Origin of the sequence: Bradyrhizobium sp. 1, assembly GCF_023073315.1 — a bacterium.
Classification (GTDB): domain Bacteria; phylum Pseudomonadota; class Alphaproteobacteria; order Rhizobiales; family Xanthobacteraceae; genus Bradyrhizobium.
In genome coordinates this window covers 130056-241778 of the sequence record NZ_JADPJH010000039.1, presented here as the reverse complement: position 1 = coordinate 241778, position 111723 = coordinate 130056, and the positions used below count along the sequence as shown (strand labels likewise).

The window sequence follows — 111723 nt, the reverse complement described above, 5'->3', positions numbered from 1 at the left end:
GAACCGTCGGTCTTGCCGGCCAAGTTCCCGAACCTTCTCGTCAACGGCGCGGGCGGCATCGCGGTCGGCATGGCGACCAACATCCCGCCGCATAATCTCGGCGAGGTCATCGACGCCTGCGTCGCGCTGATCGACAACCCTGCGCTTACCATCGAGGAGCTCATCAACATCGTGCCGGGACCGGATTTTCCGACCGGCGGCATCATTCTCGGACGCGCGGGCATCCGCGCTGCCTATCACCTCGGCCGCGGCTCGATCGTCATGCGCGGCAAGGTCGCGATCGAGACCATCCGCAAGGAGCGCGAGGCGATCATCATCACCGAGATTCCCTACCAGGTGAACAAGGCGACGATGGTCGAGCGCATCGCCGAGCTGGTCAAGGAAAAGAAGATCGAGGGCATCGGCGATTTGCGCGATGAATCCGATCGCGACGGCTACCGCGTCGTCATCGAATTGAAGCGCGACGCGGTGCCGGATGTGGTGCTGAACCAGCTCTACAGGTTTACGCCGCTGCAGACGAGCTTCGGCGTCAACATGGTGGCGCTCGACAGCGGCCGTCCGCGGATCATGCATCTGAAGGACCTGCTGGCGATCTTCGTCGACTTCCGTGAGCGGGTGGTCACGCGTCGCACCAAGTATTTGCTCGCCAAGGCGCGCGATCGCGCGCATATCCTGGTCGGTCTCGCGATCGCCGTCGCCAATATCGACGAGATGATCCGTGTCATCCGCACCTCGCCCGACCCGGCCACCGCGCGCGACACCCTGATGTCGCGCGACTGGCCGGCCCGGGACGTCGAGGACATGCTGACGCTGATCGACGATCCGCGTCATCGCATCAGCGAGGACGGCACGATCCGGCTGTCGATGGAGCAGGCGAAGGCGATTCTCGATCTGCGTCTTCAGCGCCTCACCGCACTCGGCCGTGACGAAATCCGCGAGGAGCTCGACAAGCTCGCCGGCGAGATCGCCGATTATCTCGACATCCTGCGGTCGCGTGCCCGCGTGCTTGATATCATCAAGACCGAACTTGCCGAGGTGAAGGCCGAGTTCGCTACCCCGCGCAAAACCGTCATCATCGAGCAGGAAGGCGAGGTCGAGGACGAAGACCTGATCCAGCGCGAGGACATGGTCGTCACCGTCTCCCATGCCGGCTACGTCAAGCGCGTGCCGCTGTCGGCCTATCGGGCGCAGCGCCGCGGCGGCAAGGGCCGCGCCGGCATGCAGACCCGCGATGAGGATTTCGTCGCCCGCCTGTTCGTGGCGTCCACGCACACGCCGATGCTGTTTTTCTCGTCGCGTGGCCAGGTCTACAAGGTGAAGGTCTGGCGGCTGCCGATGGCGGCGCCGAACGCGCGCGGCAAGGCACTGATCAACATCCTGCCGCTGGAGCAGGGCGAGCGCATCACCACGATCATGCCGTTGCCCGAGGACGAATCCACCTGGGGCAATCTCGACGTGATGTTCGCCACCACCGGCGGCAATGTCCGGCGCAACAAGCTGTCCGACTTCGTCGACGTCCGCCGCTCCGGCATCATCGCGATGAAGCTTGATGAGAATGAAGCGATCGTCGACGTCCAGATCTGCACCGAGCGCGACGACGTGCTGCTGACCGGCGCCGCCGGCCAGTGCATCCGCTTCCCCGTCACCGACGTGCGCGTGTTCACCGGGCGCACCTCGATGGGCGTGCGCGGCATTGCGCTTGCCGAAGGCGACAAGGTGATCTCGCTGGCGATCCTGCGCCACATGGAGACCAGTTCGGACGAACGTTCGGCGTACCTCAAGATGCGCCGCGCGGTTGCCGGCGAAGCCGCGACTGAAGAGCCGGCGGCGGATGCCGAGGCCGAAGAGACGACCTCCGGCAGCTTCCAGCTTCCGCAGGAGCGCTACATCGAGATGTCGGCGGCCGAGCAGGTCGTGCTCACCGTCTCCGTCAACGGCTATGGCAAGCGGACCTCGTCCTACGAGTACCGCACCACGGGCCGCGGCGGCAAAGGCATCGTCGCAATGAGCGTCAACAACCGCAACGGCAACCTCGTGGCCTCGTTCCCCGTCGAGGATGCGGATCAAATCATGCTGGTCACCGACAAGGGCCAGCTGATCCGCTGCCCGGTCGAAGGCATCCGCGTCGCCGGACGCTCGACCCAGGGCGTGATCGTGTTCGATACCGCCGAGGACGAGCACGTGGTGTCGGTCGAGCACATCACGGAAGAAGCGGAGAGCGGGAATGGTACGAACGGAGAGTCGAACGGGGAGTGACACGGAGCCCTGTGGCGCTCGCGTGCCACTCCACTGTCGTCCCGGACAAGCGAAGCGCAGATCCGGGATCTATAGCCACACGGAGATGTTGTAGCGCGAGATTTGTGGCCTTGGGTCTTCGCCAAATTACTCCCTGTGGCTATGGGTCCCCGCGTCCGCGGCGACGAACCGAAATTGTTGCGCGGTCATTGCGGCCCGCTAAATCTCCAGCTCCGTCCCGAACTCCACCACCTGCTTGGTCGGCACGCCGAAGAACGCGGCGGAGCGTTCGGCGTTGCGCTGGAGGAAGGCGAACAGGCCTTCGCGCCAGACCCACATGCCCGGGACGTCCTCGCTCGGGATGATGGTCTCGCGGCCGACATAATAGGTGATGTCGGAGAGGTCTATGCCGGGCAGCTTGCCCTGGCGGCAGGCGAGCGTCAGTCCCTCATAGATCGTCGGGTTCTGCATGAAGCCGTAATGCAGGACCACGCGGGTGATGCCGGTGATGATCTCGATCACCTCGGCGCGGTCCGTCTCGGTGATGTGCGGGGATTCCTCGATCAGCACGGTGACGAGGATGATGCGCTCGTGCAAGACGTGGTTGTGCTTGACGAACTGCGTCAGCGCCAGCGGCACGCCGTTCGGCGCCGACGCCAGGAACACTGCGGTGCCCGGCAGCCTGGCGCTGCACTTGTTCACTGCAGTCTCGATCAGATCCTCCTCGGGCTGCCGCAGCTTGCCGCGTGCGGCCTCGACCAGCTTCACGCCGCTGCGCCAGGTCATCATCATGAAGGCGACGAGGGCCGCGAGCAGCAGCGGAAACCAGCCGCCTTCGAACAGCTTGATCGAATTGGCCGCGAAGAAGATCACGTCGATCACGAAGAAGAAGCCGTTGACGGCAACCACGAGCCACGGCGAATAGCCCCACTGGATTGCGACCAGTGCGGCGAGCAACGTTGTGATCGCCATCAGCAGCGACACCGCGATGCCGTAGGCGCCGGCCAATGCTTCCGAGGTGCCGAAGCTCAAGACTGCGCCGAGGGTTGCGGCGGCGAGCAGCCAGTTCACCAGCGGCACGTAGATCTGGCCCATCGCGTCGCTCTGGGTGTGGCGGATCTGCATGCGCGGCAGGAAGCCGAGCTGGATCGACTGCTGCGTCAGCGAGAACACGCCGGAGATGATCGCCTGCGAGGCGATCACGGTTGCGACCGCCGAGAACGCGACCAGCGGATAATGCAGGACGTCAGGGCAAAGCTGGAAGAAGGGATTCTCGATCATGCTGGGATCGGTGATCAGGAGCGCGGCCTGGCCAAAATAGTTCAGCACCAGCGCGGGCAGGCAGATGGCGAACCAGGCGAGCCGGATCGGCAGGCGACCGAAATGCCCCATGTCGGCATACATGGCTTCGCCGCCGGTTACCGCCAGGAACGCCGCGCCGAGGATCGCGAAGGAGACGTGGAAATCCTGATGGATCAGGAAATCGAAGGCATAGAGCGGACTGAGCGCGGCCAGCACCGCCGGCGCCTTGACGATGCCGTGGATGCCGAGCGCGGCGAGCACGGCGAACCAGGCCAGCATCACCGGTCCGAAGATGCGGCCGATGAAGCCGGTGCCCTGCTTCTGGATCATGAACAGCCCGATCAGGATCGCGACGGTGATGGGCACGACAACCGGCGCAAGCGAGGGCGCGTCGACCTTCAAGCCTTCGATGGCTGAGAGCACCGAGATCGCGGGCGTGATCGCGCCGTCGCCATAGAGCAGGGCGGCGCCGATGAGGCCGACGACAAGGAGATGCGCGCGCCAGGTGCCGGGTTGGGCGTGACGGGCATGCAGCAGCGCCAGCAACGCGACGATGCCGCCTTCGCCGCGGTTGTCCGCGCGCAGGATCAGCAGCGCGTATTTCAGCGAGATGATCAGCAGCAGGGCCCAGAGGATCAGCGAGGCAACGCCCAGGACAGCTTCGGGAGTGACTGTCGCACCATGGGCGGCCGCCTTGGCGGCTTCCTTGAGGGCGTAGAGGGGGCTGGTGCCGATATCGCCATAGACCACCCCGAGGGCGCCCATGGTCATGGCAATTGGCAGCGGATTAGGGGGATGGCCGGAGGCAACTGCGGGCGTACTGGACAAAGGTAACCCCCCGATGGGATCGCGCCCGCCGGGCCATTCCGACGGGCGCGAGCATCACGCAGTCTGCGACGGGACGTCGCAAATATCCATCGGTTTTGTCTTTGGGGGGTTGTCTTGGGGTTTTGTCTTGGGGGTTTGTCTTGGAGTTTATATCGGGAAGTACCTGACGCGAAACTGACAGAACCTATGGCGTGCGGTCGGCGGTCACGAGGCGTGCCTCGCGGATAGCGTTGGTCTTGGTGCCGGCACGGCGCAGGCAGGACGCTTCGAAATTCGGCCAGGCCTGCTGCGAGCAGTCCTTGCCAATGGTCCTGATGTCGAGACGGTCGGCCTTGGCGAGCGGCTGCGGCACGCTGGCTTCGACGGTCGGTGCAAAGCCCGGCAGGAGGGTGAGGGCAGTAGCAACACACGCAGCGATTGCGATCGCTGAAAGAGCCTTGATCATTGACGGTCCCCTGTGGATGCGGCCGCTACGCCCAGTGTGCGGCCCGTCGTTCGTTGGGCAGATTAGTAACCATGGCCAGTTTCCGGACGTCTTCGCGGATACGGGAAATGGTTTCGTTCGCGGTCCGTTTTGTTTCGTGGCTGCCCCGAGGACGAAACAATCCGGCGGTTTCCGACAGGGATCGGCGGAAAAACCGGCAAGAAACTGACAAGGAACCTGCCCGGCTTGCCGGGCCGGGCCGGGCGCGGTAGGAGGAGGCCATGCCGCGCATTGCCTTTTATCCGGGTTCCTTCGACCCCATCACCAACGGCCATCTGGACGTCGTCCGGCATGCCGTTCCCCTGTGCGACAGGCTGGTGGTCGCGATCGGCGTCCATCCCGGCAAGAAGCCGCTGTTCTCAACCGAGGAGCGGCTGAAGATGCTTCTGGACGTCTGCGGGCCGGTGGCGGCCCAGGCCGGCTGTGCGCTGGAAGCTGTGACGTTTGACGATCTGTCCGTGACCGCCGCACAGAAGCATGGCGCGACCATCATGATTCGCGGCCTCCGCGACGGCACTGACCTCGACTACGAGATGCAGCTTGCCGGCATGAACGAGGCCATGGCGCCGGAGGTGCACACGGTGTTTCTGCCGGCTTCTCCCATGGTCCGCCCGATCACCGCCACTTTGGTGCGCCAGATCGCAGGGATGGGCGGAGATGTCTCGACCTTCGTGCCGCCGCTCGTAGCCAGCCTGCTCAAGGCCAAATTCGCCGGATAACGGCGCGCTTCCTTAATCTCACCTGATCCGGAGTTCTCATGATCCGTCGTCTCGCAATTCTTGCCACGATTTTTGCCGCGCTCTTCAGCGCAATCCCGGCGGTCGCGCAGCAACTGCCGGCGAACCTCGACAAGGCCAACGCGCTCGTCATCGACACCACCAAGGGCCGCATCGTCATCAAGCTGCGCACTGATCTGGCGCCGCAGCACGCCGAACGCCTCAAGCAGCTCGCGCGCGAGGGCTATTACAACAACGTGCCGTTCCACCGCGTGATGGACGGCTTCATGGCGCAGACCGGCGACGGCGAGAAATTCAACGGCACCGGCGGTTCGAAATACCCGAACCTGAAGCAGGAATTCTCCAAGGTGCATTTTGCGCGCGGCATCGTCGGCATGGCCCGGCGCGGCGACAGCGTGGACACCGCCAACTCGCAGTTCTTCATCATGTTCGCCGACGGCGGCAGCCTCGATAACCAGTACACCGTGATCGGCGAGGTCGTGCAGGGCATGGACGTCGTCGACAAGCTGAAGAAGGCACCCCCCGGCTCGGCTGGCGGCGCGGTTACCGATCCCGACAAGATGGTGAAGGTCCAGGTCGCCTCCGACATCAAGTAGGATGGACCATGGCGCGCTGCGGCAACAGGCTTTTGCTGGCTGCCGCGGTGCTGCTGCTTGGCATCTCCGGTGCGACCGCCGAAGATGCGCGGGTTAACACCATCCAGGACATCTTCCAGCACTTGCGCACCTGCTGGAAGCCGCCGCCGGCCAGCAAGGCTCGCCCACTCGACATCACCGTCGTCGTGAGCTTTAACCGGTCCGGAAACATTTTGGGCCATCCGAGGATTTCCTATGAATCCGCGGAGGCCTCCGACAATGACCGGCTGCAATACCGGATCGCGGTGATGGAGGCGTTGCAACGCTGCACGCCGTTGCCATTTACCGATGCAATGGCCGGCGCCGCCGCAGGGCGTCCATTCGCGATCCAGTTCCGCAGCCGCAAAACTTCACCTCCAACGCAAGAGAGACCAGCATGAGCGCCACCGAAAACACCCTGATCCTCGAGACCACGCAGGGCCCCGTCACCATCGAGATGCGCCCCGACCTCGCGCCCGGCCATGTCGCGCGCATCAAGGAGCTGGTTCGCGAAGGCTTCTACGACGGCATCGTGTTCCACCGCGTGATCGACGGCTTCATGGCGCAGACCGGCTGCCCGCAGGGCACCGGCACCGGCGGTTCCGGCAAGAAGCTGAAGGCCGAGTTCAACAAGGAGCCGCATGTGCGCGGCGTCACCTCGATGGCCCGCGCGGCGAGCCCCGATTCCGGCGACAGCCAGTTCTTCATCGTGTTCGACGACGCCCGCTTCCTGGATAACCAGTACACGGTGTGGGGCAAGGTCACCGAGGGCATGGAGAACGTCGACAAGATCAAGCGCGGCGAGCCGGTCCAAAACCCCGACAAGATCGTCAAGGCGCGGATGGCCGCGGACGCCGAGTAACGCCTGCGATCGTGCCCCGCTTCGGCGGGGCGCGACAAGGTATCAAACGTGCGCACCGACCTCTTCGATTTCGACCTGCCTGCCGAGCGCATCGCATTGCGCCCCGCGCACCCGCGCGACTCCGCAAAAATGCTGGTCGTGGAGGGCGGCGCGTTGCGCGACCAGACCATTGCCGAGCTGCCGCAATGGCTGAAGCAAGGTGATCAGCTCGTCGTCAACGACACCAAGGTGATTGCGGCACAACTCAAGGGCCGCCGCATCGGCCGCGAGACCGAGCCGAAGATCGAGGCGACGCTGATCAAGCGCCTCGACGGCTCGCGCTGGCAGGCGCTGGTGAAGCCCGCGAAGAAGCTCACAGCCGGCGATCGCATCCGCTTCGGTAACGAAGGCAAGGTCTGCCTGCTCGGCCATCTCGACGCCGAGGTCGAGGCCAAGGGCACCGAGGGCGAGGTGACGCTGTCGTTCTCGTTCCACGGTCCGGCGCTCGACCAGGCCATCGCCGATCTCGGCAGCCCGCCGCTGCCGCCCTATATCGCCTCCAAGCGCACGCCTGACGATCAGGACCTCGCCGACTACCAGACCATGTTCGCAGCCAACGAAGGCGCGGTTGCCGCGCCCACCGCGGGGCTGCATTTCACGCCAGCGCTGGAGCAGGCGTTGCGCGCGCGCGGCGTCGGCATCAACCGCGTCACGCTGCATGTCGGGGCAGGGACGTTCCTGCCGGTGAAGGTCGATGACACCGAGGGCCACAAGATGCATGCCGAGTGGGGCACGATCTCGGCCGAGACGGCGGAGCGGCTCAACACCGCTCGCAAGAACGGTGGCCGCATCATCGCCGTCGGCACCACGTCATTGCGGCTACTCGAAAGCGCTGCCAGCGAGGACGGCACCATTCAGCCGTTCACGGCCGAGACCTCGATCTTCATCACCCCCGGCTATCGCTTCCGCGCCGTCGATATCCTGATGACCAATTTCCATTTGCCGAAGTCGACGCTGTTCATGCTGGTATCGGCATTCTCGGGACTCGAGACGATGCAGCAGGCCTACGCGCATGCGATCGCGAACGCCTACCGGTTTTACTCCTATGGCGACGCGTGCCTGCTGTTTGCGGGCGAAATAGGCGACCCTCCCGGTCGGTAACGTCCCATTCCTTGGTTTGCTGCGCTGCAAACTAAATCGGACGCCACATCCCGCGCGTGCTACAAGCAGGAATGAAACCAGTCCTCTTCGTCGTTTTGATCATGATCTGCCATCCTTGCATGGCCCAGACCGCCCCCGACGCAGCGGTTCCGAAAGTGGAACTGTCAGTGCGCGACCAGATCAAGGCTGGTCGGGCCAAGGAGAAGGCCGAAGAGAGAGATGGTCCGCAGGCACGGGCCTGGGACCGGGACTCCAACGGCAAACGTCCTTGGGACTTCAAGGAACAGACTACGAAATAGCCAGCGCTTAGGGCGGGTCATGCCTGCGGTTGCGCGAAGCGCATTCCGTCGGCGTCACCCACCCCACGCTGTCTTGGTTACGCCATCACGCGCTGCGGCAAGAGCTCTGCGATCTGGATCGCGTTGAGCGCGGCCCCCTTGAGCAGCTGATCCGCCGCCACGAACATCGAGATCGAATGCCCGGAGGGATCGCTGAGGTCCTTGCGGATGCGGCCGACCAGCACGTCGTCCTGGCCCGAGGCGTCAATCGGCATCGGGAAGTAGTTCTTCACGCGGTCGTCGACGACCTTCACGCCCGGGGCCTGCGCCATGATGGCGCGGACCTGGTCCTCGGTGATCGGCTTCTCGCATTCGAAGGTGATGGCTTCGCAATGCGCGCGCAGCACCGGCACGCGGACGCAGGTCACGCCGATCGCGATCTTCTCGTCCTCGAAAATCTTTCGGGTCTCCTTGATGACCTTGGTCTCTTCGTCGTTGTAGCCGGTCTCCGGATCGACCGCGGTGTTGTGGTTGAAGAGATTGAAGGCGTAGGGGTGCGGCATCACCTTGGGCGTATAGACCTGCCCGTTGAGATTGGCGCGGGTGGACTCGACGAGCTCCTCCATCGCGGCGGCGCCGGCGCCGGAGGCCGCCTGGTAGGTCGAGATGATCACGCGCTTGATGCGGTTGTTCTGGTGGATCGGCCAGAGCGGCACCAGTGCGGTGATCGCGGCGCAGTTCGGGTTGGCGATGATGCCCTTGTGGTCGCAGATGCGGTTGCCGTTGACCTCGGGGATCACCAGCGGCACGTTCGGATCCATCCGGAAGGCGGACGAGTTGTCGACCACGACCGCGCCGGCCTTGACCGCGATCGGTGCGAACTTCTTCGAGATGCTGCCGCCCGCGGAGAACAGCGCGATGTCGACGCCCTCGAAGGCGCGCTCGGTCAGCTCCTCGATGACGACGTCCTTGCCGCGGAATGATACCGTCTTGCCGGCCGAACGGGCGCTGGCGAGCGCCTTGAGCTTGCCGACGCGAAAGCCGCGCTTGTCCATGGTGGCGATGAATTCGGCGCCCACCGCACCGGTGACGCCGACAATCGCGACGACGGGATCGTTACTCACTGTGTCCTCCATTCCATTTCGGTTGAGCTGAGATTTAGACAACAAAAAAGCCCCGGACCTTTAAGGCGGGGCTTCGGTAGAGCTGATGCGTTTTAGTCGACGACTACACGCGCACGCCTCCCCGGGCCCCGAAGGCCGTGGTGGTTTTGGTCGTGCGTTTGGTGGTCGTGAACATGGCGGCGACTTATGCGGGAGAGTTTTACGCCCGTCAATGGCTTTTCGGCGGGATTGTGGCCGCCGCTATTTCGTTCGGGCGCCGGGCGGCTCGAGAATGACCTCCTTGAGGTCGTCGCCGCTGATCACGACGATCGCGAAATTGAGCCGGCCGCCTTCACGCACGAGGCCACCGCTGATCGCCTTACCCGAAGCCGCGCGTTCGGCAACATGCACAGCATCCGCGAGGCGGTGCCTGATCGCACCGAGCGCTGCGAGATTACTGCGATCGTCGCCGTCGAGCTCGGCAAGGGGGAGGGCGGCTTCACCGCCGATCAGCTCGCCGGTCGTGGCATTGATGGTGTGGCGCCAGATCCGGTCGTTGTGCAGGGTCTTCACCCGGTAGACCGGTACGCCCGAAGCGCCGTCGAAACTCACATCCGCTGTCGTGGCGCCGGCGTGACGGGCTTCCGCAATCGCCATGGCCTGGCTGATCGAGATCGAGGAGCTGCGGAATCGTTCGATTTCGCGGCTGACCGCTTGGCGGTCCGCCTCAGTGTCACCATCTGTGTCACTGCGAAGCGCGGTCGGCGTGCCCGCGGTCACGATCGCTTGCGCGGGCGCTGCGAGCAGCAGCGCGGGCAAGGCGATCGCAAGCAGTCGTGAGGTCCATCTTTTGGCTGTCGTCATGCTCGAAACTCTCGGCCAGCGAGTGTGCCGGATGATCGTAAAAAATTCGCGGCCGACCTTGGGCGTCGGCCGGCCGCGGAGCGTCGCGACGGGCTGTACCCGCCGCGGCGATCTTAGCGATACGGACCTCTTTTGGGGCTGGTGAAAAAAGAAGCCTGTATCGCTTATAACTAAACCATACCGTATCGTTTTATTTTGGTCAACGGCGAGCGCGTGTTGCCCCAGGGGATAGATCGCAACCTCACGGAATTGTCAGCGGGACGAGCGTCGCCGCGGTGTGACTTTGGGAGTGCCCCGAACGCGGTCCGCAGATCCAAGTGCACCGGCAAGGAACAGCTTGATCGCGGCGCGCATGCGCTTCTCCGCGGCCTTCATCTCCGGCGGCGTTCCAAACGTCGCCAGGCGGTGGTTGTGACCAACGACGACGTCGAGGAAGACTTCGGCCGCGATGGTGGTGTCGTCGACGTCGAGCGCGCCCTGCGCCACCAAATGGTCGAAGAAGCGCGCGGTGGTCGCGACGGCTTTCAACCAGCCTTCCTCCTTGCCGAGCTTGGCGATGTCGGGGAAGTTGATGGCCTGTGACGTCATCATGCGGCTGAACGCGACGGCATCGGGTCCGCAGGTGAAGGTCAGCATCTCGCGCCCGATCTCGACCAGCCGCTGCTCGACCGAAATATCCGAAGCACTGCCGAGTTGCATCTCGGCCGCGGCCGATAGCGGCGCGAGCCAGCGCGCGATTTCGCGCCTCAGCACGGCGGCAAACAGGCCGCGCTTGTCGCCATAACGGGAATAGACGGTGGGTTTGCTGACGCGGGCGGCTTCCGCAACCGCATCGAGCGAGGTCGCGTCGAAGCCGCGATCCAGGAACAGGCGGGTGGCGACCTCGATCAGCCGCTGGTCGCGCTCGATCGCGGCGGACTTGGTCGGCCGGCCGCCGCGCGACTTCGGCAGTTCGCGCCGTGACGCGGCGGTTCTGGTCCTGGTCGCAGTCAATCCCATGCCCAATGATTCCTGCGCGTTGCTCGTCACTTGCTCTATATCGCGCAGGAGCGGAGGCGTCATCGCGAATCTGGCCGAATTGACCGTATCGTCAACGGTTTCAGCATGGCCTCGTTCCGTCACGCGCGTTCACGGCAGCGTCGAAGACCACGCCTGGCCGGATGCGGCCTTCTCATATCCGTATTGATACAGCGCCCGCATATAGGCGGTGTCGAACCCTTCCGTGGGCGGCGCGGGATAGTCGCGCGCGATGTAGGACAGGTGGAAACCCAGCCGGTTGCGCTTGGCGAAATCATAGGTCGAGAAGATGATCGAGCGGGTCTGCGACTGTGTGATCGCCGACAGGCTGCGCGAGGCAACGTCGATGGTGCTGTTGGACACCAGCTCGAAATTGCGTTCGATCTTCTTGTTGACGAGGATGTAGATGTCCATCTTCGCGGTGCCCGGAAGGCGGCTATCCTGGAACAGCAAAGCTTCGGGCAACGTCAGCACCGGCGACGTCACGCCGCCGTCGACATGCATCTCCTGAAATTTGCGGCCCTGGCCTTCGGCGTCGATCATGATCGGCGGGAATACCAGCGGAATGCTGGCCGAGGCCGCCATCACGTCGCGAAACAGTTTGAGCGCTTCGGGCGTGCCGACCGCGGCGATCTTGCCCATGTCCCAGATCGCGGTGCGCTGGGTGTCGAGATCGGTGGTTACGATCAGCAGCCTTCGTCCCCTGGCGTTTTCGCGCGCGACCTGCGTCATGATCTCGGGACCGACATAGCGGGCGACGAGCTCGCGCAGCCGCGTATTGCCGAACAGGCCGGAGCCGAACAGCACGCGCATGATGCTGGGGTCGTTCAGGAGGGTCTCCGCGATGCCGCTGGTGTAGACGTCCTTCAGCGTGTCGTCATATTGCCGTCCAAGGAAGGCAAAGGGCGCGATCAGGCCGCCGGTGCTGACGCCCGAGACCACGGAGAAGTTCGGGCGGGTGCCGGCGGCACTCCAGCCATTGAGCACGCCGACTCCGTAGGCGCCGTCCGCGCCTCCGCCGGAGAGCGCGAGATAGGATTTCGTCGCGGTGCTGGTGTCTTTCTCGAAGCCGAATTTGGTGATCGGCTCGTCGGCGTAGCGCCTGAGGCCGTCGATATCGAGCACGCGCGATGTGCTGGCCTCAGCGGCCGTATAGGGCGTCCGGGGCAGGGAGGTGCAGGCGCCCAGCGCAAGGATGCACATCAGGACCAGCCCTGTGGTCAGGCGGGCGGCTGTCTGCCTTATCCAGCCACGAGAGGGGGCGGACGTTTCGGTCGAACATGAAGCAGGGGGCATTGGCGGTGGCTGGCGATCACGCATGTACTGCCGCCGGCAAACCTCGCCGCAGCATCCCGTCCAGCCCCCGCGGAAAAACTACACTGTATCGTTTTGTTTAGCAAGATGCGGCGGATATCACGTCCGCGTCAAATGTGTCCCAGACTGATGCAGCAATCACCTCGCGGCGGGTTGATCGGCCTCGCCTGACACGCAATAAGCACGGCCATGAATCCTCCCGATACCGATCACCCCAATCATTTCGAGCTGCTCGCCACCGATGGCGCCGCGCGCACCGGGCGCCTGACGACGCCGCATGGCGTGGTGCGGACGCCGGCTTTCATGCCGGTCGGAACCGCCGGCGCCATGAAGGGCATGCACTGGCGCGAGGTGCGCGATGCGGGCGCCGACATCGTGCTGGGCAATACCTATCATCTGATGCTGCGCCCCGGCGCCGAGCGGATCGCAGCGCTCGGCGGCTTGCAGACATTTACCGGCTGGAACGGCCCGATGCTGACGGATTCCGGCGGCTTCCAGGTGATGTCGCTGGCGGATTTGCGCAAGGTCACCGAGCATGCCGTCACCTTCCGCTCGCATATCGACGGCGCCAAGGTCGAACTGTCGCCGGAGCGCTCGATCGAGGTGCAGCGCCTTCTCGGCTCCGACATCGCGATGCAGATGGACGAATGCGTGCGTCTGCCGGCCGAGCGCGACGACATCGAGCGCGCAATGCGGCTGTCGCTGCGCTGGGCCGAACGTTCCAAGCGCGCCTTCGAAAGCGCCCCCGACGGCTACATGCTGTTCGGCATCGTGCAGGGCGGCGACATCCCGCAACTTCGTCATGCCAGCGCCGCAGGGCTCGTCGAACTCGGCTTTCACGGCTATGCGATCGGCGGCCTTGCCGTCGGCGAGCCGCAGGCGGTGATGCTGGCGATGATTGACGAGACCGCACCGATGCTGCCGCAAGAGCGGCCGCGCTATCTCATGGGCGTCGGCACGCCGGACGACATCCTCGAAGCCGTCAAGCGCGGCATCGACATGTTCGATTGCGTGATGCCGACCCGCAACGGCCGCCACGGCGTCGCCTTCACCCGCTTCGGCCAGGTCAATCTGCGCAACGCACGCCACGCCGACGATCCACGTCCGCTCGACGAAGACAGCTCATGGCCCTCGACGCGCGACTGCGCGCGCGCCTATCTGCATCATCTCGTCAAGGCGGGCGAGACGCTGGGGGCGATGCTGCTGTCCGAGATCAATATCGCTTACTATCAGTCCCTGATGCAGGGCATCAGGGACGCGATCTCGCACGGAACGTTTGAGGAGTTCTATCAGCGTACGCGTGAGGACTGGGCGAAGGGCGACATCGCCCCGCGCTAAGGCGTGACAGGCGTCAGTTGCAGACGATCCGCTTGACAGCGTGCTTGGTCACGAAGCCGTAGCCGCAAGTGTCGCAGGTCCAGAGATAGCTGATCATGTGGTCCGAGACATAGGCGGATGCTTCGGCGGCGACCATGGAGTCGGCGCAGACGGGACAGGTGGGCAACTCGCTACAACGCGGATCGCGGTGGTGCGCTACGGTCGACAGCACTTCAGCAACTGCTGACATCGTGGTGACCTCCCTGCTTTGAGACGTAAGTCTAACATAAGCAGAAGCCGTTGACGAGGTCGCGACACAAAGGCGTTGGCTTTTATAAAATTGGCATCACCTTGACGTGTCCATCAACGGTTTCCGGTCGGGCTTCGCAGCGCAAACTGCTCGTGTGCATTGCGATAAGCCGCGGCGCTGCTTCGCGCGTCGCGACGTTCGATTACTGCGACGCACCCTGCCGGCTGAGAGCCGGCTCGAGAGCGACTGGACTCCTGCGGTCCGAGCGGAGCTTGCGTCCGAACGCGATCGCGGGTTTCTCGACGAGGGAATATGTCATCCAGCTGACAAAAATCGACGACGCCACGACCTCGGCGACGAAAACGAGCCATCCCAGCGGCTCGTCGCCAACCCAGGCGTAATGATGGACCCAGACCATTGCGAACGGCGACATCAGGTAGACCGAATAGCTGATGACGCCGACGAACGCGATCGGGCGCCAGGCCATCCGTTCGCCGAACGCGGCGAACATGATGAAGACGAGAGCTGCGCAGACATAGGCTCCGCCGATCGAATAGCTGTAGAAGAAATTGTCGTCGTAGACCCCGCCATAGCGGCTGTTGCACAGCGTGATGGCGAAGAGGGCGTAAAGCGCCGTGCAGATGGCGACATGCCGCCATCGCAGCGTTCCCGAGATGACGGTGTCGCGAATGATCTTGCCGAGGAACATCGCCGACAGGTTCAGCCCGGCCTCCATCAGCACCCAGGCCGCCCTGTCCTCGACCAGGACGGCGACCGCGGTGCCGGCCAAGGCGGTTGCAACGACGATCGTGACGGCGGTGAGGCGTTGGCTCAGCAGCCCTGCGGCGAAGAGACCGATGCAGACAACATAGAACAGCAGCTCGATCGTCAGCGTCCAGTAGAAGTCCCAGAGATGAGGGACCTCCAGGAAGGATTGCAGCATCGTCAGGTTCGCGGCGATCTGCGACACGGGATAGGACTTGGACTCGACCGCCTGCATCGTGACCAGCCCGATCACGATCGAGGTCCAGTAGGCCGGATAGAGCCGGAAGAAACGACTGATCGAAAAGTCGTTCACGGGAGACGCGCTGCTGGGAAAGCTGAACGGAATGACGAAGCCGCTGACGAAGAAGAACAGCACGACGCCGAACCGGCCGAAATTCATGTAGTAGCCGATCACGTCGTGAAAGATCGCATGATACGCGCCGGTCGGGTGCTCCCGCACGATCACCTCGAGCGCATGCTGGACCACTACCGACAGGACTGCGATCCCGCGCAGGGTATCGATGAAGGCGAGCCGTCGATGCATCATGCGTTATCTGCCGCTTCCACCCACGTCCGATGACCAGATCGGCCGCATCGTCCCGACCGCAACGGACATCGCCTGTCGGGAGGGTATCTGGCTAAGGCACAAGCGGTAATCAGGAGGCTGGTCCGGCAGTTCAGCACGGCAATCGTGAACAGATTGACAACGGGGATCGGCAGGAGGGTCAGCCCGGCGCCTGAAGATGACGAACGGCCGACCGGCTCACATAATTTTGCTATCAGGCGGGTTCCATGTGGGCCGCATTGTCGCTTGCGTGCCGCCGCAAGCTGTCTGTAACTGCGCCACGGCCGTACAAATTGTCGCCATAGGGAGTTCATGATGGACGCATCGTCCAAAACGGGTGCCGCGCACCAACCCGGCCGTGGCCGGATCTATGACTCGATCGTCGATGCTTTTGGCGACACGCCGATCGTGCGGTTGCGCCGCCTGCCAGGCATGCACGGCGTGAACGCGACGATTTTGGCGAAACTTGAATATTTCAATCCGGCCGCAAGCGTGAAGGACCGCATCGGCGCGGCCATGATCATCGCCATGGAGAAGGCCGGTATCGTCAAGCCCGATACCGTGCTGATCGAGCCGACCTCGGGCAATACCGGCATCGCACTCGCCTTTGTGGCGGCCTCGCGCGGCTACCGGCTGAAGCTGGTGATGCCGGAATCCATGTCGATCGAGCGGCGCAAGATGTTGGCCTTCCTCGGCGCCGAGCTGGTGCTGACGCCGGCGGCGCAAGGTATGAAGGGCGCGATTGCCACCGCCGAGGAGCTGTTGAAGACGACGCCGAACTCGGTGATGCCGCAACAGTTCAAGAACCTCGCCAATCCCGAGGTGCACCGCCGCACCACCGCGGAGGAGATCTGGAACGACACCGGCGGCAACATCGATTACTTCGTGGCCGGCGTCGGCACCGGCGGCACCATCACCGGCGTCGGCCAGGTGCTGAAGCCGCGCAAGGCTTCCTTACGCGTCATCGCGGTCGAGCCGGAGGAGAGCCCGGTGCTGTCAGGGGGCCAGCACACGCCGCACAAGATCCAGGGCATCGGCGCAGGCTTCGTGCCTGACATCCTCGACCGCTCGGTGATCGACGAGATCGTGAAGATCAACTCGACGACCGCGATCGAGACCACGCGCGCGCTGGCGCGGCATGAGGGCATTCCCGGCGGCATCTCCTCGGGCGCGGCGATCGCGGCGGCGCTTGAGATCGGCAAGCGGCCGGAAGCTGCGGGAAAAACCATCCTGGCTATAGTGCCGTCCTTCTCCGAGCGGTATCTTTCCACGGCTCTGTTTGAAGGAATCTAGCACATGGCGGATCAACCACCGAGGCGGCCGCGCACGCTCGGCGATGCCAGGAGCGAGGCTGAGGCAGCGTTCAAGAAGGTGACCGCCAAGGTCGTCGTGGCGCCGCCGAAGCCGAACGTGGCGCCGGGCATCAAGGAGCAGGTCACGCTGCGCATCGACCAGGACGTGTTGGAGCATTTCCAGGCGGGCGGTCCCGGCTGGCAGGACCGCATCAACGAGGCGCTGCGCAAGGCTGCGGGGAAGTAGGCGCCAGCTGCGAGGCGGCGCCGAAAGCCGGCGCGCTCGAGGATCCCGGCGGCGAACTCAGAGCACCTGCGACAGAAACTGCTGCGTTCGCTCGTCCTTGGCCGCCGTAAACAATGTTTCCGGCGGCCCGTGTTCGACGATCACACCGCGATCGGTGAAGTAGACGTGATCGGCGACCTCGCGGGCGAAGTTCATTTCATGGGTGACGAGGATGCACGTCATCCCGTCCTCGGCAAGCTCCCGGATGGTGATAAGGACCTCCTTGACCGTTTCCGGATCGAGGGCGGCGGTCACCTCGTCGAACAGCATGATGTCCGGCCGCATCGCGAGCGAGCGGGCGATGGCGACGCGCTGCTGCTGTCCGCCGGAGAGTTCACCGGGATAGGTGTCCTCCTTCCCCGCGAGCCGCACCTTGGCCATTAGCGCCCGGGCGCGCACCTCGACCTCGGCGCGTTTCTGGCCGAGAACATGGATCGGCGCCATCATCACGTTCTGAAGCGCGGTCTTGTGCGGGAACAGGTTGTACTGCTGAAACACCATCCCGACCTTGCGGCGCAGTGCCAGCTTGTCGAGCCTGGGATCAGAGACCTCGATGCCTTCGATCTGAATGCTGCCCGACGAGATCGGTTGAAGCGCATTGATGCAGCGGATCAGCGTGGATTTCCCCGATCCGGACGGGCCGATGATACAGATCACCTCGCCCTTCCTGACCGACAGGCTGATGCCTTTCAGAACCTCGAGAGCTCCGAACGACTTTCTGACGTCGACGCATTGGACGATGGGCTGATCCGGAGTCCAGCTCGTGGCCATGCTCTGCTCCCTCAGCGTACGCGGAACCGGCGCTCGAGACGAGCGGTCCAGAGGTTGATCGGATAACAGTAGAGAAAGAAGCACAGCAGCGCGAAGCCGTAGAGCGGCGCGAACAGCTCCGGTCGGCCGCCTTCTGCGGCATGGACCTGTGCCGTCAGCGTGAGCATTTCCGAAACGCCCACGATCGATGCGAGGACCGTCGACATCGCGACCAGCGCATAGACGTTCATCCAGGGCGGCAGCATTCTCTTGATGCACTGTGGCAGCATGATCAGCCAGATCGTCTGGCGCCGTGTGAATGAGAGTGATTCCGCTGCCTCCCATTGCGTCGACGGAACGGAGCGGACGGCGCCACGCACGACCTCGGCGACATTGGCCATGACAGGCAATGCGAAACCCACCGTCGCCTTGATCCAATCCGGCAAGGGGATAGTGGTCTTGAAGACGGTGATCTGGAAGGGCACCAGAAACATGATGAAGAACAGCAACACCAGCCAGGGCGCGTTGCGGAAGAATTGCGTCAGGAGCCAGCTGACGGCGGCGAGCGGCCGGAACTCCGACAGCAATCCCAAACCGAGGCCAAGCCCGGCGGCGGTCCCCAGCAGCATGGCCAGCAGTGAGATCAGGATGTTGAAGGCGAACCCTCGCAGCAGGAGTGGAGACCACTTCACGATGATTTGCAGCGGGGAGAGCATCGTCGGTGTGGTCTGCGCCCACGCGGTGGATGCCGCCATCATAACGCAGAAACAGAGGATGGCAGCGGACAGCGGGCCGATCCGAATTGACATCCGGCTCGGCACGAGACGATACGGCAAAAGGACGGCGAGCCTCTGCTCGGAGCCGGCTGTCTTCATCGCGCATAACCGGGGATGTGCATCGCCCGCTCCCATCGATGCATCAGCCAGACGAGGACGCCAACAAGGATGCCGTAAGTGGCCAGCAACACGATCATCATTTCGAGGACATTCTGCGATTCCGACCAGATCTGCTTGACCGCGTACAGCGTCTCGGGAACGGCGATCGCGTAGGCGAGGGTGGTCGTCTTGAGCAGGTTGACGAGGTTGTTGTTCAGTGCGGGAAGACAAACGCGAATGGCCAGGGGAAGGACGATATGGACGTAAGCCTTGAGGCGCGTGTATCCGAGCGCTTCTGCGGCTTCGATCGTCGTCCTCGGCACCGCCTCAATTCCGGAGCGGAAGATTTCGACGTTGAAGGCGGCCGCGAACAGTGACAGAGAAATGATGGCCCACTGAACGTTGCTGAGCAGCGGAACGCGCATGCCCGCCGCCTCGACGGCCGGAAGCATGGTGCCGAGGCCGAAATAGAAAAAGAAGAGCTGGACCAGCGGGGGCGTGTTGCGGAACACCACCACAAAAGCATTGACGGGCAGCCGCAACAACATCGAGGGACTGCCTTGCATCAAGGCGCCCACCGCGCCGATGACGAGGCTCAGCACGATGGTCGTGACGCTCAGAAGCAGCGTCATCTTGAGGCCACTGAGATAGCGGCCCCAATCATACGCGTCGTAGAACACGGAGAAGTTCAGCCCCGTCGTCTCGTAGAGCCGCTGAAACCAGTCGCCGATTGCCTGCATGTTGCGCGACACCGAGATGTTGAGGCGATGCCTCGTATCAGTGCATGGGTTCGACCTGTTCGGAGCGCAGGACCGTTCCGGCGCTCCGGCTCATGCGCTCATTTGTCCTTGAATTGCTCGTGCATGGAGAGCGAATACTCGGTCGGCGCAATGCCCCACTTCTTTTCAGCTGCCACAATGAATCCGGTCTTCATCCAGTCCTTTGTCGTATCTTCGAGCAGCTTCTGAAGACTGGTGTTTTCGAGCGCGACGGCGATCATCCATGGCGACGGCAGAACGCCTTTGAGCGGGAGGTCGTAATCCGTTTTCCACTCGTCCTCGAGCAGTTTACCTTGCAGGAAGGTCTGATCGTAGACATAGCCGATGCAGTTGCCCTGCTTCATGGCGAACAGGGGCTTCTCGGAGCCGTCAAACGCAACAATCTCGGGGCCGTAGGATTTGGCGACGTCCTTGTTGTACCAGGCTCCCGACGTGGCGCAGACGGGTTTTCCCTTGAGGTCGGCCCAATCCTTGATGCCGGCCTTCTTGTTGAGAAGGATGTTCACGTAGTCCGAATAATACAGCGGTTCGATGGCTTGAACGACGCGGCGGCGTTCCGGCCGGTCCGACATGGTTGCGATCAGCAGGTCAATCTTTCCCTGCTGAAGAAACTCGATTCTGTTCGAGGCTCCGACTGGAACGAGCTCGAGCTTGACGCCGAGGCGCTTGGCGATGTCCGCGGCAAAATCCGGCTCGATGCCGACCACGTTGCCCGTGGGATCGCGGAAGCCGAAGGGCTTGTAGTCAGCCTTCACGCCGACATTCAACGTGCCGCGCTGCTTGATGGTATCGACGCCGTCCGCCGCTTGAGCGCTGCCAAGCATCAGCAGCGCCGTGGCACCTGTCATCATGGAAAGGACCAGATTCTTCATCGGACGACACCTCCAGAATTGCAATCACGATACGCGTTAGACGTACTCTTTTGCGTTACAAAGTTCGTGCCAAACGTCACGAAAATCGGGACACGGAGAATGGGGTGAGGTCGATCGCGCTTCGACCGTCGGTCATCATCGCGGCCACGACATTTCCGATCCCGGCCGAGTGCTTGAAGCCATGCCCCGAGCACGCCGAGACGACGAAGACTCTGTCCTGGTCGGGATGCCGATCGATGATGAAGCCCCGATCGGGCGTTACCGTGTAGAGACAGGCGGCCGCCTGCGCGACGCGCGGCGTGGCGCTCGCGAGTCGCCCCTCGACGTGCTTCCGGTACATCTCTGCTGATTCCGCCGGATCGACGGTGCGGTCGACGGTATCGGCCGTCGTGCTGGTCTCGTACTGCTCGGTCGCGACCTTGAGGCGACGATCGCCGGGCAGGGGCGGGAAGCCGTAGAGGTAATCGACGTCCGTCGCGCCATGCATCCAGATGAACACGGGGGCGTTGGCGCGATACGCGCTGGTATCGTCGAGCTCGTACCAATGCAGCACCTGCCGCTTCACCGTGAGCACGCGGTCAAACGGCGCGCCGAGCAGGTGAGCATTCCAGGCGCCTGCGGACACCACGACCTGGTCCGCCTCGAATGTGCCCGAGGACGTTTCCACCTGAACAACGGAGCCCTTCTGCGCGATCGAGAGAACTTCTACGCCGTTGCGTATCGTTGCTCCGAGCTGCTCTGCGCGCGTCAATTGTGCCTGGATGCAGCGCTCTGGAAAGACGTATCCGCCGCCGGGCTCGTAATAGGCTTTCTCGTTTCCCTCGAGGTTCAGGAATTGCGGGAAGCGGTGAGCCACCTCTCGCCCGTCGATCACGTCATGCGCGATGCCGAAGTCCCGGGCGGCTGCGATCGAGCGTGCGACGAAATCGGGTTTGCCGTGGTGCGACGTCTCGCCGACCCCGGGCGCCATGACGACGAGGCCGCACGGGTTCAGCAGTTCGGCGGACGTTTCGGCTTCGAGCTCACGCCAGATCCGGTGGGTATCGAGCACCAGGGGCACGTAGTCGCGGCCTTCGCCGACCGCCTGCCGGGTGATGCGGGTTTCGCCGTGGCTGGATCCCATGGTGTGGGGAGGGGCGAAGCGATCGAGGCCGATCGCCTTGACCCCTCGCTTGGCCAGTTGATAGAGCGCCGCGCTGCCCATGGCACCGAGGCCAATCACCAGAATATCCGCTTTCTCGCTCATCAATCGGGTCTGCTTAATTGTTAGGACAGCCTGAATTCTGCTTTCGGATGCGGCTCTCCTACAAGGATAATTCATATGATGAAGGCAATTTGCATGTTAATATGACTTCTGCTTAAGTTATGGATATGACGCCATCCGTTCCGGACTTGCGAAGCTTGCAGATTGTCGCTGCCGTCGCGGAATCCGGCAGCATGCTTCAGGCGTCCCGTCAGTTCGGGATGACGCAATCAGCGGTCTCTCAGGCTGTGCGGCGGGCCGAGGCCTCGATCGGCGTCGCGTTCTTCAACCGCAGCCGGAGGCCGCTTACACTGACGCGGGCAGGCCGCATCCTTGCTGGCCGCGTTCGCGATCTGAATCGCGACTTTGATGCATTACTCAGCGCACTCCGGGACGCAGCGAAACTGCCTGAACGTGTCGATCTGAGGCTCGGCCTCATCGACTCCTATGCCGCCACGGTCGGCGCACAGCTCGTCAAGGAGCTCATGACGGGCGAGGTCGCACTGAGTCTGTCCGTTTGGTCGGGCCTTGCTCACTCGCATGCCGAGGCGCTGGTCCACCGAACGATCGACGCGGCGATCACATGCGATGCGATGGATGACCTGTATGATATCGAGCGCTTCCCATTCTATCGTGAGCCAAATCTGCTGGTGGTGCCACGCGGCATGGAGGCCGAATTTACCGGCCTTGATTTGCGGGAGATCCTCGCCCGGCATCGCCTGGTCCGGTACAGCGAGCGTTCCTATGCAGGTGCTCAGGTCGAGCGTCATCTGAGCCGTTTGGGAATTCGCCCGCCGCGAGCTTTTGAGTTTGACACCTCGGACAGCCTGGTCGCGATGGTTGCGACCGGGATGGGCGTGGCGATCACGACGCCGCTGTGTCTGTTGCAGGGGCTCGCTCACGCTGGTCAAGTCAGCGCTCTCCCTCTGCCGGGCCCTGGATTTTTTCGTGAGTTGCTTCTGGTGACCCGCCGTGGCGATCTCTCATCACTGGCGCCGCGCATCGCAGAGATGGCCCGGTCGAGCATAACAACGCAGGCGATGCCGCGCATCCGGACGCTCGTGCCCTGGTTTACCCAGGATTACTAGCAATCAAAAAGCCCGGCGCGAGCCGGGCTTTTATTTGCGAGCGAGGCCTTTGCCTCAGCGGCGGAACATGCCGCCCATCATGCCGCCAACGACGCCGCCGACGAAGGCCGCACCGGGATCGCCGCCGCCACGGTGGCCGCCACCGCCGCCGCTGCTCTGGGCTTGGGCCGGAGCACGCCGGGCCGGCTTCGGGCTATCGTCGCTTGCGGTGGCCGGCGTGGTCGCCACGATCTCGGAGAGCAGGGCCTTGTGCTGGAATTTGTTGAGGTAGCCGGTCGACGGATAGCCGCGCGCGGCCTGCCAGCGCTTGAGGACCGTACGGGTATCCTCGCTGAAGGCGCCGGTGACCTTGGTGTCGAAGCCGAGCCCGGTCAGGCGGCGCTGCACGTCTCGGCGCTGGCCCTTGTCGAGGCCGATCTGGTCTTCGGTGAGCTGGGTCGCGTCATCGGTGAAGGTCGCGGGATCTACGCCTCCGTTGAGGTTGCGGGTCGTGGTCGACGGACCGCTCTTGATCGCGGCAAGCCGTGCCAGCGCCAGCGCCTTGAACTGGCCGTTCGGATAGGCCGAGAGATAGGCGTTGAGCTCTTCCAGCTTGTTGCTCTCCTTCACGGAGCGCCAGTATTCGAGTTCGACACCATCAGAGCTGCCGGCAGTTGCGGCCGGCACGCTGCCAGCGGCAGTCGGCGCCGCGTTGGCGACCTGGGTCGTCGCCGCCTGGTTCAGATAGACCGCGCCGATCAAATTGGTGTGGCCCCAGGGAAGCTGGCCCTTGTGGGTCTCTTCGTTGACCTGGGCGCGCACCGACGTCATCGCCTGCTGGATCTCGACGCCGGGTTTGGTGATGTTGTCGATCAGCGCACGGGTGAACGGGCTGTTGTTGCCTTCCTGGCCGTCGAGCGCAGTCTGGCCCGGGCCGGTGGCGAATGCGATCAGCGTGCCTTCGCCGGACTTCATCTCGGCAAGGCCGCTCTGTACGTTGACGCTGCGGGTCGCCGAGTTCGACTTGATCTTGGCGGCGAACGGATTGTCGCGGCAGGCGTCGAGGAAGACGAGCTTGACCTTGGCGTCGCCCATGGTCTGGTCGAGCGTCAGGTCGATGTTGATGGCGGCGCCGAGCTTGACGTCCATTTCCGATTTGATGTCGGCATCGACCGGCAGGAGATAGTTGGAGCCGCCGACGGCGATGCCGTGGCCGGCGTAATAGAACACCGCGACATCGGAGCCCTGGGCCTTGCGACCGAAGTCGAGGAGCTTCTCCGTCATCTGGTCACGGGTGAGATTGGATCCTTCGATCACCTCGAAGCCGACATTGCGCAGCGTCGATGCCATCGCCTTGGCGTCGATCGGCGGGTTCGGCAATTGCGCGACGTTCTTGTAGGCGCCGTTGCCGACGACGAAAGCGACGCGGCGGTCGGCCTTGGCGGCGCTGACCGACAGTGCCATGCACATCAGCGAAGCGAGAAGGGTGAGAGTGCGCATCTGAAATCCCCAACAGAATCGAATTGCAGGCAGCAACAAACTGGCACCAAACTTACACGAAATCGCCCGGCCTCGTGCAAGCAAAACACAGCCACATATTGCTTTGCGAGCGAGTGTTGCACGCTGGAATGCCCCTCCAACGTGATCCAAATCACGCTCGACCAATTTGTTTGTCGCGCGAGGCCGCGCGCGGGTTCACTGCGCGCGGGCAGGCACCGGCGGCGCCGGTTTCAAATTCAGGAGATTGCCGCACAGGATCAGCACGGCGCCTAGCACGGTCCAGGCGTCGAGCCGCTCGGAATACAGCAGCCAGCCCGCGGCCGCAGTCAGTGGAACCCGGAGGAAGTCCATGGGAACCACGACCGTTGCGTCAGCATAGCGCATCGCGCTGGCGAGGCAGTAATGCGCGAACGTGCCGCAGACCGAGATCACCATCACCCAGCCCCAGACGTGGCCGGGCGGCCAGGCCCAGACGTAGAGCGCCGGCAGGACGCCGGCGACCGACTGCACCACCAGCATCCAGAACAGGATCGCGAGCGCGCTCTCGGTGCGGGTCAGCGATTTGACCAGAGCCATGGAGACGCCGAAGCCGATCGCTGCGCCGAGTGCGATCAGCTGTCCCTGATTGATCTCGCCGGTTGAAGGCCGCACGATGACGATGACCCCAATGAGCCCGAGCAGGATCGCTGCGATCTTCCACGACGTCATGCGTTCGGACAGAAAGCTCGCGGCGAGGATTGCGGTCCATATCGGCATGGTGAACTCGATCGCCACCACCTGGCCGATCGGGATCAATGTCAGCGCAAAGAACCAGCCGAGCTGCGAGACATAGTGGATCAAATTGCGCGCGATGTGCTGGGGCAGTCGGTTGGTCTGGAGCGTCGCAAAACCGCCGGCGCGTCGGATCATCGGATAGAGCAGGCAGAGGCCGACCAGCGAACGCACCATCATCACCTGGAAGACGTTCATTTCGCGAACGGCTTCGCGTCCCGCGACCGCCATGACGAGCGTCAGGGATAGCCAGCCGGCCATCCACAGTGCAGCCATCGTTTTGGACGGTGTCGGGCTCATCGGGGAAGATGTGAGAGCGAAAATCCTGAGGGGAGGCCGGTATCGGCGACATCAATGCCGTTTGCAACGGCCAAATCTGCGGATGCAGCGATGCAGCGCGGCGTGCTAAGCCATCATCGAACAATGAGAAAATCGGGAGATCGTCGCTCATGCAAATCTTGCAGCCGGCCGACTGGAAAAAACCGCGGGGCTTTTCTCATGGCGTCGTGGTGGAAGGGGCGGGCCGCTGGGTGGTGCTGGCCGGGCAGACCGGCGGCGACGAGACCGGCAATTACGCGACCGACATGGCAGCGCAGGTCGGGGCCGCGTTGCAGCGGATCATCAAGCTGCTGGGCGAAGCCGGAGCCGGTCCCGAGCATATCGTCCGTCTGACCTGGTACCTGACCAGCCGCAGCGAATATGAGGCGGCCGGCGCCGGCATCGGCGCGGCCTGGAAGGAAACGCTGGGACGCAATTTCCCGCCTTCGACGCTGCTTTACATCGGTGGCCTCGTGGACGACCGGGCCAAGGTCGAGATCGAAGTTACAGCGTTCGTGCCCAACGCATAAAAAAGACCCGGCGAGGTCGCCGGGTCCATGATCGCGTCACCGTGCTGTCGTCTTATTTCGACAGCTGGATGTTGGCGCCGCGGAACTGGCTGTCCGCGCGCATCGTCACGTTCTGCTTGTTGCCGCTCGTCTTCAGCGAGATGTTGGCGTTGAAGCCCGCGGTCGAGGCGAGCAGCTCGTAGTTTCCGCCGGCGCCGCGGCCCTGGAGCGAGCCGGAGATGTTGCGGCTGGCCTCGGACCAGCTGCCGGCGATGGCATTGCCTTCAGCCTTGACGTTGGCGCCGAGGTTGAACTTGTAGGCGTCGCTGGCGCAGGTCAGCGACATCTCCATGGTCGGTCCGATCGGGGCGTATTTGGCCCGGCAGCGGATCCGCTCGGTCGAGCCGTCGTCCAGCGTGACGGTGCCGGCGCCGCTCCAGCTGCCCGCCAGCGGAGCAAACGGGCCGGACTGGGCCTTGCTTTCGGTGTTTGCGACCGATGCCGCAAACAAAACGGCGGCCGCGATCAGCAGCCGCCGGCCTGGGACGCTGGTTCCGAATTGCTTATTGGCGCGATGCTTCCCACCGCCCGCTGCACGGTATGCCTGCAGATGCTCCATTCCACTTCCCCGATCCGGCGTTGCCGCTGAGTTGACCGTTGGCATATGCACCATTGATCGAAACTTTCACAAGTCCCCCGCTGCCGATGGTGCCGGAAACGTTAGCGCCGGGCGCGGTGATCCTGCCGTCGGCGACCGTCAGCAAGGAGCTTGCGGTCGGCTCGCAGGTGCCGCTCTTGGTGACAATTGTAACCTGCCAGTTGCCGTCATACGGGGTCTGGGCGAAGGCGGGAGCGGCGAGGGTGCCGGTGAAAACTGAAGCGGCACAGAACGCCGCAATGCGAGCAAAACGCATGAATTCCGTCCTTGAATGTGTCTGATATGCTGTCGCTTATCTGGACCAAATGTGACGGAAATTTGTTGCAATGCCAAATCGAAAATTGTTCCTGTGGAAACAATGGTTTATTTGTGTTTCCGACTCCAATTTTCGAAGCAAAATCAATGCGGCTTCACGTTAAGGGTAAACTTCAGGAGAGACTCAGGACAGACTCGGTGCCGAGGTCGCGAACTGCTCGTCCTGAATCTTGGACGGCAGCGCCTTGTGGACCTTGGCGTAGTCGATCACATCGGCCAGCAATTTGAGCCCGAGTGGGGCGAGTGCGCGCTCCCACAGTTCCCGCGCCGTCTCGCCCTTCTTGACGAAGCACCACTCCTGCGCGGCGATGGCACCGGCGTCCATGCGGTCGGCAAGGTGATAGATCGTGCCGCCGGCGATCGGATCGCCTTCCTTGATGGTCCATTCCACCGCGGCCTTGCCACGATGGCGCGGCAGCAGCGAGGGGTGATAGCCGATCCCGCCCAGCTTCGCCGCGGCGAGCGCGTCCTTGCCGATCCGGGCGTGGCTATGCGCCGTGACGATCAGGTCGGTGTCGGGGGCGATCTCGGAGGCCACCACCAGCTTCGGATTGGCCTGGACCACCACCTCGATGCCAGCAGCGCTGGCGGTTGCGGCGAGGCGATCCTCGGCCTCGGCCACCACCACCCGCGCGATCGAGACGCCGTGTTCCCGGAGCATGTTCAGGGTGGTCACGCCGAAATGGCGGGAGCCGACAAGGGTAATGCGCATGGGGGTCCAATCCGTCTCGCAACTGCGTCAACACCCGATAACACGTCGGTGCGCCCTGTCACCACCCGCGCGCCGTTTGCGCCGGTTATCAACAATGCGCGGGGCGCGCGCACGGCGCGCCGAACTCCGCGATTGCGCGGCCGGCCGTTCCGATGCTTCCATGCGCGCACGGACCGGCTTTGGGAGCAAGTGCATGCGAAGCGCGTGGTTTGTCCTTTTCGTCGCACTGATCGCGGTCACTCCGGCTCGTGCCGGCGGGCCGTACCCGGTGGTCCCGCCCGAGACCGGGGTTGCGCCCTTCATCGGTCCGACCTGGGACGCCTATCGTTGCGCGGAAGGGCCGGTCTATAATTTCTATCACGGCGCCTATTACGGCGAGGAGCCGCCGGCGCTCTATCGCGGCTACGCCTACCGGCCGTATTACCGCTACAGCGCCTATCGCAGGCTGCCGCGCAAATATCTCTGCGTCACCGACTAGAGTTGCCGCGCGGCCACGGTCGGACGGCAAGTGGTGAATATGCCGGTTCCTGTGTTTCGTTTTTAACAGAAGCCACCCCCGGTTTGCCGTTAGAACGTGCACACACCGGGGCTGGCGAAATTTCATTCCGGATCCGTTTTCGAACCCGGCTTTGGCCGCTGGCGCAATTGCCAGCGGCTTTTTCATGCCGCCCATCGCGAAATCATCCGACGGTAACGCGTTCTCAACCAACCGGGCGTATCGACGAATCCGTCGCGGATTTGTATTGCGTACCGCGACACCAAAAATGTCCCGCCAGCGTGGGTGCGCCGTGCGGGCTTTTTTGCCGGGACCGATTTCATGCCGAATGCGATTGAGCAGATCGTCGACGCCTATGTTCGATTGAAGAACCGGCGCGGCCTCGACCAGTTGATGATGCACAGGCAGCGTCTCGCGGTCGACCTGAAGAGCAAATCCGGCTACGATTTCAGCCTGCCGATCGGCCAGATAGACGAGGAGATAGCAATCATCGAGGCGGGCCTTAGCCGGTTGAAGGCTGAATCCACGGACCCCGGTACGCCACGTACTGTCTGACGAGCTCAGTCCCGCCGGCCGCCGTCGATGACGGTGAACAACGGGCGCGCCTGGGTCGGCTCGACCAGCAGCTCTTCCACCAGCGCGGTTGCCGCATCGACATATTTGCGTGTCGGCTTGTCGAGCTCGCGTTTCGCCTCGTCGTCGAGCGCGACCTTTGCAGCCTCGACCAGCTTGCGCATCCGCCCTGCATGGTCGTCGCCCGCCGTCAGCGTCGCGCGCGCCAGCGAGCGCAGCACGAACAGCTCGCCCTCGAGGCGGAGCAGACGGTCGTTGAGCCTGGTGAGGACGGCGTTGAGGTCGGCCATGTCAGCTGTTCGTCGCGGAGGAACTGTCCTGATCTAGCGGCGATCGGTGAACGGAGTCCAAACAGCTTCGGCGCAATTGGGCTGATCGGCCTGCGCCTCCCGATGTCAGTAATGCCGCCGATGTGAGACATCGTGAGTTTGCGGTGCGTCGTTCGAACCTGGTTCCCGTACCACATAACAGCCCGGGTGGACGTCTGGAGCACGTGTGATGCGGTCTGTCCTGGCCCTGGTCGTCTTGATTTCAACATGTGCGGCGGCTGCCGCGGCGCCGGCACATCACGCCCGCGCGCGCCATCACATCCTTGTCCGCCCCGCAGAGGACGCGCCGGTGCCGCCCGGCTGGTACAAATTTCCCGGATGGCCGCCGATCCCGCCGTCGGAGAACAGGAATCTGGACCCCTCCAATTTCGGCGGCGGCTGACGGCCGCTCATGCCGTCCGCGCCAGGTAATTGCGAGCGAAGGCGAGATACCAGTCGAGGCAGGCGGGATTGGCCATCGCCTCCTTGTTGATGACCTTCTCGACGGCCTGGCCGAGCAGCAGCTTCTTGATCGGCAACTCCTGTTTCTTGCCGGAGAGCGTGCGCGGGATCTCGGTGACGGCAAAAATCTCGTTCGGCAGGAAACGGCGGGACAGACCGGCCTCGATCGCCTTGTTGATTTTTGCCTGCATCGCGGCATCGAACGCGACGCCGTCGCGCAGCACCACGAACAGCGGCATGTAGCTCTCGCGGCCGAGATATTCGAGATCAACGACGAGGCTATCGAGCACCTCCGGCAACGCTTCGATCGCGGAATAGAGCTCGCTGGTGCCCATCCGCAGGCCGTGCCGGTTGATGGTGGCGTCGCTGCGGCCGTAGATGATGCAGGAGCCGTCCGGGTCGACCTTGAGCCAGTCGCCGTGGCGCCACACCGGCCCGCGGCCGCTGCCGTCGAAATTGTCCGGATAGGTCTCGAAATAACTCGCGCGATAGCGCGCACCGTCCTTGTCGTTCCAGAAATAGAGCGGCATCGACGGCATCGGCTCGGTGCAGACGAGCTCGCCGACCTCGCCCGTGACGGCGCGGCCCTGTTCGCTGAAAGCTTCGACCGCCGCGCCGAGCAACCGGCACTGCATCGCGCCGGGCGTCTGCGGCAATTCTCTGTTACCCCCGATGAAGGCGCCGGCGAAATCGGTGCCGCCGGAAATGTTCGCCCACCAGATGTCGGCCTGCGCCTTGCTGCCGTTGGTCTTCGACAGCATTGCGAAGCGTTCGTTGAACCAGGCCTGCGTATCGGCGCTGAGTGGTGAGCCGGTCGAGCCGAGGCAGCGCAGCCGCGTCAGGTCGCCGGCGGCAGCAAGGTCGATTTCGGCCTTGGCGCAATTGGCGAAGAAGGCCGCGCCCGCGCCGAAGAAGGTTGCCTTCGACTGCGCGACGAAGCGCCACAGCGTGGTCCAGTCCGGCTTGTCCCTGGTGCCGCCGGGACTGCCGTCGAAGATGCAGCAGGTGGTGCCGCTGAGCAGGCCGCCGATTTGCGAATTCCACATGATCCAGCCGGTCGATGAGTACCAGTGATAGCGCTCGCCGAACGAGTTCTCGTGATAGGAGCAGCCGAGATCGTTGTGCAGCCCGAGCAGCGCCAGCACCACGATGACGATACCGCCATGGCCGTGCACGATCGGCTTCGGCAGGCCGGTGGTACCGCTGGAATAGACGATCCAGAGCGGATGATCGAACGGCAGCCACATCGGCTCGAACGCGTCGATCGTGGCGCCGGTCCTTGCGGTGATATCGGCGAGCAAGGCATCGGGCGCGGCGGCTGCATCAGCCTCACTGTGCAGGATGACATGCGCGACCGTGGGCAGCGATCGTCGCAGTTCAGCGACGACATCGCGCCGGTCATGGCGCCTGCCGGCATAGGTGACGGCATCGCAGGCGATCAGCACCTTCGGCTCGATCTGCTTGAACCGGTCGATCACGGCGGGCGCGGCCATGTCGGGCGCGCAGACACTCCAGACCGCGCCGATGCTGGCGCTCGCGAGGAACGCGATGACAGTCTCGGGGATGTTGGGCAGATACGCCGCGACGCGGTCGCCGGGCTTGATGCCTTTCTCTCGCAGATGAAGCGCAAGCGCCGCCGCCTTGCGCCGCAGCTCCGGCCAGCTCGTCTCGTTGAGCTTGCCGTCCTCGCCACAACTGACGATCGCGGGCAGGCAGGCCGCATCGGCCGCGTCCACATGCCGAAACACCTGCCGTGCGTAGTTCACCTGCGCGCCCGGAAACCAGACCGCGCCGGGCATCTTGCGCTCGGTGATCACGGCCTCAAACGCCGTCGGCGATTGCAGATCGTAATAGTCCCAGATGCTGCGCCAGAACGCATCGAGATCGCGCACCGACCATTGCCGCATCTCCTCGTAATTGGCGAAGGAGAGGCCGCGCTGCGCGGCAAGCCAGTTGCGGTAGAGGGCGATCTGGGGAACGAAGGGAGCGGTCATTGCGTGTCGGATTCCGTTGCGGGGAGGGAGAGTCTAACGGGTGTCGCGGCTGAGCAGAAGCGTCAGTTCCTCATCCCTGCGCCACGGTAAAGCGCTCGCCGCCGAGCCCGGCATGATGCCGCGCGGCTGGCCTGAAGTGCTCGCGTTCAAACGTCCAAACCAAAAGCTGAAAAACAACCCCATGCACAGTAGCGGAGACATTGAAAGCATTCGCAATTTTTCAGTTGCTGCCAAGCAGCGCCTTCTCGGACATGGTCTGACGCGAGCAGCTCACAGATATCGCGATTGCGCGTCACGCTGCGCCGTCCGGATTTGACACGTCGGGCAAAACACTGGCAGAATGGCATCATCGAAAAATTCGTAACACCCGCGTGGAGAAATCCGCCGCGGGTTTTTTCATGCCGGAGCAGTTGCCATGATCAAGGGATCGCTATTGTCCCTCGCAATGAGCGACGCTGGTTCGCTCGCGACATCCGGATTGGATTGAGAGGGCTGGCCGCGCTGGATGCGCGAAGCGCTTGCAATTCTACCTGAGGCTACGGCGCCGGCGAGGCCGGAAACAGAGGCTGCGCCAGCACGCATCGATCCCGCAAGCATGCGAAAGCTGGCACGCATGCCATCGCGTTGGTGAGACCCTGACAAGCCAGACGTCGTCAAAAACAGCACTACGAACGTTTCATCGCGTAACGGAAGCGCATGATGAAACCCTTCGAAAGCAGCCCCACGGAAATTGCGAGGACAGCGTCTCGATGACCCGTCTGGTGCGCAGCTTGAGCCTCGACTGTCAAAGCGTTCTGCTGGAACCGCAGGGCGAGCGGCCCGAGTGTGAGGGTACCAGTTGACAGATGCCACCTTTGGGCGTCAACATAAGGAGGTTTATTGCAAGTATATTTTCTACTGTTCGGTGCATTAGTCATTATGAGTGCAGCGCGTAGAAATAGATCGCTGGACAGCGGTGCGGATTTACCCCGCCCTGTGATCGCGATTGATGATCTGCTGTCCGGTCCTACGCCCTGCGCTCTCGTTGATGCAAGCATGGGGATTGTTCGCGCGAGCCCGGGCCTTGCTCTCTTGCAGCCTGGACTGGAAGGCCGATCTTTGGTCGAGGCGTTCTTTTTGAATCCAACACACTCTCTGCTTCTGCCAGGCCAGACAATCCACGGCACGTATCGAGATGCTTCGGCGGAATCAATTCCTGTAGCAATTCAACTTGTTCCGGTTGCTGGGGGTGCAGCTAGTCTCGCGCTGTTCTTCGATTGCATGGCTTTCAGGCGTGCCGACTTCAACAGGCTTTCCACCTCCCCTTATCCCTCGCTGCGGGTCACGCCCCGCGGAACCATTAGTGTGTCCACAAGGGACACGACGGCGCTGTTCCAATCACCAGCACGCAGCTCCTTGGAAGGTGTTTCTCTATCGGCGCTTTTCCATGAGGCCGATTGGAAAAGGATCGAGGCATCATTGGAGAGCTGCCTGCGAGGCGACGCGGTAGAACCGATGAAAGTCGTTGCTCTGACGGCAAATGGCGACGAGCGAGTTGAGTTGGCGCTTCTTCCGGATCCGGGTCCAGACCAACGGATATTGGGTGCCATCGCCTTGATCAGATCCTGCAAGCTCGAAGACGGCAGGGAGAGACTGAAAGAGCTTGCGATGGAGACGGGAGCCTGGCGCACCCGCCTCGCTGCCGTTGTTCACGAGCTTCGAAATTTTCTCTCCTTCGATTTCGTGACATTCGGCGTCTATTCGGCGGATATGTCGGCGTTCCGCGCCACATATATCGAACCCGCGACGATGGTGTGGCCCTCTATCTGGGTAAAGGTCGACCAGGGGATCCGGTTATGGTTGACCGAAGGCCACACGTGGGAGCGCGACCTGTCTGACTTCATCGCGAAACACCCTCAAATTGCTGAGGATCCGGTCACGCGTCGCTACCAGGCGGCGAAGACACGAGCGTTCGTCACCGTACCCGTGCTCAGCGACACAGGGCCTGTGTGTTCGCTGACACTGTGTTCGAAGCAGCCCGACGTTTACGACGAAGAAAGCCTCGCCTTACTGCGGCAGCTTGCCATTGATCAGGTGCTTACCACGTTTCACCATGAACAGCAGCTCGAGCTCGAGACGGTTGCCCGCGAGATCGATGAATTGGTCGGCAGCGCTGAAAGCTTGAAGGAGGCTGCCGGATATTTGGTGAGCAAGCTGCATGCGTTCTTCGAATGGGACCACGTCTCCATTGTAACGAGGGACCGACGGCATAGCCTCTTCCGGCTCGTCCGGCAGGCCCACGCCGATGGCTGCGCAATTCCGGACAATTTCTGGCAACGGGATGATCAGGGGATGCTAGGCCTCACGCTTCGCGAAAACGAACATCGAACGCGAAAGGACCGCGAGTGCCTGATCGTCAGTGACGAAAAAACGGCAAAGGCTTACAATTACCAGCCGACAAATCCTGCCATGCAGTCGGCGTTGACATGCCCCATCTGGTTCAATGGCGTATGGCGTTGGATTCTGAACATCGAAGCGGTCGAGCTGAACGCTTTTCACGAGACCGACAAAGATGAGGTGCTGCGCATCGTCCGGACGCTGGAAGCGTCGCTGCATCGGCTTTACCAGGCGAAGCTAAACCACGTCATACTGGAATCGACTCGCGAGGGAATCATCGTGGTCGATCACGACGGGAAAATTCTAGACGCCAACCAGATGGCGAGCGAGCGGTTGCTCGGCACTAGAGAGAACTACGGCAATATCGTTACCTACGGTGACGATGACACAACCCGGCAAATATTAAAAGGCGACCTCGCGGCAGCCTCGCGCCGCCTCGTGTTCAAGCCGCGGTCGGCCGCGCCCCGCGCGGTGCTCGGCTTGCGATCGGACCTTGCCGATGAACTACAGGCCTCGGTCTGGTTCCTAACTGACCTCGACACGTTCGATTGGAACGTCGATTTCAGATATTTGCGCACGATCGCCAACGACGTGGCACAGCAGACACGTCCTTCGCTCATGCTGGCATCGGCGGTCTTGCAGAAAATGGTGAAGGAGGTTCAGGCGAGCGGCATCGGGCCGAAAATCAAGGCTTTTGCGGAGCAGGCCGTCGCGCAGGTCGCGAAGGCTGATATCACCTTCGAGCGCCTCGCCGAGCTTCAGTCGATCATGAAGTCTCCGAAACGCGAAGCAAAGCCGGTCGACCTCTGCGAATTGATCGAGGACGTCGTCGCAAGCCTCCCCGAATACGATCGCAAGAACATCGATTGCGAAGCCGAAGTTAAGGCGGTCGTATTAGGAGACCGAAGCAGCCTCGGCTTCGTGTTCCGATCACTGATCGACTATCTGCTCCGGTGTCTCGTCGACGATGACGGCGAGAAATCCGTTGTCGAGATGCGGATTCGTCCGGCGGAAAACGAAGCCTGCCTCGTGCTTCTCAAGCTATCGAACACGCTGCGCCTTAACGAGACGCCCGAACAACAGGGTGATCCCCTGTGGCAAGCGGTGAACACCGCCCACATCGATACTGGCGTAGGCCTCGCCGCCATCCAAGAGATAGTCGCGGCTCACCAAGGCGCTTTGAAAAACTTTGCGGGGGCGCACGATCCGACGATGCCCGGTCCCTTTTGGACAGCGTTTGTTGTGACTTTGCCGTTAAGCAAGATGGTCGAGGCGTGACATGTACAGGCTACTGGTGTCCGACGACGGTGCTGAAATAACTCTTTTGAACATGATGCTCGGCGATCTACCCGCGGATTTGCAACTCGGCGGGACAGGGCCCCTCCTGAAAAATCTGCAGCCGGCATTTGCGACGACAATCGAACAGGCCAAGTCCGTCATCGCGGCGCGAGGCGAAAATCCGAGTCTGTTGCTGCTGGGAGCTACCGTGCGCCGGGAACGTACGGACCTCAATTCGTCGGACGGCGGGCCCGCGTGCGAATTCCTCCACAGTATCCGCGGCAAGAATATCCCGACCCTGGTCATTTCAAGTTCAAGTCAGGAAAAACTTCTTCCTGAGGTCATCCTCCGTCCCAACGTCGCCGTGTGGCAGCCTGGAACGAGGCCGGAGCTTTTCGACCTGGATAAATCGCGAGAAGCCTTTTCTGGTATCATCACGAACCTCTGTTCGCCCAATCGATCCTATCACGTCACTGTTTCGGTCGGAGACGCATTGGCGACATACAAGATAATTGACGGCCAACACGAGTATTCCTTCGAATGGGCCTATTTTGACAAGCACGTTGTTGCGCAAACCATCCGGGCGATGGAGCGCTTTCGTCCCTACGACAACGGCATGCTCCGGAAAGGGTGGCAGCAGGAACTTTGCGATTGGGGCTGCACCACTTACGGCTTCTTGATCAAGCATGCCATTGGAACCGGCCTTCTCGAAGCAATGGAGGACTCGCGGCAAATCGACATACAGTTCAATGTTGATGAACTGAGCAAAGTGAGAGGCCCGGGCGAGCTCAATCTCTTCGAGCTGCCGTTCGAGGCGACAAACCATAGCACCCGAGCTGACGAGTTCTTCTGCGTTCGCGTCCCCATGGCACGCAGAGTGCGCCCTGATGGCCGCTCGCTTGCGTGGCAAGCCCCGGTGGATCGGCCGCTACGCATGCTGGTAGTGCTTGGCGGGTCAGGCGGCTCGGCGGGACTTCAAAGCGAAGCCACAGGCGGCCTTTCGATGGAGGAGATGAAACCTCTCGAGAGATTCGAGGAGTTTCGGGAATTCCTTGATGAGTTGAAGAGCGACTGTGCGCTCGAAATTGAGATTCTCGACGGGTCAAAGGCACAGGGCAAAGAGTTCATCAAAGCCTTGAGGAAGTTTCTCGAAGATGGGCAATTCGATATTGTTCACTTCTATGGTCATTCCGCCAATCGAGGGGAGGACGGAACGTTTCTGTTCGCGCCAGGCGACACGGTCGACAGAGCGAACGCCGTGAATATTCGAGCGATCTGCAAATGGATGGCGGAGTTGCGAGAGAAGAAATCGGTGCCCTTTCTGGTGTTTCTCTCCTCGTGCGAGAGCGGATCGGCTCGCACGGCGGTCGAAATGATGAAATCCGGCGTGGAATACGTTCTCGGATTCCGATGGCAGGTGGAGGAGGAGTTCGCGATCGCCTATATTAAGGAATTTTACACAGAACACCTCAAGAAGAAATCGGAGGTGCGAAAGGCCTACTGGCTCGCATGCAAAGAGATCCAGTCGATGCATATGGGCCAACCCGAATGGGCTTCCGCAATTCTTTTAAACTAGGTTCGAGGCACATCATGAATTGGAGTTTCTCGCTGGTCGAATCCTTGAAGGCTCTGGGTGGTGCGACCGCTCGTCCCACCGTCCGCAATTTCTGGGGAACGCTCACACCCGACGCATCGAGCAACGATCCGATGCTGGAATATCTCAAAGGCGACCCGTTCGTTCCGGAAAGAAGTTATTTCAGCGTCCGTATCGCAGAGATGCATCTTGCGGAGGCCGGACGATACTTCGTCGACTTTCTCCCGATGTGCGCCTGCTTCCTCAAATACACCTACGGGCACAGCTCTCGGGAGATTCCGTTTGTCCTCAGTCTTGATCGCATCAAAGCTGCGTTGGGCGCTAATGCCGACAAGATGCAGGCCCGCAACGTTGAGTTCAATGACGTTTACGTCGTAAGAAATGTGCCGGTGAAGGCCGACAATCTCACGATGTATTCGGCGCTTTGCCGGTTCAACGATACCGGATTCGCTCAAGGACTTCTGAGCCTCGTTTCCGACGTGAGCTCGGTGGTCGCAGGCCCGGTCGCGGGCCCAGTGATCAAGACGGGAGTGGATTTTGCCGGCCGTCTCGCGACTTTGCTTGGTGCTGACGGGGTCGAAACGCGTTTTGGCATGTGGGCGGGCAGCGCTTTGAAGAAGAGCGGCTATACGGTTGCGCTAGCGGCATCGGGAAACGTCGCCGCTGACGAATTGTCCATAAGCGAAGGCCGCCTCATGCGCCGTGTGAAAGGGGCGGCAGCCGAACCGATCAACGACGTCGATTACCTGGTTATGGCGCTCGAACGCAGGGAAACTTTGGTGGATGCCAATTTTGCGCAAGTGTCGATCCTGCCCTTTCATGAAACGTGGAATGCGGTCAGGTCGCAACTGCTCCAGAGTGATACCGCGGGCGCCAAGAAGACCCTACAGGATCTCGTCGTACAGGTCTCCAGTTCGCCCGATGTCACCGAAGCAGATCGCTTCGCGATTATTTCGACCTATCTTGGCGAGTGTGAAAAATGGGCGACCTTGGGCGGCAAGACGACCATGTCGTCGGCGTTCTCAACTCAAGTATCCGGCCCACCAACTGTCGTTAAGATGTTTCTGGAAGCCAAAGCCGCAAAAGCACAATCGGATCGCGAGGGAGGCCCGTCTCTGGAAGCGATAAACGAGCCAGGCAAAGCGAATGAATTGCTCGGGCGGCGAGCGGCCAATACGATTGCCGCCATATCGCCAATCGCTGCGAAGCTCGATCAAGCGACGTTTCGCGACGCGAATAGGCAAGTTCTGGCGAAATTGCTTTTGCAATGACGCTCCGCAGCCGACCGGAGGATCGCGCCTCCGGCTACCGGAAGCAATTGTTGAAACGCGCTTCAACTCTCTAAAGGCTCTGATTTCCCGTCGGTGATGTAGACGTACCGGGAGGCATCCTGCCATAGCAAGCGAGGGCAGGACCGCGCTCTATTATCCCGCTTCGCTTTCGCTCGCGGGACGGAGCCCTAACGGGTGTCCGCCCTTCGGGTCACGATCGCATGTCCGCTTCATGTGCGCGCTGATCGCGCGTAGGGCATCACGACCGCGCCGACGCGCGGGATGTCGCTAAGGGCGCTGCCCTCGTGCGGTGCAAGAAAAATCAACGCGGCGCGCGGCATCTCCACGTCTCCCCATACGTTTAATTTTTGAATTTTTGAATGGCGTCCCTTGTGCGGAGCCTCCGCACGCCGCGTCGATTTTTCTTACACCTTGCTACCCCGATCTCGGCGACGGCCAGGGCTGCTGCGCGCGGCGGCCCAATAACAACAGAAAAGGAGTCGCCACCATGAAAATGTTACTCGATCAACAGCGTGAACGCTTACGCACCAACGGCCAGTTCAACGCAAGCCGCCGGGCGCGGGGAGAAACCGAAATAGATTTCATGCCCGTCGTGAAGCTGTGCACTCCATGGGCAGGAGCCACATGGCTTTTGACCGAGCTCGATTCCGAAGACCCCGACATCGCGTTCGGGCTCTGTGGCCTCGGGCTCGGTTTCCCGGAACTCGGCAACTTGCCCGACGTCGTGGACAGGCAGTATTGCCAGACGGTTTTCGCTTTCGAGTTTGGCGCGCCTATTCGACGCGGGCCGCATGGCGCGCGAATCCCGGGCGATCGTTGCAATCAGGCTCGGCCGAATTGCCAGCCGCGCGAGCCTTACCACCCCACGCCGGCCCAGCGACGGCCGAACACCGGCGGCTTGGTCTTCACCGCCTGCCAGCCGAAGAAGTGATGCTTCCCCGACCAAGCGTGCACCACGCCGCTGCAGATGCTGCATTTGAACTGGCCTGAATGCGGCTCGGCGTGCTCCTCCCGTGTCGCGGTGTAGGTCATGCCGCAACCGGGGCAGGTGAATTCTTCGGTCGTCCAGATGCTGTTGGCCATTGCACATCGTTGTTTTTGAATGCTTGCCGAGAAGCGTAGGTGCGGGGATTTGCATCGGCGTAAACTGACCTCAGGAAATCCGGTTAATCGCCGTTAGCCAAACGGCCGGTCGCGGACATTGCAGGATTTTCCCGGGGCAGGGAGCGCCCGTCAGTCCAAATCGCGCCGCCGGCAGGTCCAAGCGCGCGCTTGATGCCGCAGCTAGATTTCACCTCGTCGCCCCGGTCGGAGGGCGGGCAAGTAGGGGTGAGGTCATGGGGAAGAAACTGGTTTTGGCAGCTGCACTGCTGTCGCTGGCGACGCCGGCATTTGCCGCGGATATCATCGCACCCGCGCCTGTGAAGGCGCCGGTGGCGGCTGCGATCTTCAGCTGGACCGGATTCTACGTCGGCGCGCATGGCGGCGGCGCCTGGAGCAAGTGGACCGGCATCGACCCGACCGATCCGGTTGCCACCTGGAGCTCGGTCACGGCCAGCGGCGGCATCGTCGGCGGCCAGATCGGCGGTAATTACCAGATCAGTAATTTTGTGGTGGGCCTCGAGGGCACCGGCGCCTGGTCCAGCGTCACGTTGAACACTGGCGGTCCGTTCGGCGGCGGTGCCGGCTTCAACCTGTCGCTCAAGAACGACTATATCGCAACGGTGGCCGGCCGCTTCGGCGCCGCCTTCGACCGCGTGCTGCTCTATGCCAAGGGCGGCGCGGCCTTCACGCGCGACAGGTACAGTGCCAACAACGGACTTGCCGGCCCGCTCGCCGGCTCGGCCTCGGGCAGCTTCAACCGCGCCGGCTGGCTCGCCGGCGGCGGCGTGGAATGGATGTTCATGCCGAACTGGTCGGTGAGGGCCGAGTACAACTATCTGGGTTTCGGCGCGATCACCGAGCAGCCGGTGACGACAGGCAATCTGGCGGCGACACCGGCCAATGTGAAGCTGAACATCCAGACCGGAACGGTCGGCGTGAACTACCACTTCTAGCGGGGGCCTACTTTCGCGTCATCGCGGTCCTGTGTGATGCGGCACACATCGCTTACGTCGCGATCGACGTAGCGTCTCTCGTGCGCGGAGTAGCCGCGAATGAACACAACGAGAGAGAACTGCCATGAAGAAGTTCATCCTGCTGCTCGTCGCTACGGCGACGTTTGCGGTATCAATTGAACCATCGGCTCAAGCTCAGCCGCTGCACTCCTTTACGAACGGCCCTTTCGCTGCAAGCGCCGCGCCAACGGGTAGCGTTGGCTCATCGGGCGGAATTGGTGGGGGGCACTTCGGCGGCGCCGCAAACGCTCCGGCGACGAACGGAGGTGGTGGGTTCGGCGGTGGCCATTTCGGCAGCGCAGCTTCATCGGGCGGCGGCTCTGCCATTGGCCCGCATTTTGGCGGTCCCGGCGGCGGGATCGCGACAGGTCCGAGGCCCGGCTTCGTTGGACGAGGCCCGTCGGTCGGTGGCCTGGCGGCGGCGGTGGTCGTTGGCGCCGCTATCGTGACCGGTGCGGCGATCATTGCAGCCGAGAGCCGGTAAGGGGGCAGGCATTCCACTGCGACGGTCAGGGCAGCATTCTCGGGTCATCTCGGCTGCCGCGCACAAGGGGGACGACGAGGCGGATTGGTCGTCTTGACGGCGGGGGCGGGGCTGGCAATAACCGGAGGCCGTGCAAGTGCCGGAACCCGCGTCGATGCCGCAAGGAAAGCCCTGCCCGTGAAAAGCCTCCGTCAGCTCCTGACGGGAGAGGACATCATCCAGCTCGTGATCCGGCTCGGCCTGCTCGGCCTGCTGATCATCTGGACCTTCCTGATCATCCGTCCGTTCGTGCCGATCCTGGCCTGGAGCGGCGTGCTCGCCGTCGCGTTCTACCCGGCCTTCAGCTGGGTCGCCAAAATGCTGGGCGGCCGGCCCAAGACCGCGGCGGCAATTCTCACCTTGATCACGCTCGGGATCGTCATTGGCCCGGCGACCTGGCTCGGCATCAGCGCGGTGGACGGCGTGCGCGAACTGGCGCACCAGCTCAGCACCGGCGACCTCGCGCTGCAATCGGCGCCGGAGCAGCTCAAATCGTGGCCGCTGGTCGGCCCATGGCTCTATGAGCTCTGGGACCAGGCCTACAGCAACATCCGCGCGGTGCTGCGCGAGGTGGCGCCGTATTTCCAGCCGCTGGCCGGACCGCTGCTGTCGCTCGCCGGCGATGCCGGCGTCGGCACGGTCCAGTTCCTGTTGTCGGTGTTCGTCGCCGGCTTCCTGTTTCCGCACGGGCCGCGGCTGGTGGCGGCCGGCCGCAGCTTCCTGTTCCGGATCGTGCCCGAGCAGAGCGAGCATTTCCTGGAGCTCGCGGGGGCGACCATCCGCGCCGTGGCGCAAGGCGTGATCGGCGTCGCCGTGGTGCAGGCGCTGCTCGCCGGCTTCGGCTTCAAGCTCGCGGCCGTGCCGAGCGCCGGCCTGCTCGCCTTCATCGTGCTGCTGCTCTCGATCGTGCAGATCGGTGCCTTTCTCGTGCTGCTGCCTGTCATCATCTGGATCTGGACCGCGAAAGACGTCACCACGGCGCTGCTGCTCACCGTGTTTCTCGTCCTGGTCGGCTTCATCGATACCATGCTGAAGCCGCTGGTGATGGGCCGCGGCCTGACCACGCCGACCATCGTGATCTTCGTCGGCGTGATCGGCGGCACGCTCGCGCACGGCATCGTCGGCCTGTTCATCGGGCCGATCATCCTGTCGGTGGCCTGGGAGATGATGATGGCCTGGATCAGGACGGAGGATCGGGCGGGGGCGGGCGAGGGCTGAGCGCTCCGCATGGGCTGTGATCAAGGCCTCGGCCGAACTTGTCTATTCAACTAGACAAGTTACGATAGGTGAGATTCTATTTTTCGAGCCTACGATAGTAATGGCAAAGTCTTCCAAGCTGGTTGCAGCGAAGCGCGGCAAGGTATTGTTGGTCAGACGCCGGTCGGACGGCCTGTGGATGTTCCCCGGCGGCCGCAAACGCGCGCGCGAGTCCGACAAGGACTGCCTGCGGCGGGAGATCAAAGAAGAATTACCCAAGCTGAAGCTCGGCCGGATCAGCCTCTGGAAGGAAGTAACGGCCAGGAACAAGCGCTCCGGCCGCAAGATGAGCGACGCGATCTTCATCGCCAAGGGCGCCAAAGGCAGGCTCGCGATCGGCGACAAGAACGAGATCGACCGCGCCGCCTGGCAGAAGCCGCGTGGTATCCGGCTGACGCCGACCTCGCGCTACATCCGCGATCGCCTGTTTCCGCGGAAACAGGGGCGCTGAAGGTGCCGGCCGCGTCTTCGCGGCATGGGTGCGACAAATCGCGCAGCTTTGCCCGAGGCGACCGCGCTCGTCCGGCCTCTAATCCGATCTCTCTGCCGTGCGCGCGCGTCCGGCAAATCGCCGCGACGGGGCTGCTTGCGGCTGTGGCGCGGCGTGCCTCGCGGCTTCGGCCTCGCGCTGCTCCTTGCGGACCTTGCGCGCATTGCGCATCGCACGCTTGATAAAGGGATGCGGCGCGTCCTCGGCGAAGAACAGCACGACCTCACAGCTCGGACATTGCCGGGAATAGCCGTCCTGCAGCAGCCCGGCGCGATCGCGGAACATGCCCTTGCACCGCGTGCACTGAATCTGGACGAAGCTCATGCGCGATCGACAATGATTGCTGAAAATGGACGGCCAGCTGATCCCAAATGTCTGAAGAAAGGTTGAACGCCTTCGTGCATCGATGTGCCCGATGCTGCGTGCGCGAAGCATGCCGGCGGCCAGTGGACGCCGGACGGTCAGATCCGCGCAGTCAGCCGCCGCTATTGCTTGGCCGCGATCGTGTCCAGGCAATGGGTGAGATAGGCGGTGCGGTCCCTCGGCAGCACCTTCTCCAGATCGGCCTTCAGCGCGCATTCGCGCTGATGTATCTGCTCGGCCCGGCGCTTCTCGGCCGCCTCGCGATATTCGGGCGCAACCTTGTTGGGGTCGACCAGCGCCTGCGAGCGGGCGGGAGCCGTCACGGCGAGTGCAATAGCGGCGATGATAATGAGCTGTTTCAAATGAGCCTCCGGAAAAGGCTCATCCTAGCGCTGCGTGCCCCAGCGCTCAAACTGTGATTGAGAGCTTGCCGGTATCTGCTTCCGCCTCAGGCACCAAGGCGCCGTCAGTGACAAGCAGCGGGGTTGGTCTCGACCGCCTGATATCGGGCCGAGTGAAGCCCGTCACTTCGGCACGTGGTCGATCTTGTGCCCGAGATGCCCGGTGTCGTGATCCCGACGCAACTGGCTCAGCGACGTCTCGTTCAACTGAGGCAAGACCTCGCTCAGCTGGGTCGCATCAGGATAACCGGCCGCAAAACCCTTGCCGTAGATCTTGCGCAACGTACCGACCAGCGTGTTGCCGTGCTTCTTGCTGATCGCGCCATCCTTGTCCCGGTGGCGACCATCCAGGCCGTGTTCCTTCATGGGCTTCTCCCTGAGCGGCGTCTGCGCGCCTGGAGAGAGCGTGCTCCCAAACGAGTTGATTGGCAACGGCATGGCGCGCGGGAGGAGCGCGTCGGTTCGCGCCATCGCAAGCGCGTTGCCCTCGCTTTCCTCCCTGAGGTGTGAAGCCGCGTCGGATTGCGGTGGGACGGCTGGCGCATCACATAAGCCCGAGCAGTTGCTCGATTGGAGCCGATAGGATGCGCTCTGTTCCGGCCGTGGGCCTCTTGATCGTCCTGTGCACGTCTGCAAACGCCGCAACGGTGCATCACGCTCGTGCGCGCGATTCCGCGACACGCCACCCTCCGCTCGGTCGTTCCGGCACGGACGTGAATTCTCGCGCGCGCTTCGCCGTCCCCGGCTGGAGCGACGAAGCAACGCAGCGCTGGCTCAACAACGCTTCGTCCAGCGTCGGCCGAGGCGGATAGCCACCGGGAGGTGGAAAGATCGGCGGAGCCGTGTGAACCAGTTCACAAGCGATGGCCGAGACCGCTGCTATGAAGGCCTCATTGCTTTACCGATTGATATTTTGAAAACGCCCCGGCGCTCCCACCAGGCGCTGGGGTTTTCATTTGGATCACCGCCACGGCCAGCGCGTGCGAAGCGCGATCGGATGGGGGCTTTCTGAAAGCTGTGAAGGCGAGGCGGCCAGGAGGCGGCTAGGCGGCCTGCTCCTCAAATGAGCTGTACACCCGGCCAGTCGGATCAACGATCTGAACGTCCCAGCATCCGTCCTCGACCAGTTCCCTGGCCTTCTTGAGGGCGGCGGCGAGTGAAGCCCGTTTGAGGCTGACAACGCCTGCCGTGTCGAAACCGCTGATTTCAAACATGCCGTTCCTCCCTGTTTCCCGAATCCTACACCTTTTGAGGGAGTTGTCTCCAACTTTGTCGCGCTTCGAGGCAGGCTGCCCCATGTCCAATTCCATCGCACGGACCCCGTAATCGGCCGGGTGGCCGGGCAGGCCAGGCGGCCATTTCGCTAACGTGGAATTAAGCCAAAAAGCCCACAATTTTAGGCAGTTGTGTAGGTGGGTGCTGCGTAAAGGAGGCGTCGCGAGGACGTTCCGGCGTCGGCTTCCTGTTGCTCGCTCATTTGAGGTCAATGCACGTGATCATGACATCGGAAGCGCAAGGCCTCGTCGAACAGCTCGATCCCGCAGCACTCGCGCTTGCCGCAGCGCCCGAGCCCGCAATCCCTGAAGTTCCAGAACCGATCAAGCGGTCCAGCCGGAAATCGGTCCTGGCACTGTCGGTGTGTGCCCTGGCCATCAATGGCGCGGCGGCGATCTATACATCGCCGTCCGATTTTACGTCGCTGAATGTCAGCAGTTGGGCTGAACTGCTTCCGCGCCAAGAAGCTCCCGCGCCAAAACCGGATCCCGTTGTCGCTGCCTTGAAGCATATTCAGTCGGCCCAGCAGCAACACACGGCTTCGCTGCAGGAGAGCAATCAGGCATTGCAGCAGAATGCGGCTCGAGAGCAGCAGGATTCAATGGTGCTCCTGTCGCTTCGACAAAGCATCACGGACGAACGGGTCGATGTGAGGAAGATATCGTCGCAGCTGTCCACGCTCATGGCGAAGATCGACACGCTGCAAAGTACAATGATGTCGGACGTCACGTCCTCCATCCGGAAAGCGCATGCCCGCTACGGACTATCCGCAGCGATGCGCAAGCGGATGATGGTTCGGCAGTCGAAATCCATAGGGCCCGTTTCGATTGGAGGGGCTCCGCTGGGTGTGCCTGTTGCGGTTTCAGCGCCGGAGAGCTGAGGGCAGGGCGAGCCATCGCTTGAGACCATGTCCGCGCCAACCTCGTCCGCCGGTCGCGTGCTAGCTCAGCTGCAACGCCACGTGAATTACGCCGGGTTGGCGGATCGTTGCTGGCTTAAATCAATCCGAGTTGGTGAGCGCGCTGGGGCTCGAACCCAGGACCCCGTGATTAAAAGTCACGTGCTCTACCGGCTGAGCTACGCGCTCCCATGGCCGCTGGATGGCTTCGAGAATGATCGCCATCGTGTTCGGACATTCGAGAAGCATGTCTTGCCGCTACGCCCAAAACTGACGTCGCGGGGAAAAACCGGCTGTTTCCGGATCATGCTTTCGGCCCGCGCTGTGTAGGGGGAGTGGCTGCGGAGGTCAATAGCGGGAGTGGCTGCCGAAACTCGCGGCAGGAGCGGGGATTTACTCGCGGTATCCGCAGCTTATGCCGGAATGCTCAACCCGATTGGCGGTCAGCTATCCACGTCGAACAGCGCCCTTGGCGTGTCGGCGCGGACGTCTTGCCCGCGCGGCGAGGCCGTCCGGACGTCAGTTTGTCTCCCGCCGGACCTCGCTCGGCACCGGTTGCGGCGTGCCGCCGTGGTTCGGCAGCGCGACCGGGCGCAGGCCGATCAGCTCGGCGGTGCGGATCGCGCTGTCGCGCCAGAACTGGAACGAGTTGATGCGGCTGAGCTCGAGGATCGCGATCGCCACCGCAGCCAGGAACGGCAGGCTCTGTAGCACCAGGACGCCGGCGAAGATGTAGATCTCGGTGATCTGCCTAAAGCTGTTGGAGGCGACCAGCACGCCGGCGCCGATCAGCAGCAGGGTGCCGATCACGGCTTCCCAGAACGCCTGGAACTCGATCGACATCCTGGACAGGCCGCCCTTGGAGGTGCGCGCGAATGCAATGTGCTCGGTGATGAGACCCTGTGCCACCGCGCGCGACACCGTCCATTGCACGCTCATCGCGGCGATCATGGCGCCCAGCATCTGGCCGGGTTTGATCGCGACGCGCGCGCGGTACATCGACAGGAAGTGCGCGAGCGAGACGATGAAGGCGCCGATGATCGGCAGCGTCAAAATCTTGTCGGGGATGGCGATGTCGGCAAAGGCGACGATGGGCACCCAGACGAGGTTGAGCAGCGCCACGACCACGCCGAGGCTTTCGGCCCCGAGCCAGTTCAGCCAGCCCAGGCCATATTCGCGCTTCTGGTCGGGCGTCAGCCGGCTCTTGCCGGGCAGGAAGTTGCGCCAGTGCTTCTTCACGATCTGGAGGCCGCCATAGGCCCAGCGGTGACGCTGCTTTTTGAACGCCTCGTAGGTGTCGGGGAGCAGGCCCTGACCGTAGCGGTGGTTGGTGTAATGGGTGGTCCAGCCGAGCTGCTGGATCGCAAGGCCGAGATCTGAGTCCTCGCAGATCGTGTCGGAGGACCAGCCGCCGGCCATGTCCATCGCGGCGCGGCGGATCAGGCACATCGTGCCGTGCACGATGATGGCGTTGACCTCGTTGCGCTGGACCATGCCGATGTCGAAGAACCCCGCATACTCGCCGTTCATGATGTAGTGCATGATCGACAGATCGCCGTCGCGATGTTCCTGCGGCGCCTGCACCAGGCCGACGCGCGGGTCGGCGAAAGCCGGCACGAGGTCCTTCAGCCAATCGGGGTCGACGACATAATCGGCATCGAGGATGCCGATGATCTCGGCATCGACGGCGGTGCGGTCCATGGCGATGCGCAGCGCACCGGCCTTGAAGCCCTGCACCTTCTCGGCGTTGATGAACTTGAAGCGTTCACCGAGCGTGCGGCAATGGTCCTGGATCGGCTGCCAGAAGGCGGGATCCGGCGTGTTGTTGATGATGACGACGCATTCGTAGTTCGGATAGTTCAGCCGCGACAGCGCATCCAGCGTCTGCTTGAGCATCTCGACCGGCTCGAAATAAGCCGGGATGTGGATCGAGACCTTCGGGTAGTAGGTCTCGGGCACGTCGGCGACCGGCTTGCTCTTGGTCAAAAGCCGTTGCGGCGGCCGGCCGAAGGCCACAGCCGCGATCTCGTCGATGCGTGCCATTGCAATGAGGACGAGGGGAACGAGAAGGATCATGCCAAGCGTGAGCGCGAAGGCCGAGCCGAAGATGAAATAGTGCCCGTTCCAGAACGCGAACACGGTCGCGGCCCAGGCGCCGACGCCGTTGGCGGTCGCCGACAGCAGGAACGCCTGCCGCGCGGTCGGCCGCTCCAGCCGCAGGATCGGCAGCGAGAGCAGGACGCCGACCAGCAGCGCGATCGTCATCAGCTTCCAGTAATCGGGATTCTCCACCGGGCCGGTCCAGGCGAATTTCGGCTCGCGGCTGGCGTTGAGGATGCCCCAGTACGGACCGACGCCGCCTTCGAAATACTTCCAAGGCTGATCGATGGCCTCGACGATGTTGTAATCCATGCCAAGCGCTTCGGCGCGGCCGACGAAATTGCGCAGCGTCAGGGCTTGCTGGAATGGACCGGGATCTGCGTTGCGCAAATTGTAGCCCGCACTCGGCCAGCCGAACTCGGCGATGACGATGCGCTTGCCCGGGAACTGGTTGCGCAGAAGATTGTAGCGGTCAACAGCTTGGTCGACCGCTTGGTCCGAGCGAAAATTTTCCCAATAAGGCAGCACGTGGGCGGCGATGAAATCGACGTTAGAGCCGAGCTCGGGGTTGTCGCGCCAGATGTTCCAGATCTCGCCGGTGGTGACGGGCACGCGCACTGCGCTCTTCACCCGCTTGATCATCTCGATGAGGTCTTCGACCTTCTGCTCACCGCGGTAGATCACCTCGTTGCCGACGACGACGCCGTTGACGTTGCTGTTCTTGCGGGCGAGCTCGATGGCTGCGTCGATCTCGCGCTTGTTGCGGTTCGGGTCCTTGTCGATCCAGGCGCCGACGGTGACCTTGAGGCCGAACTCGGCCGCGATCGGCGGCACCAGTTCCACACCGCCGGTGGACGAATAGAGGCGGATTGCGCGCGTCATCGTCGACAGCGTCTTCAGATCGGCGCGGATTTTTTCGACGGACGGGATGTTGTCGATGTCGGGGTGGGCCGAGCCTTCGAACGGCGCGTAGGAGACGCTAGGCAACAGGCCCTTGAAGTCCGGCGCGGGTTCCCTGTCGCGCAGGACTCCCCAGAGGCCGGCGTGGAGCACGGACACGAGCAACAGAACGGCGGCGACAACGCGCATCGCGGCTAAACCAAAAGGGGCTGAGGTGGCAGGGAAGCGGATCCGACCCCGAGATCCGACCGAGTCCGCGGCAAATGGAGCATACCTCTGCCGCGCGGTTTCACAACTGTCATGGCCTCATGACCGTATGAGGGCATGACCAGTTTCGGAATGTGCGGCAGTGCCAACCGCTTCTATAGCCGATCGTTCCTGAACGCCGGCTGAAGCGATGCGAGGCTATTTCTGGGGAGCCGGCGTCGGGCTTGCCGCAGGCGCAGGACTCGCGGCCGGCTGGGGGGGCTGCGAATTGCCGGTGGTCGGCGACGGAGGCTGCGAGGCGGCCGTGGCTGTCTGCTGCGGCTGCGCAGCCGGGTTGATCCAGCAGGCCTGGGTTAGATTATTCAGGCTGTTCGGGACCTTGTCGTCGATCTGGGTGAGGAAGCGCGTCAGGCAGCGGAACGCAGCCTGAATGTGACCGCCGGGGCAGCCGAAGCGGTCGTAAAGATCGATGTGGCGGAAGGCGGTATCGAGGTCGTCCCTGTACATCAACTGAACCGCGCGACGGCCGAGCCAGACGCATTCGGGATTGCCGGCCGGGCCATTAATGGCGCGGGCAGCTTCGGCGAACTCGTCAGTTCGCTTCTGGTTGGCATCCTTGGCGGCAGCGTCGGCGGGCTGGGCGGCGGCCTTGCCCTGATCAGGGGCGGGCGTGCCGCTCTGGGCGGAGACGCCGGCAATGCCGACCAGCAGGATCAGGGAGGAGACGGCCAAGGTGGCGGCGAACTGCCGCAGGACCGCATTTCGTAACTCGAACACCCGTTGCCGCATGAATTCCCCAATATATCCGCTGGCCGCCGGCATCAGGACCTCGCGGACGCGCTAGCTGATGGCGTCCAAATAGGTCCCCAATGCGGCGGAAAAGTCCCGCAAAATCCCATGACGTGTATTTGCAATTTTGTCCAGCAAAGTCACGATCCTAGGCCTCTGTCGAACGGCCGCAGGTAAATTCCTCGGGGGAGGGACGGATCGGCGCGTCGTCACCCCTTGGCAGACGGCGTGCGAGCAGGTAATCGACGGCACCTCGCGGAGGACGGAACCGATTTCTCTTCGTACGCCACTGGCGCTTCTGCTCGTTTCACTGGGTGCGATTGCTGCCGTGTGGTGGTGGCTGGCCACGCCAATCACGCTCGCGCGCGCCCCGATCGATCCCGCCGAGAAGGTTCAGTGCGTCTCCTACGCGCCGTTCCGCGGCGAGCAGTCGCCGCTGAACGCCTGGACCCATATCGAAGCCGACCAGATCGAGCAGGATTTGCGCCAGCTCAAGGAGATCACCGACTGCGTCCGTACCTATTCGATGGAGAACGGGCTCGATCAGGTGCCGGCGATCGCCGCCCGGATCGGCGGGATGAAGGTGCTTCAGGGCATCTGGCTCTCCAGCAACCGTACCAAGAATTTTGAGCAGGCTGCGCTCGCGGTCCGCCTGTCCAAGGATTTCCCCGGAATCATCACCGCGATCATCGTCGGCAACGAGGTACTGCTGCGTGGCGAGATGACGACCGCGGACCTCGTCTCCATCATCCGTTCGGTGAAGGCGCAGGTCAGCGTGCCCGTCACTTACGCCGACGTCTGGGAGTTCTGGCTCAGGAATCGCGAGGTCTACGACGCCGTCGACTTCGTTACGATCCACATCCTGCCTTATTGGGAGGATTTCCCGGTCAAGGCGAAATTCGCCGCCGCCCACGTCGAGTCCATCCGCGAGCGCATGGCGGCGGCGTTTCCGGGCAAGGAGATCCTGATCGGCGAAACCGGCTGGCCGAGCGAAGGGCGCATGCGCGAGGGCGCGCTGCCGTCGCGCACCAACCAGGCGCGCGTCGTCTCGGAAATCCTGAGCCTGGCGAAAGCGCAGAAATTCCGCGTCAATCTGATCGAGTCCTACGACCAGCCGTGGAAGCGCAAGCTGGAGGGCACCGTCGGCGGCTATTGGGGTCTCTACGACTCCGTGCGCAGGAACCTGAAATATCCGCCGGGCCAGCCGATCAGCAATTTCCCATACTGGAAATGGTACATGGGCGCCGGCATGGGCCTCTGCGTGCTGGTGTTCGCGGTCGCGGGCATCACGCTGCGCCGGCGGCCCTGGACGCCGCGCTTCTCGGCCTGGCTCGGCGTCGCCATCTCGGCGACGTCAGCGGGCATCCTGCTCGGGGTCGGCGCCGACAAGATGTACTATGAGAGCTACGGGATCGGCGGCTGGCTGCACTGGGGTGCGCTGCTGCTCGCCGGCATCCTGTCGCCGATCTTCTGCGCGCAGGCGATGGTGATCGGCCGCAGTCTTCCGACCTTCCTCGACCTCCTGGGCCCGCGCGAGGGCCGCAAATGGTCGAAGCTAACGGCGGTGCTGGGTCTCACGCTGGCGCTGACCGCGGTGATCGCGGCGCAGACCGCGCTCGCCTTCGTGTTCGACCCGCGCTACCACGACTTCCCCTACGCCTCGCTGACGATGGCGGTGGTGCCGTTCGCGGTGCTGATGCTGAACCGGCCGCAGATCGGCCAGCGTCCGATCGCGGAAGCGGTGTTCGCCGGCGTGCTGGCCTTGTCGGCGGTCTATGTGATCATCAACGAAGGCCGCGACAATTGGCAGTCGCTGTGGACCTGCGCGATCTATCTCTTGTTGGCGCTCACGCTGTGGCGGGCGCGGGCCGAGCAAATCCAAGGATGAGCAGGCCGATCGCAAGGCCCGCCAGCACGACGTTGTAGAGCACGATGCCGAGGCCGGCGGCGATGATGCCGACGGTGAGCAGCACGATCGATGGCCGCATCAGGTTGAGCGTCGCCGCCACCAGTGCGACGATGCCGAACACCGAATTCTTGAACAGCACCGTCGAGACCGACCGCGCCTTGCAGATCAACGTCTGCAGGCCGGCATCGCAGGCGAGCCCGACCTGCGAGTTTTCGATTCCGAGATAGCGCAGATAGATCGCATAGCCGACGGTCGTGAAGCCGACGACGATCAGGAATTGCACCTGGTAGGGCGTGAGGCGGAAGGGCTTTTTTGTCATGGGCGCAATATGATCGGGATGGCGCGGAGGAGCAACAGGTGAGAGAGAGTTTTCTGTCCACCGCGGCTCAACTGCGCGCAATTGTGGCGAGGTGCAAGTCATCCACGCTCAGGAGGGGAGCATAGCGCAATGATCGTGTGACCAACTTCAAAGATCGACAGTGCTCACAGACTGCCTCGCGTCGATCAAAATCTGTTGTGAGCCCGAGGGCGGTACAAACGGAATTTACCTTGGCGAGGCGAAACGCCGCTCAGTTCGGTGACGCAATCGTCACAGTAACCACGCAATCTATACGGCCCTAGCGCCTGAAGAACGACGACAGCGTCGATCCCGCTGACGCCGTCTCCGGCTTCGCTTGCGCGGCCGGTTGCTGAGCCGCAGGCGCAGGCGCGGGCTCCTCGCGCTTCGATGAGCGTTTTGAGGAGTAGCTGCGGCGATGCTTGTCGGGCTTGGCGGTCGGCGCGGGGGCAGGCGCGGTTTCGGCTTGCGGCACCGCGTCCTGGGTCTTGTCGGAGTTCTTCTCCTGAACCCGGTCCTGAGACTTGCCTAGCCCCTTCTCCGAACCGCCGCGCAGCGAGAGGCGCTGGCCGTCGAACACGGTGGTCTCGCAATGGCGATCGCTTTCGGCGAGGCCCGCGCAGAGCTTCGCCGCGGCGGCGGCGTTGATCAGCGGGCCGGCGCCCAGGCGCAGCTGCATGCCGAGGCCGGTGGTGCCTTCCTTGATCATGATGATCGGCCGCAGCGCTGCGATTTCCGGATTGGATTTGCTCACGCCGCGCCAGAGCGCACGCAGGCCGTCGAGCGAATTGGCGCCGCCGAGATCGATCGCAAAGCGAGTCTGTTGAACCGCAATTGAAGGCGCTTCGCTCTCGGCGGCCTCTGGCGGTTTGGCTGCCTCCGGCGGCTTGGTTGGCACGGCTGCGACTTCGGTTGGGGCGGGCGCCGGCTCGAGCTTCTTCTCGGCGGCCTTCTCGCTTGTCTTCTCAGTGGTCTCGGGCTGAATCAGTTTGGAGGCGGCGGGGTCGGGCGGCGCCATGATCGACTTGGACGGGACCAGCGGAAGCAACGGCGGTGCCGACATCGTTGCGGGCGCCTGCAAGACGAGCGAAGCGGCCGCCGCGGTCTGCGGTGGCGGACTAGGCGGCTCCTTTGCTGCGTCCTTCGTGTCCTTTGATGATTCCTTGGCGGACTCTGCGCGCGGCTTGTCGTTCGCTGGTGCCGGCGTCGAGGCGACTGGCGCGACACTGGGGGCCGGCGGTCCAACCAGACCGGGGGCGTCCTGCGGCTTCGCCGCGGAGGCCTGCGGCGGCGCCGTGTTCTGTTTCGCGATGGCGCCGGTGGCGGAATCGAGCCCTTGCTCCAGCACGGTGACGCGCGAATAGAGCCGGTCGCGATCGGTGTTCAGCGTCTCGATCGCGGAGGCGAGACGACGAGCCTCGTTCTGGCTCTCCTTGGTCAGCATCTGCAACCGGTCGGCCTGGCGCGCGAGATCGGCGGAAGCGACCTGGTCGCGACGCCAGCCAAGCTGGGCCTGGTTGGCCAGCACGGCGAGCACGACGGCGCCGACGGCGGCCACGCCCCACGAGCCCAGCCGCCACATCATGCGGCGATCGAACGTGCCTTCTTCGGCCAAAAGTCCGGAGAACAGCCCGCCGGTCTCCCTGTCGCCGAAGGCGTCCGCCAGTGGGTCGGAATCCTTTGCCATGAACGTTAAGTGCCCAGCCCCTGTCCGGCTTCCCCCGAATCAATCAGGGAACATTAACAGGAAAACCTCGTCGCACTTGAACTCCGGGCGTTTGCGGGGGTAGCAAAGGCAGCAAGCATGAGGACGGCCTTCCGCCTGCCGCGCCAATTGATTCGGCCTTATCTGACAGGATTTCGATGACCGCCCGTTCCAGCCTCACGATCGTGCTCGCCGCCGGCGAAGGCACACGTATGCGCTCACACCTGCCAAAGGTGCTGCATCCGGTCGCTCACCAGACGCTGCTCGCCCATGTGCTCGCCGCCGCACCCAAGGGAACCGGAACGTCGCTGGCCGTCGTGATCGGTCCCGACCATCAGGCGGTCGCCGATGAGGCGAAGCGCATCCGCCCCGACGCACTCACTTTCGTGCAGAGTGAGCGGCTCGGTACCGCGCATGCCGTGCTGGCGGCGCGCGAGGCGATCGCGCGCGGTGTGGACGATCTGCTGATCGTGTTCGGCGATACGCCGCTGATCTCGGCCGAGACCTTTGCGCGGCTGCGTGCGCCGCTCGCCAGGGGCGCCGCGATTGCCGCGCTCGGTTTTCGCGCCGCAGATCCCACCGGCTATGGCCGCTTCATCGTCGAGGGCGACCGCCTGGTCGCAATCCGCGAGCAGGCCGATGCCAGCGACGCCGAGCGCGAGATCAATCTGTGCAATGCCGGCGTGATGGCGATCGACGGCCGCCGCGCGCTCGCGATCCTCGATAAGATCGGCAACGGCAATTCCAAGGGCGAATTTTATCTGACGGATGCGGTCGGCATCGTCCGCGAGCAGGGATGGGAGTCCGTGGTGATCGAGACCAGCGAGGACGAGGTGCGCGGCATCAACACCAAGGCGCAGCTCGCGGAAGCGGAAGCCGTGATGCAGGCGCGGCTGCGCAAAGCGGCGATGGAAGCGGGCGTCACGCTGATCGCCCCTGAGACTGTCTACCTCTCCACCGACACATCGTTCGGCAACGACGTGACCATCGAGCCGTTCGTGGTGATCGGCCCCGGCGTTTCGATCGCCGACGGCACCGTGATCCATTCGTTCTCACACATCGTGCAGACCACGCTCGGCAAGAACGTCTCGATCGGCCCCTATGCGCGACTTCGGCCCGGCACCTCGCTTGGCGACGGCGCGCGGATCGGCAATTTCGTGGAGACCAAGGCGGCGACGCTGGAGGCGGGCGTCAAGGTCAACCATCTGTCCTACATTGGGGACGCCACGGTCGGCGCCAATTCCAACATTGGCGCAGGCACCATCACCTGCAACTACGATGGCTTCAAGAAGCACAAGACTGTCATCGGGCAGGGCGCCTTCGTCGGCACCAATTCCTCGCTGGTCGCACCGGTGAAAATCGGCAATGGCGCCTATATCGGCTCCGGCTCGGTGATTACGCGCGACGTGCCCGATGATGCGATGGCGCTGGAGCGCAGCCCGCAGACCATCAGGGAAGGCGGTGCTGCGCGCTATCGCGAGATGAAGACCAGGGGCAAGAAGCCGGAGAAGTAAGCGGCCGAGTATCTAATCGTGGTCGGCGTTGTTGCGGTTGTGCGCTCATGGACGATGACGACGACTGGTATCTGATCAAGTTTGTCGTCGAGCGCGTTATCACGCCGCCGGGACGTTGGGTGTTGGAACAGTTCGGCGACCCCCGCCCAAGCGAGATCGCATCGCTGTTCACCGGGCTGGCATTCTGGGTGTTTGTCGTTGTCCTCGTGTTCGCCCTGGTGCTGGGGTGGTGAGACTTCCGCTAATCGTCGTCGGCAACTTCCGAGAACAACGCTCGCTTCAGGCGCCAGCCGCGCGACCTGGCGCGCTTTACCGGTTCGCCGGCAGCTTGCGTGACGAGGACGGGCTTGGCTTCCTTGCCTCGCTCCATGGCGCGCTGAGGCGGCGGCCAATGCGCAAGGTGCGTGCCTGTGGTCTCGCTGGCGCGCACCAATGTCGATGACAGACCCTTACGGTCGGACGAGCCTTTCATGGCATAACTCCCTGAGGGGAAATCGTTGGCCAAATTTGTTGACAACAAGTTAATCGGCGCGGTTTAACGCCGGCCAATTCGACGCAGTCGAGGCTTGGTGCGTTTGGTGCTGTCTCAATCAGCAATAATTATTGAGTATCTGGTTCCTTAGGAACTTCGCTAAAAACCGAGCGCGTCGTTTAGGCGATTTTTCGACGATTTGGGGGATATTGATCCGCATGTGCGGGATTGTCGGCATTCTCGGGCGCGAACCGGTTGCAGAGCAATTGGTGGATTCGCTCAAACGTCTTGAATATCGCGGTTACGATTCCGCGGGCGTCGCCACGCTCGAAGGCAAGCATCTCGAGCGCCGCCGCGCCGAGGGCAAGCTGAAGAATCTGGAGAGGCGGCTCGAGGCCGAGCCGCTCAAGGGCACGACCGGCATCGGTCATACCCGCTGGGCCACCCACGGCAAGCCGACCGTCAACAACGCCCATCCGCACGCGACCGAGCGCCTCGCCGTCGTCCACAACGGCATCATCGAAAATTTCCGCGAACTGCGCGATGAGCTCGAGAAGAAGGGTACGGTCTTCCACACCCAGACCGACACCGAGATCGTGCTGCATCTCGTCGACGATCTCTTGACGCGCGGCAACAAGCCGGTCGAGGCCGTGAAGCTGACGCTGGCGCGCTTGCGCGGCGCCTTCGCGCTCGGCTTCATCTTCGCCGGCGAGGACGACCTCATGATCGGCGCCCGCAACGGGCCGCCGCTGGCGATCGGCTATGGCGACGGTGAGATGTATCTCGGCTCCGACGCCATCGCGCTCGGCCCGTTCACCGACACGATCAGCTATCTCGAGGACGGCGACTGGGTCGTGCTGACCCACAAGAGCGCCACGGTCTTCGACAAGGACGGCCACGCCGTCCAGCGCGACAAGATCAAGCACGCCGCCTCGACCTCGCTGGTCGACAAGGCCAATTACCGCCACTTCATGGCCAAGGAAATCCACGAGCAGCCGGACGTGGTCGGCCACACGCTGGCGCGCTATGTCGACATGGCGACCGAGCGCGTCTCGCTGCCGGTCAAGCTGCCGTTCGACTTCAAGGACATCCAGCGCATCAACATCACGGCCTGCGGCACCGCGAGCTATGCCGGCTTCGTGGCAAAGTACTGGTTCGAGCGCTTTGCGCGCGTGCCCGTCGAGGTCGATGTCGCCTCCGAATTCCGCTACCGCGAGGCGCCCTTGCGCAAGGGGGATCTTGCCATCTTTATCTCGCAGTCCGGCGAGACCGCCGACACGCTGGCGGCGCTGCGCTACGCCAAAGACCAGGGCGTGCACACGGTTGCGGTGGTCAACGTGCCGACCTCGACGATCGCGCGCGAGAGCGAGACCGTGCTGCCAACGCTCGCCGGCCCCGAGATCGGCGTCGCCTCGACCAAAGCCTTCACTTGCCAGCTGATGGTGCTGGCGAACCTTGCGATCGCGGCCGGCAAGGCCCGCGGCGAACTGTCCGACGAGGACGAGACCAAGCTCGTCCACGGTCTCGTCGAGATCCCGCGCCTGATGTCGGACGCGCTCACCAGCGAGCTCCAGATCGAGAAGCTGGCGCGCGAGATCGCGAAATCGCGCGACGTGCTCTATCTCGGCCGCGGCACCAGCTTCCCGCTCGCGCTCGAGGGCGCACTGAAGCTGAAGGAAATCTCCTACATCCACGCCGAGGGCTATGCCGCCGGCGAGCTCAAGCACGGCCCGATCGCGCTGATCGACGAGACCATGCCTGTCGTCGTCATCGCGCCCTATGACCGCGTGTTCGAAAAGACCGTCTCCAACATGCAGGAGGTCGCAGCCCGCGGCGGCAAGATCATCCTGATGACCGACGCCAAGGGTGCGGAGGAGGCGACGGTCGAGTCACTCGTCACCATCGTCATGCCCGACATGGCGGCGGCATTCACGCCGATGGTCTATGCCGTTCCTGTGCAGCTGCTCGCCTATCATACGGCTGTTATCATGGGCACCGACGTCGATCAGCCGCGCAATCTCGCCAAATCGGTGACCGTGGAATAGGCAGACGGGATCGGGCCGGAACGCTAGGTACTCTTCCAAAACCTGCTAGAAGACCCTAGCTTGAGTGCTGCGACCGACCTGGAACCCGAATGACCACCCGCGACGATGCGCCTGCGCCGCTTGATCCGCTGCCGGAACCGCATACCGGCCTGATGGGCCGCTTCCGCAACTACTTCCTGACCGGCCTCGTCGTGACGGGGCCGGTCGCCATCACCTTCTATCTGGTGTGGTGGTTCGTCACCTGGGTCGATGGTGTGGTGCGGCCGTTCGTGCCGCTGGCCTATCGGCCTGAAACCTATATGCCGTACGTCATTCCCGGTTGGGGACTGATTGTCGCATTCTTCACGCTGACGCTGGTCGGCTTCCTCGCCGCCAATCTGATCGGCCGGACGCTGGTCGATGTCGGCGAGACTTTCCTCGGCCGGATCCCGGCGGTGCGCGCCATCTATCGCGGCCTGAAGCAGGTGTTCGAGACGCTGTTTTCGGGCAAGGGCTCCAGCTTCCGCAAAGTCGGCCTGGTCGAGTTTCCCTCGCCGGGCATGTGGTCGATCGTGCTGATCTCGCAGTCGCCGAATGAAGAGGTCGCGCGCAGCCTGCCGGGGCAGGAGGAGCACGTCTCCGTGTTCCTGCCGTGCTCGCCGAACCCGACCACGGGCTTCTTCTTCTACGTGCCCAAGAGCAAGATCGTCGAGGTCGACATGAGCACCGAGGATGCCGCGACCCTGATCATGTCGGCCGGCGTGGTGCAGCCGGGCGCCGCGCCCGACCAGAAGAAGGCCGCTGCGCTCGCAGGCATGGCCAATGCCGCGCGCATCGCCAATGCCTCCGCGCTCCAGCCGCAGCCTGCGAAGGTGGAGTAGGGCCATTCCGGTTTCGGATGGCCGCATTCACGCAAGCACTTTCGTCCTCTGCTAGGGTTCCGGTTGAATTGAGCGCCACGCTCGGAATTCGATCTGGAGTGCACGATGTCCAAAACCATTGCGATCCTCGCCCCCGGCGCCATGGGCAGCGCCGTGGCCCGCCGCCTCAGCGAAAACGGCGCGCGCGTGCTGACGTCGTTGAAGGGGCGGAGCGAAGCGACGCTGAAACGCGCCGCGGATGCCGGCATGATCGGCGCCGAGGACGACGCGATCGCGGACGCCGACATCATCCTCTCGATCGTGCCGCCCGGCGAGGCGGTTGCGCTCGCCGAACGCCTGGCCGCGCTGATCGTCCGGCGTGCGAAGAAGCCGCTCGTGGTCGACTGCAATGCCGTCAACGTCGATACCGTGCAGCGGATCGAGGAGATCATCGGCTCGGCACAGGCGCCGTTCGTGGACGGCGGCATCATCGGCTTCCCGCCTCAGCCTGGCGGCAAGAGCCCAGCCTTCTACATGTCCGGTGAGCACGCCGGCGATTTGGCTGTTCTGAAGGATTTCGGCCTCGACGTGCGGATCGTCGAAGGTCCGGTCGGCGCGGCCTCCGCGCTCAAGATGTCCTATGCCGGCATCGTCAAGGGCCTCGCCGGCATCAGCTCGGCCATGGTGGTCGCGGCCACGAAAGCGGGCGCGGCGGACGCGCTGCGCGACGAGCTCGCACTGAGCCAGCCTGCGATTCTGGCGCGGCTCGAAGTCGCGCTGCCGGACATGCTTCCAAAGGCCTATCGCTGGGTCGCGGAGATGCGGGAGATTTCCGGCTTCCTCGGCCCCGATCATCCGGCCAGCCAGATCTACGAGGGCTTTGCGCGCTGGTTCGAGCACCTCGCCGCGGATGTGAAAGGCGAGGCGGTGGATGCGGAGCTGATGAAGGCGTTCGCCGCGCGGATCGCGCAGAAGAAAGCCTAATCGTCCGAACCTGCGGAAACCGACTCGAGAAAGCCCTGGATGTCCCGGTCGCGTCTCAAGCGCACCACGGGGACATGAGGGCCATATTGCAGGCGCTCGGCCTCGATGACCGGCGTGCGCTCGACCTCGTAGCGCCACGCCTCCCGCATCAGTTTCCAGTCGAACTGTTCCGAACACCCCTCCGGCAGATCGGCCCGCGTCGTGTCGCGGTCGAAGGCGGAGCGCCAGAGAATGCGCCACTGGCAGAGCCAGCGCGGGCGGTCGATGACAACAAGAAGATCGGCGCGCGCGATCGTGAGATCGAAGGCCAGCCCCGAGAAGCTGCCATCGACGACCCACGCGTCGCCCGCGATCGCCTCCGTGACGCGCGTTCGAAAGCTCGGTCTGTCGGACGGCTTCCAGCCCGGCCGCCAGTACAGCACGTCGAGATGCACCACGGGCAATCCGAGCTTCCGCCCGAGCTTCCGCGAGAGGCTTGTCTTTCCGCTTCCCTGTGAGCCAACGACGATGATCCGGCGCATGGCGGGAAGGTTTCACGAAATCGGCATCGGGGAAAGACCACGCCTTCCCGAGCCGCTTTATTACCTCGCATGTAATTGAGCCAATTCGCGGCCCGACTAGTCTCCCAACCATCGCCCGCCGGGAAGGATTCAAAAGGAGAGACAGATGCAAGTCGTGTTCACGAAGACGGCTCCGCCGCAATGGCTGCTCGACATGTGGAAGGAGATCGATGACAAGACGTTTGGACCGGGTTTCGACTGCTTCGCGGAGGATGCCGTCTGCAATCTCGGCGTCGCCGACTGGAAGGGGCGGGAAGCGATCCGGGCCAATTTGAAGGCCTTCATCGACAGCGGATTCACCGCGCTGCATCACGTCACCGAATATTGGGATGCCGGTTCGCTCAAGGTGTTTCGCGGCGTCGTGGACATGACGCCCGACGATCGTTCGATGAAGGCGGTGCATCCGACGATGACGCACTTCTTCTACATGGACGAGCGCGACGAGACCAAGGTGCGGCACTGGGTGGGCGCCGTGGGGCCCGTTGCCTTCGGTTGATTGTCCGCCATCGGCGACCCACATGGTGCCTCGGGTGATCCGGGGCGCCATGGCTCGCGCGTTGACGACGCGGCACCACCCAAGGGAAGGATCGTTCGACAATGAAAGCTGCGGGCAGCGCCCTCAAGGCACGTGCGACGTCGGCGGGCGCGTTGCTGCGTCAATGGCGGGACATTCGCGGCAAGACCCAGCTCGATTTGTCGTTCGATGCCGGCGTCTCGCAGAAGCACATCAGTTTCGTTGAGAGCGGCCGCAGCATCCCGAGCCGGCAGATGCTGCTCGATCTCGCGCAGGCCCTCGACGTGCCCTTGCGCGAGAGAAACGAGTTGCTGCTCGCCGCCGGCTACGCGCCGTCATATTCCGATCCCGCGCTCGAGGCGCCCGCCATGACGAGCATCAACCGCGCCCTGCAACGCATGCTGCGCCAGCACGATCCGTTTCCGGCCATCGTCATGGACCGCTACTGGAACGTCTTGATGACCAACGAGGCCGCGCCACGTCTGTTCAACTGCTTCATCGAGATGTCGGCGCGTCCCGTCCCGCGAAACCTGCTGCATCTCATGTTCGATCCGGACGGCATGCGTCCCTTCATCGCGAACTGGCCGCAGACGGCGCGCGGACTGCTGGCACGGGTCCATCGCGAGGCGGTCGGGCACGTCGTTGATCTCAGGACGAAGACGCTGCTGGAGGAGTTGTCGCGATACCCCGGCGTCAGGCCGGAATGGCGTGCGCCGTCGGCCTCCGATGCGATGCCGATGATCCCGCTCAGTTTCGTCAAGGATGGCGTAACGCTCGACTACTTTTCCCTGATCACGACGGTTGGAACGCCGCAGACCGTGACGGCGGAAGAGCTGCGGCTTGAGTGCATGTTTCCGGCCAACGACGCGACCGAGGCGGAGCACGGCAGGTTCTTGCAGGCGCATGCGGTGTGAGGGGGCTCTCCGCGAGCCGCCTCGATCAACGTGTGCAGAGCTCCATCCACATCGTGATTGCGAGCGTAGCTCGCAATGACAAGGAGGAGACGTCGCGGGGGCCATCTGCTATTGTTGCTGCGGAAGCAATTCTTCTGCAATGGGAGTTCGAATGAGAGTGCTGGTGATCGGCGCGGGAGCGCTCGGAGGTTATTACGGAGCTTGTCTGGTCCGAGCGGGCGCCGACGTGACCTTTCTGGTGCGGTCGAAGCGCGCGGAGCAATTGCAGCGGGATGGATTGAGGGTCGTAAGCCCGCATGGCGACTTTGCGCTGCAGCCGAAGATCCTGCTGGCTGATGATCTCAAGGATGCCTTCGACGTCGTGCTGGTCGGCGTGAAAGCCTACTCGCTCGACGATGCCATGAGCCAGTTTGCCCCGGCCGTTGGCGCTGGCACGATGATTCTGCCGATCCTGAACGGGCTGAGACATATCGACGCCCTGACGGCGCGGTTCGGCGCGGCGCGCGTCCTCGGCGGGCTTGCGAACGTCAGCGCCGGGCTCGATGCGGACGGTCGTGTCGTTCAGTTCATGGCCAATCAGACGATCGTCTTCGGCGAGACCAGGGGGGCGATGAGTGAACGTGTGCGAGCGCTGGAGGCACTGCTGAAGGTCCCCGGTATCGACGTGCGAGCAAGCGATGCGATCATGCAGGACATGTGGGAAAAATTCGTCCAGCTCACGACGCTCGCTAGCATCACCTGCCTGATGCGCGCCAGCATTGGCGACATCCTGACGGTGCCGAACGGCGAGGCATCGATCTTCCGTCTGTTTGCCGAATGTTGTGCGGTTGCGACGGCCTCCGGCTATGAGCCGCGTGCGCCGTTCATCGAATTCGACCGGAAGCTCTTCACCACAGTCAACTCGCCGCTCAAGGCGTCGATGCTGCGGGACATCGAACGCGGTTCGGTCACCGAGGCGGAGCACATCCTCGGCGACATGGCCAATCGTGCCCGTGCGCTCGGCATCGACACGCCGCTATTGGATCTGGCCCGGGCGCATGTGGCGGCCTACGAGGTCGGGCGGCAAAGAGCGGCAGGCTAACCGGCGCCGATCAGCGGGATCGCTTCGTCCCGCTCGTAGAGATACAGCAGGCAGCGCAGCGCCTCGCCGCGCTCGCCCTTGAGCTTCGGGTCGTCCTTGAGGATCCGAAGCGCCTCGTCGCGGGCCTGTGCGATGAGCTGGCCGTGGACTTCCGGGCGCGCGATGCGGTAACCGGGCAGGCCGCTTTGCCGGACGCCCAGCACGTCGCCTTCGCCGCGCAGTTTCAAATCCTCCTCGGCGATGCGAAAACCGTCGGTGGTCTCGCGGATCACCTTCAGCCGCGCTTTCGACATCTCGCCGAGCGGCTCCGAGTAGAGCAGCAGGCAGGTCGAAGCCTCCGAGCCGCGCCCGATGCGGCCGCGCAGCTGGTGCAGCTGGGCGAGGCCAAAGCGCTCGGCATTCTCGATCACCATGATGGTCGCGGCGGGCACGTCGACGCCAACTTCGACCACGGTGGTCGCGACCAGAAGGCCGATCTCGTGGGCCGCGAACTGGCCCATCACGCGGTCCTTCTCGGTGCCCTTCATCTGGCCGTGGACGAGGCCGACGCGGTCACCGAAACGCTTTTGCAGGCTCTCGAAGCGTTTTGTCGCGTTGGTGAGGTGCTCGGTGCCCTCGGCCTCGGATTCCTCGACCAGCGGGCAGATCCAGTAGACCAGCTTGCCCGCCTGCAAAGCGCGGCCGATGCTCTCGGTCACCTCTTCGAGGCGACTCATCGAGATGGTGCGGGTTTCGATCGGCTGGCGGCCAGCCGGCTTTTCGCGGAGCTCGGAGATGTCCATGTCGCCGAAACAGGTCAGCACCAGCGTGCGCGGGATCGGCGTGGCGCTCAGCACCAGCACGTCGACGGCTTCGCCCTTCGATGTCAGCGCGAGGCGCTCGCGCACGCCAAAGCGATGCTGTTCGTCGACGATGGCGAGCGCGAGATTGTTAAAGATCACGTCGTCCTGGATCAGCGCGTGAGTGCCAACGAGGAGATTAATCTCGCCGGCTTCGAGTTGTGCCAACAGCTCGCGCCGCTCCTTGCCTTTTTCCCGCCCGGTCAGGATCGCGACCCGCATGCCGGCGCGCTCGGCAAGCGGCGCGATGGTCTTGATGTGTTGGCGCGCCAAAATTTCCGTCGGGGCCATCAGTGCGGCCTGCTTGCCGACTTCGGCGACGGCGGCGGCAGCGAGCAACGCCACCACCGTCTTGCCGGAGCCGACGTCGCCCTGGAGCAGACGCAGCATGCGAACCGGTTGCGTCAGATCGTTGGCGATCGCCGCGGTGGCGTCGCGCTGGGATGACGTCAGCGCATAGGGCAGGGCGTCGATGATCTTGTTGCGGAGGTGCCCATCACCGGCATTGCGGACGCCGGCCGGGCGGCGCAATTGCGCGCGGATCAGCGCCAGCGCGAGCTGTCCGGCCAAAAGTTCGTCGAAGGCGAGGCGCGACCAATAGGGCTTTTCGGGCAGGATGTCCGTCAACTCGACCGGCTGGTGTACCCGGTTGAGGGCTTCCGCGATCGGCGGGAAGCTGCAGCGGCGGAGGACCTCGGGGCTGATCCATTCCGGCAACGCCGGCAGCTTCAGGAGTGCCTGCGAGACCGCGCGGCGGAGCGAGCCGAGTGCCAGACCCTCGGTCAGGGGATAGACGGGATCGATGCCCGAGAGCTTTGAGATTGCCTCCTCGTCGAGCACGCGGTCGGGATGCACGATCTGCGGGATGCCGTCATACATCTGGAGCGTGCCGGAGACGTAGCGCTTCTCGCCGACAGGCAGCAGCTTTTCGACGTAGCCGGGTTTGGCGCGGAAGAAGGTCAGCACGACATCGCCGGTGTCGTCGCTGGCGTAGACCAGATAAGGCGCGCGGGCGTTGCGCGGCGGGGGCGGGCGGTGGCGATCGACGGTGACCTCCAGCGTCACCATGGTTCCCTGTTCGGCATCGCGGATCTTTGGCCTGGCACGGCGGTCGATGACCTGGCTCGGCAGATGCAGCAGCAGGTCGACCAGCCGCGGGGTCTCGTTGCGGCTGAGCAAATATCGCAGCAGCTTGTCCTGCTTCGGACCGACGCCGGACAGGCTGGTCACGGGAGCAAACAGCGGATTGAGCAGGCTGGGGCGCATCGGGCGAATCTAGGATCGTTTCGGCCCGTCATGCCCGGCTTTCTGCCATGCATCCACGTCTTTTTTCGTGGCCTGCGGTAGCAGCGAGCCAGACCGGCTTGAAGACGCAAATCGAGGGCTGACACAGACGGCCCCAATGGCTATATCACCCCGGCCCGGCACGTCCGGGCTTTCGGCGTTTGACTGGATTTGAGACATGACGGGAACGACACGATCGAGCAACGGGCTGGATGACCGCCGCAAGCGGCTTCTGTTCCGCTGCTGGCACCGCGGCACGCGCGAAATGGACCTGATCCTCGGCCGTTTCGCGGACGCCGAGATCGCCAATCTGTCGGACGACGAGCTGACCGAGCTCGAGACCCTGCTCGAAGAGTCCGATCCCGACCTCTATGCCGCCATCATTGGTGACAAGGTGCTGCCACCTGATGTCGCCGGCGCACTGTTTGCCCGCATCAAGGCATTCCCGATTACGGACGGCAATTCATGAAACTGGGTTTGAAGTCGCCGGCCGAGCTGCTCACGCCCGGCCGCGCACTGACGCTTGCCAATGTCGCGGAAGGTGCCGAGGGCCTCGTCGTCTCCGATCTGGCGCGCGCCATCGCGGCGCGCCCGAAGAAGCCGGCTGTCAGTCTTGCCGTGATCTGCCGCGACGGCGCGCGGATGCAGCAGCTCGAACGCGCGCTGCAATTCTTCGCGCCCGATCTGCCGGTGTTGACCTTTCCGGCCTGGGACTGCCAACCCTATGACCGCGTCTCGCCCCATGGCGGCATTTTGGCGCAACGCCTGACGACGCTGGCGCGTCTGGCCTCGCTCACCGGCAGCGACAAGCCGCTGATCGTGCTGACCACGGTGAACGCAATCGTGCAGCGCGTGCCCGCGCGCGAGCTCGTCGCGGCGCAGGCGCTGTCGGTCGCGCCCGGCAATGTGGTGCCGATGGACACCATCGTGGCCTGGCTCGAGCACAACGGCTACAACCGCTCCTCGACCGTGCGCGAGCCCGGCGAATATGCCGTGCGCGGCGGTATCCTCGATCTTTTTCCGGCCGGCCTCGAGCAGCCCGTCCGTTTCGACTTCTTCGGCGACAGCCTGGAATCGATCCGCACCTTCGATGCCGAGACCCAGCGCACGCTGCTCGACATGCGCGCGCTCAATCTCGTTCCGGTCTCGGAATTCCAGCTTGTCACCGACACCATCCGCCGTTTTCGCATGGGCTACGTCGCCGAGTTCGGCGCGCCCGAGCGCGACGATGCGCTGTACGAGGCCGTTAGCGAAGGGCGTCGCCATCCCGGCATGGAGCACTGGCTGCCGCTGTTCCAGGACCGGATGGACACGCTGTTCGACTATCTGCAAGGCGCAGTCGTCGCGATCGAGCCGCAGGCCGAGGACGCCGTCCGCGAGCGCTTCAAGCAGATCGTCGATTACTACCAGGCTCGTCGTGATGCGATGGAGCATCCGGGCGGCGGCGCCATCTACAAGCCGCTGCCGCCGGACCGGCTGTATCTGACCGAGGACGAGTGGGGCAAGCGCCTCGGCGACAACCCGCTGGCGCGACTGACACAGTTCTCCGTGCCGGCCGATGGCACCAGCGTGGTCGATGCCGGCGCGCGAAAAGGCCGCGACTTCGCGCCGGAGCGTAACGACACCACGGTCAACGTGTTCGAGGCGGTGGTCAGCCACGTCATGGCCTTGCAGGCCCAGCGCAAGAAGATCGTGATCGCGCTGTGGAGCGAAGGCTCGCGCGACCGCATGACCTCGATGCTGCGCGATCACAAGCTGACCCACACCACCAGCGTCAACAGCTGGCGGACGGTGCAGGCGACCCCGCGCAACGAGACCATTTTGGCCGTGCTCGGCCTCGAAAGCGGCTTCGAGACCGACGAGATCGCGGTCATCAGCGAACAGGACATTTTGGGCGACCGCCTGGTGCGGCCGAGCAAGGCCAGCCGCAAGCTCGACAATTTCATCTCGGAGATCACGAGCCTCGCCGCCGGCGACATCGTCGTGCACGTCGACCACGGCATCGGCCGCTTCATCGGGCTCCAGACCCTCGACGTCGCCGGCGCGCCGCATGACTGCCTCGAGCTGCACTATGCCGCCGAGACAAAACTGTTCCTCCCCGTCGAGAACATCGAGCTGCTGTCGCGCTACGGCTCCGACCAGACCACGGTCGAGCTTGATCGTCTGGGCGGTTCGGGCTGGCAGACCCGAAAAGCAAAACTCAAGAACCGCATCCGCGAGATCGCGGGCGAGCTCATCAAGATCGCCGCCGCGCGCCATCTGCACGAGGCGCCAAAGCTGCCGGTGCAGCCGGGCCTCTACGACGAATTCTGCGCGCGCTTCCCCTATGACGAGACCGAAGACCAGCTCGGCGCCATCGAATCCACGCTGAAGGATCTCGAGCTCGGCCGTCCCATGGACCGGCTGATCTGCGGCGACGTCGGCTTCGGCAAGACCGAGGTGGCGTTGCGCGCGGCCTTTGCCGTCGCGCTCGAAGGCAAGCAGGTCGCCGTCGTGGTGCCGACTACGCTGCTGGCGCGCCAGCATCACAGGACCTTCACCGAGCGCTTCAAAGGCTTTCCGGTGAACGTGGCACAGGCCTCGCGCCTGGTGCCGACCAAGCAGCTCAATGAGGTCAAGAAGGGTATTGGCGATGGCTCGGTCGACATCGTCGTCGGCACCCACGCGCTGCTCGGCAAGGCGATAAAATTCCGCGACCTCGGCCTGGTCATCGTCGATGAGGAGCAGCATTTCGGCGTCACCCACAAGGAACGACTGAAGGCGCTCCGCGCCGAGGTGCATGTGCTGACGCTGTCGGCAACGCCGATCCCGCGCACGCTCCAGCTCGCATTGACCGGCGTCCGCGAACTCTCGATCATCGCGTCGCCCCCGGTCGACCGCCTCGCGGTCCGCACCTTCGTCGCCCCGCATGATCCCCTGATGATCCGCGAGGCGCTGTTGCGCGAGCGCTATCGCGGCGGTCAGGCGTTCTACGTGGTGCCGCGCATCGACGACCTCGCCGAGGTCAAGGATTTCCTCGACAAGAACGTGCCTGAGATGAAGGTCGCGGTCGCGCACGGGCAGATGCCGCCCGCCGTGATCGAGGACATCATGACCGCGTTCTACGACGGCAAGTTCGATATCCTGCTGTCGACCACCATCGTGGAATCCGGCCTCGACATTCCCAACGCCAACACGCTGATCGTGCATCGCGCCGACATGTTCGGTCTCGCCCAGCTCTATCAGCTCCGCGGCCGCGTTGGCCGCTCCAAGCTGCGGGCCTATGCATTGTTCACACTGCCGGCGCAGCAGAAGATCACGGCGCAGGCCGAGCGCCGTCTCACGGTGCTGCAATCGCTGGAGACGCTGGGCGCGGGCTTCCAGCTCGCCTCGCACGATCTCGACATCCGCGGTGCCGGCAACATCCTGGGCGAGCAGCAGTCCGGCCACATCAAGGAAGTCGGCTTCGAGCTTTATCAATCGATGCTGGAGGAGGCGATCGTCAACCTCAAGGCCGGCGTCTCCGAGCCCGCCGCCGATCGCTGGTCGCCGACGATCACCATCGGCATGCCCGTGCTGATTCCGGAGGACTATGTCGGAGATCTCTCGGTGCGTCTGTCGCTATACCGGCGTCTGGCCGATCTCGACAGCGAGGAGGAGATCGAGAATTTTGGTGCCGAGATGCGCGACCGTTTCGGCGTGCTGCCGGACGAGGTGCGCTATCTGTTCAAGGTCGCCGCGATCAAGGCGTTCTGCCGCCAGGCCAATGTCGGCAAGATCGACGCCGGCCCTAAGGGCGCCGTCATCGCCTTCCGCGACAATTCGTTCGCCCATCCCGAACGGCTGGTGTCGTTCATCAAGAGCCATGGCCAGGCTGCCAAGGTGCGGCCCGACATGAAGGTGGTGTTCTTGCAGGATTGGGAGACGCCGGAAGAGCGTCTCGCCGGAACCACCGAGATCATGCGGCAACTGGCGCAGCTCGCCGGGAGCAAGAAGGCGGCGTAGCCGAGCTATCCGGTTCCGGACCCGGCGCGGCGTAAAACCCTGCGCCGCAGAGCCGGAATCCGGGCCTGCAAGGCATCAAGGCGGTATTCAGGTCCGAAAACAGCGACATATGGCCCCTTGCGGAATGGCCGAACAGCAGGCATATTGGCTGGATCGAGTTTCGGCCGAACGACTTGGCCTCGCCGCTTATAGCGTGCCTGACTGACGACCCTCCCTCCAGATCCTCGAAATTCTCCGACTGCGCTCTTGGGCGCAGTTCTAAAGCCATATCTTTCTTAAAGGACGACCCCATGACGACGGGAACTGTGAAGTGGTTTAACAGCCAAAAGGGTTTCGGCTTCATTCAGCCGGACCAGGGAAGCCAGGACGTTTTCGTTCATATCAGCGCCGTTGAACGCGCCGGCTTGAGCACCCTCAACGAGGGCCAGAAGGTTTCCTTCGAAATCGTCGCGGACCGCCGGACCGGCAAGTCTGCTGCGGATAATCTGCGCGCCGAATAGGCTGTCGCAATCAGCACTATGTTGCTTTGACCACGGATGTACTGGCAGAGCTTCTGGTTGTTTCGACCCGCGTCTGGTTTACCGGCCGCGGGTTTTTTTACACCAATTGCGGGTTGGCCCGCCGACAGCTGAGGTCGCAAGCGTGTCTGTCAACATCGATTCAGGCCAGGGCCACAACGACGAACACGACGACGTCATGTATCCGCAGGTCCTGCCGTTCATATTGGTCCACGCAGGATGCGTCGCGGCGATCTGGTCGGGCATCTCGTGGCAGGCCGTCACCATTTGCGCGGTTCTGTACTGGTTGCGCATGTTTGCGGTCACGGCCGGATATCATCGCTACTTCTCGCATCGGGCTTACGCGACCAGCCGGGTGTTTCAGTTCATCCTGGCGTTCCTGGCCCAGAGCAGCGCCCAGAAAAGCGTGCTCTGGTGGGCTGCCAAGCATCGCCATCATCATCTTCATTCCGATACGGCGCATGATGTGCACTCGCCCCGGCACAAGGGCTTCGTCTACAGTCATCTCGGCTGGATTTTCTACCGACAGCATGATGCGACTGATCTGGTGAAAGTGTCGGATCTGGCGGCCTATCCCGAGTTGGTGTGGCTGCACAAACTTGAACTTCTGCCGGCATTCGTGCTCGCGGGTCTCTGCTTCCTCATCGCCGGATGGTCGGGACTCGTGGTGGGATTTCTCTGGAGCACCGTGCTGGTGTATCACGCCACGTTCTGCATCAACTCCCTCGCACATGTGCACGGCCGCAGGCGCTATGTGACCGGGGATGACTCCCGCAACAACTGGCTGCTCGCATTCTTCACGATGGGCGAGGGGTGGCACAACAATCACCACGCCTATCAGGCCAGCGCGCGGCAGGGCTTCTACTGGTACGAGATTGACTTCACCTATTACATCCTGGTGGCCCTGTCCTGGTTCGGGATCGTCCGGGATTTGAAGACGCCGCCCAGTCAGGTTGTACGCAACGAGCATCGGTTGGGATCGCGCGTGGTCAAGCAGGCGGCCGAGCAGCTCGCGGCCCGCTTCAATCCCGAACACATCGCGCTGGCGATCAGGACGTCGATCCATGAGACCGAATTGTCGGTACGGGACGCGCTCTCTTTGTTGCAGCACCGTGCCGATCTGCGTCTGTCGAGCATGCCCACCCGCGACCAGCTGCTGGCTGAAGCGCAGCGTATGTTCGCCAAGACGATATCGCTCGACGACATCGTCGATCGCGCCCACGAACTTCTGAACGAGACCGTCGGCTTTCTCCTGGCTACGCCCGCTCTGGCGACCAACGTGCAGCAGGGGACGAAGGGCAGCGGTTAGGGGCGAGCTGCCGTAGGGTGGGCAAAAGCGAAGCGTGCCCACGAATTTCGCCATTGTTGAAAAACGGTGGGCACGGCGCAAGAGCGCCTTTACCCACCCTACGGCAGCGAGGTTGTGACTACGACGCCGCGCGCGATGCGTCCGCCGACAGCCGCGCCAGCAGCGACCGCGCCGTATCCGACGGCGACAGCGAATCCACGCTGACGACGGGATCGCTGCGCATCTCGTGCTTGCCGTTCGACGTATGCCGCATCACCGCCGACAAGCGCCGGGCGATCATGTGAGCCGTGCGGAAGTCGGTCTCGGCGAACACGACGATCACCGAACCGTCCCTCTCGGCCGCGCCAAAATCCATCTGCCGCATCAGGCGGCTGAGGATGCGCGCGGCATCGAGCTGGGCGCGGGGATTATTGGGATCGAAGGCGAAGCGCGCCACCGACAGGCCGCCGCCGCGGACCAGCGCCTGCTCGACCGCCTTGGCGAAATCGCGGGCAAAGGCTTCCGTGGTGAGCAGACCGCTGCGCGGATCGAGCCAGCCGCCGGCATCGATCGAGCGCAGCGTGCGGCTCAGCTGGGATTCCATCGCGTGCTGGCGGATCAGCGGGAGCGCGTTGGCGGCGACCCTGGCCGGCTCGCCCGGAATGAGTTCGAGATTAGGCAGGTCGTAAGTCTGCACGAGCTGGTGCGCGGTGACGACCACGGGGAGAGTGCGGAAACGGGTGTCCTCGGCGAGCACCGTGAGGAAGGCATCGGTGACGCGCGGGGTAAAACCTTCGGCGAGCACGACGCCGTCGAGGTCGCGGGTGTTGAGATGCTTTGCGGCGGCTTCGATCGAGAGCGCGCCGACGACGCCGACGCGTTCGCCGAGCGCGACGGAGAGCGCGGGATAGGCCGCACCGCGGCCGATCAGCAGCACGGTGGCATCGCGCGCCGGATCAGCCTCGGGCAGCGCGACTTTCACCTCCGGCAGCCGGCGCAGCACGGTCGCATGAAGGGTGCGGACGCGCAGCGCGGCGCGGAGCCGCGCGATCAGGCGATCGGAATTGCCGCCGCGCGAGGCGAAGGGCAGGGCGTTGTGGGGCAGTGCGCCCGGCGCGTCCACCGCGACGAAAGGAAGGTAAGGCGATTGGTCGGCGATCTTCCTGGCGAGCAGCGCCAGATGCGGCTCATGTCCACCGTTCATCGCGGCGAGAACCGCGGCCGGCTGCACCTGCTCGACCGCGCGCGCCGCGCTGGCCCAGTCGGTGTCGACCACGGGGAAAAGTCGCGCCTCGTCCAGCGCCGCAATGAAGGGCGGCCGCTCGGCATTGGACACAAAGAGGATCGGGCCCGCCTGGGACATTGGGAAACTCTGATCACGCAACAGATGCCGCGCAATCTAGTCCGGTCGCCTTAATGCAGCGTCAATGGATGGGTCGAAACTGCGCCTAGACCGGCCCGGAGCGGTCGCGAAAAGCCTCGACCATCAGGGGGTTAAGCCCGAGCTCGTTGAGCGCCTCGCGGGCGCGGGCATTGTCCTGGGCCCGGCCGGCGAGCCGGTGACCGGAAAGCCGGTCGGGCAGCGCGGTGAGCAGGGCACCCTGGCCGAGCCGGCGCGCCCATTCCTGGAGATCATTGGAGAGGAAGCGATAGCCGCCGACGGCCATGATGCCGGAGGGCGGCGCGGTGATGCAGAGCGCGCCGCTCGGCCGGTCGAGCCGTGCGGCATAGCCGGTATCGACATAATCGCGCGGCGGCTGCGCGATCAGCGTGTCACCGACAGGCTGCGGTGGGGCGTAAGCCGCGATCGGCGCCATGGGGCCGCGCAGGCCGAGCGTGCCCTTCGGTGTCAGCAGTATCTCGCCGGCGATGGAGGAGCCCGACTGCTCGCGCGGGGCGCCGTGCGCCCCGGGCATGACGGGCACAGGCATGCCGTCCTCGCCACGGCGGGCGCCGAACAAGCCGGCCTCGCCGAATAGATAGACGTCGGTCAGCGGCGCATGCCGCGCGGTCCAGGCCTCGCTCGTTGCCACCTGCTCGGGCGCGCGCCACAGGCCGACGACGTTGCGCAAGCTCGGCATCCGCGCCGCGAGGTCGGAATCGCCGAGCCGCAGCGCGAGCTGTGCGGGCGCGATCAGCACCTCGCATTCATGCTCGTTGATCTGCTGCTCCAGCACGTCGTTCTCATAGGGATGATGCAGCGCCAGCGTGCCGCCCGAGAGCAGCCACACCGCGAGCGAAGAGGCGAGCCCGGCGAACGACATCGGCGTGAACGCCGTCATCACGGTCACACCCTGCTTGATGTCGGCTTCGAGCGACATCGCGAGCCCGCCGGCGATCAGGCTGAAATGCGGCCGCGGCACCGGGCGAAAACCCTCCGCCGTGACGTCGAAGGAGATCATCGCCGCCTTGCGGCCGTCCTGGATCACGGCGCGCGTGGTGCCGGGCGGGCGGGCCAGGACGTCGTCGAGCGCGGCCATGCCTTCGGGCAAATCGGTGCCGAAGCCGCAGACATGGCGGATCGAAAAAGCTTCCGCCGCGGCATGCATCGCGAGGTCGGCATAGTTGACGCCGTCGACCCTGCTCATGGTGACGATGGCGCGCGCCGCGGTGCGGTTGAGCGCGGCGGTCAGTTCCGCATGGCGCCACAGCAGCGGCAGCACGGCGACGACGAGGCCGGCGCGATGGGCGGCGAGCACGGTCAGCGCGAACTCGACCGTGTTGGGCAGCTGGATCGCGATGACCGAGTTGGCCGGCAGGCCCGATTCGACGAAATAGGCCGACAGCGCCTCGATGGCGGTATCGGCCTCGGCATAGCTCATCCGCCGCGGCTGGTGGCCGGTCACGCGCGCCTTGTTGAGGGGGTCGAGCAGAGCGGGCGCATGCGGCTGCCGCATCAGCGTGCGCTGGAACAGCGTGTCGAGCGTCGGCGATACGGCTGGCTGGTTCACGGCGTCACTTCGCTTGACTGGCCCTAAGGCTCACCCTTCGACCACCAGGTCTCCGGCAGATAGCCGGACAGCGCGGTAGCCTCTGGCCGTTCTATCCGATTCCACCGCGCGATCCATTGCTCGGATACGTTAAACAGGGGGATTGTGTAGAAGTCCGCGACCAAAGCGCGGTCGAGCGCACGCACTGCCGAGACGAAGGCCGTATGATCACGGGCCTCCAGCAGGGCGCCGATCATGGCGTCGACCGCGGGGTCCCTGGCGCCCATGTAGTTGCGGGTGCCCGGATTGTCGGCGGCAGAGCTGCCCCAATAGAAATACTGCTCGTTGCCGGGCGACAGCGACTGGTCCCAGCGATTCTGGATCATGTCGAACTCGTAGGCGAGCCGGCGCTGGTCGAACTGGACGGGATCGACCGCGCGCACGCTCGGTTCGATGCCGGCGCGCTTGAGGTCGCGCTGGAAGGCGAGCGCGATGCGCTCCTGGTCGCGGGTCGTCACCAGCATCTCGAAAGCGAAGGGGGCTTTTGTCACGCGGTTGCGCAGCACGGTGCCGTCGAGATCGTAGCCGGCCTCCGACAGCAGTTTTAGCGCCGCGCGCAGCGTGGTGCGATCGCGTCCCGAGCCGTCGGTCACCGGCAGGCGGTAGCTGCCGTCCATGATGTCGGGCGGGATCTGCGGTGCGAACGGCTTGAGCAGCTCGCGCTCGCGCGCATCCGCCGGGCGGCCATAGGCCGACAGGTCGGAGCCGGCAAAATAGCCGGCGACACGCGAATAGAGCGAGAAGAAGTAGTTGCGATTGACCAGCTCGAAATCGAACAGCAGCGTCAGGGCCTGGCGCACGCGGATGTCGGCGAAGATCGGCCGTCTGGTGTTGAAGACCAGGAATTCGGACGGCTGCGGCACGCCGGGCTTGACGGTGTCGCGGATCACCTCGCCGTTCTTCGCCGCGGGAAAATCGTAGCCGTCGTGCCAGCGCAGCGGCTCGTTCTCGACGCGGAAATCGTACAGGCCGCGCTTGAAGGCCTCGAACTGACCGTTGGCCTCGCGGAAATAGTCGAGCCTGATCTCGTCGAAATTGTAGAGGCCCCGATTGATCGGCAAATCGCGCCCCCAATAATCGGGGTTGCGCGTGAGCGTGACGCTGGCGCCGGGCTTCACCGCAGTGACGCGATAGGGACCTGAGGCAATCGGGCCCGTCAACGACGTCTCCTCGAAAGTTGCGACGTCAACGGCATGCTTCGGCAGGATCGGCATCAGGCCGAGGATCAGCGGCAACTCGCGGTCGTTGGCGCCAGTGAGGTCGAAGCGGACGGTGAGGGGATCGAGCGCCTCGGCCCTGGCGACCTTGGCATAGTACTGCCGGTGGTTGGGGCGGCCGTGGTCGCGCAGCAGCTGCCAGGAGAACAGCACGTCCTCGGCCGCTACCTGCTTGCCGTCGGAGAAGCGGGCGCGGGGATCGAGGCGAAACGTGACGAAGGTCCGCTCGTCGTCGGTCTCGACCGTCCTGGCGAGCAGGCCGTAGAGCGTGAATGGCTCATCCTGGCCGCGCGCCAGCAGGCTCTCGACCACGTAATTGCGGATCGGCTGCACCGCCAATCCCCTCACGATGAAGGGATTGAGGCTATCGAAGGTGCCGAGGAGGCCCCAGGTCAGCCGGCCGCCCTTGCGGGCATCGGGGTTGGCGTAGGGCATGTGGGTGAAATCGGCCGGCATCGCCGGCTTGCCGTGCATGGCGATGGCATAGGCCTGCTCGGCTCGCGCGCCGCCAGCGGGCAGCCCCATCGCGAGCGCAAAGGCAAGGACGCAAAGGCGGATACCGGGGCCCTCGAGGAGGCGCTGGAACATGAACATCGGCACACGGTGATTCGAGGACCGGCGGGCGTTGAATCCTATCACAGGAAATTTCACTGGGCCCCGCCCAAGGAGCGGTTCAAGTCGTGGCCAAAGACGCTTGTCGGCATTGATCTTTTCGTCGGCCACGTTAAGAAGGCACGCAATCGCGCAAGAGCACCGACCCCGTCACTTAACCGCCTCATTTGACAGGGAGAGAGCCGCGCCCACCGCGGCCAGGTTCGTCGCTTCGGAGCGGTTCGGGCACTTCCCGTTCAGAAAGGGTTTTCTGCAATGAATTTCCGTTACTTGGCCGCGTCCGTCCGGCCGCGCGGGCGACTTCTCGCCTTGTTGACGGCGACGGCGTTGGCCGTTCCGTTGACCGCCGAAGCCCAGACCCCCGCTCCGGCTCCAGGCGCGCCTGCGCCCAAGGCGGCCCCGAAAGCGGCTCCCAAGGCAGCCCCCAAGGCGCCGGCTGCGGCGCCCGCACCGGCGCCCCAAGCCCAGCAGGCCCCGGCGCAGGGCGCCCCGGCCCAGCAGGGCGCGGCTGCTCAGCCCGCCGATCAGCAGATCCAGCTGATCTACGCCCCCTGGACCAAGTTCTGCCTCAAGGGCCAGGACGCCAATGCCAAGCAGGTCTGCTTCACCGGCAAGGACGGCCGCATCGAGACCGGCGTGCCTGTTATCGCGGCCGTGATCATCGAGCCCGAAGGCGAGCCCAAGAAGATCCTGCGCGTGACGCTGCCGCTCGGCATGCAGCTCGTGCACGGCACCCGCATCATCGTCGACAACAACGCGCCGCTGCAGAGCCCGTATGTGATCTGCTTCCAGAACGGCTGCATGTCGGACTACGAGGCCACGCCCGAGTTCATCGCCAGCATGAAGAAGGGCCAGAACCTCGTGGTGCAGGCGATCAACGCCAACGGCGCGCCGCTGACCCTGCCGCTGCCGCTCGCCGGTGAATTCCAGAAGGCCTATGACGGTCCGCCGACCGACCCGAAGGTGTTCGAGGAAAACCAGAAGAAACTCCAGGAAGAGCTTCAGAAGAAGGCTGACGAGCAGCGCAAGAAGCTCGAGCAGGGTGCACCCGGCGCAGCTCCGGCAGCCCCGAAGTAAGTCCCGACCAAACGATCGCCTCGCCTCGAACGCGCGGCCACGGAACGAAGCGAAGAGGGCGCCTTGTCAAGGCGCCCTTTTTCGTATCGGCGGCCTGTGTGCGCGGGATCACGCTGGTTGCGTCGCGCTGCTAGGCAAACCGGAGGTGTTCGCCTATCATGACGCGGGACGCATATTGGGTGTCGCAAGCGCGACTGTCTTTTCTTGATGGCATTGAGAGGCGGGGATGGGGGCTCGGATTTCCTTCCGTGGACTGATGGTGCTGATGACCATCATCGCGTGTCTTTGCGCGGGCAGCTCAGTTGGCTTGGCGGCCGCTGACAAGGAGCCATCGTTCACTCTGTACTACTCACAGTGGACGAAGGCCTGCATTGAGGCCAGCGACAAGGACCTCGGCGGCTGCATGACTGCCATGGAGGCTCGTGGTGAAGCCGGCAAATTCGCCGTTGCGGCAATTTTTGCGACGCGCGCCGGCAAGCCGGTGCTCCGCATTCGTCTGCCGTTAGGCAGCCAACTCGTGCATGGGACGAGAATCATCGTGGACGCGAATCCCCCGCGTCAGGCGCCCTATATCGGCTGCACCCAGGACGGATGTCTTTCAGAATATGAACTCACGCCGGAGCTGCGCGCCGAACTTCAGCAGGGACAGAAGCTGATTACCCAGTCCATCAACGCGAGCGGCGCGCCTGTCACTGCGCCGCTGCCGCTCAATGGGCGTGATGATGCCGCGAACGGTCCCCCGAAGAGTCTTTCCGCGATTGGGCAAAGCCAGGACGACGTGAAGGACAAGCAGCCGACGCGTTCCTTCCTTGCCGACCCTCGGCCGTTTCTCTGGCCAGCATCAACGGGCACGGGCTCTTCGTTCAGTCCCTCTCTCACGTATGTGAAATGGACCAAATTCTGCCTGAAAGGCCAGGAGGCGAATGCCAAGCAGGTCTGCTTCACGGGCAAGGACGGGCGTATCGAAAATGGTCAGCCCGTCATTGCCGCAGTTCTCATCGAGCCAGAGGGTGAATCGAAGAAGATCCTGCGCCTCACGTTCCCTCTGGCAATGCAGGCGTCTTACGGCACGCGGATTGCCATCGACGACGGTGCACCCCAGCAAAAGCCGTTCGTCATTTGCTTTCCCAATGGCTGCATGTCGGACTACGAGGCCACGCCCGAGCTGATTTCTAATCTGAAGACGGGGCGGAGCCTCGATGTGCAAGCAACCAACGGCAACGGCTCGTTATTGAAGTTCTCGATGGCGGTGGCCCGTGCCGAATTCGCCAAGGCGAATGAAGGTCCGCCGACCGATGCCAAATCGTTCGAGGCAAATCAGAAGAAGTTGCAGGCAGAATTGCAACAGCGGGCGAAACCGGCAGAGCAGAGCAAAGGTTCGCTTGTTCGCGATCTTCCATGGTCTTCTGGAAACTCCGCCGCCGAGGCTCCATCCGCGACCAAGCCGTCGACTTCAACTGCGCTTCTCAGACCACAAGGTCGCCGCGTCGCTCTGGTGATCGGCAATTCGCTCTATCAGAACGTACCGCAACTTCCGAACCCATCGGGCGACGCTGCCGCCGTCGGCGCCGCTTTGCGCGCGGTGGGCTTCCAATCGGTCACTGTTCTTAACGACCTCAGCCGCGACGGCACGCTGAACGCACTTCGCAGTTTCGCCTCCGAGGCGGCCAATGCAGATTGGGCGGTGATCTACTATGCCGGCCACGGCATGGAGGCCGCTGGCGTGAACTACCTCATCCCGGTCGATGCGGCGCTGAAGTCCGACCGGGATTTGAGTATCGAGGCCATCTCCCTCGAACAGGTTCTCAACGCCGCCGAGCGCGCCTCCGGCCTGCGTCTCGTCATCCTCGATGCATGTCGCGACAATCCGTTCGCGAGCCAAATGAAACGGGCGCTGACGGTCGCCTCCCGGTCGGTCTCACGCGGGCTCGCCAGCGTCGAGCCGGACGCCGGGACGCTGGTCGTCTACGCCGCCAAGCACGGCGAGACAGCGTCGGATGGCGATGGCGTCAACTCGCCGTTCGCGACCGCCTTCATGAGCAATCTCAGGAAGCCGAATCTCGAGATCCGTCGGCTGTTCGATTACGTCCGTGATGATGTGATGGATGTGACCAAGCGCCAGCAACAGCCGTTCACCTACGGATCGCTGCCGGGGCGTCAGGAATATTTCTTCGTCGCGACGAAGTAGCGGGCTTGGCTCAGTTCAGCGACGGGTTGCGCGGACGGTAGCCGCCGGTCTTGTCCTTGATGAAGATCTCGGCGACCTGGGAATGGCGGACCGGCTCGCCGGACTCGTCGGGCAGCAGGTTCTGTTCGGAGACATAGGCAACGTATTCCGACTCCGCGTTCTCCGCGAGCAGGTGATAGAACGGCTGGTCCTTGTGGGGCCGCACCTCCTCGGGGATCGACAGCCACCACTCCTCGGTGTTGTTGAATTCCGGATCGATGTCGAAGATCACCCCCCGGAACGAGAAAATCCGGTGGCGTACGACCTGTCCGATCTGGAATTTGGCGGTCCGCGCTTTAATCATCTTCCGTCGATAGACCAGGATTGTGGCCGATGCTAGTGGCCTGACCTGGAATTAACGTTCTCGTAAGGGGCGGATAACCCCCAAATCTTCAGAAAAAACTTCATCAATGGCTGATATCCTCAATCTGGCACTACCTTATTTCGGCTTGATCTTCGTCGGTTTCGCGTGCGGCAAGGTCAAATCCCTGCCGGAATCAGGCCTCGCCTGGATGAACTTCTTCCTGCTCTACGTGTCGCTGCCGGCACTGCTGTTCGCGATCATGTCGAAGACGCCATTCTCGGAATTGAACAACCCGCCGTTCCTGGTCGCGACCACGCTGTCGACGGTTGCCGCATTCACCCTGGCGCTGGTCGTCGGCAAGGTGCTGGGACGGCTGACGCTGCGCGAGGCAACGCTCGCCGGGCTCTCCGGCGGCTACGGCAATATCGGCTATATGGGGCCGGGGCTGGCGCTCGCCGTGCTCGGGACCAAAGCTTCGGCGCCGACCGCGCTGATCTTCTGCTGTGACAGCATCTTCCTGTTCACGATCGTGCCGCTGCTGATCGAGCTGTCCGACCGCGACCATCCCTCGCTCGTGCACGCCTTCGGCGTCGTGCTGAAGCAGATCGTGCTCAACCCGCTGATCATGTCGGCCTGCTTTGGCGCGGCGGTGGCGGCGCTGCATATCGAGCTGCCGGTCGCGCTCGACCGCACCATCACCTTTCTCCAGAACGCAGCCGCGCCGACCGCGCTATTCGTGCTCGGCGTCACCGTGGCGCTCCGCCCGTTCGATCGCGTACCCTGGGAAGTGCCGGGCGTGATCGCAGTAAAACTCCTGATCCATCCGCTCGCGGCGTTTGGCCTGATGCTGGCGTTCGGCCCGTTCGCGCAGCCCTGGGCCGCGACCGCCGTGCTGATGGCCTCGCTGCCGCCGGCGCTGAACGTGTTCGTGATCGCCCGGCAAAATGATGCCTGGATCGAATCCGCCTCCGTCGCCGTGCTGCTCGGGACCTTCGCATCCGTGGTCACGCTGACCAGCGTGATGTGGTTGCTTCAGACCGGGCGGCTGGCGTTTCCGTAAATTACTTCCGCCAAGTCGGTGTCAGCCCCTCGCGCATCGCAAAGCGCCGGAGCGGGCCGATGGCGCCGAGCAGGTGCATGCCGACGGCGCGGACCGGCTGGAGCGGCAGGAAATCATTGAGCAGGGAGCGGTTGGCGATGTCGATCGCAAAGGTCCGGCTCAGGATGTCGGGCCGCCGTGCCCGGTCGTAGCGCTTGAGCACGTCGGGCGCGCCGGGATCCTCGCCGGCAGCGATAGCTTCGCCCGCGAGCCTCGCGATGTCGGCCGCATCCCGCAGGCCTAGGTTGAGCCCCTGGGCACCAATGGGCGGCACCACATGGGCGGCTTCGCCGACCAGTGCGATGCGGTCGCGGCCGAAGGACTTTGGACGTTCGATGGCGAGCGGGAACAGGTTGCGCCCGGGCTCGACGCTCATGCGTCCAAGGATCGAATGCGACTGCTTCTCGATCGCGGCGGACAGCTCCGCGTCGCTCAAGCCACGCAGCCGCTCGGCTTCCGCCGGTGCCGAGACCCAGACGATGCTGGAGCGGTCGCCGGGCAGGGGCACGAACACGCAAGGCCCATGCGGCGTGTGGAACTCGGTCGAGACATTGCGATGCGGCCGCGCGTGGCCGACGTTGAACGTCAGCGCGGTCTGCGTCAGTTCGCGCCGTGTCACCGCGATGCCGGCAGCCTCCCGGCACAGCGAATGCCGGCCGTCGGCGCCGACCACGAGCCGGGCCGAGAGGAATTGCCCGGACGTCGTGCGGATCGCGACGTCGTTGGCCTCGATGACGACGCTCTCTGCCTCGTCGTCGAAACGGACGATGTTGGGCAGCTCGGCGGCACGTTCTTCCAGCGCCAGCATCAGCGAGCGGTTGTCGATGTTGTAACCGAAGGCATCGAGCGCGATCTCGTGACATGAGAACCTGACCTCGGGGCTGCGGAACAGCCGGCCGGTGTCGTCGACGAGCCGCATGATTTCGAGGGCTGCCGCCTTGTCCTTGCAGCGCGGCCAGACGTCGAGGCTCTCCAGCAGATCGACGGAGGCGCCTAACAGCGCGGTGGTGCGGTTGTCGGCATATGGCAGGTGGCGGGCCACCAGCGCGGTCCGTGCACCCGCCTGCGCCAGCGCAATGGCCGCGCCAAGTCCCGCCGGTCCGCCGCCGATCACGGCTGCGTCAAAGAGTGTCGATGCGTCTGTCATGGGACGACATTTGACACGCCCTGCGGCAAATTCAAGCCCACCTATATTTCCCTGATTTTATGACGAATTGTGCGACCGGGCGCCGCAATGGCTTATGTGCAAACCGGTCTCGTTCTGATAGCAGGAGCCATGGATACCCACGAGGATTCCCTGAAGCCGAGACCGGCGTTGCGCGCGGCGGCGTTCTCGGTGCACATCTTCACCGCCTTCGGCGCGGCCATCGCGCTGCTGGCGATGCTGGAGGCCGTGCGCGAGCACTGGGCCGGGATGTTCCAGTGGCTGGGCGTCGCCCTGATCATCGACGCGATCGACGGGCCCATTGCGCGCCTGCTGAGGGTCAAGGACGTGCAGCCGAACTGGTCGGGCGACGTGCTCGATCTCGTGGTCGACTTCGTCACCTATGTCTTCGTGCCGGCTTACGCCATCGTCGCCAGCGGGCTGTTGCTGCCGGTGGCGGCACCTTTGCTCGGCATCGCCATCATCGTCACCAGCGCGTTATATTTCGCCGATTTGCGCATGAAGGCGGACGACAATCATTTCCGCGGCTTTCCGGCGCTGTGGAATGCGGCGGCGTTCTACCTGTTCCTGCTGCACTGGCCGCCGCTGTGGTCGACGCTGCTGGTGGCGGCGCTTGTGGTGCTGACCTTCGTGCCGTTCCACGTGCTGCATCCGGTCCGCGTCGTGCGGCTGCGCTGGCTGACGATGTCGCTGATCGCGATCTGGGCACTGCTCGCGCTCTACACGCTGGAGATGGACTTTCGCGTCGGCACCGGCGTGACGGTCGCGCTTTGCGCCATCGCGTTTTGGATCAGCTTCAGCGACGCAATGATCCGCCTGGCAAGATCCTTCGCATGATGCATCTGTTGACCAGCCCCGAGGCCTGGGCCGCGCTGCTGACCTTGACCGCGCTCGAGATCGTGCTCGGCATCGACAACGTCATCTTCCTGTCGGTGATCGTCTCGCGCATTCCTGAGCATCAGGCGCTCCGCGCCCGCCAGATCGGGCTCGCGCTGGCGCTGATCTTCCGCATCATCCTGCTCAGCCTGCTGGTCTGGCTGATCGGCCTGACCGCGCCGGTGTTCTCGTTTTCAGGTTATGATTTTTCCTGGCGCGATCTCATCCTGATCGGCGGCGGCCTGTTCCTGATCGCGAAAGCGACGCACGAGATCCACGCCGAGGTCGAAGCCGATGACGGCGAGGGCGATCAGAAATCCGCCGGCAACGCCTTTCTCTGGGTGATCGTCCAGATCATCGTGATCGACATCGTATTCTCGCTGGACTCGATCATCACCGCGATCGGCATGGCGCAGGACATCGAGATCATGATCGCGGCCGTCGTGATCGCCTGCCTGATCATGTACATTTCGTCCGGGCCGGTGTCGCGATTCGTCGCGGAGCACCCGACCACGAAAATGCTGGCGCTGGCGTTCCTGGTGCTGATCGGCGTCGCGCTGGTCGCGGATGGATTCCAATTCCACATTCCGCGCGGCTACATCTATTTCGCAATTGCGTTCTCGGCGGCGGTGGAGTTCTTCAACGTGCTGGCCAAGAGCAACCGCAAGAAGGCCCGCAAGCCGTCCGCCTAGCCGCTCCAACCCGGGTCGAGTTGACAAGGCGGGCGCGATGTCTTTCGCTTAGCCTTGCTGAAGAGGAGGTCAGGTGATGACCAAAGCCGTCCGTGTGCACAAGGTCGGAGGCCCCGAAGTGCTCGTCTATGAGAGCATCGACGTGCCGGCGCCCGGACCCGGCGAGGTGCGCATCCGCCAGCATGCGGTCGGGCTGAACTTCATCGACGTCTATTACCGCACCGGCCTCTACAAGGCGCCGGGGCTGCCCTTCATCGCCGGCAACGAGGCCTCGGGCGAGGTCATGGCCGTCGGGCCGGGCGTCACGAATTTCCATCCCGGCGATCGCGTCGCCTATTACCACAATCTCGGCGCGTATGCGGGCGAGCGCAACATCCCCTGGGAGAAGCTGGTCAAGCTGCCCGACCACATCACCCACGAGCAGGGCGCCGTGCTGATGCTGAAGGGGCTGACGGTCTGGTATCTCCTGCACAAGACCTTCAAGGTCGAGCCGCATCACCGCGTGCTGATCCATGCCGCAGCCGGCGGCATCGGCCTGCTCGCCTGCCAATGGGCGCGGGCGCTCGGGGCCCATGTCATCGGCACCGTCGGCTCGCGCGAGAAGGCCGAGCTTGCGGAAGCCAATGGCTGCGACCACGTCATCCTCTACAACGAGGAGGACTTCGTCGCCCGCGTCAAACAGATCAGTCGCAACGAGGGCTGCGATGTCGTCTATGACGGCGTCGGCAAGGCGACCTTCCCCGGCTCGCTGTCCTGCCTGAAGCCGCGCGGCATGTTCGTTTCTTTCGGTAACGCGTCAGGCCCCGTGCCGCCGTTCTCGATCGCCGAGCTCAACAATCACGGCTCGCTGTTTGCGACCCGGCCGAAGCTCAACGATTACGTCGGCACCCGCAAGGAACTGCTGGAAGGCGCCGACACGCTGTTTTCCGCCGTCATCAACGGCAAGCTGCACGTGCCGATCAACCACGCCTACGCGCTCAAGGACGCCGCGAAAGCGCATATCGATCTCGAAAGCCGCAAGACCACCGGCGCGTCGATTTTGAAGCCGTAGTTCCTCCCTCGTCATCCACCCCCGTGTCCCGGACGCGCTGCAGCGTTCTTACGCTGCTGCGCAGAGCCGGGACCCAGATGCGGTACCCGATACGGAGAGATAGGCCCCGGCTCTGCAGCGCATCGCCGAAGGGGCGCTGCGCTACGTCCGGGGCACGAGACCTTCTCTATGCCACCCGTCTTGCCGCGCCGGTCTTGGTCAAAATCCCGTCGAGACAATCGATCATCTCGGCGATCTCTCCCTTCGTGACGTTCAGCGCCGGCATGAAGCGCAGTGTGTCGAGCTGCGGCGCGTTCAGGAGCACGCCGGCCTCGAACGCCTGTGCGACGATGCCGGGCGCGATCGGCAGCTTGAGATCGAGCGCGAGCAGCAGCCCGCGTCCCCGCACGCCGCCGAGGCCGTGCCGCGCCGAGACCTTCTGCAACTCGCTTTCGAGCAGCAGGCCGGTCTCGGTGACCGACTTCAGGAAGTCCGGCTTGCCGACCTCCTCGAGCACGGCGAGGCCCACCGCGCACATGACCGGGTTGCCGTTGAACGTGCCGCCCTGGTCGCCGTGCTCGAAGCAGGAGGCACGTTCGGTCGCAAGCAGGGCTGCGAGCGGCACGCCGCCGCCGATACCCTTGCCGAGCGTCATGATATCGGGCGCAATGCCTGTGTGCTCGTAATGGAATAGTTTTCCGGTCCGGCCCATGCCGGTCTGGATCTCGTCAAAAATCAGCAGCAGGCCGTGCGCCTTGGTGAGCGCGCGCAACTCCTTCAGGAACTGGTCGGTCGCAAGCCACACACCTGATTCACCCTGGATCGGCTCGAGCATCACCGCGACGGTGTTGTCGTTGATCAGCCTTTCGACCGAGGCGATGTCGTTCAGCTTCGCCTTCTTGAAGCCGGCGACCTTGGGCTCGAACAGCGGCTCGAACGCCTTCTTGCCCGAGGCCGACATCGTCGCCAGCGTTCTTCCGTGGAAGCCGCCCTCGAAGCTGATGATCTCGAACGCGCCGCCTCTGTGCAGGCTGCCATATTTGCGCGCGAGCTTGATCCCGCCTTCGTTGGCCTCCGCACCAGAGTTGGCGAAGAACACCTGGTCGAACGCGCTGTTTGAAACCAGTGCCTCGGCAAGCTTCAGGCTCGGCTCGTTGTAGAAGGCGGGGCTCGGCGTCAGCAGCCGCTTGGCTTGCGCGGTGAGTGCATCGGCGATTGCGGGCGGGGAGTGACCGAGGCAGTTCACGGCCCAGCCCTGCACGAAATCGAGATAACGCTTGCGGCTGTCGTCCCAGAGGTAGGAGCCCGCGCCGCGGACGAACACGGTCTTGGGCCGTGCGGTGATGTCCATCAGCGCGTCGTACGGATGGGTGGCGGCGGTCATGTCGAACTCCTCTGGAGGCGGGTGGAAAAGGGACGCAAAAAGCAGAAAGGCCGCACCTTGCGGGTGCGGCCTTCTCGAAAACCAAGCTGATGTCAGGAGATCAGCGGCGTCGTCGGACATGGCGCAACCCGTCATCGTCGCGGGAGCGACGACGGAGCATTTCGGTGCGCTGATGGGTCCGAGCGTTGATCATGGGCCGCGGCAATACATGCGAATGGCAGGGCTTGTCAAGCAGGCGTTTTGCAAAACACCCGCCGGGCGTGCATCGGTCAGGTCGATGTGTGCTTGATCCGCATCGTTGCTGCAGCGGAGATCGCTTGACGATTTTTGCAGACAAGCTGAGCTGGATTTCGGCCTTGTGATTGCAATTCTTCGATTGCCACGTAGCAACCATTGAACCTCTAGCGCGTTTGTGATCGAAGGACGCGACTTGGTTCGAACCGAATGCATGACGGCTCAGACCAAAAAGGCGGGACCAACCAGATAGTTTAAAAGCCTTGTCCGACACGCCTTACCCCATCGATCTCGACAGCATCCGCGGCGCATTTCCGCCGGGCATCGAGGCGCCGCCGCTGCTGGTGGATTTTGCCGATTGGCTGAACGGGCGGCCCTGGGGCAGCGTCGGCTGCTTTTCCCTGCAAGGCCAGTTCTCCGATCAGGCGCCGATCTTTGACGGCAGTCCCTTGCGCGACAGGTTTTCGCTGTTCATGCGGCTGCCAGACGGCTCGGCCGTCGGCGGCTGGTACGGCGCGGGTCTTGACCGCGACAATCCGCCGATCGTCGGTCTGGGGTCAGAGGGTGACTACGAGCTGCTGGCGCCGAGCCTCGATGCGCTGCTTGCAAAACTGACGTCGCAGCAATTCGACAAAGCCTGGAGCGATCTGAAGCCGCATGACGAGGTCGAGTGCCAGACGGTCGAGCTCGCACAATGGCTCGCCGGGCGGCCGGTCGGCGAGCCCATGGCGTGCGACGACGGCGCGCCTGATATGCCCGACTTCCGCGGCTTCATGGAAAAATGGAGCCGTGATCGCGAGGATTATTGGGCCAATCACCGGCTGATGGCCGAGCTCGGCTGGCGGCTCGCCGCCCACCTGCCGAAGGGCAAGAAACCCTGGGACAAGACTCCTTTCGAGGTCGCGATCGTCGGCAAGCAATACGAGGCGCGCGTGCTTTCGCGCGGACCGCAGCCGTTCGAGGAGGCCGCCTCGGTCGAATCCCTGCTGCGCGATCTGCGCGAGGAGATGCGGAAGGCACAGCCCGAACTCGGACTGTGGTACGCGATGAAATTCGGCCTCTACGCCGACGGCCGCGTCATGCCGAATTTCGAATACGATGTGCGCCCGGCCATCGGCGGCGAGCCCGCGAAATTATCCGAGGCTCAGGCCGATCTCGCCCGCGCCCCGCGCCCGGAGCGCTGGGTGCCGAAATGGCTGGCGGAGGTCTGAAGGGGCGCGCGGTGTTTCAACGTTGGCCTCGGAAGGGCAACGGCAGGCGGCGAATATCTTTCATAGCGCTTTTGCGTAGTGCTGCTCATTCTCGGGGCGTTGGGACTGTGCAGGAATTCGATGTTTAGATTGTAAGAAATCGCGTGGACTACTTGTGGATTATCCCGTCGCCGCTATTCTTCCGCCGTTTCTTTTGAGGAGATTGCGGTGAAAATTCTACGATTGAGTGTGTTGGCTGCGTGCGTCTTCGCGTCACAAGTCGCCCTGGCGCAAATGGTCATGAAGACCGAGCCTCCTGCCGGACAGCTCGGCCCTGGACAAGTCGTCTATGTCGAATGCGGTCCCGGCAAAGCCATGAAGATCACGGGCGGAAGCAACGTCGGTTCAACTGGCGTCGTCGGTCAGGGACAGCGCCGTCAACGCGGGCCGTGCGTCGCGATGAAGCATTAGCCTATGCCGTATAAGTCCAAACGAGAAAAATTCTCGATTGCCACGCAGACTCGACGCACCGGCAATCGAAATTGTGCGCTGAACGCATCGCATTTCGTGGGATCTAGAACCCCGCGACGCTGCCGTGCAGGTCGTACTGGTCCGCGCGCTCGATCTTGGCGGTGACGATCTCGCCGACGCGCAACGGGCGGCGGCTGGTGAGATAGACCGCGCCATCGATCTCCGGCGCATCGGCCTTGGAGCGGCCCTTGGCGACCGTCGGGCCAATCTCGTCGATGATGATCTGCTGGCGCGTGCCGACCTTGCGCTTCAGCCGGCGTGCCGAGATCTTCTGCTGGCGGGCCATCAGGGCGTTGTAGCGCTCCTGCTTGATCTCTTCGGGCACCGGATTCTCGATCGCATTCGACGTGGCGCCCGCAACCGGTTCGTATTTGAAACAGCCGAGGCGATCGATCTCGGCTTCATCGAGCCAGTCGAGCAGGTAGGCGAAGTCGGCATCGGTCTCGCCGGGGAAGCCGACGATGAAGGTCGAACGCAGCGCGAGATCGGGGCACTCCTCACGCCAGCGCTTGATGCGCGCCAGCGTCTTGTCCTGTGCCGCGGGGCGCTTCATCGCCTTCAGCACCTCGGGGCTTGCATGCTGGAACGGGATGTCGAGATAGGGCAGCACCTTGCCCTCGTTCATCAGCGCGATGACCTCGTCGACATGCGGGTAGGGGTAGACATATTGCAGCCGCACCCAGGCGCCGAGTTCGCCGAGCTCGCGCGCGAGGTCGAGGAATTTGGCGCGGACCTGGCGATCCTTCCACGGGCTCTCGGCATATTTGAGATCGACGCCATAGGCCGAGGTGTCCTGCGAGATCACCAGCAGCTCTTTCACGCCGGCGTCGACCAGCCGCTCGGCCTCGCGCAGCACGTCGTTGGCCGGGCGCGAGACGAGATCGCCGCGCAGTTTTGGAATGATGCAGAAGGTGCAGCGGTTGTTGCAGCCCTCGGAGATCTTCAAATAGGCGTAGTGCCGCGGCGTCAGCTTGATGCCCTGCGGCGGCACCAGGTCGAGATGCGGATTGTGGGCCGGCGGCAGCGCGCGATGCACGGCGTCCAGCACGCTCTCATATTGCTGCGGGCCGGTGATGGAGAGCACGCCGGGATAGGCCTGCTCGATCTGCTCGGGCTCGGCGCCCATGCAACCCGTCACGATCACCTTGCCGTTCTCGGCCATGGCCACCCCGATCGCCGAGAGCGATTCCTGCTTGGCGCTGTCGAGAAAGCCACAGGTGTTGACGATGACGATGTCGGCCCCGTCATGCTTGCGGGCGAGCTCGTAGCCCTCGGCGCGCAGGCGCGTGATGATGCGCTCGGAATCCACCAATGCCTTGGGACACCCGAGCGACACGAAGCTGACCTTTGGCGCAGCCGTCTGATTCATATCCAAATCTGCCTGATTGACAGGCCTGAGCTAGTCCCAATTGCCCATAATTACAACCCTTTGCATCCCCCTCCGGCATGCTATGGATGAATCACGGGTGGTGAGTGAGCAATGAGCGCCGAACAGTCGCCTAAAATCGTGATTGTCGACGAGAGCCCGATCCGGGCTGCGATCCTCGAGGAAGGGTTGCGGGAGGCCGGATTCACGCAGATCGTCCATATCCGTGAGATGCAGAGCCTGCTCGCCCGTATTTATGCGGTCGATCCCGACATCATCGTGATCGACCTCGAAAACCCCAGCCGCGACGTGCTGGAGGCGATGTTCCAGGTCAGCCGCGCCGTGAAGCGGCCGATCGCGATGTTCGTGGACCAGAGCGATTCATCCTCGATCCAGGCCTCCGTCGAAGCGGGGGTGTCCGCCTATATCGTCGACGGGTTGAAGAAGGAGCGCATCAAGCCGATCCTCGACCTCTGCGTGTCCCGCTTCAATGCCTTTGCAAAACTCCAGGAGGAGCTGGAGCGCACCAAGTCGCAGCTCGAGGACCGCAAGATTATCGAGAAGGCCAAGGGCATCTTGATGAAGGTGAAGGGCCTCAACGAGGACGAGGCCTATGTGCTGCTGCGCTCCACCGCGATGCGCGAGAAGAAGAAAATCGGCGAGATCGCCCAGTCGATCATCACCGCGTCGGAGATGCTGAAATGACCGCTCCCCTTCGCATCGGGTTCATCCCGCTGGTCGATGCCGCCGCGCTGATCATCGCCGTCGACAAGGGCTTTGCCGCCGCCGAAGGCCTCGACGTCGAGCTGGTGCGCGAGGTCTCCTGGTCCAACGTCCGCGACAAGCTCAACATCGGCCTGTTCGATGCCGCGCATCTGCTGGCACCCGTCGCGATCGCGTCCTCGCTCGGGCTCGGCCACGTCAAGGTGCCGATCGCCGCGCCCTTCAATCTCGGCATCAACGGCAATGCGATCACGGTGTCGCCGACGCTCCATGCCGCATTGATGGAGGAGATCGATGGCGACCGTTTCGATCCGCTCGCGACGGCCAAGGCGCTGGCGAAGGTCGTTGCCAAGCGTCGCAAGGCGGGCGCCGATCCGCTGACCTTCGGCATGACCTTTCCGTTCTCGACCCACAATTACCAGCTGCGGTTCTGGATGGCCGCCGCCGGCGTCGATCCGGACGAAGACGTGCGCCTCGTGGTGCTGCCGCCGCCTTACATGGTCGACAGTCTCGCTAATGGCCATGTCGATGCGTTCTGCGTCGGTGCGCCCTGGAATTCGATCGCGGTCGATCTCGGCATCGGCCACATCCTGCATTTCGTCTCGGACATTCTCGAGCGCGCGGCGGAGAAGGTTTTGGCGGTCCGCCAGACCTGGGCCGACACGAATCCGGATGTGGTTGCCGCGCTGGTCCGCGCGGCCGTGAAGGCGGCTGCATTCATCGAGGAGTCCGCGAACCTGACCGAAGCGGCGCAAATCCTGGCGCATCCGGAGCGGATCGGCGTCGATGCCGAAGTCATTCAGCGAACCCTCACGGGGCGTTTGAAGATCTCGCCCGATGGCACGTACCGGGAGAGCGGCCGCTATCTCCTGGTTGGACGCGAAGGGGCAGGGCGCCCGGAACCCGTCCAGGCTGCCTGGCTTTACGCGCAGATGGTGCGCTGGGGGCAGACTGCGCTGACGCCGGATGGCGTGAAGACGGCCATGGCCGTCTTCACGCCTGACCTCTATGACGCCGCGCTTGGCCGCCAGCCGCCGACCGAGGCGCCCGCGCCGTTCGGGGCATTTGCCGGGCCGACCTTCGATCCCGGCAACATTCAAGGCCATCTGGAAGCCTTCGAGGTCGGGCGCTGGAAGACCTGATTTGACCTGCACCGTTTTTGGGCGGGCGTGATCATCGTCTAAATTTTAGGCCAGCTGCTCGAATTTCATGAGAGTTCCGTCCCCGGGATCTTCCGGAGACGCCTCTAACCAGCTGAATTCATTCCAATTTCATTTTCGTGGAAGCTGGCACGCAACTTGTATGTTGCAGTGCGGCCAGCTTGTCATTGTTGCCTGCTGCGCCAAGTCCCACAGCAACGAAGCTGATTGGACCGTTGGGTAGCGAAGCTGGCGTAAGCCGCCAGCCGAGTGCCTCGCGGGTCGCACAATTTTCCGTCGATCCCACCCAGGTGGACGCAGGAGCTTCGTTACCGACCATGAAACTCGAAACAGTCTCAGTCGACTTCACCGACGAGCAGAAACGCTATCTCGAAGGTTTTACGACCGGCCTGCAGATCAGCCGCGTGGGGCGCGGTCTCGGTGGCGGCGCCGGCAAGGCGGACGCCGAGCCTGTTGGTCCCGACGCCGTGCACATCAGGGCGCAGGACAAGGTCATCGCGTCCGGCAAGAAGCTCAACGACCAGGAGAAGTTCAAGCGCGACGAGCATCCGTTCGATGCCTATCCGCGTCTGCGCCAGCAGGCGCTCGACAACGCGCCGCCAAGCCCCGCCGACAATTTTCGCTGGCGCTACTACGGCATCTTCTACGTCGCGCCGGCGCAGGATTCCTACATGTGCCGCCTGCGCATCCCGAACGGCATCATGAAGCACTGGCAGCTGTCCGGCCTTGCCGATCTCGCCGACGAATTGTGCGGCCCCTACAGCCACGCCACCACGCGCGCCAACCTCCAGCTTCGCGAGATCCCGCCGAAGAACGCGATTCTGCTGATCGAGGGCATCCAGGACCTCGGCCTGTGCTCGCGCGGCTCCGGCGCCGACAACATCCGCAACGTCACGGGGACGCCGACGGCAGGCATCGATCCGCAGGAACTGATCGACACGCGGCCGTATGCGCGCGAGTGGCACTACCACATCCTCAACGACCGCACGCTTTACGGCCTGCCGCGCAAGTTCAACGTCGCCTTCGACGGCGCCGGCAAGGTTGCAGTGCTGGAGGAAACCAACGACATCGCGTTTACGGCTTTTGAGGTGAAGGACGGGTTCGGCGTCGAGCCCGGCATCTGGTTTCGCCTCGGTCTCGGCGGCATCACCGGGCACAAGGATTTTGCAAAGTACTCCAACATCATCGTCAAGCCGGAGCACGCGACTGCCGTCGCCGACATGATCGTGCGCGTGTTCATCGAACATGGTGACCGCACCAACCGCAACAAGGCGCGGCTGAAATACGTGCTCGACGCCATGGGTCATGACGGTTTCCTCAAGCTGGTCGAGGAGCGGCTGAAGACGCCGTTCACCCGCGTGCCGGAGGAAGCGTTTCTGCCGCGGCCTGCCGCCGACCGCATGGCGCATATCGGCGTGCACAAGCAGAAGCAGGACGGCCTGAACTGGATCGGCGTGTCGCTGACGCTCGGCAAGATCAGCTGCGATCAGATGCGGGGCCTGGCCAAGGTCGCGCAGGACCTCGGCGACGGCGAGATCCGCCTGACTGTCTGGCAGAACCTGCTGATCTCAGGCGTGCGCGACGAGAATGTCGAACTCGCCATTGCCGCGATCAAGCAGATCGGGCTCGCGGTCGAGGCCTCGCACATCCGCGCCGGCCTGATTGCCTGCACCGGCAATGCCGGCTGCCGCTTCGCCGCTTCCAACACCAAGCGCAATGCTGCCGAGATCGGTGACTGGTGCGAGCCGCGCGTCGCCATGGACAAGCCGGTCAACATCCATGTCACTGGCTGTCACCATTCCTGCGCGCAGCATTACATCAGCGACATCGGCCTGATCGGCGCACGCGTGCCGATCAACGAGGATGACACGGTGGAGGGTTATCACCTCTTCACCGGCGGCGGGTTCGGCCCCGATGCCGATGTCGGGCAGGAGGTCTATCACGACCTCAAGGCCGAAGACGCGCCGAAGACCGTCGAAGGACTGCTCAAGGCCTATATCGCCCATCGCTCGTCTCCCGACGAATCCTTCCTGTCCTTTGCGCGCCGCCATGACGGCGAGACGCTGCGCAAGCTTGCCGATGCACAGGTGTCCGCATGAACCAGATCACGCCTCCGCCGAAACTCGACATCATTCCCGCCAGCGCGCCGTTCTCCGACGCGCAGCGCTCCTGGCTCAACGGCTTCTTTGCCGGGCTGCTGTCGCCCGATGTCGCAACGCCACTGTCGGCGGAGCAGGGCGCCGCCGTCATGCAAGCCGGAGACGGCGACGACGGTGAAGCGCCATGGCACGACCAGACCATGCCGATCGCCGATCGGATGAAGCTCGCCGAAGGCCGTCCCGTGCGCCGCAAGATGATGGCGGCGATGGCGCAGCAGGATTGCGGGCAGTGCGGCTACAATTGCAACGACTATTCGGAGGCGATTGCGGGCCGCAGCGAAGCGCGGCTCAACCTGTGCGTCCCCGGCGGCAAGGAAACCGCGCGGATGCTGAAGTCGCTGTACGAAGACCTCGACAAGGCGCCGGCGGCCAAGGCGGCTGACAAGCAGGACGCGGTGGCGGCTCCCGCCGTCACGGTGACGATCGCCGAGCCCGGCCGTTCGCGCGACAACCCTGTTGCCGCGACCTTCCTGTCGCGCCGCCTTCTCAACAAGGGGAAGTCGGAGAAGGAAACCTATCACGTCGAGTTCGATCTCTCCGAGAGCAAGCTCGATTACGTCGTCGGCGACAGTTTTGGCGTGTTCGCGCGCAACGAAATCGGCCTCGCCGATCAGATCATCGCACTGCTCGGCGCCTCCCACACCACGCAGGTCAGAGGCAAGACGCTGCGGCAGGTGTTGATCGACGACGTCTCGCTGTCGCCGGCGCCGGACACGCTGTTCGAGCTGCTCTCCTTCATCACCGGCGGCGCGCAGCGCGAGAAGGCGCGGGCGCTGGCGCAGGGCGAGGATCCCGATGGCGACGCCGCGACGCTCGACGTGATGGCAGCGCTCCAGAAATTTTCGGGCACGCGGCCGCATCCCGAAGCCTTCGTCGAGGCGCTGGAGCCGCTCCAGCCGCGGCTCTATTCGATCTCCTCGTCGCACAATGCGACGCCTGGAAAGCTGTCGCTGACGGTCGACTCGGTGCGTTACGTCATCGGCAAGCGCAAGCGCCTCGGCGTTGCCTCGACGTTCCTCGGCGAGCGCATCAACGAGGGCGAGAAGCTCAAGGTCTATGTGCAGAAGGCGCACGGCTTCGGCCTGCCGCAGGATCCGAAGATTCCCATCATCATGATCGGCCCCGGCACCGGCATCGCGCCGTTCCGCGCCTTCCTGCACGACCGCAAGGCGACGGGCGCGCCCGGCAAGAACTGGCTGTTCTTCGGCCACCAGCGCAGCGATTGCGACTTCTTCTACCAGGACGAACTCAACGCCATGAAGACGTCGGGTCAGTTGACGCGACTGTCGCTGGCCTGGTCGCGCGACGGCGACAAGAAGTTTTATGTGCAGGACCGCATGCGCGAGGTCGGCCGCGAATTGTGGACGTGGCTCGCCGAGGGCGCGCATCTCTACATCTGCGGCGATGCCAAGCGCATGGCCAAGGACGTCGAGCGCGCGCTGGTCGATATCGTCGCCCAGTTCGGGGCGCGTTCGACGGATGAGGCCGTCAGTTTCGTCGCCGAGCTCAAGAAGACCGGCCGCTTCCAGGCTGACGTCTACTGACTGTCACGCCACTGTCATCCGGGCCGGTTCCAGCTGACTCAGATCTTAACGAATAAGATTCTCGGAACCGGCGGACGGAGAGAATTTGTACCTGCGATGCGGCGTCTTCAGAGGACCCGCGTCGCTATTTGCGCCGGACTCTTGCCTGACACCCCAGTCGATCCCTCATAATCCCGCAAATGGGGCGTTGGAGATCGACCATGCGCGAACTATCGGCGGAAGCCAGGCTGCACATCTACGCGCGCTCGCTCTCGCGTCGGACCGGGGCGAGCATGAACCACGTCGCGCTCTACAGCGCCTTCGCCGTCATCGCCGCGATCGTGTTCGGCACGCTCTCGGTGCATCCGTTCTAACGAAATTCGTAGGGTGGGTTAGCGAAGGCGTAACCCACCAACTTCGTCCGGCATTCACTGAAGCATGGTGGATTACGCTTCGCTAATCCACCCTACGGCACCTCGTGTGCCTTACCCGCGCTTGAACGGCGCGACTTCGATCCCGGCATCCTTCAAAGCCTGACGCAAGGTCCGCGCGATATCGACCGCGCCGTGGGTATCGCCGTGGATGCACACCGTATCCGTGCGCATCTTGATGACCTTTCCCGTCACCGAGACCACCGCGCCGTCCTGCACCATGCGCACGACGCGATCGGCGATCGCCTTGGCGTCGTGCAGCACCGCGCCGGGCTTCTTGCGCGAGACGAGATTGCCGTCGTCCTCATAAGCACGGTCGGCGAATACCTCGTGCACCAGCGCCAGATTGGCGTCCTCGCCGGCCTTCACCAGTTTCGAATTGGCGAGCACGACGAAGATCAGGCTCGGGTCGACCGCCCTGATGCCGGCGGCGATCGCCTTGGCCGTCATGTCGTCCTCGCAGGCGACGTTGGAGAGCGCGCCATGCGCCTTCACATGCGTGACCTTGTGGCCCGCCGCGGTCGCGATCGCTTGAAGTGCGCCGATCTGATAGGCGACGAGGTTCTCGATCTCGGAGGCCTTGAGGCCCGCGATCGGATGCCGGCCGAAACCGTGCAGGTCGCGGTAGCCGGGATGGGCGCCGACCGAGACGCCGCGCGCTTTCGCGAGCTCCACCGTCCGGCGCATGATGTCGGGGTCCCCGGCATGGAATCCGCAGGCGACGTTGACCGAGCTTGCAAGGTCGATCATGGCGGCGTCGTTGCCCATCTCCCACGCGCCAAAACCTTCGCCGAGGTCGCAATTGAGATCGACTGTCTTCATGGTTGCTCTCCGCCTCTGGTCTTCTCGTCGTTTACGGCTCCGCCACGACCTGCCAGGTCCCGGCGTCCACGGCGCTGACCGCATAACCCGCGACGTTAGCATCGCTGAGCGCCTCGATGTTGAGCTCGACGGTGTCGGAGGAGCGCAGGCGATCGGACAGGCCCTGGATCATTTGCGCAAACTTGCGCGCCTCGTCCTGCGCCTCGGCCATAGTGACGGCCTTGAAACGGAAGGCCGTTCCCGCCGTGGTCTGCGCGAGACGTCCAACATCGGCCGTGATCACGGTTGCGATCTTGGGATAACCGCCGGAGGTGCCGCGGTCCATCATCAGCGCAATCGGCGAGCCGTTGCCGGGCACCTGGATGCTGCCGTTGACGGTGCCGTCGGAGACGATGTTGTGGCCGTGCAGATGTTTGATCGCGGGGCCCTCGAGCCGGTAGCCCATGCGGTCGGAGGTCGCCGAGATCTTCCACTCGCTGTCGAGGAACAGCGCCTTGTTGGCGTCGTCGAACTCGTCGTCCTGCGGCCCAAGCAGCACGCGGATCGGGCCCGCCGAAGGCTTCGGCAATTCGATCCGCAACTCCGGCGCGCCGCTGGCGGCATCGACGGTGAATTCGTCGCCGGCCTGGAGCGGGCGCGGGTAGGGGCTGCCGAGGCCCGCGCGGGCATTCACCGCGAGGCTGCCAAACACCAGCTCGCCTTTGATCCCGCCTTCGATCGCGAGATAAGTGAACGCACCGCCGCGGGCAAAGCCCAGCGTCAGCGTCTCGCCGTCCTTCAGCGTCACCGATGTGTCCAGCGCCACGGGTTTGCCGGCGATATCGGCATTACGTGGCGCGCCGGCGATGGCGACGCGCACGGCGCCGTCCTTGGCCGTGAACGTGGCGCCGAACGGGCCGATCTCGACCACGGCTGCGAATGGCTCGTTGCCGACCAGCGTGTTCGCAGCCGCCAGCGACAGGCGGTCCATCGCTCCGCTGACCGTCAGCCCGTAACGCTGCGCGCCGAACCGGCCGCCGTCCTGGACGGAGCTTGCAGGACCGATGTTGGCAATGACGAGCCGGCTCATGCGGTCACCTGTTCGGCCACGATCTCGCCGGCCTCGGCGGCGCGGTCGAGTTCCTCGAAGGTCTTGTGGTCGATGGCGAAAAACGTCACGCGATCACCGGGTTCGGTGAGGAAGGTCGGATTCCGGTGGAGCTGATAGGTTCTGACCGGTGTGCGGCCGAGCAGGTGCCAGCCGCTCGGGGCGGCCAGGCACTGGATGCCGGCCTGGATGCCGCCGATCGAGATCGTGCCTGCGGGCGTGAAGAGGCGCGGGCTTTGCCGCCGCGACATGTGCAGGGACTTGTCGAGGCCGCTGAGATAGGACCAGCCCGGGGTGAAGCCGATCATGGCGACCCGATAGTCGCCCCCGGCGTGACGGGCGACGATGTCGTCGGGCGTGGTGTTCAACGCCTTGGCGACGTCCTCCAGATCGATGCCGTGCTCGCCGCCATAGGCAACGGGAATCCGCCAGCGCCGTGCTTTCGTGGCGGGGGGCAGCGGCTGGATTGCGGTCGGAAGCAGCTTTTCGCCGAGCGCGTCAAAGCCAATCTTGCCGGGATCGTAGTGCACCAGCAGCGAGCGATAGGTCGGGACAGTTTCGGTGATGCCGTCGATGGGACTTGCCGCGAGCGCCTTGTCGAGCGCGAGCACGCGCTCGTTGGCGGCGTCGTCGATGGTGCGGCTGAACTCGACCGTGACGGCGCTGTCGCCACTGGGCAGAAGGCGGGGCGGGGGAAGCGTCGCGGCCATGAGCTGTCGAAACGGGCCTTGAGGAATGCGGGCTCGACCTTGAGTGCCGCTTTGTCCCTGCTTCGCGTAAATGCGCCCGCAAGTCCAATAAATTAATGCTGGGGCAAACGATAAAGCCTTGTTATCGCGTCGCATAACAGCCCGGCGGACCTGCGTTATTGGCGGCCTATTGGCCCTTGACGCAAAGGCTGCGGCTCGCAAGATGCGCACGTTCTTTCCCGCACCTCGGAGCTCGTTCTCGTCCATGTCGCTGTCCCCCGAAGCCCGCAAGACCCTCGCCGGCATCACCACCGCCACCATCACCACGGTCCTGCTGAAGAAGGGCCTGCGCAACATCTGGATGCGCGGCGCGCGTCCGCTGCGTCCGGGCATGCCGCGGCTGGTGGGACCGGCCTTCACCCTGCGCTTCGTGCCGGCGCGCGAGGATCTGGCGACGCCGGAATCCTGGTCGTCGCCGATCTCGACCCGCACCGCGATCGAGGCCATGCCGGAAGGCTGCATCGCCGTGGTCGATGCCATGGGCATCACCGATGCCGGCATTTTCGGCGACATCCTCTGCGCTCGCATGATGAAGCGCGGCGTCACTGCGCTCGTCACCGACGGCGTGGTGCGTGACGTCGAGGGCACGCTCGGCACCAACCTGCCGGTGTGGTGCGACGGCTATGCCGCGCCGCCTTCCGTGGCGGGCCTCACCTTCGTTGGTTGGGGCGAGCCGATCGGCTGCGGCGGCGTCGCCGTATTCCCGAACGACATCGTCGTCGCCGACCAGGACGGCTGCGTGCTGATCCCGCAGGCGATGCTCGACCACGTCCTCAACGAGGGCGTCGAGCAGGAACGGATGGAAGCCTGGATCGTCAACGAGGTGAACAACGGCGCCGCGCTGCCGGGCCTTTATCCCATGAATGCCGAAACCAAGGCGCGCTACGCCGCCAGCAAGAAGTAACAAGACAACAAGCGAGGATACCCATGGAAATTACCGTCGCAGGCACGCGGCCGACCCGCCGCGCGCCCAAGGAACACTTCACCGGCACCGTCTTGCAGGACCCCGTCATCATGGCGCCCGCGCCGGCACGGCTGAACTGCTCGCGCGTCTCGTTCGAGCCCGGCGCGCGCACCAACTGGCATCACCATCCGCTCGGGCAGACGCTCTACGTGATTTCGGGGGTTGGCCGCGTCCAGACCAAGGGCGGGCCGGTCCAGGAAATCCGTCCCGGCGACACCGTCTGGATTCCGCCGGGCGAGCTGCACTGGCACGGCGGGTCGCCGACCAACGGCATGTGCCACATCGCCATGCAGGAAGCGCTCGACGGCGTGTTCTCGACCTGGCTCGAGCCGGTGACGGACGCGGAATACGGCGCGGCGTTGGGCTAACCCTCTCGTGTCCCGGACAAGACGCATCGCCGTAAGGCGATGCGTTGCCGGTCTGGGATCCAGAGAGTTGGGAACACGAAAACTGCTGGGTCCCCGCTCAGCGGCGCAGCGTTACACACTGCACCGCGTCCGGGACACGAAACCTCACATCCGCTCAGCGGTCCACGTTCCCGTGCACATGGTGCCGCGCCAAGTGCCGGAGCCGGAAGTGCCGCTGAGCCGGCCGAAGCCGACCGCGCGCTTGATGCCGGTGCTCAGAGTGACGTTGATGCTGCCGGCATCGGCCACGCGGCCGGACGCTGTCACCATCGCATTGCTCGACGCGATCTGACCGTTGTTGATGCCGATCGAGACGGTCGAGCCGTTGCCGCAGGTCTCGCTCGACGACGAGATGCGAACATTCCACGCGCCGTCGAAGGTGCTGGCGTTCGCCTGTGCTGCCGGCAACGCGATGGCGACGATGGTGGCGAAGAGACCTTTGCGAAAGCTGTTCATGACACGCCCCTTGGGTTGACCATGCGGGGATCGTGACATGGGCGTGGACCCCGCGATGTGAGGACTGTCACGCGCACACGGGTCTGTGTGAGGTGGCGCACCGTGCAATGACGCAGCGACCAAAAGCAAAGGGGCCCGGATCACGGGCCCCTTGTCTCGGTCGGAATGTCGAAGCCTGAACTCAGTTCACCCGCGTCCAGGTCTGGCCGCCGCAGAACATGCCGCCGAAGGCACAGCCCTGCACGCGCAGCCGGTCGGTGCCCTTCAGCGTGACTGTGGAGTCATAGGTCGAGCCGGTGTTGGGATCGAGGATGCGGCCGGACCATTTCTGGTCCTTGTTCTGATCCTTGCCGGGCTTCATGTTGATCAGGACCTGCTCGCCGTTCTGGTTCGATTTGCTGTCGACCGAATAGCCGCAGAGATTGTTGCCGCACTGTTCGATGCGAACCTTGCCTTCCTTTTCCTCGGTGAGCCAGACGCCGAGCGGGGAATTGGGATCGCGCGCGGTGGCCGCTGCCGGAGCCGGCGGGGCAACTGCGGCTGCCTGGACGGGGGCAGGCGCCGGAGCCGGGGCTGGTGGAAGCGGCGGCGCCGGGGGCGCGGCGGCCACGGCCGGGGCCGGCGGCGGAGGCGGTGCGGGCGGTACCGCGGCTACTGTCGGGGCGGCACTTGGGGCCGGTTGAGGCGGCGGCACAAGCGCGTCTTCAGCCGGTGCATTGTTTGCAGTGGCGGCCGGAAGTGTTGGCGCGGCGGGAGGCGCTACGGCCGCGGGAGCCTGGACAGGGGCCGGCTCGGCTGCTGCAGGCACGGCGACAGGTGCCGGCGCGGGATTGGCTGGCGGCTGCGGGTCAGCCTTGGCCTGTTGAGGTGCCTGCGGGTCCGCTTTCGGAGTGCCCTTGCTATCGTTCTTGGCGTCGCTCTTGGCCTTCTTGGCTTTGCCCTGGCCGGTGTTGTCGTAGACGCCGGGGATCGACACCGTGCCGCGGTCGGGATCGATCCGGATGGTGCGTCCGCCATAGTCGAAGCTGTACTGCGCTTGCGCAGCGGTGCTCGCCAAAAGGAATGCGGCCGTGGCCAACAGCTTCCTCATTTCGCATCTCCTGAACAGGTGGTCCCCGCACCGACGCATACGCCCCGGTTCGATCGCAGAAAGTGATCTAGATCACTGTTGTCCGTATGAGTCGTCGTCCCTCCGGTTCGGGTTCAATAACTGTGAACTCGGTCCAGAGTTGGACCGGGCGGTCCGGTGCGACCAGCCGCCGCGAGGGGAGCTCCACCCGGCTACTTCTCCGGACAGCCCGAGTCCGCGGCCTGCTCGGCACGGGCGAGGGCGGCCTCGTTGGCCTTGTCGGCGTGGATCTCGACCGCACCAAAGAGGCAGGCCTTCTCGCCATTGATCGCGAAAACCGAGAGTTCCTGGATTTCGCGCTCATTGTCATCCGGCCGGCGCCAGGTTCGGATCACGGCGGCCTTCGGGACATCGGAGCGCACGATCCATTGCACCTTGTCGCCGAAGGCCTTGCCGGCGCCGCGCCATTGCGCCGTCGGTCCCTGCACCTTCTCGATCGAGCGCCTTGGCGCGATCGTGAGCGAGACGATGTTGCCTTCGTCGGTGAAGCGCACGACGTAGCCGGCCGGTCCAGGGCAGGTCCACAGGCTAAATTCAGCCTTGGATTGGTCCTTGCAACCCGGCCCGCTCGCGGGCGTGAAAATGGGCTGTCCGAACGCGCTGCCGGCAATTGCGAGCGCGGCCGCGAGCACCAATTTCTTCCGCATCTCAGTCGAACCAGGCGGCGTAGATCTTCCTGTAGCTGCCGTCCTCCATCGAGATGTGCAGCCATTGGTCGACGAAGGCCTTGAGCGCCATGTCGCGCTGGAGCCAGTAGGCCTTCTCGGAGAAGTCGAACGGCTTTTCGGGATGCACTGCGCAGAGCACCCCTTGATGCTGCTTCTGCTGGTAGCGGGTCTCGGAGGCGTCCGTCATCATCAGATCGGCGTTGCCCTTGGCGATCTCGTCGAAGATCACGGTGTTGTCGGAGAACACGGTGATCTCGGCATCCTTGACGTTGGCGCGCGCAAAACGTTCGTTGGTGCCGCCGGGATTGACGATGACACGGGTGCCCTTCTTGTCGATGTCGGCGATGCTCTGGTATTTGCCGACGTCGGCGCAGCGCGCGATCGGCGTCTTGCCCTCGCGCATGATCGGCATCGTGAAGTAGCCCTTCTTCTGCCGGTCGAGCGTGACCGAGACGCCGCCCATGGCGATGTCGAATTGGTCGGCCTCAAAGTCCTTCATCAGCTTTGGCCAGGCCGTCGGCACGTATTCGACCTTGACGCCGAGCGCCTTGCCGAGCGCTTCGGCCATGTCGACGTCGAAGCCAGAGAACTGTTGCGTAGCCTTGTCCAGATAGGTGAAGGGCTTGTAGTCGCCGGTCATGCCGACGCGCAAGCTGCCGCGCTTCATGATGTCGTCGAGGCGCGAGGACGCCGCCTGCTGCGCGTGGGCTGAAAGGCTTGCCAGCAACACCACGGCCAAAGCCGCCAAGATTCGAACGGTCATTCGAACGATCATCTCTTCTCCACCCAAGCCCGAGCTGTCATTGTGCAGCACTTGAGACCTGGATTTAGACCAGATGCCCGCCGCTGGCGAGGCGGAATTGAAGGGAATTGTAACGTGACGATCTCGATGTACGAGGCCTCGGTGGGCCTCTTCGTGCCTTACCTGCGCAACATGTCGGTCCTGCTCGACAAGGGCGTCGCCTATGCCGAGACCCGCAAGTTCGACCCGAACGTCCTGCTGGGCATGCGCATGGCGCCGAACATGTATGATCTGGCGCAGCAGATCGGCGAGGCCTGCCGCCACGCCACCGTCGCGCCGGCCCTGCTGGCGCAGTGCGAGCCGGTGGCACTGCCGGCGCTGGAGCACGACATGGCCGGGCTCCAAGCGCGGATTGCGACGTCGATCGAGTTCATTGAAAGCCTGCCGCGCGCCGAGATCGATGCGTCAGCGGAGCTGAAGGTCTTCTTCAGGCTCAAGAATGGGACCGAGCTGCCCTTTACCGGGCGGACGCTGCTGCTCACCAACAGCGTCCCGCAGTTCTTCTTTCACGTCACGACGGCCTACGATTTGTTGCGGCACGCAGGCGTCGAGCTCGTGAAGAAGGACTTTCTCGGGCGCAAGTAATTACGCTTCGCCCTTGCGCTCGTAATCGGCGAGCGAGCTGCGGCCGGAAATCTCGCTGCGCAGCAGCTCGAAGCGACGATGTGCCTCGTCCGCGTGCGTATCGGCGAAATGGACGGCGGCCTCGCTCGTCATGGGGCCGCTGACCACGGGCGCGGATTGCTCGCCGATGGTCTCGTGGACATAGTACTGGCCGTCGTCGCCGTGATGGACCGTCCATTTGAGGCGGATCGCCACCATGGGGCCGGGGCCGAGCTTGCTGTAACCGTCGGCATCGGTATGCTCAGGCACCAGTGGCTGCTCATCGACCACGGGATGCTCGTGCTCGTCGACCACCGAATGCTCGTCGGCGACCAGATGCTCCTCGGTGACATGCTCATCAGTGACCGCCGTCTCGGTCTCAGCCTCGCTGTCACGAACGACGAGAGCGGGCTCGGGGTGCTCCAAAATGCTGGCGATGGTCGCCAGCGCATGGTCGGTCGGGTCGATCTCTGACAAGGGTCCATCCTCCAGCTCGACGCGGCCGGCAAGTCTGTCCCACTGCCGCCGCGGCCAGACTTATTACGCGGGTTTGATTAAGGCTGAGTTGGGGCTCGATCTGCACCAAAATGGGACGCATTCTGGCGTTCCGAAGGCGGGTGCCAAGCATGATCCGGAGCCAAAGGGTCGCGTTAGCGCAAAGTACGCAGCGGTTTTCCGGAAAGATCAATCAAGAGTTCATTGACTGATCGACAGGATCCTTGGGCCTCTCTCGGATATAGACCAACGAGGTAGGTATCGCTCAGATCGAGACATGATCTGTTGGCAACGGCGGCTCCCCAGATTTTGCCAGAGCGTCCATATCTATCCCGTTGAATTGCGCCAAGGCGTTGTAGGCTCGGTGAAGTGCGTCGTGGATTGAATCGAGATCGTTCCACATGATCGTCCTGCCTTCGTCGGAGTTCCGCCGAAAATTGTGCTGACGGTAAAAGGTGTGGAAGAGCCGGTTGCGCACACCAAGCGCGATGGAAAGCAGTTTCTCCAGATCGGGTGGCAATGGGTCCACCCCCTTCAACAACTGGCCGAGGGTGGATCGATCGATCTTGTCGAGAATCTCGCGAGCAGCCTCCGGATCAGGACTGCTTATCAGACCTCTATCGGTCGCACGGCTCAATAGGAGCATATTGCCGAGTTGAGTCTCTAAAAGCGCCACCGCTTCTGCGACGGTGCCGAACTTTTGGTAGACCTCGTCCAGAGATGGCATGAGAGCCTCAGTTGGAGCCAAAGAACCTTTGAGATGCGTCGCGTGCTCGCTTTGCCATCGCTTCCGCTTCCTCCATTACGCAGGCTCGAAATTCCGCGCCCTCGAAGGAGCCGCAGAGCGTGCAGATGTTGTTGACGCGCTCGGGCGTACGGAACTTGATAGCCCAACCGGGGACGCGCTGATCAATGGCTGCTTCGATATAGCCGCGGTTGCACGAGGCGGCATTAGCCGCGGTGGCGAATAGCAAGACGATCGCGATGAAACCGAACCGCAACATCACGCGACCCAGTTCGTGGGCTTGTACTGGAACTTGAGGAGCCTCTTCTTCGCCTTGGCAACCTCTTCCTCCGTGAACAACAAACTCCATTTCTCGCTTTCGGTCACGACCGCCTCCACTGTCAGATCCAGCCTACCGCGCAGGTAGAGGGCCGTGTAGCCGTCCGACTCCTTCGGGGCATTGATCAACGTCTTGGCGGTCGTCATGCCGTCCGTATCGGTGAGCATTTGCAGAAAGATGTTGGCGCTGTAGTTCGCCTCGTCCTTGGCGCGCCGATAGATATCGAACATTGCCTTGTCGAAAGCGGTATTGCGGTTGGTCATGGTGAGCCTCGATGGGACCTTGGCAAGGGTTGCCCTTTTTGGGCCGCAAACATCAGAGATTGTAAGGACACAAATGGCTCAGCGGAAGCAGGCAGTGCATCCAACTGCATGACCAGGGACGATTGGCGACCTTGGCGGTGGCGAACGCCTCGCTGACTATTTGGAGTACGTGTTCATGTTGTATTTATTGCAACCCCTGACGCTGATGCTGAACGTCGAAAAGAGCCAGGAACGTTGGAGTTTCTGCTTCCAGCTCAAAGTAGGCTAAAGCATTCAAGTGGCGCCCCTGGTGGGCGCCCTTGGCTTTTTTAGAGCACCTCCCATGTATGCCTTTCCTAAGCACGCGAAGGGAGCTAGAGATGCCAGTGAGCAATATTGGACCATTCGTTCTGGATCGGCAGGACGAGGTTGATGACTACCTCGAACAACTCCTTGAAAAACCTCAGTACCGTTCGATTGATGAGGTGGAGCATAGGGCACAGACCTTGATCAAGGACGCCAGTCTCCGAAGCTACTTCATTTCTAAAGGTCGGGAGATGCTCGCAACACCGTAGTCCCCATAGGGTGCTGCCTAGAGGTGGCTTGGCGGGCCTCCAAACTTGGACAACAGATGACCAATCTCGGCGTCGTAGTCTGATGTCCAGGTTTCGCTGTGGTAGCGGTCGGGCGTCGAGTATATCGAGGACAAGTAGTCGTGCCAGCGGACCGTCTTAATCCGATCACTTGGGGGCTCACGGTTGACCGTCCGGAAGTCCTCCTTCTCAGTTCCTTGCTCCGAGCCCCTCAGCGTCAGGTGCCCTTCCGTCCACTCGTTGCTCGCTGACATAGCCGTCGTCTCCCTAAATGTCGGAGACGGACACATATGGTTAGCTTGCAACCTTCGCTAGTCTGACGAATCTCTGAGAAGGCATAGTGCACACAGTCGTGCGCTCATTATTCTTTCGGATCAAAATCTCGATCCGGCGGGCGTCAAGCCCGCCCGGGGCCGTCAAATTGCAACCGTTGCAAATTCGTTCGCGGTGAGCGATTGCCATGCCACATCTCGACGCATCGGGTTTCAGCGATCCGCGGCAGTGGATGGCGTTTCGGATTGGAGGCCGACCCTCATGGCAATTTTGGATGATATCGCACAACGCCTGCACCGAGACTTCCATCGATCAGGGGCCAGCTCCCTTTCCAGAGAGCAGACGTTAGAGCTCCTGGAACTCGTCAAGGAAATCGCCATGCAAGTCGAGCATGACATTCGCCAGCGATCAGTTGACCGGTCTGAATAGGTGTCCCCAACCTGATGCAGGATCACGTCGATCAGTGCGCCAAGCAACCCTCCCCCGGGGAAGTCGTCGTCTTCAAAAAATGGGGTAAATCAGTTATTATTCAAGAGTTTATTGTCTATCTGAAAACGTCCTGATTGATGATGTTCTGCCGGATCGGATCGCCATCCAGCACACTCAGGATGTTGCGCGCGGTCTGCTCGCTCATGCGGATCACCGCCTCGACGGTGACGCCCGCGACATGCGGGGCCATGATGACGTTGGGCAGCGCGAACAGCGCGTTGCTGACCGGCGGCGGCTCCACCTCGAACACGTCGATGCCGGCACCAGCGAGCTTGCCGGACGTCAGCGCGTCGTACAGCGCCGCTTCCTTCACGATGCCGCCGCGCGCGGTGTTGATCAGATAGGATTTCGGCTTCATCCGGCCGATCCTGTCAGCGTCGAACAGGCCGATCGTCTCCGGCGTCTTCGGGCAGTGGATGGTGACGAAATCGGCGTTGGGCAGTGCGGCGTCGAGATCGGCGACGGGCTCGCATCCGGCGGCCTTGATGTCGGCGGCGGGTTTGTAGGGATCGTAGACCTGCACCTTCATCTCCATCGCCTGGCAGCGCTTGGCGGTGCGGGTGCCGATGCGGCCGAAGCCGATGATCAGCACGGTCTTGCCGTAGAGATCGAACGGCAGCATGCCGAGCCGGTTGGCCCATTGGCCGTCCTTGACGCAGGCGTGCATCTCATTTGCGCGCTTGGCCAGCGTCAGCATCATGAACAGCGCCTGCTCGGCCACCGAGGGCGAGTTGGCGCTGCCTGCGACCATCAGCGGCACCTTGCGACGGGAGAGGGCAGGCACGTCGACGGCGTCGTAACCGACACCGATGCGGGTCACCACCTTCATGTCCCCGGACGCTTCGAGCTCGGTCTCGCCGAAGGCGGTGGCGCCGAGCGCCACGCCATGGACCGGCGCATGGCTCTTCAGCAGGGCCTCAAAATCCTTGGCCGAGATCAGGTTGGGAAATTCGACGAGCTCGATATCATCCCGCTGGGTGAGAAGGGCGCGTGCCCCTTGCGACAAAGTTTGTGTAACGAAAATCTTCTTCTTGTTGGTCGCCATCGTCCCCTGCCTGCGCGAGTTTCTTGGACCGGCATCACAACACGGCGCCGGTTGCCTCGTTTAGCAGGTGCATGTTGTTGAGGTCCATCGCCAAACGCATGGGAGCCCCGTCCGCAGCGCCTGCGTTGGGATCGACGCGGCCGCAGACAGGCGTGCCCTCGAGCCCGAAATAGACCAGGGTCTCCATCCCCATCGGCTCGGTGACGTCGAGCACGGTGTCGAAGCTCTCGACGCCCGGCCCAAGATGCGCGTGCGACTCGGTGAGATGCTCGGGCCGGATGCCGAGCAGCAGCTTCTCGCTGCGCGGCAGCGCGTTGTAGCGGGCGGCGCGCGCCGGCGGCAGCGCGAAGGCGATGCGATCGGTGAGGCGGATCTGAAGCGCGCCGCCGAAATCCTCAAGCCGGCATGGGATGAAATTCATCGCGGGCGAGCCGATGAAGCCGGCGACGAAGCGCGTCGCCGGCTTGTGATAGAGCTCGTTCGGCGTACCGATCTGCTCGATGCGGCCCTTGTTCATCACGACGACGCGGTCGGCCAATGTCATCGCCTCGACCTGATCGTGGGTGACGTAGACCGTGGTGGTGCGTACCTTCTGGTGCACCTTCTTGATCTCGATCCGCATCTGCACCCGCAGTTTTGCGTCGAGATTGGATAGCGGCTCGTCGAACAGGAAAACCTTTGGATTGCGAACGATGGCGCGCCCCATCGCGACGCGCTGGCGCTGGCCGCCGGAGAGTTGTTTTGGCTTGCGGTCGATCAAATCGGTGATGTCCAGGAGCCGGGCGGCTTCCGTCACCCGCGCCTTGATCTCGGCCTTGGGATAGTGCTTCAGGCGCAGCCCGAACGACATGTTTTCCGCGACCGTCATGTGCGGGTAGAGCGCGTAATTCTGGAACACCATCGCGATGTCGCGATCCTTCGGCGGCACGTCGTTGACGACGTCGCCGCCGATCATGATGTCGCCGTCGGTGATATCCTCGAGCCCTGCGATCATGCGCAACGTGGTCGACTTGCCGCAACCGGAGGGGCCGACCAGAACGATGAACTCATGGTCGGAGATATCGAGATCGATGCCGCGGACGGCTTCGACATCGTCGTAACGCTTGACCACCTTCCGCAATGCAACGTCAGCCATGAGGTCTCAACCCTTTGTCGCGCCGGCGGTCAGGCCGGCAATGTAATAGTCCATCAGGAAGGCATAGATGATCAGCGGCGGGGCGGCACCGAGCAGCGCACCGGTCATGATCTGCCCCCAGTTGAAGACGTCGCCCTTGATCAGCGTCGTGGTGATGCCGACCGGCAGCACCAGCTGGTCGATGGATGTGGTGAACACCAGGGGATAGAGGAACTGCGCCCAGGATACCGTGAAGGCGAAGATGGTCGCTGCGATTAGGCCGGGCAGGGCGACGGGAATGAAAATCCGCGTCAGCGTCTGGAGCCAGGAGGCGCCGTCGATGAGAGCAGCCTCGTCCAGCTCCTTCGGGATCGACGCGAAATAGCCGATCATGATCCAGGTGCAGAACGGCACGGTCAGCGTCGGATAGATGAACACCAGCACGTACCAGCGGTTGAGCAGGGGGATGCCGGTGAACTCCTGGACGGTCGCGAGCACCTTGAACAGCGGAATGAACAGCAGGCTGTCCGGAATGAGATAAGTGAGGAACACGCCGGTCGCGAGCGTCGCCGATCCCCAGAACTTCATCCGCGCAAGCGCGAATGCCGCGGGGATGCTGATCAACATCGTCACGATCACGACCACGATCGAGATAATCGAGGAATTCCAGAAGAAGCGCAGGAACTGGTTCGATGTCAGGAGCTCGACATAGTTCGACAGCGTCGGGTGAAATACCCACCACGGATTGGTCGCCGCCGAAATCTCGGCGCTGCTCTTCAGCGAGGTGATCAGCATGTAGACCGGCGGGATCAGGAAGAAAATCGCAAACAGCACCAGGAAGAAGTAGGACCAGCGCAGCGCCCAGGTGCGGTCCCGGCTCATGCTTCGAAGCTTGACTTTGCGTGTCGGTCCGGCCTTGTCGATTGAGAGCGTGCTCATCAGGCTTCGTTCCCACGTTTGTTGACATCGCGCAGGATGAAGACCGCTGCGACGGCGAGGATCGGCACCATGAACAGCGAGACGCAGGCGCCGAGCGGAATGTCGCTGCTCTGGATGCCGACCTGGAACGCCCAGGTGGCGAACAGATGCGTCCGGTCCAGCGGACCGCCGGAGGTGAGGATGCGCACGATGTCGAAATTGGCGAAAGTGACGATCAGCGAGAACAGCGTGGTGATGGCGATGATGTTGCGCATCATCGGCAAGGTGATGTGCCAGATCTTCTGCCACCAATTGGCGCCGTCGATCGCTGCGGCTTCATAGAGCTGGTCGGGCACCGATTTCAGCGCGGCCAGGTACATGATCAGGAAGAATGGCGCGCCGTACCAGACGTTGACGAGGATGACGGAGAAACGCGCCCAGAAGGTGTCACCGAGCCAGGGGATCGGACCGACGCCGAAGAACGAGAGCGTATAATTGAAGGCGCTATAGGAGGGATCGAACAGCCACAGCCACGCCAGCGTGCTCATCGCCGGCGGGATCACCCAGGGCACCAGCAGCATGCCGCGCCATTTCCGCTGCTTTTTGCCGGGAATGTTGTGGACGAAATGCGCGACGATGAAACCGATCAGCGCCTTGAAGACCACGGCGGTAATCGCAAAAATGCAGGACTGCCTCACCACCATCCAGAACGTTTCGCGCTTGAACAGGAAGGTGAAATTGCTGAGGCCGACGAACTTCGTCATCGCCTTGTTCAGCGTCGCCAGGTAGACCGAATAGAAGGCGGGATAGAGCACGAGCAGGGCGATCAGGAGGATCAGCGGCAGCGTCAGGAAGAACGCTACGGTTGATTTCCGTCCCATTGCATTGCGCAGGCTCGCCCGTTTGCGCGGGCTCGCGGTACGAGCGAGACGGCCTTGCTCAACGACGACATCGGCCATGAATTTAGCCTCTTCAGAACATGTGGAACGGCGAAGCCGGCGCAGCTGTCGGCTTCATTCGTCGAGCGGATCGGGCGAAGGGTGCCTCGGCGGCTCACGCGTGAAGCGTGAACCGCCATGGCACATACCCGGCTCAGGTCCGCATGAAGCCTTCGCACTCGCCTTCGGCCCAGGCGAGCGCCGTCTCCAGCTTCTCTCCTTGCGCAAAGCGCAGCGCCATCTTGGTCAGCGTCGCCTGGAAGTAGATCTGCTGGGCGATCTTCGGCGGCGCCGGCGACGCGGCGATCGACAGGGTCTGACGATGGTAGGGATCCGGATAGTGGAAGAGCGTGCCCTTCGGCGGCCCTTCCTCGGCCCAGGTCTTGAACTTCGTCATGTTCGCGTAGGCCGGAAGATCATATCCGCCGCTTACCGCGACAAACTTTTCAATCGCCGCGGGCGAGGACAGATGGACGAGCAGGCTCTTGGCCGCCTCCTTGTTCTTGCCGAAGCTCCAGACGCCCCAGAAATAGGGCAGGAACGGCGCGAAGCGTCCCTTCGGCCCGGCCGGGAAGCCATGCGTCCAGCATTGCTCGGCGACCTGCGGCGCATCGCGCTTGGCGACCGCCCAGGCGCTCGGTGGGTTCATGATCATCGCGCCGCGGCCCGAGATCAGCCATTTGTTGTTGGAGGCGTCATCCCAGGAGGGCGCATCGGTCGGCAACACGGCGATCAGCTTCTTGTAGAACTCGAGTGCCTGCCGCACCGCGTCGGTCTTGACGGTGACGTCGCCCTTGGCATTGACGAGTTCGGCGCCAAACGACTGGAAGATTGCACCCGCGGTGTCGACGCTGTCGGTGGTCTCGCCGAGACCGATGCCGAAGGGGAAGCCGGCCTTCTGACAAGCTTCCGCCGCCTTCAGGAACGTCTCCAACGTCCAGTTGTCATCTTTCGGCGGGCTGCCGGCCGGATACATCTCCTGCACGTCGATACCGGCGTGCTTCTTGATCAGGTCAATACGCGAGCAAGGGCCCTTGATCTGGCTCCCCGGCGTCGCGGGCACTGCGAGCCATTTGCCGCCCGACTGTCCGAGATATTTGACGGTGTCGTTCACCTCGCCGTTCTGCTTGATGAGCGGCTCCATGACATCATTGAGCGGTTCGAGATTCTCCGAATAGGCGTGCGGCCACCAGCTCGGCATCTGAAGAATGTCGTGACCCGACTTGGCCTGGGCTTCGGCCGCCGCGGTGAGCTCGATCTTCTTGTTGTTGCTGGTGATGTAGTCGATGGAAACCTCGACCTTCTCCTTCTCGCCCCATTCCTTGACGAGGGCGGTGGAGGCATCGTTGGCGCCGGGCACCCAGTGGTCCCAGAAGCCGATCGAGAGTTTGCCGGCGGCGTAGGCGCCTCGGACATAGGGCGCTGCGATCAGCGCCGTGGACGACATTGCAGTGGCAGCCACAAATTGACGTCGCGTCAGTGTCTTGCGTGACATCTCGTTTCCTCGCTTGGGTGTTTTATTGTTCTGGTGTTTCCTCTGGCATTTCGGAGTTTTTGTTTTTGATTTTCTCGTTCGGAGTTTCTTCTTGGCGCCGTCGCCCCGGCGGCAAATCGCGCGAGGCGCAGCAAATTGGTAGCGCGATCAGATCATGATTGATCGCCTCTGTCGAGAAATCCGAATGGCGACCGTCTAGAACTAACGTTGTGCCTGAAACCGCGGCAGCGCCTCGCGCGTCCTGCGCCGGACGTGAACCGCGTTCGTCTCTTTTGCGATGCACACATCGCGAGAGCCGAGGAACAATCCGTGCGCAATTACGCCGCAGTTTCGAATAAGCCTGCATAACCGCTTCGCGCGAAAGACTTTTCGGGCGTGGACAGCGATCGACTGCGTCTGGACCTCGAAGCGGCGGAAACGATAGAGTTGCAACCGACGGGTGGCTCCCACCCCAACAGGCCAATCAGATCGATGATGGAGACCAGAATGATCAACCCGCTGCCGCCAGCGCGGCTTCACCTGCGGCGATGGCTCGCGCTGGGGTCCGTGGTGGGGCTGCTGCTCGGCGCAGCCGCGGTCGCGCATGCTCAGGGCCTCGTCAAAGGCGTGCAGGATGGCGCCGCAGCCGGCAACAAGGCGGCTGGCCCCGTCGGCGGCGTGCTGGGCGGCGCGATCGGCGGCGTGGTCGGTGTCTTCACCGGCGTGCTCGGCGTCAACAACAACAGCGGCAACCAGGCGGCGCCGGCCGCCAAAGATGCCAACAAGGATGCGAGCAAGGATGCCGGCAAGGATTCCAAGCAGCCGGGCGCCGGCAAGGACAAGGACGCCAAAAGCGCCAAGGAAAACGCCAAAGCGGGCAAGGGCGCCAAGGCGACCAAGGAAGCCAAGAACGCGCCGCAGGAGAGCAAGGACGTCCCCGTCCTCACCCAGACCGGCGCGCCGCAACAGACCGCCGAGCAGATCGTTGCCAACAGCGATTCCTATATCGAGCGGATCAAGACGGAGTTGAACCTCACGCCCGATCAGGAGAAGCACTGGTTCGGCTTCTCGAGCGCCATGCACTACCTGGGACACAATGGTGCAGAGCGGCTCAACCTGCGGGTTACCCGTGCCAAGCGGGATCCGCCTGACGATATCATCGAGCAGATGCGCAACGAATCGCAGTTCCTGATCGACCGCGCCGCCGACCAGCGCAATGTCGCCGACGCCGCCGAGCCGCTTTTTTCGAGTCTCGATGACAAGCAGAAGCAGGTCTTCATCCAGGAGATGGTGCGCCTC

Annotated in this window: 110 protein-coding genes, 1 tRNA gene and 1 pseudogene (1 of these 112 cut by a window edge); 56 read left to right on the top strand and 56 right to left on the bottom strand. The window is 63.5% G+C overall.

Annotated features, from left to right (window positions below; all coding sequences use genetic code 11):
- On the top strand, positions 1-2256 hold the 3' portion of the coding sequence (gene gyrA / locus IVB29_RS38245; RefSeq protein WP_247508595.1) for a DNA gyrase subunit A. Its footprint begins 492 nt before the window's first position; only the last 2256 of its 2748 coding nucleotides appear in the window; its start codon lies beyond the left edge, outside the window; the stop codon is at positions 2254-2256.
- A 198-nt stretch (positions 2257-2454) separates the two neighbouring features.
- On the opposite strand, the gene IVB29_RS38240 is transcribed toward gyrA, so the two are convergent.
- The gene (locus IVB29_RS38240) at positions 2455-4308 is read right to left on the bottom strand and encodes a KUP/HAK/KT family potassium transporter (protein ID WP_247508594.1); all 1854 of its coding nucleotides are present in this window, start codon (positions 4306-4308) and stop codon (positions 2455-2457) included.
- 241 nt (positions 4309-4549) lie between these two features.
- Positions 4550-4810 (bottom strand): hypothetical protein, encoded by a 261-nt coding sequence (locus IVB29_RS38235; RefSeq protein WP_247508593.1) that lies wholly within the window; start codon positions 4808-4810, stop codon positions 4550-4552.
- Positions 4811-5070: 260 nt separating this feature from the next.
- On the opposite strand from IVB29_RS38235, the gene coaD reads away from it, so the two are divergent.
- The 6 genes from coaD to IVB29_RS38205 all read left to right on the top strand — a co-directional run bounded on the left by coaD (position 5071) and on the right by IVB29_RS38205 (position 8501).
- Positions 5071-5568, top strand: a complete 498-nt coding sequence (gene coaD, locus IVB29_RS38230) for a pantetheine-phosphate adenylyltransferase (protein WP_247508592.1) — start codon at positions 5071-5073, stop codon at positions 5566-5568.
- 38 nt (positions 5569-5606) lie between these two features.
- Complete coding sequence (locus IVB29_RS38225) at positions 5607-6182, top strand: peptidylprolyl isomerase (RefSeq protein WP_247508591.1); 576 nt, start codon at positions 5607-5609, stop codon at positions 6180-6182.
- Positions 6183-6190: 8 nt separating this feature from the next.
- The gene (locus IVB29_RS38220; protein ID WP_247508590.1) at positions 6191-6601 is read left to right on the top strand and encodes a TonB C-terminal domain-containing protein; all 411 of its coding nucleotides are present in this window, start codon (positions 6191-6193) and stop codon (positions 6599-6601) included.
- Positions 6598-7062, top strand: coding sequence for a peptidylprolyl isomerase (locus tag IVB29_RS38215; RefSeq protein WP_247508589.1), 465 nt, complete (start codon positions 6598-6600; stop codon positions 7060-7062). The genes IVB29_RS38220 and IVB29_RS38215 overlap by 4 nt, the downstream gene beginning before the upstream one ends.
- A gap of 48 nt (positions 7063-7110) precedes the next feature.
- Positions 7111-8202: a tRNA preQ1(34) S-adenosylmethionine ribosyltransferase-isomerase QueA gene (gene queA / locus IVB29_RS38210; RefSeq protein ID WP_247508588.1), complete on the top strand. Its 1092-nt coding sequence runs from the start codon at positions 7111-7113 to the stop codon at positions 8200-8202.
- A 71-nt stretch (positions 8203-8273) separates the two neighbouring features.
- The gene (locus IVB29_RS38205) at positions 8274-8501 is read left to right on the top strand and encodes a hypothetical protein (RefSeq protein ID WP_247508587.1); all 228 of its coding nucleotides are present in this window, start codon (positions 8274-8276) and stop codon (positions 8499-8501) included.
- A 77-nt stretch (positions 8502-8578) separates the two neighbouring features.
- Here IVB29_RS38205 and IVB29_RS38200 read toward each other — a convergent pair whose 3' ends face one another.
- From IVB29_RS38200 to IVB29_RS38185, 4 genes are all read right to left on the bottom strand, one after another.
- Positions 8579-9616 carry an aspartate-semialdehyde dehydrogenase gene (locus IVB29_RS38200; protein WP_247508586.1) on the bottom strand — a complete coding sequence of 346 codons (1038 nt, stop codon included), beginning with the start codon at positions 9614-9616 and terminating at the stop codon, positions 8579-8581.
- Positions 9617-9844: 228 nt separating this feature from the next.
- Positions 9845-10447, bottom strand: coding sequence for a PepSY domain-containing protein (locus IVB29_RS38195; protein WP_247508585.1), 603 nt, complete (start codon positions 10445-10447; stop codon positions 9845-9847).
- A gap of 252 nt (positions 10448-10699) precedes the next feature.
- On the bottom strand, positions 10700-11446 hold the full coding sequence (locus IVB29_RS38190) for a TetR/AcrR family transcriptional regulator (protein WP_247508584.1): 747 nt from the start codon (positions 11444-11446) through the stop codon (positions 10700-10702).
- Between the two features lie 129 nt (positions 11447-11575).
- Complete coding sequence (locus IVB29_RS38185) at positions 11576-12784, bottom strand: patatin-like phospholipase family protein (protein ID WP_247508583.1); 1209 nt, start codon at positions 12782-12784, stop codon at positions 11576-11578.
- Positions 12785-12967: 183 nt separating this feature from the next.
- Between IVB29_RS38185 and tgt the strand changes: the two genes are divergently transcribed.
- On the top strand, positions 12968-14116 hold the full coding sequence (tgt, locus tag IVB29_RS38180) for a tRNA guanosine(34) transglycosylase Tgt (RefSeq protein WP_247508582.1): 1149 nt from the start codon (positions 12968-12970) through the stop codon (positions 14114-14116).
- Between the two features lie 13 nt (positions 14117-14129).
- On the opposite strand, the gene IVB29_RS38175 is transcribed toward tgt, so the two are convergent.
- Together IVB29_RS38175 and IVB29_RS38170 are read right to left on the bottom strand one after the other, a co-directional pair.
- Complete coding sequence (locus IVB29_RS38175) at positions 14130-14345, bottom strand: hypothetical protein (RefSeq protein WP_247508581.1); 216 nt, start codon at positions 14343-14345, stop codon at positions 14130-14132.
- Between the two features lie 202 nt (positions 14346-14547).
- Positions 14548-15657 (bottom strand): acyltransferase, encoded by a 1110-nt coding sequence (locus IVB29_RS38170; RefSeq protein WP_247508580.1) that lies wholly within the window; start codon positions 15655-15657, stop codon positions 14548-14550.
- 333 nt (positions 15658-15990) lie between these two features.
- Between IVB29_RS38170 and cysK the strand changes: the two genes are divergently transcribed.
- Positions 15991-16968: a cysteine synthase A gene (gene cysK / locus IVB29_RS38165; RefSeq protein ID WP_247508618.1), complete on the top strand. Its 978-nt coding sequence runs from the start codon at positions 15991-15993 to the stop codon at positions 16966-16968.
- A gap of 3 nt (positions 16969-16971) precedes the next feature.
- Positions 16972-17214 (top strand): BrnA antitoxin family protein, encoded by a 243-nt coding sequence (locus IVB29_RS38160; RefSeq protein ID WP_247508579.1) that lies wholly within the window; start codon positions 16972-16974, stop codon positions 17212-17214.
- A gap of 57 nt (positions 17215-17271) precedes the next feature.
- Here IVB29_RS38160 and IVB29_RS38155 read toward each other — a convergent pair whose 3' ends face one another.
- From IVB29_RS38155 to solA, 5 genes are all read right to left on the bottom strand, one after another.
- Positions 17272-18024 carry an amino acid ABC transporter ATP-binding protein gene (locus tag IVB29_RS38155; RefSeq protein ID WP_247508578.1) on the bottom strand — a complete coding sequence of 251 codons (753 nt, stop codon included), beginning with the start codon at positions 18022-18024 and terminating at the stop codon, positions 17272-17274.
- A gap of 11 nt (positions 18025-18035) precedes the next feature.
- Entirely contained in the window at positions 18036-18878 is an 843-nt protein-coding gene (locus tag IVB29_RS38150) for an ABC transporter permease subunit (RefSeq protein WP_247508577.1), read from the bottom strand.
- A complete protein-coding gene (locus IVB29_RS38145; protein ID WP_247508576.1) occupies positions 18875-19618 on the bottom strand; it encodes an amino acid ABC transporter permease in 744 nt (247 codons plus the stop codon). Before IVB29_RS38145 ends, IVB29_RS38150 begins: the two co-directional genes overlap by 4 nt.
- Positions 19619-19716: 98 nt before the next feature.
- Positions 19717-20529, bottom strand: a complete 813-nt coding sequence (locus tag IVB29_RS38140) for a transporter substrate-binding domain-containing protein (RefSeq protein WP_247508575.1) — start codon at positions 20527-20529, stop codon at positions 19717-19719.
- A gap of 76 nt (positions 20530-20605) precedes the next feature.
- Complete coding sequence (gene solA / locus IVB29_RS38135) at positions 20606-21775, bottom strand: N-methyl-L-tryptophan oxidase (RefSeq protein WP_247508574.1); 1170 nt, start codon at positions 21773-21775, stop codon at positions 20606-20608.
- A gap of 155 nt (positions 21776-21930) precedes the next feature.
- Between solA and IVB29_RS38130 the strand changes: the two genes are divergently transcribed.
- Positions 21931-22860 carry a LysR family transcriptional regulator gene (locus tag IVB29_RS38130; RefSeq protein ID WP_247508573.1) on the top strand — a complete coding sequence of 310 codons (930 nt, stop codon included), beginning with the start codon at positions 21931-21933 and terminating at the stop codon, positions 22858-22860.
- 54 nt (positions 22861-22914) lie between these two features.
- On the opposite strand, the gene IVB29_RS38125 is transcribed toward IVB29_RS38130, so the two are convergent.
- Both IVB29_RS38125 and IVB29_RS38120 read right to left on the bottom strand, forming a co-directional pair.
- Positions 22915-24339, bottom strand: coding sequence for a caspase family protein (locus IVB29_RS38125; RefSeq protein WP_247508572.1), 1425 nt, complete (start codon positions 24337-24339; stop codon positions 22915-22917).
- A gap of 195 nt (positions 24340-24534) precedes the next feature.
- Positions 24535-25410 (bottom strand): DMT family transporter, encoded by an 876-nt coding sequence (locus tag IVB29_RS38120; protein ID WP_247508571.1) that lies wholly within the window; start codon positions 25408-25410, stop codon positions 24535-24537.
- A gap of 149 nt (positions 25411-25559) precedes the next feature.
- Between IVB29_RS38120 and IVB29_RS38115 the strand changes: the two genes are divergently transcribed.
- Positions 25560-25958: a RidA family protein gene (locus tag IVB29_RS38115; protein ID WP_247508570.1), complete on the top strand. Its 399-nt coding sequence runs from the start codon at positions 25560-25562 to the stop codon at positions 25956-25958.
- 52 nt (positions 25959-26010) lie between these two features.
- Here IVB29_RS38115 and IVB29_RS38110 read toward each other — a convergent pair whose 3' ends face one another.
- The 3 genes from IVB29_RS38110 to IVB29_RS38100 form a co-directional block, all read right to left on the bottom strand.
- Positions 26011-26556, bottom strand: coding sequence for a hypothetical protein (locus IVB29_RS38110; protein WP_247508569.1), 546 nt, complete (start codon positions 26554-26556; stop codon positions 26011-26013).
- Positions 26501-26851, bottom strand: a complete 351-nt coding sequence (locus IVB29_RS38105; RefSeq protein WP_247508568.1) for a hypothetical protein — start codon at positions 26849-26851, stop codon at positions 26501-26503. The genes IVB29_RS38110 and IVB29_RS38105 overlap by 56 nt, the downstream gene beginning before the upstream one ends.
- A 183-nt stretch (positions 26852-27034) precedes the next feature.
- Complete coding sequence (locus IVB29_RS38100) at positions 27035-27622, bottom strand: formyltransferase family protein (RefSeq protein WP_247508567.1); 588 nt, start codon at positions 27620-27622, stop codon at positions 27035-27037.
- A 193-nt stretch (positions 27623-27815) separates the two neighbouring features.
- On the opposite strand from IVB29_RS38100, the gene IVB29_RS38095 reads away from it, so the two are divergent.
- Entirely contained in the window at positions 27816-28100 is a 285-nt protein-coding gene (locus tag IVB29_RS38095; protein WP_247508566.1) for a hypothetical protein, read from the top strand.
- A 339-nt stretch (positions 28101-28439) separates the two neighbouring features.
- The gene (locus IVB29_RS38090; RefSeq protein WP_247508565.1) at positions 28440-28673 is read left to right on the top strand and encodes a hypothetical protein; all 234 of its coding nucleotides are present in this window, start codon (positions 28440-28442) and stop codon (positions 28671-28673) included.
- Positions 28674-28678: 5 nt separating this feature from the next.
- Here the strand turns inward: IVB29_RS38090 and IVB29_RS38085 are convergent, their stop codons facing one another.
- Complete coding sequence (locus tag IVB29_RS38085; protein WP_247508564.1) at positions 28679-28981, bottom strand: hypothetical protein; 303 nt, start codon at positions 28979-28981, stop codon at positions 28679-28681.
- A gap of 208 nt (positions 28982-29189) precedes the next feature.
- On the opposite strand from IVB29_RS38085, the gene IVB29_RS38080 reads away from it, so the two are divergent.
- The gene (locus IVB29_RS38080) at positions 29190-29402 is read left to right on the top strand and encodes a hypothetical protein (protein ID WP_247508563.1); all 213 of its coding nucleotides are present in this window, start codon (positions 29190-29192) and stop codon (positions 29400-29402) included.
- Between the two features lie 7 nt (positions 29403-29409).
- Here IVB29_RS38080 and IVB29_RS38075 read toward each other — a convergent pair whose 3' ends face one another.
- Positions 29410-31455: an acetoacetate--CoA ligase gene (locus IVB29_RS38075; protein ID WP_247508562.1), complete on the bottom strand. Its 2046-nt coding sequence runs from the start codon at positions 31453-31455 to the stop codon at positions 29410-29412.
- A 40-nt stretch (positions 31456-31495) separates the two neighbouring features.
- Between IVB29_RS38075 and IVB29_RS38070 the strand changes: the two genes are divergently transcribed.
- From IVB29_RS38070 to IVB29_RS38050, 5 genes and pseudogenes are all read left to right on the top strand, one after another.
- The gene (locus tag IVB29_RS38070; RefSeq protein WP_247508561.1) at positions 31496-31771 is read left to right on the top strand and encodes a hypothetical protein; all 276 of its coding nucleotides are present in this window, start codon (positions 31496-31498) and stop codon (positions 31769-31771) included.
- A gap of 563 nt (positions 31772-32334) precedes the next feature.
- Positions 32335-35109, top strand: a complete 2775-nt coding sequence (locus tag IVB29_RS38065) for a PAS domain-containing protein (protein ID WP_247508560.1) — start codon at positions 32335-32337, stop codon at positions 35107-35109.
- A 1-nt stretch (position 35110) separates the two neighbouring features.
- Entirely contained in the window at positions 35111-36685 is a 1575-nt protein-coding gene (locus IVB29_RS38060; protein ID WP_247508559.1) for a CHAT domain-containing protein, read from the top strand.
- A 14-nt stretch (positions 36686-36699) separates the two neighbouring features.
- Positions 36700-37974: a hypothetical protein gene (locus IVB29_RS38055; protein WP_247508558.1), complete on the top strand. Its 1275-nt coding sequence runs from the start codon at positions 36700-36702 to the stop codon at positions 37972-37974.
- Between the two features lie 508 nt (positions 37975-38482).
- Positions 38483-38704 (top strand): annotated as a pseudogene (locus tag IVB29_RS38050) (DUF2958 domain-containing protein); the annotation flags it as partial.
- A 146-nt stretch (positions 38705-38850) separates the two neighbouring features.
- Here the strand turns inward: IVB29_RS38050 and IVB29_RS38045 are convergent.
- Positions 38851-39078 carry a hypothetical protein gene (locus IVB29_RS38045; protein ID WP_247508557.1) on the bottom strand — a complete coding sequence of 76 codons (228 nt, stop codon included), beginning with the start codon at positions 39076-39078 and terminating at the stop codon, positions 38851-38853.
- A gap of 254 nt (positions 39079-39332) precedes the next feature.
- Here IVB29_RS38045 and IVB29_RS38040 point away from each other — a divergent pair, with 254 nt between their 5' ends.
- From IVB29_RS38040 to IVB29_RS38025, 4 genes are all read left to right on the top strand, one after another.
- Positions 39333-40052: an outer membrane beta-barrel protein gene (locus IVB29_RS38040; protein ID WP_247508556.1), complete on the top strand. Its 720-nt coding sequence runs from the start codon at positions 39333-39335 to the stop codon at positions 40050-40052.
- Between the two features lie 124 nt (positions 40053-40176).
- Entirely contained in the window at positions 40177-40596 is a 420-nt protein-coding gene (locus IVB29_RS38035; protein ID WP_247508555.1) for a hypothetical protein, read from the top strand.
- Between the two features lie 171 nt (positions 40597-40767).
- On the top strand, positions 40768-41853 hold the full coding sequence (locus IVB29_RS38030; RefSeq protein ID WP_247508617.1) for an AI-2E family transporter: 1086 nt from the start codon (positions 40768-40770) through the stop codon (positions 41851-41853).
- 100 nt (positions 41854-41953) lie between these two features.
- The gene (locus IVB29_RS38025; protein WP_247508554.1) at positions 41954-42343 is read left to right on the top strand and encodes an NUDIX hydrolase; all 390 of its coding nucleotides are present in this window, start codon (positions 41954-41956) and stop codon (positions 42341-42343) included.
- Between the two features lie 78 nt (positions 42344-42421).
- On the opposite strand, the gene IVB29_RS38020 is transcribed toward IVB29_RS38025, so the two are convergent.
- The 4 genes from IVB29_RS38020 to IVB29_RS38005 form a co-directional block, all read right to left on the bottom strand.
- Positions 42422-42706 (bottom strand): Zn-ribbon domain-containing protein, encoded by a 285-nt coding sequence (locus tag IVB29_RS38020; protein ID WP_247508553.1) that lies wholly within the window; start codon positions 42704-42706, stop codon positions 42422-42424.
- Positions 42707-42867: 161 nt separating this feature from the next.
- On the bottom strand, positions 42868-43107 hold the full coding sequence (locus IVB29_RS38015) for a hypothetical protein (protein ID WP_247508552.1): 240 nt from the start codon (positions 43105-43107) through the stop codon (positions 42868-42870).
- Positions 43108-43269: 162 nt separating this feature from the next.
- Positions 43270-43512: a hypothetical protein gene (locus tag IVB29_RS38010; RefSeq protein WP_247508551.1), complete on the bottom strand. Its 243-nt coding sequence runs from the start codon at positions 43510-43512 to the stop codon at positions 43270-43272.
- 677 nt (positions 43513-44189) lie between these two features.
- Complete coding sequence (locus IVB29_RS38005) at positions 44190-44360, bottom strand: hypothetical protein (RefSeq protein WP_247508550.1); 171 nt, start codon at positions 44358-44360, stop codon at positions 44190-44192.
- Between the two features lie 272 nt (positions 44361-44632).
- On the opposite strand from IVB29_RS38005, the gene IVB29_RS38000 reads away from it, so the two are divergent.
- Positions 44633-45301 carry a hypothetical protein gene (locus IVB29_RS38000; protein ID WP_247508549.1) on the top strand — a complete coding sequence of 223 codons (669 nt, stop codon included), beginning with the start codon at positions 44633-44635 and terminating at the stop codon, positions 45299-45301.
- A gap of 131 nt (positions 45302-45432) precedes the next feature.
- Here IVB29_RS38000 and IVB29_RS37995 read toward each other — a convergent pair.
- The 3 genes from IVB29_RS37995 to IVB29_RS37985 form a co-directional block, all read right to left on the bottom strand.
- A tRNA-Lys gene (locus IVB29_RS37995) sits at positions 45433-45508 on the bottom strand.
- 330 nt (positions 45509-45838) lie between these two features.
- Positions 45839-48508 (bottom strand): glycosyltransferase, encoded by a 2670-nt coding sequence (locus tag IVB29_RS37990; protein WP_247508548.1) that lies wholly within the window; start codon positions 48506-48508, stop codon positions 45839-45841.
- A 216-nt stretch (positions 48509-48724) separates the two neighbouring features.
- The gene (locus IVB29_RS37985) at positions 48725-49315 is read right to left on the bottom strand and encodes a beta-1-3, beta-1-6-glucan biosynthesis protein (protein ID WP_247508616.1); all 591 of its coding nucleotides are present in this window, start codon (positions 49313-49315) and stop codon (positions 48725-48727) included.
- Positions 49316-49643: 328 nt separating this feature from the next.
- On the opposite strand from IVB29_RS37985, the gene IVB29_RS37980 reads away from it, so the two are divergent.
- Positions 49644-51203, top strand: a complete 1560-nt coding sequence (locus IVB29_RS37980) for a beta-(1-6) glucans synthase (RefSeq protein ID WP_247508547.1) — start codon at positions 49644-49646, stop codon at positions 51201-51203.
- Here IVB29_RS37980 and IVB29_RS37975 read toward each other — a convergent pair.
- Together IVB29_RS37975 and IVB29_RS37970 are read right to left on the bottom strand one after the other, a co-directional pair.
- The gene (locus tag IVB29_RS37975; RefSeq protein WP_247508546.1) at positions 51163-51543 is read right to left on the bottom strand and encodes a hypothetical protein; all 381 of its coding nucleotides are present in this window, start codon (positions 51541-51543) and stop codon (positions 51163-51165) included. The genes IVB29_RS37980 and IVB29_RS37975 overlap by 41 nt on opposite strands.
- 298 nt (positions 51544-51841) lie before the next feature.
- On the bottom strand, positions 51842-53248 hold the full coding sequence (locus tag IVB29_RS37970; protein ID WP_247508545.1) for a hypothetical protein: 1407 nt from the start codon (positions 53246-53248) through the stop codon (positions 51842-51844).
- A gap of 176 nt (positions 53249-53424) precedes the next feature.
- On the opposite strand from IVB29_RS37970, the gene glmU reads away from it, so the two are divergent.
- Positions 53425-54780, top strand: coding sequence for a bifunctional UDP-N-acetylglucosamine diphosphorylase/glucosamine-1-phosphate N-acetyltransferase GlmU (glmU, locus tag IVB29_RS37965; RefSeq protein WP_247508544.1), 1356 nt, complete (start codon positions 53425-53427; stop codon positions 54778-54780).
- A 47-nt stretch (positions 54781-54827) separates the two neighbouring features.
- Positions 54828-55013 (top strand): hypothetical protein, encoded by a 186-nt coding sequence (locus IVB29_RS37960; RefSeq protein WP_247508543.1) that lies wholly within the window; start codon positions 54828-54830, stop codon positions 55011-55013.
- An 8-nt stretch (positions 55014-55021) separates the two neighbouring features.
- On the opposite strand, the gene IVB29_RS37955 is transcribed toward IVB29_RS37960, so the two are convergent.
- The gene (locus tag IVB29_RS37955) at positions 55022-55252 is read right to left on the bottom strand and encodes a hypothetical protein (RefSeq protein ID WP_247508542.1); all 231 of its coding nucleotides are present in this window, start codon (positions 55250-55252) and stop codon (positions 55022-55024) included.
- Positions 55253-55470: 218 nt separating this feature from the next.
- Between IVB29_RS37955 and glmS the strand changes: the two genes are divergently transcribed.
- The 3 genes from glmS to IVB29_RS37940 all read left to right on the top strand — a co-directional run bounded on the left by glmS (position 55471) and on the right by IVB29_RS37940 (position 59120).
- Positions 55471-57297, top strand: coding sequence for a glutamine--fructose-6-phosphate transaminase (isomerizing) (gene glmS / locus IVB29_RS37950; protein ID WP_247508541.1), 1827 nt, complete (start codon positions 55471-55473; stop codon positions 57295-57297).
- A gap of 89 nt (positions 57298-57386) precedes the next feature.
- Entirely contained in the window at positions 57387-58157 is a 771-nt protein-coding gene (locus IVB29_RS37945; protein WP_247508540.1) for a DUF502 domain-containing protein, read from the top strand.
- 105 nt (positions 58158-58262) lie between these two features.
- Positions 58263-59120 carry an NAD(P)-dependent oxidoreductase gene (locus tag IVB29_RS37940; protein ID WP_247508539.1) on the top strand — a complete coding sequence of 286 codons (858 nt, stop codon included), beginning with the start codon at positions 58263-58265 and terminating at the stop codon, positions 59118-59120.
- On the opposite strand, the gene IVB29_RS37935 is transcribed toward IVB29_RS37940, so the two are convergent.
- Positions 59117-59557 carry an AAA family ATPase gene (locus tag IVB29_RS37935; RefSeq protein ID WP_247508538.1) on the bottom strand — a complete coding sequence of 147 codons (441 nt, stop codon included), beginning with the start codon at positions 59555-59557 and terminating at the stop codon, positions 59117-59119. The genes IVB29_RS37940 and IVB29_RS37935 overlap by 4 nt on opposite strands.
- A 229-nt stretch (positions 59558-59786) precedes the next feature.
- Here IVB29_RS37935 and IVB29_RS37930 point away from each other — a divergent pair, with 229 nt between their 5' ends.
- The 3 genes from IVB29_RS37930 (at position 59787) to panE (ending at position 62189) form a co-directional block, all read left to right on the top strand.
- The gene (locus tag IVB29_RS37930; protein ID WP_247508537.1) at positions 59787-60176 is read left to right on the top strand and encodes a nuclear transport factor 2 family protein; all 390 of its coding nucleotides are present in this window, start codon (positions 59787-59789) and stop codon (positions 60174-60176) included.
- Between the two features lie 101 nt (positions 60177-60277).
- Positions 60278-61108 carry a helix-turn-helix transcriptional regulator gene (locus IVB29_RS37925; RefSeq protein WP_247508536.1) on the top strand — a complete coding sequence of 277 codons (831 nt, stop codon included), beginning with the start codon at positions 60278-60280 and terminating at the stop codon, positions 61106-61108.
- Between the two features lie 151 nt (positions 61109-61259).
- Positions 61260-62189 carry a 2-dehydropantoate 2-reductase gene (gene panE / locus IVB29_RS37920; protein ID WP_247508535.1) on the top strand — a complete coding sequence of 310 codons (930 nt, stop codon included), beginning with the start codon at positions 61260-61262 and terminating at the stop codon, positions 62187-62189.
- Here the strand turns inward: panE and recG are convergent.
- Positions 62186-64294, bottom strand: coding sequence for an ATP-dependent DNA helicase RecG (gene recG, locus IVB29_RS37915; protein ID WP_247508534.1), 2109 nt, complete (start codon positions 64292-64294; stop codon positions 62186-62188). The two genes, panE and recG, sit on opposite strands and share 4 nt — an antisense overlap.
- Positions 64295-64490: 196 nt before the next feature.
- Here recG and IVB29_RS37910 point away from each other — a divergent pair, with 196 nt between their 5' ends.
- The 4 genes from IVB29_RS37910 to IVB29_RS37895 all read left to right on the top strand — a co-directional run bounded on the left by IVB29_RS37910 (position 64491) and on the right by IVB29_RS37895 (position 70123).
- A complete protein-coding gene (locus tag IVB29_RS37910) occupies positions 64491-64781 on the top strand; it encodes a succinate dehydrogenase assembly factor 2 (protein WP_247508533.1) in 291 nt (96 codons plus the stop codon).
- The gene (gene mfd, locus IVB29_RS37905; RefSeq protein ID WP_247508532.1) at positions 64778-68296 is read left to right on the top strand and encodes a transcription-repair coupling factor; all 3519 of its coding nucleotides are present in this window, start codon (positions 64778-64780) and stop codon (positions 68294-68296) included. Before IVB29_RS37910 ends, mfd begins: the two co-directional genes overlap by 4 nt.
- 290 nt (positions 68297-68586) lie before the next feature.
- Positions 68587-68796 carry a cold-shock protein gene (locus IVB29_RS37900; protein ID WP_092028588.1) on the top strand — a complete coding sequence of 70 codons (210 nt, stop codon included), beginning with the start codon at positions 68587-68589 and terminating at the stop codon, positions 68794-68796.
- 196 nt (positions 68797-68992) lie between these two features.
- The gene (locus tag IVB29_RS37895) at positions 68993-70123 is read left to right on the top strand and encodes an acyl-CoA desaturase (protein ID WP_247508531.1); all 1131 of its coding nucleotides are present in this window, start codon (positions 68993-68995) and stop codon (positions 70121-70123) included.
- Positions 70124-70241: 118 nt separating this feature from the next.
- On the opposite strand, the gene IVB29_RS37890 is transcribed toward IVB29_RS37895, so the two are convergent.
- The 3 genes from IVB29_RS37890 to IVB29_RS37880 form a co-directional block, all read right to left on the bottom strand.
- Positions 70242-71465, bottom strand: coding sequence for a GGDEF domain-containing protein (locus IVB29_RS37890; RefSeq protein WP_247508530.1), 1224 nt, complete (start codon positions 71463-71465; stop codon positions 70242-70244).
- A gap of 85 nt (positions 71466-71550) precedes the next feature.
- Positions 71551-73053, bottom strand: a complete 1503-nt coding sequence (locus IVB29_RS37885; protein ID WP_247508529.1) for a class I adenylate-forming enzyme family protein — start codon at positions 73051-73053, stop codon at positions 71551-71553.
- 23 nt (positions 73054-73076) lie between these two features.
- On the bottom strand, positions 73077-74903 hold the full coding sequence (locus IVB29_RS37880; RefSeq protein WP_247508615.1) for an extracellular solute-binding protein: 1827 nt from the start codon (positions 74901-74903) through the stop codon (positions 73077-73079).
- A gap of 273 nt (positions 74904-75176) precedes the next feature.
- Between IVB29_RS37880 and IVB29_RS37875 the strand changes: the two genes are divergently transcribed.
- Together IVB29_RS37875 and IVB29_RS37870 are read left to right on the top strand one after the other, a co-directional pair.
- A complete protein-coding gene (locus IVB29_RS37875) occupies positions 75177-75998 on the top strand; it encodes an invasion associated locus B family protein (protein ID WP_247508528.1) in 822 nt (273 codons plus the stop codon).
- Positions 75999-76263: 265 nt separating this feature from the next.
- A complete protein-coding gene (locus IVB29_RS37870; RefSeq protein WP_247508527.1) occupies positions 76264-78186 on the top strand; it encodes an invasion associated locus B family protein in 1923 nt (640 codons plus the stop codon).
- 10 nt (positions 78187-78196) lie between these two features.
- On the opposite strand, the gene hspQ is transcribed toward IVB29_RS37870, so the two are convergent.
- Positions 78197-78529 (bottom strand): heat shock protein HspQ, encoded by a 333-nt coding sequence (gene hspQ, locus IVB29_RS37865; RefSeq protein ID WP_247508526.1) that lies wholly within the window; start codon positions 78527-78529, stop codon positions 78197-78199.
- Between the two features lie 106 nt (positions 78530-78635).
- Here hspQ and IVB29_RS37860 point away from each other — a divergent pair, with 106 nt between their 5' ends.
- Positions 78636-79589, top strand: a complete 954-nt coding sequence (locus tag IVB29_RS37860) for an AEC family transporter (RefSeq protein WP_247508525.1) — start codon at positions 78636-78638, stop codon at positions 79587-79589.
- Position 79590: 1 nt separating this feature from the next.
- Here IVB29_RS37860 and IVB29_RS37855 read toward each other — a convergent pair whose 3' ends face one another.
- Complete coding sequence (locus IVB29_RS37855) at positions 79591-80775, bottom strand: UbiH/UbiF family hydroxylase (RefSeq protein ID WP_247508524.1); 1185 nt, start codon at positions 80773-80775, stop codon at positions 79591-79593.
- Between the two features lie 87 nt (positions 80776-80862).
- Between IVB29_RS37855 and pcsA the strand changes: the two genes are divergently transcribed.
- The 3 genes from pcsA to IVB29_RS37840 all read left to right on the top strand — a co-directional run bounded on the left by pcsA (position 80863) and on the right by IVB29_RS37840 (position 83412).
- Positions 80863-81630, top strand: coding sequence for a phosphatidylcholine synthase (gene pcsA, locus IVB29_RS37850; protein ID WP_247508523.1), 768 nt, complete (start codon positions 80863-80865; stop codon positions 81628-81630).
- Positions 81627-82361, top strand: a complete 735-nt coding sequence (locus IVB29_RS37845; protein WP_247508522.1) for a TerC family protein — start codon at positions 81627-81629, stop codon at positions 82359-82361. The genes pcsA and IVB29_RS37845 overlap by 4 nt, the downstream gene beginning before the upstream one ends.
- A gap of 76 nt (positions 82362-82437) precedes the next feature.
- On the top strand, positions 82438-83412 hold the full coding sequence (locus IVB29_RS37840) for a quinone oxidoreductase (protein ID WP_247508521.1): 975 nt from the start codon (positions 82438-82440) through the stop codon (positions 83410-83412).
- A 166-nt stretch (positions 83413-83578) separates the two neighbouring features.
- Here IVB29_RS37840 and IVB29_RS37835 read toward each other — a convergent pair whose 3' ends face one another.
- Positions 83579-84775 (bottom strand): acetylornithine transaminase, encoded by a 1197-nt coding sequence (locus IVB29_RS37835; protein WP_247508520.1) that lies wholly within the window; start codon positions 84773-84775, stop codon positions 83579-83581.
- Between the two features lie 497 nt (positions 84776-85272).
- On the opposite strand from IVB29_RS37835, the gene IVB29_RS37830 reads away from it, so the two are divergent.
- Both IVB29_RS37830 and IVB29_RS37825 read left to right on the top strand, forming a co-directional pair.
- Entirely contained in the window at positions 85273-86220 is a 948-nt protein-coding gene (locus IVB29_RS37830) for a hypothetical protein (RefSeq protein ID WP_247508519.1), read from the top strand.
- Positions 86221-86427: 207 nt separating this feature from the next.
- Positions 86428-86670, top strand: a complete 243-nt coding sequence (locus IVB29_RS37825; RefSeq protein WP_247508518.1) for a hypothetical protein — start codon at positions 86428-86430, stop codon at positions 86668-86670.
- A gap of 103 nt (positions 86671-86773) precedes the next feature.
- Here the strand turns inward: IVB29_RS37825 and rimO are convergent, their stop codons facing one another.
- Positions 86774-88099 carry a 30S ribosomal protein S12 methylthiotransferase RimO gene (gene rimO, locus IVB29_RS37820; protein WP_247508517.1) on the bottom strand — a complete coding sequence of 442 codons (1326 nt, stop codon included), beginning with the start codon at positions 88097-88099 and terminating at the stop codon, positions 86774-86776.
- A 111-nt stretch (positions 88100-88210) separates the two neighbouring features.
- Between rimO and IVB29_RS37815 the strand changes: the two genes are divergently transcribed.
- From IVB29_RS37815 to IVB29_RS37795, 5 genes are all read left to right on the top strand, one after another.
- Positions 88211-88801 (top strand): ANTAR domain-containing protein, encoded by a 591-nt coding sequence (locus IVB29_RS37815; protein ID WP_247508516.1) that lies wholly within the window; start codon positions 88211-88213, stop codon positions 88799-88801.
- Positions 88798-89961: a CmpA/NrtA family ABC transporter substrate-binding protein gene (locus IVB29_RS37810; protein ID WP_247508515.1), complete on the top strand. Its 1164-nt coding sequence runs from the start codon at positions 88798-88800 to the stop codon at positions 89959-89961. The genes IVB29_RS37815 and IVB29_RS37810 overlap by 4 nt, the downstream gene beginning before the upstream one ends.
- A gap of 335 nt (positions 89962-90296) precedes the next feature.
- Positions 90297-92078 (top strand): NirA family protein, encoded by a 1782-nt coding sequence (locus IVB29_RS37805; RefSeq protein WP_247508514.1) that lies wholly within the window; start codon positions 90297-90299, stop codon positions 92076-92078.
- Positions 92075-93682 (top strand): sulfite reductase subunit alpha, encoded by a 1608-nt coding sequence (locus IVB29_RS37800; protein ID WP_247508513.1) that lies wholly within the window; start codon positions 92075-92077, stop codon positions 93680-93682. The genes IVB29_RS37805 and IVB29_RS37800 overlap by 4 nt, the downstream gene beginning before the upstream one ends.
- 200 nt (positions 93683-93882) lie before the next feature.
- The gene (locus IVB29_RS37795; protein ID WP_247508512.1) at positions 93883-94035 is read left to right on the top strand and encodes a hypothetical protein; all 153 of its coding nucleotides are present in this window, start codon (positions 93883-93885) and stop codon (positions 94033-94035) included.
- 111 nt (positions 94036-94146) lie between these two features.
- Here IVB29_RS37795 and IVB29_RS37790 read toward each other — a convergent pair whose 3' ends face one another.
- From IVB29_RS37790 to pxpB, 3 genes are read right to left on the bottom strand one after another with little or no spacing between them, the layout of a single operon-like run.
- Positions 94147-94914 carry a 5-oxoprolinase subunit PxpA gene (locus IVB29_RS37790; RefSeq protein WP_247508511.1) on the bottom strand — a complete coding sequence of 256 codons (768 nt, stop codon included), beginning with the start codon at positions 94912-94914 and terminating at the stop codon, positions 94147-94149.
- A 31-nt stretch (positions 94915-94945) separates the two neighbouring features.
- Positions 94946-95983 (bottom strand): biotin-dependent carboxyltransferase family protein, encoded by a 1038-nt coding sequence (locus IVB29_RS37785; protein ID WP_247508510.1) that lies wholly within the window; start codon positions 95981-95983, stop codon positions 94946-94948.
- Positions 95980-96711: a 5-oxoprolinase subunit PxpB gene (pxpB, locus tag IVB29_RS37780; RefSeq protein WP_247508509.1), complete on the bottom strand. Its 732-nt coding sequence runs from the start codon at positions 96709-96711 to the stop codon at positions 95980-95982. Before pxpB ends, IVB29_RS37785 begins: the two co-directional genes overlap by 4 nt.
- Positions 96712-96955: 244 nt before the next feature.
- Between pxpB and IVB29_RS37775 the strand changes: the two genes are divergently transcribed.
- Together IVB29_RS37775 and IVB29_RS37770 are read left to right on the top strand one after the other, a co-directional pair.
- Entirely contained in the window at positions 96956-97654 is a 699-nt protein-coding gene (locus IVB29_RS37775; RefSeq protein ID WP_247508508.1) for a ribonuclease activity regulator RraA, read from the top strand.
- A 23-nt stretch (positions 97655-97677) separates the two neighbouring features.
- On the top strand, positions 97678-98082 hold the full coding sequence (locus IVB29_RS37770; protein ID WP_247508507.1) for a cupin domain-containing protein: 405 nt from the start codon (positions 97678-97680) through the stop codon (positions 98080-98082).
- Between the two features lie 144 nt (positions 98083-98226).
- Here the strand turns inward: IVB29_RS37770 and IVB29_RS37765 are convergent, their stop codons facing one another.
- From IVB29_RS37765 to IVB29_RS37750, 4 genes are all read right to left on the bottom strand, one after another.
- On the bottom strand, positions 98227-98577 hold the full coding sequence (locus IVB29_RS37765) for a hypothetical protein (protein ID WP_247508506.1): 351 nt from the start codon (positions 98575-98577) through the stop codon (positions 98227-98229).
- Positions 98578-98758: 181 nt separating this feature from the next.
- On the bottom strand, positions 98759-99667 hold the full coding sequence (locus IVB29_RS37760) for a DUF2147 domain-containing protein (protein WP_247508505.1): 909 nt from the start codon (positions 99665-99667) through the stop codon (positions 98759-98761).
- Positions 99668-99858: 191 nt separating this feature from the next.
- Positions 99859-100353 carry a hypothetical protein gene (locus tag IVB29_RS37755; RefSeq protein ID WP_247508504.1) on the bottom strand — a complete coding sequence of 165 codons (495 nt, stop codon included), beginning with the start codon at positions 100351-100353 and terminating at the stop codon, positions 99859-99861.
- A gap of 1 nt (position 100354) precedes the next feature.
- The gene (locus IVB29_RS37750; RefSeq protein ID WP_247508503.1) at positions 100355-101137 is read right to left on the bottom strand and encodes a transporter substrate-binding domain-containing protein; all 783 of its coding nucleotides are present in this window, start codon (positions 101135-101137) and stop codon (positions 100355-100357) included.
- Positions 101138-101263: 126 nt separating this feature from the next.
- On the opposite strand from IVB29_RS37750, the gene IVB29_RS37745 reads away from it, so the two are divergent.
- Positions 101264-101761, top strand: coding sequence for a DUF1993 domain-containing protein (locus IVB29_RS37745; RefSeq protein WP_247508614.1), 498 nt, complete (start codon positions 101264-101266; stop codon positions 101759-101761).
- Here the strand turns inward: IVB29_RS37745 and IVB29_RS37740 are convergent, their stop codons facing one another.
- From IVB29_RS37740 to IVB29_RS37725, 4 genes are all read right to left on the bottom strand, one after another.
- Positions 101762-102256 (bottom strand): hypothetical protein, encoded by a 495-nt coding sequence (locus IVB29_RS37740; RefSeq protein WP_247508502.1) that lies wholly within the window; start codon positions 102254-102256, stop codon positions 101762-101764. It lies immediately after the preceding gene.
- 283 nt (positions 102257-102539) lie between these two features.
- The gene (locus IVB29_RS37735; protein ID WP_247508501.1) at positions 102540-103001 is read right to left on the bottom strand and encodes a hypothetical protein; all 462 of its coding nucleotides are present in this window, start codon (positions 102999-103001) and stop codon (positions 102540-102542) included.
- Between the two features lie 7 nt (positions 103002-103008).
- Positions 103009-103278 carry a hypothetical protein gene (locus IVB29_RS37730; protein ID WP_247508500.1) on the bottom strand — a complete coding sequence of 90 codons (270 nt, stop codon included), beginning with the start codon at positions 103276-103278 and terminating at the stop codon, positions 103009-103011.
- Positions 103278-103601 (bottom strand): hypothetical protein, encoded by a 324-nt coding sequence (locus IVB29_RS37725; RefSeq protein WP_247508499.1) that lies wholly within the window; start codon positions 103599-103601, stop codon positions 103278-103280. The genes IVB29_RS37730 and IVB29_RS37725 overlap by 1 nt, the downstream gene beginning before the upstream one ends.
- A gap of 359 nt (positions 103602-103960) precedes the next feature.
- Between IVB29_RS37725 and IVB29_RS37720 the strand changes: the two genes are divergently transcribed.
- Positions 103961-104155, top strand: coding sequence for a hypothetical protein (locus IVB29_RS37720; RefSeq protein WP_247508498.1), 195 nt, complete (start codon positions 103961-103963; stop codon positions 104153-104155).
- Between the two features lie 835 nt (positions 104156-104990).
- On the opposite strand, the gene IVB29_RS37715 is transcribed toward IVB29_RS37720, so the two are convergent.
- The 5 genes from IVB29_RS37715 to IVB29_RS37695 all read right to left on the bottom strand — a co-directional run bounded on the left by IVB29_RS37715 (position 104991) and on the right by IVB29_RS37695 (position 110445).
- Positions 104991-105980, bottom strand: coding sequence for a hydroxyacid dehydrogenase (locus tag IVB29_RS37715; protein ID WP_247508497.1), 990 nt, complete (start codon positions 105978-105980; stop codon positions 104991-104993).
- 34 nt (positions 105981-106014) lie between these two features.
- On the bottom strand, positions 106015-107115 hold the full coding sequence (ugpC, locus tag IVB29_RS37710; protein ID WP_247508496.1) for a sn-glycerol-3-phosphate ABC transporter ATP-binding protein UgpC: 1101 nt from the start codon (positions 107113-107115) through the stop codon (positions 106015-106017).
- Positions 107116-107121: 6 nt separating this feature from the next.
- Positions 107122-108033 (bottom strand): carbohydrate ABC transporter permease, encoded by a 912-nt coding sequence (locus IVB29_RS37705; RefSeq protein ID WP_247508495.1) that lies wholly within the window; start codon positions 108031-108033, stop codon positions 107122-107124.
- Positions 108033-108971, bottom strand: coding sequence for a sugar ABC transporter permease (locus tag IVB29_RS37700; protein ID WP_247508494.1), 939 nt, complete (start codon positions 108969-108971; stop codon positions 108033-108035). The genes IVB29_RS37705 and IVB29_RS37700 overlap by 1 nt, the downstream gene beginning before the upstream one ends.
- Positions 108972-109104: 133 nt before the next feature.
- Positions 109105-110445 carry an extracellular solute-binding protein gene (locus IVB29_RS37695; RefSeq protein WP_247508493.1) on the bottom strand — a complete coding sequence of 447 codons (1341 nt, stop codon included), beginning with the start codon at positions 110443-110445 and terminating at the stop codon, positions 109105-109107.
- Between the two features lie 486 nt (positions 110446-110931).
- On the opposite strand from IVB29_RS37695, the gene IVB29_RS37690 reads away from it, so the two are divergent.
- Positions 110932-111723 (top strand): Spy/CpxP family protein refolding chaperone (locus tag IVB29_RS37690; RefSeq protein WP_247508492.1); only part of this gene is annotated, 792 nt, incomplete at its 3' end.

Coding starts and splice junctions, on each gene's coding strand:
- IVB29_RS38240 (WP_247508594.1), bottom strand. CDS start 4,308: ATGACCATGGGCGCCCTCGGGGTGGTCTATGGCGATATCGGCACCAGC.
- IVB29_RS38235 (WP_247508593.1), bottom strand. CDS start 4,810: ATGATCAAGGCTCTTTCAGCGATCGCAATCGCTGCGTGTGTTGCTACT.
- coaD (WP_247508592.1), top strand. CDS start 5,071: ATGCCGCGCATTGCCTTTTATCCGGGTTCCTTCGACCCCATCACCAAC.
- IVB29_RS38225 (WP_247508591.1), top strand. CDS start 5,607: ATGATCCGTCGTCTCGCAATTCTTGCCACGATTTTTGCCGCGCTCTTC.
- IVB29_RS38220 (WP_247508590.1), top strand. CDS start 6,191: ATGGCGCGCTGCGGCAACAGGCTTTTGCTGGCTGCCGCGGTGCTGCTG.
- IVB29_RS38215 (WP_247508589.1), top strand. CDS start 6,598: ATGAGCGCCACCGAAAACACCCTGATCCTCGAGACCACGCAGGGCCCC.
- IVB29_RS38205 (WP_247508587.1), top strand. CDS start 8,274: ATGAAACCAGTCCTCTTCGTCGTTTTGATCATGATCTGCCATCCTTGC.
- IVB29_RS38200 (WP_247508586.1), bottom strand. CDS start 9,616: ATGGAGGACACAGTGAGTAACGATCCCGTCGTCGCGATTGTCGGCGTC.
- IVB29_RS38195 (WP_247508585.1), bottom strand. CDS start 10,447: ATGACGACAGCCAAAAGATGGACCTCACGACTGCTTGCGATCGCCTTG.
- IVB29_RS38190 (WP_247508584.1), bottom strand. CDS start 11,446: ATGGGATTGACTGCGACCAGGACCAGAACCGCCGCGTCACGGCGCGAA.
- IVB29_RS38185 (WP_247508583.1), bottom strand. CDS start 12,784: ATGCGTGATCGCCAGCCACCGCCAATGCCCCCTGCTTCATGTTCGACC.
- tgt (WP_247508582.1), top strand. CDS start 12,968: ATGAATCCTCCCGATACCGATCACCCCAATCATTTCGAGCTGCTCGCC.
- IVB29_RS38175 (WP_247508581.1), bottom strand. CDS start 14,345: ATGTCAGCAGTTGCTGAAGTGCTGTCGACCGTAGCGCACCACCGCGAT.
- IVB29_RS38170 (WP_247508580.1), bottom strand. CDS start 15,657: ATGATGCATCGACGGCTCGCCTTCATCGATACCCTGCGCGGGATCGCA.
- cysK (WP_247508618.1), top strand. CDS start 15,991: ATGGACGCATCGTCCAAAACGGGTGCCGCGCACCAACCCGGCCGTGGC.
- IVB29_RS38160 (WP_247508579.1), top strand. CDS start 16,972: ATGGCGGATCAACCACCGAGGCGGCCGCGCACGCTCGGCGATGCCAGG.
- IVB29_RS38155 (WP_247508578.1), bottom strand. CDS start 18,024: ATGGCCACGAGCTGGACTCCGGATCAGCCCATCGTCCAATGCGTCGAC.
- IVB29_RS38150 (WP_247508577.1), bottom strand. CDS start 18,878: ATGAAGACAGCCGGCTCCGAGCAGAGGCTCGCCGTCCTTTTGCCGTAT.
- IVB29_RS38145 (WP_247508576.1), bottom strand. CDS start 19,618: ATGCAGGCAATCGGCGACTGGTTTCAGCGGCTCTACGAGACGACGGGG.
- IVB29_RS38140 (WP_247508575.1), bottom strand. CDS start 20,529: ATGAAGAATCTGGTCCTTTCCATGATGACAGGTGCCACGGCGCTGCTG.
- solA (WP_247508574.1), bottom strand. CDS start 21,775: ATGAGCGAGAAAGCGGATATTCTGGTGATTGGCCTCGGTGCCATGGGC.
- IVB29_RS38125 (WP_247508572.1), bottom strand. CDS start 24,339: ATGCGCACTCTCACCCTTCTCGCTTCGCTGATGTGCATGGCACTGTCG.
- IVB29_RS38120 (WP_247508571.1), bottom strand. CDS start 25,410: ATGAGCCCGACACCGTCCAAAACGATGGCTGCACTGTGGATGGCCGGC.
- IVB29_RS38115 (WP_247508570.1), top strand. CDS start 25,560: ATGCAAATCTTGCAGCCGGCCGACTGGAAAAAACCGCGGGGCTTTTCT.
- IVB29_RS38110 (WP_247508569.1), bottom strand. CDS start 26,556: ATGGAGCATCTGCAGGCATACCGTGCAGCGGGCGGTGGGAAGCATCGC.
- IVB29_RS38105 (WP_247508568.1), bottom strand. CDS start 26,851: ATGCGTTTTGCTCGCATTGCGGCGTTCTGTGCCGCTTCAGTTTTCACC.
- IVB29_RS38100 (WP_247508567.1), bottom strand. CDS start 27,622: ATGCGCATTACCCTTGTCGGCTCCCGCCATTTCGGCGTGACCACCCTG.
- IVB29_RS38095 (WP_247508566.1), top strand. CDS start 27,816: ATGCGAAGCGCGTGGTTTGTCCTTTTCGTCGCACTGATCGCGGTCACT.
- IVB29_RS38090 (WP_247508565.1), top strand. CDS start 28,440: ATGCCGAATGCGATTGAGCAGATCGTCGACGCCTATGTTCGATTGAAG.
- IVB29_RS38085 (WP_247508564.1), bottom strand. CDS start 28,981: ATGGCCGACCTCAACGCCGTCCTCACCAGGCTCAACGACCGTCTGCTC.
- IVB29_RS38080 (WP_247508563.1), top strand. CDS start 29,190: ATGCGGTCTGTCCTGGCCCTGGTCGTCTTGATTTCAACATGTGCGGCG.
- IVB29_RS38075 (WP_247508562.1), bottom strand. CDS start 31,455: ATGACCGCTCCCTTCGTTCCCCAGATCGCCCTCTACCGCAACTGGCTT.
- IVB29_RS38060 (WP_247508559.1), top strand. CDS start 35,111: ATGTACAGGCTACTGGTGTCCGACGACGGTGCTGAAATAACTCTTTTG.
- IVB29_RS38055 (WP_247508558.1), top strand. CDS start 36,700: ATGAATTGGAGTTTCTCGCTGGTCGAATCCTTGAAGGCTCTGGGTGGT.
- IVB29_RS38045 (WP_247508557.1), bottom strand. CDS start 39,078: ATGGCCAACAGCATCTGGACGACCGAAGAATTCACCTGCCCCGGTTGC.
- IVB29_RS38040 (WP_247508556.1), top strand. CDS start 39,333: ATGGGGAAGAAACTGGTTTTGGCAGCTGCACTGCTGTCGCTGGCGACG.
- IVB29_RS38035 (WP_247508555.1), top strand. CDS start 40,177: ATGAAGAAGTTCATCCTGCTGCTCGTCGCTACGGCGACGTTTGCGGTA.
- IVB29_RS38025 (WP_247508554.1), top strand. CDS start 41,954: ATGGCAAAGTCTTCCAAGCTGGTTGCAGCGAAGCGCGGCAAGGTATTG.
- IVB29_RS38020 (WP_247508553.1), bottom strand. CDS start 42,706: ATGAGCTTCGTCCAGATTCAGTGCACGCGGTGCAAGGGCATGTTCCGC.
- IVB29_RS38010 (WP_247508551.1), bottom strand. CDS start 43,512: ATGAAGGAACACGGCCTGGATGGTCGCCACCGGGACAAGGATGGCGCG.
- IVB29_RS38005 (WP_247508550.1), bottom strand. CDS start 44,360: ATGTTTGAAATCAGCGGTTTCGACACGGCAGGCGTTGTCAGCCTCAAA.
- IVB29_RS38000 (WP_247508549.1), top strand. CDS start 44,633: ATGCACGTGATCATGACATCGGAAGCGCAAGGCCTCGTCGAACAGCTC.
- IVB29_RS37990 (WP_247508548.1), bottom strand. CDS start 48,508: ATGCGCGTTGTCGCCGCCGTTCTGTTGCTCGTGTCCGTGCTCCACGCC.
- IVB29_RS37985 (WP_247508616.1), bottom strand. CDS start 49,315: ATGCGGCAACGGGTGTTCGAGTTACGAAATGCGGTCCTGCGGCAGTTC.
- IVB29_RS37975 (WP_247508546.1), bottom strand. CDS start 51,543: ATGACAAAAAAGCCCTTCCGCCTCACGCCCTACCAGGTGCAATTCCTG.
- IVB29_RS37970 (WP_247508545.1), bottom strand. CDS start 53,248: ATGGCAAAGGATTCCGACCCACTGGCGGACGCCTTCGGCGACAGGGAG.
- glmU (WP_247508544.1), top strand. CDS start 53,425: ATGACCGCCCGTTCCAGCCTCACGATCGTGCTCGCCGCCGGCGAAGGC.
- IVB29_RS37960 (WP_247508543.1), top strand. CDS start 54,828: ATGGACGATGACGACGACTGGTATCTGATCAAGTTTGTCGTCGAGCGC.
- IVB29_RS37955 (WP_247508542.1), bottom strand. CDS start 55,252: ATGAAAGGCTCGTCCGACCGTAAGGGTCTGTCATCGACATTGGTGCGC.
- glmS (WP_247508541.1), top strand. CDS start 55,471: ATGTGCGGGATTGTCGGCATTCTCGGGCGCGAACCGGTTGCAGAGCAA.
- IVB29_RS37945 (WP_247508540.1), top strand. CDS start 57,387: ATGACCACCCGCGACGATGCGCCTGCGCCGCTTGATCCGCTGCCGGAA.
- IVB29_RS37940 (WP_247508539.1), top strand. CDS start 58,263: ATGTCCAAAACCATTGCGATCCTCGCCCCCGGCGCCATGGGCAGCGCC.
- IVB29_RS37930 (WP_247508537.1), top strand. CDS start 59,787: ATGCAAGTCGTGTTCACGAAGACGGCTCCGCCGCAATGGCTGCTCGAC.
- IVB29_RS37925 (WP_247508536.1), top strand. CDS start 60,278: ATGAAAGCTGCGGGCAGCGCCCTCAAGGCACGTGCGACGTCGGCGGGC.
- panE (WP_247508535.1), top strand. CDS start 61,260: ATGAGAGTGCTGGTGATCGGCGCGGGAGCGCTCGGAGGTTATTACGGA.
- recG (WP_247508534.1), bottom strand. CDS start 64,294: ATGCGCCCCAGCCTGCTCAATCCGCTGTTTGCTCCCGTGACCAGCCTG.
- IVB29_RS37910 (WP_247508533.1), top strand. CDS start 64,491: ATGACGGGAACGACACGATCGAGCAACGGGCTGGATGACCGCCGCAAG.
- mfd (WP_247508532.1), top strand. CDS start 64,778: ATGAAACTGGGTTTGAAGTCGCCGGCCGAGCTGCTCACGCCCGGCCGC.
- IVB29_RS37900 (WP_092028588.1), top strand. CDS start 68,587: ATGACGACGGGAACTGTGAAGTGGTTTAACAGCCAAAAGGGTTTCGGC.
- IVB29_RS37895 (WP_247508531.1), top strand. CDS start 68,993: ATGTATCCGCAGGTCCTGCCGTTCATATTGGTCCACGCAGGATGCGTC.
- IVB29_RS37890 (WP_247508530.1), bottom strand. CDS start 71,465: ATGTCCCAGGCGGGCCCGATCCTCTTTGTGTCCAATGCCGAGCGGCCG.
- IVB29_RS37880 (WP_247508615.1), bottom strand. CDS start 74,903: ATGTTCATGTTCCAGCGCCTCCTCGAGGGCCCCGGTATCCGCCTTTGC.
- IVB29_RS37875 (WP_247508528.1), top strand. CDS start 75,177: ATGAATTTCCGTTACTTGGCCGCGTCCGTCCGGCCGCGCGGGCGACTT.
- IVB29_RS37870 (WP_247508527.1), top strand. CDS start 76,264: ATGACCATCATCGCGTGTCTTTGCGCGGGCAGCTCAGTTGGCTTGGCG.
- hspQ (WP_247508526.1), bottom strand. CDS start 78,529: ATGATTAAAGCGCGGACCGCCAAATTCCAGATCGGACAGGTCGTACGC.
- IVB29_RS37860 (WP_247508525.1), top strand. CDS start 78,636: ATGGCTGATATCCTCAATCTGGCACTACCTTATTTCGGCTTGATCTTC.
- IVB29_RS37855 (WP_247508524.1), bottom strand. CDS start 80,775: ATGACAGACGCATCGACACTCTTTGACGCAGCCGTGATCGGCGGCGGA.
- pcsA (WP_247508523.1), top strand. CDS start 80,863: ATGGCTTATGTGCAAACCGGTCTCGTTCTGATAGCAGGAGCCATGGAT.
- IVB29_RS37845 (WP_247508522.1), top strand. CDS start 81,627: ATGATGCATCTGTTGACCAGCCCCGAGGCCTGGGCCGCGCTGCTGACC.
- IVB29_RS37840 (WP_247508521.1), top strand. CDS start 82,438: ATGACCAAAGCCGTCCGTGTGCACAAGGTCGGAGGCCCCGAAGTGCTC.
- IVB29_RS37835 (WP_247508520.1), bottom strand. CDS start 84,775: ATGACCGCCGCCACCCATCCGTACGACGCGCTGATGGACATCACCGCA.
- rimO (WP_247508517.1), bottom strand. CDS start 88,099: ATGAATCAGACGGCTGCGCCAAAGGTCAGCTTCGTGTCGCTCGGGTGT.
- IVB29_RS37815 (WP_247508516.1), top strand. CDS start 88,211: ATGAGCGCCGAACAGTCGCCTAAAATCGTGATTGTCGACGAGAGCCCG.
- IVB29_RS37810 (WP_247508515.1), top strand. CDS start 88,798: ATGACCGCTCCCCTTCGCATCGGGTTCATCCCGCTGGTCGATGCCGCC.
- IVB29_RS37805 (WP_247508514.1), top strand. CDS start 90,297: ATGAAACTCGAAACAGTCTCAGTCGACTTCACCGACGAGCAGAAACGC.
- IVB29_RS37800 (WP_247508513.1), top strand. CDS start 92,075: ATGAACCAGATCACGCCTCCGCCGAAACTCGACATCATTCCCGCCAGC.
- IVB29_RS37795 (WP_247508512.1), top strand. CDS start 93,883: ATGCGCGAACTATCGGCGGAAGCCAGGCTGCACATCTACGCGCGCTCG.
- IVB29_RS37790 (WP_247508511.1), bottom strand. CDS start 94,914: ATGAAGACAGTCGATCTCAATTGCGACCTCGGCGAAGGTTTTGGCGCG.
- IVB29_RS37785 (WP_247508510.1), bottom strand. CDS start 95,983: ATGAGCCGGCTCGTCATTGCCAACATCGGTCCTGCAAGCTCCGTCCAG.
- pxpB (WP_247508509.1), bottom strand. CDS start 96,711: ATGGCCGCGACGCTTCCCCCGCCCCGCCTTCTGCCCAGTGGCGACAGC.
- IVB29_RS37775 (WP_247508508.1), top strand. CDS start 96,956: ATGTCGCTGTCCCCCGAAGCCCGCAAGACCCTCGCCGGCATCACCACC.
- IVB29_RS37770 (WP_247508507.1), top strand. CDS start 97,678: ATGGAAATTACCGTCGCAGGCACGCGGCCGACCCGCCGCGCGCCCAAG.
- IVB29_RS37765 (WP_247508506.1), bottom strand. CDS start 98,577: ATGAACAGCTTTCGCAAAGGTCTCTTCGCCACCATCGTCGCCATCGCG.
- IVB29_RS37760 (WP_247508505.1), bottom strand. CDS start 99,667: ATGAGGAAGCTGTTGGCCACGGCCGCATTCCTTTTGGCGAGCACCGCT.
- IVB29_RS37755 (WP_247508504.1), bottom strand. CDS start 100,353: ATGCGGAAGAAATTGGTGCTCGCGGCCGCGCTCGCAATTGCCGGCAGC.
- IVB29_RS37750 (WP_247508503.1), bottom strand. CDS start 101,137: ATGACCGTTCGAATCTTGGCGGCTTTGGCCGTGGTGTTGCTGGCAAGC.
- IVB29_RS37745 (WP_247508614.1), top strand. CDS start 101,264: ATGTACGAGGCCTCGGTGGGCCTCTTCGTGCCTTACCTGCGCAACATG.
- IVB29_RS37735 (WP_247508501.1), bottom strand. CDS start 103,001: ATGCCATCTCTGGACGAGGTCTACCAAAAGTTCGGCACCGTCGCAGAA.
- IVB29_RS37730 (WP_247508500.1), bottom strand. CDS start 103,278: ATGTTGCGGTTCGGTTTCATCGCGATCGTCTTGCTATTCGCCACCGCG.
- IVB29_RS37725 (WP_247508499.1), bottom strand. CDS start 103,601: ATGACCAACCGCAATACCGCTTTCGACAAGGCAATGTTCGATATCTAT.
- IVB29_RS37720 (WP_247508498.1), top strand. CDS start 103,961: ATGCCAGTGAGCAATATTGGACCATTCGTTCTGGATCGGCAGGACGAG.
- IVB29_RS37715 (WP_247508497.1), bottom strand. CDS start 105,980: ATGGCGACCAACAAGAAGAAGATTTTCGTTACACAAACTTTGTCGCAA.
- ugpC (WP_247508496.1), bottom strand. CDS start 107,115: ATGGCTGACGTTGCATTGCGGAAGGTGGTCAAGCGTTACGACGATGTC.
- IVB29_RS37705 (WP_247508495.1), bottom strand. CDS start 108,033: ATGAGCACGCTCTCAATCGACAAGGCCGGACCGACACGCAAAGTCAAG.
- IVB29_RS37700 (WP_247508494.1), bottom strand. CDS start 108,971: ATGGCCGATGTCGTCGTTGAGCAAGGCCGTCTCGCTCGTACCGCGAGC.
- IVB29_RS37695 (WP_247508493.1), bottom strand. CDS start 110,445: ATGTCACGCAAGACACTGACGCGACGTCAATTTGTGGCTGCCACTGCA.